The following is a 115,343-nucleotide window of genomic DNA, read 5'->3' as shown; positions in this document are numbered from 1 at the left end:
TCGAATACACCGTCTCGCCCCTGGCGAGCTTTTCTTTGACCCCGTTTCTGAGTGACGCATTCGAAGCATTCATGTTTTTGTTCTCTGAAAAGATTCATAGGCAAGCACTGCACTATTGCCAGGGCTGTGCACAGTAGTGCCGTGGCCCTGGATGGAGCATGGGTATCAGGCCTTCAATGACGGTAGCGTCGCGGCCTCTTCTTCAAAGCCATAGACCGACTTGATTTCCAGGTACTCTTCCAACCCAAATACCCCCATCGAGCGACCGATTCCGGATTGCTTGTAACCCCCCATTGGGGTCAAAGAGTTAGTCGCCGCGCCATTGAAGCAAACACGCCCGGCCCGCAGGCCGCTGGCAAACTCATAGGCTTTGCGCCGGTCCCCGCCAAATACATAGCCACCCAATCCATAAGGCGAGTCATTGGCGATTTCCAGTGCCTGCGCCTCGGAGGAATAGGGCACCACCACCAGGACCGGTCCGAAAATCTCTTCGCGGCAAATACTCATGTCCGGCGTCACGTCGACAAACACGGTAGGGCGAGTGAAGAAGCCACGCTCAAAGCCTTCGGGGCGTCCCGGACCGCCAGCGATCAACCGTGCACCTTCATCGATTCCCGCCTGGATGTGACGCTGAATGCTATTGAATTGAGCCTGGCTGACAATCGGGCCCATCGTTGTGGAAGGATCACGCGGATCCCCTAGACGGAACTGGTTTGCTTCGTCAGCCAGGAACGGAATGATCTGCTCCACTTGGCTTTCATGCACCAGCATGCGGCTCGGTGCGTGGCACGATTGCCCCGTATTGAAGAAGCAACGCTGTACGTTCCAACGTGCGGCCTTTTCGAGATCGGCGTCTCGCAGCACGATATTCGCCGACTTCCCGCCCAGCTCCAGACACACGCGCTTGATGGTGCGTGCAGCTGCCTCGCCTACCTGCGCACCGGCACCGGTCGAGCCCGTGAAGGAAACCATGTCGACATCGGGATGCCTCGACATCGCCTCGCCAATCACTCGCCCCGAGCCGTTGAGCATGTTGAAAACGCCCTTGGGTACGCCCGCGGCATCCAGCACCTCTGTCAGCAAAATAGCGCTGACCGGAGAATTGATACTGGACTTGGACACGACCGTGCAACCAGCGGCCAACGCATAGATCAACTTGATGACGGTTGTCTGAATTGGCCAGTTCCACGGTGAGATCAGCGCACACACGCCCAGGGGTTCGCGGCGAACGATCGTGTTGCCAATCCGAGCTTCGAACTCATAGGTTTTCAGCAGGTCCCGAGCCACCTTCATGTGTTCGATTGGCCCCATGACCTGAGCCCGAGCGCTACGAGGAATACCCACCTCTTGCGCAATGGCCAGGACAAAATCATCGACGCGCAGTTCGTAGGCTTCGATGATGCGGTTGATCAGGTCGTAACGCTCATCGAGGGAAGACTGCGAGTAGCTTTTGAATGCCCGTCGAGCCGCGGCAACCGCGGTGTCCACCTCCTCAACGGTCGCCATGGCGACTGTCGCAAACACCTCTTCAGTGGTCGGGTCAATCAACTCCTGCCGATGGGGCGTTGCGGACTCTACCCATTCACCGTCGATATAGAACTTGGCGTAATCCTTCATCTTGCGGGTGCCTCCAACTGGTATGCGGCGAGCGTCTGGAATCAGCTGCTGTGGGTGTAGCCGCCATCACAGGCAATGGTCTGGCCGGTGATGAACGACGCCGCCGGGGTGGCCAGGAACAACATGATTCCGACAAGGTCGGTGGGCAGCATTCCACGGGGAATGCACTGCAAGGCTGCCGCGCGCTGACGCAGCTCAACTGTGGGATTGGCGACCCGCTCCACTTCCGTGGCAACGCTACCGGGACGAATGCAGTTCACAGTGATGCCGTGTGGTCCGAGCTCTCGAGCAAGCGAGTTGGTCATGCCGATCAGCGCCGATTTCGACGTGACGTAGTGCAGGTAATTCATCGTGCCGCGGGGCACGGCGTCTGAGGAAATATTGATGATTCGGCCGAATTTCGCGTCACGCATGGCCTGAGCAACGGCGCATACGCACAGATAGGTCCCAGTGATATTGACGTGCAGGACCTTCTGCCATTGTTGATATGGAATTTGATCGAACGCGCATTTTTCCAAGGCTGCGAAAATGGATGCATTGTTGATCAAGACGTCGATACGCCCATGAACCTTCAGGACCTGCGCGACCATGGCGTCAACCGAGGCCTTGTCACCCACGTCGACTTGCACTGCCAAGGCCTGACCACCCGCGACCTCAATTTCTTGCACGACCGAAGCCGCCTTGTCGAGATTCAGATCAGCGATAACCGGAAAGGCACCTGCCGCCGCGTACTGCCGGGCCAGTTCTCGGCCAATGCCCTGGCCCGCACCGGTGATGATCACAACCAGTTCCTTGACGCTGAAATCACGGGCCTGCAGCGGAACGCCGGAGTCGGCGGGGGCGTGGGTAATGGATGATTCGCTCATGTCTATTCCTGGATTGAATTTTTTGTGAGGCCACAGGGACCTTTTTTTAAGTTGTTGTGAGTCACGCTTGGCCCTGGCAGAACCCAAACATCCTGCTCGCCCTCAACCGCTGATCAAGGGGGCTGACCGGCAACTGCCCGCCCTCCCCCCAAAAGTCCCGGTCATCGACGATTGATGCAAAACGATGAAACCACCAACCTGCGAATAGAATTATGTCGAATTGTGGGATTTGTCAAGCCAATCGACATCCTTGGATTCCGACTAAAAAAGCTTTATTAACGCCCCTACTCCCGCTCATACCGCCTTTATAGAGCTCATCTCTACCCTGAAGCACCAATGAAAAAGCCGACAACGCCAGCTTGTCATCCCGCCCAATTCAAAATTTGACCATATCTCACAGTGCGGGATATATTTAATCCGTGATCACAAATCGATCTTGGGGTTCCCATCACTACACGGGCGCCGAAAAACATCCCGCTGACAGGATTGAATAATCCAGCCACGACCAACATTCAGTTAAACGAGGAATGAAAAATGCGAGTAGGCAAGGCTGCAGACACGAACAGTGAAATGGTTGGAACCATGCGTGAAGGCAAGCTCGCGCAAAAGCATCTGCTGTTTGGCGAAGACGGTTCACCCAACAACTACGACTTGAACATGGGTCGGGCTGGCTCCGGGGGCTGGAGAACGCCACGCCATCGTCATAATTTCGATCAGATCCGCTACGTCATCAAAGGCGTCCTGCCTTACGGCGAGAACCAGTTTCTCAAACAAGGCTGGGTGGGTTACTTCCCGGAAAGCGTTCCCTACGGTCCTCAAGATCGTTCCGAGGGGCTTGAGACGCTCGTGCTGCAACTCGGCGGCGCCAGCGGCTTCGGCTACCTGAGCGTCGCCCAGCGTGAAGCGACAAATGCGATCCTCAACGAGAAAGGCGAGTTCAGGAAAGGCCTTTACTACTGGAAGGATGAGAACGGCAACGAGCAAAGCATGGACGGCTCCGATGCCTGCTTCGAACATGCGACCGGGCGCAAATTGCAGTTCGCCGAGCCTCGCTATACCGATGTGATCGCAATGAACCCCGATGCCTTTGACTGGCTGCCAGAAGGTTCGGAAGGTGTCTCGGTCAAGTGGCTCGGCACCTTTACCGAACGAAACATGCGCATCGGTTTTGTTCGACTGGACGCAAACGCTGTGTTCGGGGCCGGCCAGCACCCTTCCCTCCAGGTTCTCTATCTCACAAAAGGCCGACTCGCCGTTGGCAATGATGAATATGGCCCTGAGACCGGCTTTGAATTGCTGGCAAACGAAGGTCCCGTCGCCATGCGCGCGCTCGAACCAACCGAGCTGCTTTGTGTGGTCTTCCCGCAATTCTAAAGACGATAGCCGCGCGGCTTGTGCTGTGAGCAGCTCGTAAACAGCGCTGCGGTCGGATAGGACTGCAAATAATTATTCAAGGGATACTCCAATGTCTAATGCAAACAATAAGATCACCCTCAACGACCCTGAGCTGCTGAGAAACCAGAACTACATCAACGGTCAGTGGGTGTCCGCCGATAGCGGTGCCGTGATTGAGGTACGCAATCCTTCGACAGGTGAGCTCGTAGGCACTGTCCCATCCATGGGCGCGGAAGAAACCCGCCGGGCAATCGAGGCCGCCGGAGCAGCGCTCCCGGCCTGGCGCGCCATGACTGCCAAGGCTCGTGGCGCAATCATTCGTCGAATCGGCGAACTGATGCTGATCCACAAAGACGACCTGGCTACCATCATGACGGCCGAGCAAGGCAAACCCTGGGCGGAAGCCAAGGGAGAGATCGAATATTCGGCTGGTTTCCTGGAGTGGTTTGCCGAGCAAGGGCGCCGCGTGTATGGCGAAACCATGCCTGGGCACGTGCCGGGCCGGCGTGTCTTGATCACCAAAGAGCCGATCGGGGTTTTCGCTGCGATCACACCATGGAATTTCCCGTCAGCGATGATCACCCGTAAAGCTGGCCCCGGCTGGTCGGCAGGCTGCACCGGGATTATTCGCCCCGCCTCGCAGACGCCTTTTTCTGCCCTTGCCATTGCAGTGCTCGCCGAGCGCGCCGGCATGCCCAAAGGCGTTTGTAATGTCATCACCGGCCCTTCAGGTGCGACCGGTGGCGAACTGACCGGCAACCCGATCGTACGCAAGCTGTCTTTCACCGGATCGACCGAAGTGGGCCGTGTGCTGCTGGAGCAATGCGCCAAGACCATCAAGAAAACATCCATGGAGCTCGGGGGCAATGCGCCTTTCATCGTTTTCGACGATGCGAACCTGGATGAGGCGGTCAAAGGCGTCATGGCGTCCAAGTTCCGTAACACCGGCCAAACCTGTGTATGTGCGAACCGCATTCTGGTTCAGGATGGCGTCTACGATGCCTTCACCGAAAAATTGAAAGTCGCCGTGGAAGCCTTGTTCGTGGCGGATGGCATGGAAGAGGGAGCCACCCAAGGACCGCTGATCAACCAGGCATCAGTGCTCAAGGTCGAACAGCACATCAACGATGCCCTGGCCAAAGGTGCATCGGTCATCACTGGTGGTGCCCGACACGCAAGGGGTGGCAACTTCTTCCAACCTACTGTGCTGGCCAATGTGCCGAAAGATGCGTTGATCTTCCGCGATGAGACCTTTGGCCCGGTCGCCCCGCTGTTCCGCTTCTCGACTGAAAAAGAAGCGATCGATCTAGCAAACGACACACCGTTTGGCCTGGCGAGCTACTTTTACGCCCGAGACCTGGGCCGCGTTTTCCGTGTGGCGGAAGCTTTGGAGTACGGCATCGTCGGTATCAACGAAGGCTTGATCTCCACCCCTGAAGTACCTTTTGGTGGTGTCAAGGAAAGCGGCCTGGGTCGGGAAGGCGGCCATAACGGTATCGAGGAATACCTCGAAATTAAATACATGGCGCTGGGCGGCCTGTAAGCCAATAGGCCTCGCCATTCTCTAAAAGCGCGGGCGCGTTATGCGCCCGAAGCCCTACGACGGCTATTTTGCTGACCACATATCAACCCTGCCAATTCGTGATGCGCGAAGGCTCATGTTCGCCTCGAAAACGCGTCACCTCAATCGCCAAACGCCTCCTACCCCCAGCTCGTCGTTGCCTTTGAGCTGCTCCTCCAAAAACTCACAGAAACCTTGTGCTGCCGGAGACATCGCACGTGTGCTTGAATGGTAAATACACACCTGCCTGGTGACTTCCGGCTGAACAATCGGCCGCATCGTCAACCCGAGTAGTCGGGCCAGTAATCCCACGTATGCCGGGCCCAGTGTGGCTGCCATGCCCTGTGCTGCAATCCCCAACGCCGTACTGACATTCTCAACAATGTCCACGGGGATGATTCGTCCTTGCTCGAACTGTCCCCCGTGAGTGAGCGCGACGGTGCGTTCATAGTCGCGACCCGCGACAACAAGCGGTTGATGCCTTAACTGGCTCCACGGAATGCTTTGATATCCCGCGAGCGGATGGCTTGCCGAGCACCACAGCACCCAGGGACTCTTGAAAAGATCCTTGCGCACAATGTCATCTCCCACCGGCTGATCTGCGCCGATAGCAAAATCGGCGTCTGCATTGCTCACCCTATCTACCAGGCCATCCACGGGTGCGTCGCGTATACGAATTACAAGCTTAGGCCGCGTCCGGGTGTACTCCTTGATCAACGCTGGAAGCACCGAACTGGCCATGATCAGTGGAGCTGCAATCCGAACGACACCTGAAGCCCTGTTGCAGATGTCGTCAGCGGCGTTCTGTGCCAATTGCATGTGTTTGAGAACGCTCGTGGCTGAAGGAAGAAACTCCCTACCTGCCGGGGAAAGGACGACGCTGCGCGTCGTTCGATCAAATAAACGAAGCTCTAGAGCCAACTCCAGATCACCTACCAACTGGCTGACCGCAGAACTTGAAAGACTCAGTTGCTCACCAGCTTTGCGAAAACTTCTTGCCTGCGCCACAGCAACGAACGCAGCCAGCTGACGCGGGGTGAAACGTGGATGCGGCATCGGGCGGCCCTTTGATTATCCAGTTTTGCTTAATGATAGTCCGTAATTCATTGCTTGTTGATTGTAAGTCTCACCGGCAGATTGAAGGCGCTCACTAAGCCCACGGACGGGCTGCACAGGTGCTCAAGGAAGGTCCCAATAACAATTTCCCCGAGTGAAAGCGCCACTATGTCAACGATCGATTTAAGCCATGAAATTGCGCGTCATGTCGCTAATACCCGCTATGAAAATCTACCTGCTGAAGCCATTGAGGCGGCCAAAAAATCCATTCTGGACACCTTGGGCGTCATCCTTGCCGGCAGCGGAATGGAGCCTGCAGTCCAAGGCGTAGCCGATATCGTGCTGAACGGCGGCGGACGTCCAGACTGCTCCGTCCTGGGATTCAACAGCAAAGTTCCTGCCCCGATGGCCGCCTTCGCCAACGGGGTAATGGCCCACTGCTTGGATTACGACAACCAGACCCCATGGGGTGCGCACCCTGACAGTTCCGTGGTACCTGCCGTTCTCGCCATCGCACAGCACAAGGGCGGTGTCAGCGGCATGGACCTGATCACTGCGGTAGCCCTGGGCGAGGACCTTTTCGTCCGGCTGCGATGCAACGTGCGCTGGAAGCAGGATTGGAACCTCTCCTCTGTCCTCGGAGTGTTTTCCGCCGCCGCAGCTGCGGGCCAGATTCTGGGACTGAATGCAAAACAACTTGCTCATGCCCTCGGCATTGCGAGCATGCAGTCTGCCGGGACAATGGAAGTCATCTTCGGTATCGGCAGTGATCTGCGCGGCATGTACGCAGGGTTCACAGCCCAAGGCGCAGTGCTTGCAGCGCTGATGGCGGAGCGAGGGATAACTGGAATCAACGATCTGTTCGAAGGCAAGGCCGGCATTTTCAACGTCTACTTCGGCGGCGAATATGATCGCGCCAAAATGGTTGAAGGACTGGGCAAGACATTTTTTGGCGCTTCGATGATCTACAAAGCCTGGCCTGCGGTCGGCAACGTGCATACCTATATTCACGCAGCGATTGAAATGATGCGTGAACATTCCCTCAAGGCCAGCGAGATCGAGCAGATCTACGCCTACGTGGGCGACTTCCATATGCGCATGTGCACTCCCCTCGACGTGCGCCGCGCCCCGAAAACTCTCGTGGATGCGAAATTCAGTCTTCCTTACTGCGTTGCCTTGGCCCTGGCACGCGGGGAAATCCGAATCAGCGATTTCAATTCGGCAGCCTTGGCCGATCCGGAAGTGCTCGCTTTAGCGCAAAAAATCGTTCCGATTGAGGACAGTGATCTGGACTGGAAAGTGACGATCCCCGATGGCCGCCTGGAAATCCTCATGCGCGACGGCCGACGGCTGCAACGCAAGGGCGACAACGTCCCGGGCAGCCCGGAAACGCCATTGCCCTGGGATCGACTGATTTCAAAATTCCGGGACTGCGCTTCGGTCGCTGCACATCCTGTGGCACCGGATGCCATCGATGCGGCTGTGCAGATGGCGCGAAATCTGGAGTCTTTGGACGACTGCGCCAAATTGCTGAACGCACTGAGCTAACCGCAAAGGCTTCCTCCTCGGCAGCCGGACGTTCGACTGCTTTTCCCAACGTTGAAATCTAGTCACTCATCCAACAATAAGAGGTGCATTCATGAAACGGTTCGAAGGCAGAGCAGTTCTGATAACGGGCGCAGCCAGCGGGATTGGCGCGGCTTGCGTGCAACGCTTGTACGACGAAGGTGCAAGCGTCGCAATCGCGGACATCGATCAGGCTCGAATCAACGATATAGCGGCTCGGTTCGATGAACCCGAGCGGGTTTACGCAGCAGCACTCGATGTATCTGATCCCGAGCAGGCGAAAACATTTGTCGCTGAAGCTCAAAACAAGTTGGGCAACCTGCATGGGCTGATCAATTGTGCCGGGATCAAAGGTGTCGGCAACGTTCTCGACTGCGACCTGGAAAACTGGAAGAGAGTGATGGCGGTGAATCTGGATGGCACGTTCTTGATGTGCCAAGCCTTCGCACGCGCGGTCCGAGACGACAAGAGCCCGCGCGCGATCGTCAACATTTCCTCAGGTGCCGGCATCCTCGGCGTTCCGAATCGTTTGCCCTATGTCGCGTCGAAGTTTGGCGTTTCCGGCATCACCCGCACCATGGGCGCGGAACTCGGAGCCTTCGGAATCCGCGTGAATGCCATTGCACCTGGGATGATCCGCACTCCGTTCACCGCCTATATGTTCGAAGACCCCGAGAAGACCAAGCGCATTCGAGCAGCGCACGCGATCGGTCGCGAAGGCGAACCAGAAGAGATCGCAGCAGTCGCCGCGTTCCTGCTGACCGATGACGCAAGCTTCATGACTGGAGCGGTGGTCAGCGTCGACGGAGGCCAGACCGCCTGCATTCCGCCGGTGTAACGCCGGGCTAAAACCGGCACCTCCCGATGGCGTTTATCTATCAGAAACGCAGGGAGAGTGCCGTCAGCCCGGCGAACAATACGCATGCGAATCGCGGCCCCAAAAAGAGCCTTAGAAGACCTAAGCAATCCAGGCGCTGCGCAGAACAACGCTGAATAATAATAAGGGAGAACACCATGACAACTGCCGATGACACCGCGGCAAAAAAGGCATTTCGGCGACTGATGCCGTTAATGATTGTCTGCTATTTCGTCGCTTATCTGGATCGCGCAAACGTAGGATTCGCCGCACTTCACATGAGCAAAGACATCGGCCTCACCGCTGCCGCGTTTGGGCTGGGTGCCGGGCTGTTTTTCCTGACTTATTTTTTATTCGAGATCCCCTCCAATCTGATGCTGGCCCGCTATGGTGCACGACGTTGGATAGCGAGAATATTATTTACCTGGGGCCTGATGTCCGGGGCCATGGCCTTCGTTACCACGGATACGGAGTTCTATGCTCTGCGCCTGTTATTAGGCGCAGCAGAGGCAGGATTTTTCCCAGGAATCACTTACTTCGTGACACTCTGGTTCCCCGCCCGTTATCGCGCCCGGGTTATGGGAACGTTTCTGTGCGCAGCTCCAATATCGCTATCACTCGGGGGGCCGGTCTCCGGTGTGCTTCTGGAGCTCGACGGAACCCTCGGCATTCCAGGCTGGCGCTGGATGTTCTTTCTCGAGGCGCTGCCGGCGATTGTTCTTTCGTTCGTCGTTCTTCGGTATTTGACCGATCGCCCCCACGACGCAACCTGGCTATCTCCTCAAGAGAAACAAGCGTTGGCTGCACGTCTGGCCGAGGATGCCGACGCCTGCCCTCCTTTGCCCCATGACAGCCTGTTTCGTGCATTGACCAGCGCACGGGTTCTGCTGCTGGGGCTGGCCAACTTCGCGATCGTCGTAGGCGCCTATGGCGTAAGCTTTTTCCTTCCCAGGATCATCAAGGAATTTGGCCTTGGCGATCTGCAGACCGGATTAATTTCTGCCGTGCCTTAATTGCCGGATGGCGTCCTCAATGTGGTAACCGGACTTGGTTCGGATATCGGCGCGCCCCTCGTCGAGCACCCGGACGTTGCGATGGTCACCTTCACCGGCTCTGATCTGACCGGGACAAAGGTATACGAAACTGCTGCTCGCCATATGAAACGAGTCGCCCTGGAGCTGGGCGGTAAATCGCCTAATATTGTCTTCGAAGACGCTGACCTGGAGCTGGCCGTTGCCGGGGCGGTTTCCGGTATCTTCGGTGGCGGAGGTCAAATGTGCACGGCAGGCTCACGCCTGTTGGTGCAGAGTTCGATTCTTGAAACCTTCACTGAGCGGTTGCTCGAAAGCGCTCGGTCCGTGAGGCTCGGTAACCCCATGGATCCAGCCACCCAAATGGGTCCCATGTCCACCGCACCACAATACCGAAAAGTACTGGAATACATCGAGATCGCCCTGGGCGAAGGGGCGCATTGCATTCTGGGTGGCAAGCCCGCAACCGGACCCGGCCTCACGGGCGGCCAATTTGTCGAGCCCACAATATTTGTCGGCGTTTCAAACGGTATGCGTATCGCCCAGGAAGAAGTATTCGGTCCAGTCTTGTCCGTCATTGCCTTCGAAGACGAAGCCGAAGCTATTTCGATCGCGAACGACATCCCTTACGGATTGGCTGCAGGCGTTTGGACGCGCGATACTGGACGATTGTTCAGGATGTCCAAAGCACTGGAGGTTGGAACCGTCTGGGGTAACACTTACCGCACCTACAGCTACATGATGCCGTTTGGAGGCATGAAGCGTTCAGGCATCGGTCGCGAAATGGGGATCGAAGCCGTCGACGAGTTCCTGGAGACGAAAAGTCTCATGATCTCGATTGCAGATGCGCGTCCGGGTAACAATTTCATCCCACGCTAAAGCATGACCAAGTTGCTGTTTACCCACTCACTTGGGCGCTAGTCAAACTGGAAGCGGGCACTCAACAAAGCCGCTTCCAGCTCATGCCCCCCTTTACTGATGGGAAAACAGTGGAAGTGCCTGCGCAAACCCTCGCGCCCGGAAAATCATCGACCCTTGCCCCCAATCACCGTCGTTCGCCACAAGATACACTTCCCGGGTGCCTGGCTTGAGAGCCATGCTGGTAGAGAACAGGAAATGCCCCGTTTCTCTACCCGGTAGCAGAATCTGTCCGATTGGTAGACCGTTGGGATTAAGTACCAGTACGCGCCCCTGACTGTATTGCGCGACATAGACGTTGCCGTCTGCATCCACCCTCATCGAGTCAGGCGACGGCCCATGGAAGCGGTAAACCACCACCGCCCCGAACGGCGCAATTGACTGTGCGTCCTTTAGCTCAACGCGGTGCAGCAACCCCGTACCAAACTCTGTGACCCACAATCTCTTCCCATCCGGAGAGAGAGCTATGCCGTTGGCGTTCGCCATATTAGGCAGGATTGGCACAATGCTCTTGTGATCGGCTGGCACGTAATATACGCCGCCAGTGGGCTCCGTGGAGGTGCCCTTAAGGTCGGTAAAGTAGAAGCCGCCGTGAGCATCGAATACCAGATCATCGACCAGGAAACCCTTATTCGCGTCGATAATCACCTCAGGTTTTTTACCGTTGGCATCGTAGACCGTAAGATTGCCTGTATCGACGTAATTCCCCAGCCCGGCGACAAACAAGCGCCCGTCCTTGTGTATGGCGAGGCCCGCAGAACCACGCGCGTTTTTCGCCACCACCACCTGAAGCTGGCCTTGAGTGTCGACCTTCAGTACCTGTCCGCCTAATACTTCCACAAATAACAGATTGCCTTGGCGATCGAAGGCGGGTCCTTCCAGTTGCCATGCCTCGTCCGTCACTTTGAACCAAGGCTGCGCGGTGATTGTAAGCAGATCCTTTTCTGCTGCGGCTGTGGCGTAGAACTGTTGGCCCTGGGTCGGGTAGTTCAACGTGGGTAAGGTGTCCGAATTATCTGCCAGTGACAATCTGGAAGTCAGCGCTATGGCAAGGGCTACTAAGGTCGATTTCTGCATGGAACAACACCTCTGTACTTATTTTTGGAGTGGAGTGCCTGGGCCTGCGTACTTTGGATATGAGTGAATAAAACACAGGGACGTAAGCGCTTTTGACATACACCACGGTCCCAAGAATTTTCCTCTTCGTTCAGCTTGCCAAATCCCGCCCGCGGGTTTCTTTCACCAGAAACCGCACAGCCAACACCGCGATAAGTGCCAGCGTCATGAAGTAGAAAATAAAGGCATTGGGCGAAACATATGCCGTCAGCCATGACTTCATGTAGGGCGCGGTTCCGCCGAATATGACGGCTGAAACAGACGAGGGAATGCTGATCACCTGGGCCCGGACCCGGTTGGGGACCAGTTCACTCATAAAGGCGACCTCAGTGGAGGCCACCGCCGCGAAGAAGAACAAGCCGATCGCCATGGGCAGCAGAATCTGCAGAAAGCTTGGACCCAGTAAAAAATGTTGTAGCGGGTAAACGAGCAGGAAAATGGCCCCGAATCCAACTGTGTAGTTGAAGCGCCGCCCGCGACGGTCAGAGATATAAGCCCAGACGGGCAACATGAACAGGTACATGACCTGCGCGACGAGGACCGCCCAATAGGCATCCTTTGGCTTGGCCCCAAGCATGGTGATGGCGTAATCGCCAAAGGTTACGAGCATGGTGTATGAAGCGACATAATTGGCGGGCCAGATCAGGAACAAGATCAGCACCGTCTTTCTGTATCGCCAGACATTTCGCCAATAGCCGTTATCCTCGAGATTCGCCTGGTGCTTGGCATCCTCGTAGGTGGACGATTCGTCCATTCCGTGGCGCAGGAATACCGTCAAAAGCCCATACAGAACGCCAATCGCGAAGGGAATGCGCCAGCCCCAGCCCTGCATGTCTTCTGCACTGAGGACCGAGCTGAGGATCGCGCCGAACAGCGTTCCTTGGATGATGCCAAGAATCAGTCCGATCGGATAAGCGCAGCTCTGCAGCGTTCGCCATTTAGGGTCGGCCATTTCGCCCACATAGACGAACGCCGAGATACTCTCCATCCCATGGGCAAGCCCCTGCATCAGCCGAGCCGCCACAAGCACAAACGCCGCAGTGGCCCCGATGGAACCGTAGGTCGGGGCGCAGGCGATGACCAAGCTGCCCAGGGTGGCAAGCATCAAGGCGCACAGCATGATCGGCTTGCGTCCGAAACGGTCCGCCAGTCTGCCGGCCAGCATCGCTCCAACCGGCCGCGCGAGAAAGCCGATGGCGAAAATGCCGAGCACATTGAGCGACGCGGCAAGCGCGCTGTCCTGAGGGAAAAACAACCTGGAAAAATAAGGAGCGAACGTCGCATAGACGACGAAATCGTAATACTCGAACGAAACCCCCAGCACGCCTCGAATCAGCGATTTTCGACGAGCCTTTTCAGCCGACAAGGTTGCGTCCGAGGGGCGGATCGGATGTTGTTCTTCAATAGGTTTTGCGTAACGCGGAGATGAGTCGGCCGTCTGGCCAAAGGAGTCTGTACCTGCCATTTTTATTGTCCTTGTGATGACCGTAAGACGGCCGCCTTCCATCGCGAAAGACGGCATCCAGGGATACTTCACTCACTGATGATCGATCCAGCTGGCGGGCACGTTGCCAGCCGGCACCCACGTGCCCTGATGTCGCTACCTCTCAATGAAAGGAACGACCACCGTCAACGGCCAACGCCGTACCGGTGACGTAGGAAGATTCCGTAGAGGTCAAGAAGAGGATGGCCGCGGCGATCTCCGATGCATCGGCCAAACGCTTGAGTGCGTAATTGCTGACGTTGGCCCGGTAGCCGTCCGCCATCGGCGTGTCCACCATGCCTGGGCAGACGCTGTTGACCCGCACCCGTGGCGCCAACTCCGCTGCCATGCATCGTGTCAGGTTGATCACTCCACCTTTGGATGCCGCATAGGCGGTAAGGCCCGGCGCATTGGGTAGCAGGCCCGCCGCTGAGGCAATGTTCACGATCGTTGCAAAGGGCTCATCCGTCATCCATCGCAGACAGTTGCGCGAAACGATGTAGGTGCCCACCAGGTTGATCTCGATCTGTTGACGAAACTCATCGGCAGGTACTTCAAGGATGGAGCCCTTGCCCATGATCCCGGCGGCGTTGACGACGCCGTCGATACCGCCCATGTCCCGCGCCGCTTGCTCAGTGACTTGCGCTACAGCCTTCTCGTCGCTGATATCGACAGCGAAGCAATGGCCCCTGCCCTTGAACGCCGAGTTCAATGCCTCGCCATTCCTGTCAAGCAACGCGACGCTGGCCCCTTCCACTAGAAAGCGCTCCGCTGTCGCTCGCCCGATACCCGATGCAGCGCCAGTGATTACGATTCGCCGTCCGTCCAGACGGGCGTGGCTGGATTGATGAGAAGCCTTATCGGTCATTTTCTTGTTTTCCTTTTTTGTTCTGTAAGGACAAACAGTCATGAGCGCTGATGTCGTCACTCGCTCATGCTGCTATCAGCCGGCTCAACGCGGAATGAAGTTGTTTTGCGGGCGTGCATCTGCGATGGAAATCATCAGGCTTTTGGTTTCGAGGAACTCATCCACCGCCTCGATGCCCATCTCCCGTCCTATGCCGGACTTTTTCATGCCGCCGAAGGGCATCGTGTAGCTGTAGGTGCGGTATGTGTTGCCCCAGACCGTTCCGACCTCGAGCGCCTTGGCCATGCGAAACACGCGACCAATGTCACGGGTCCACACCCCAGCTGTCAGCCCATAAGCAATGTCATTGGCGATGGAGACAGCTTCAGCCTCGTCCTCAAAGCCGATGACGGACAGCACCGGGCCGAATACCTCTTCCTGAGCAATGCGCATCGAATTGGATACGTGGGTAAAAATCGTCGGTTCGACGAACTGACCGCCGCGAATGCCCGGCCCACTGGCAGGCTGACCGCCGAATACGCAGCGCGCTCCTTCTGCCTTGGCTATCTCGATGTAATTGAGCACTTTCTGATATTGCGGAGCGGTGGACATGGGTCCCATCTGGGTGGCCGGGTCCATCGGATTGCCCAATTTTACCGAACGCGCACCGGCAATTAACTGCTCGGTAAAAGCCTCCAAGATAGAATTTTGAACCAATAGCCGGGAGCCGGCCGTGCACATCTGGCCGCCGCCGCCGAAGATACCGGAGACAGCTCCGGCCACAGCTAGCTCCAGGTCCGCATCGGCGAAAACGATATTGGGTGATTTGCCGCCCAGCTCCAGAGCGACTCGTTTCATGTGGCGAGCCGCGGTTTCGTAAACTTTGGCGCCCGTTGCGTCAGATCCGGTAAAGGTGACCATCGCAACGTCGGGGTGCTCAACGAGCGGAGCGCCAATGCCAAGGCCCAAGCCTGTGACCACATTCAGGACGCCGTCCGGCAGACCGGCTTCCTTGGTCAGCGCTGCGAACTCCAGCGAACTGACCGAAGAAAACTCCGAGGGTTTAACCACCACTGCGCAACCTGCGGCTAATGCGGGGGCACACTTAAGCGCCAAAAAATTCAAGGGCGCATTCCAAGCAGTCAACGCAAGCACCACCCCAACCGGTTCCCGGGTAGTCATCGCAACGATGCCTTCTTTCTCGATCGGCATCACGGAGCCTTGGATCTTGTCGGCAAGGCCCGCGTAGTAATACCAAATCTCCGCCACGTTGCTGATCGCGCCGCGCATTTCCGCCAGCAACTTGCCGTTGTCGCGCACCTCAAGTTCGGCCAGACGATCAGCATTCTCCAAGGTCAGGTCACCGATACGCCGCATGATTTTTCCACGCTGGGTTGCGCTCATGCTTGCCCAGGGCCCGGACGTCATCGCGCGTTTGGCCGCAGACACCGCCGCGTCGGCATCAACTGCCACTCCCAGGGGAATTCTTGCCCATGCCTCGCCCAGATAAGGGTCCAGGGTGTCCATCCATTCGCACCCCGCCGGCTCTTGGTAAGCTCCATCAATCCAATGTGCGTAGGTCTTCAACTGCCATTCTCCTTTCTGCTGGTTTGCGCCCTTGCAAAGGTGCGCGAAAATGCCGCACAGCAAAATAAAACTATCTCGCATAGTGGGATAAATCAACAATAAATCTATAGCTGACTTTATTGCCGTCGAGTTCAATATCGTAGGATCAGACAGGAACGATCCTGTCTGACTACGTTAAAAACAGGTGCAAGCACGCAATGGCGCACCGAAGACTCGGTGTTCCGGAGGGCGGGAAAAGCGATCAGTGGGAGGGAAGTAAACCGATAGACGGTGGCTTACGAGCAAAACTCTCTTAGTGGTAACGACCCATCCAGGCGGCCAGAATCAGGCGCCTGGATTCACGTAAGAAGGATGACCTTGGCTGGTCGGAGAGACCATTCACTCTGAGTTGGAACGGCTAGATGTTTACTTCTGCCTGGGCAAGGCGACTGGAGATCTCTCGCGCCGCGCGCTTGACAGATACCACCGCACGCTTGACGTCGACATCGCGCCGCTCCTTTTCATCCCAAGCAACGCCAATACTGCCCAAGACGATATTGCTCTCATTGATAATAGGCGCCGCCACACCATAGACACCGGGATTGAATTCGCCCTTGGTGATGAGATAGCCGTCTTTTTTGATTTTGCTGAGCGTGCTCCGGAACTCCTCCCATGTGTCGCCTAGGCCCGCTCGCTGTATATCGGGTTGCGCACGGCTATAAAGGCTTTTGAGCCGATGATGAGGGAAATAAGCAAGGATGACCTTGGACACGGCGCCTTGGAACAGTGGCCTGCGCTGCCCACGTCGAAAGCGATTTTCGGGACTCAGAGGCGCACGATGCTCCCGAATACATAGCACCGAGTCCCTGAACGCCGTACACAAGAGCGCCGAGTGACCGATCGTATCGACCAATTCCTCCAGCACACCCTTACTGGCCTGCAGCAGCGGATCGGTATTACGGATTTGTAAGTCCAGCTCGATAATGCGCGAACCCAATACGTAGTTGCCATTTCCAACGGTACTTAGCAAACCTGCAGAGTGCAGCGCCTTGATGTAGCGATACCCTGTAGACCGAGAGGTTTCGAGTGCTTCGATGATGGCAGTGGTCGATAACACAGCCTGATTGGAACTGAACAGATCGAGGATGCTGAGCATCTTTGTAAGACTGCTCGCGCCGTCGCGAGCATGCTCTTCTCTCTCGTCTTCAATGGCCGGGTTTTCCCCCTGAAGCGCTTCTATGTCCATTACCCACTCTATCCTACGTTAAAGGGTCCCTCGGAATACCTCAGGCCCCCGTGAAAACCATGATTGCGTTGCGCGCAATTCGGAGTGCGCTGGCTTTTGATCATAGTCTCAAATTGTAGGATCGAGCAAGAAACAGACAAACAACAAAAACTTTAATCCCATAATATGAATAAAATTCGAGATACACAGGAAAAGCCCGAAGTGACGATTGAACGTCATCGGGCTTGCCCTTAACGGCTCGTTTGACCTGTTGCCTATTTGTGGAAGGACAAAGGATGAAAGAAGTTTTCTTCGATCAAACCTTCTGTTTTTCGCAGAAACTCTTTCACATGCGGTGCGTGCACATGAGCCTCGAAATCCTCGTAGGTTTCCCATTCCTCGATGAACACGAAGCGTCTCGGCTCAGTGCGATCACAGTACATTTCATACTGGATCATGCCCTTTTCCTGATGAACAGGCTCGATCAACGCTTCAAGCGCCGCCTTTACCGCATCCAGATGTTCAGGCTTGGCCAGCGTTACAGCTACGCAGTGCACTCTTTCCATCGTACGGACCTCATTTTTGTGGTTCTTCAAAATAGGCTGCGCAGGTATCAACCCGTCATTGCAACGTGCGCATCAACTCGGCAACATCCTCGACGTCTTCCAGTAACTGCACCAGCCGCTGGACTTCTGCAATCCTGTGAGAGCTCAACGGACTCACCGCCACCGCTGCGCATTCGGCGAATTTCGAACAGAGATCGGCCCAGGTCATTGGGTTGTCCGCATTACCGGGAATATGGGTACCGGACCTTTCCCAGCGACGACCATCCGCTGCTACCACTTCGACACGCCCTAGTGGCAGTTCCAGCTTCCAGTCCAGTGACGCATCGGCGACCAAGGAAATTTTGTTGGCGGTGGCCAGGACCTTCGTATCACGCAGGCCCGACTCGGTGAAATCCAGCACACTCATGCCACGACGCACAGCTGCAACCGCGACGAGAAAAGGTAGGCTGAACTTCGCATCCGCCAACGTCGCCGGCGCCTTGCGTACGTCCAGCGGCTCGCACATGAGCGCGTGATAGTCGCCCACGAACAACCGGATTTCGGCGATATCGTCGGGCGCAAGATCGTTGTCCGAAACAATGTCGATAATTGCTTTCATATGACTGTGCGCGGTACCCACCGAGGGCCAGCGCTTGTACAAGGTGACGCTACCCTTGTAGTCGACACCGATATCCTCAAGGATTTTGTCTCGATCGTAACGGCCGTCGAAATAGGTGTTGAAAAACCCGTACCCGCCTTCAAAAAGACAATCGATACCAGGCACGCCTTTTTCCGCCATGAGCGCTGCTAGCACTGCGCCTTTGGCCGAAAAGCCGGCATATAAGCCGCGCAGGTCGCTACCCGTACCACACACCATCTCCATGATGCCCGAACACTGCATACTGGCGATGCCCAGGGCGTTGGCGGTCTGCTTCGCATTGAAGCCCATGACGCGCCCGGCAGCCGCGGTGGCAGCAAACACCCCCATAACAGTGGACAGGTTCCAGTCTTTCTTCCAACCGACATTGCACCGCAGTCGCGCAAAGATGTCCTGCCCGGCAGCCACGGCGGCAATCATGTCCTTGCCAGTCACGCCCCCCTTACGTTCGGCCAAGGCAAACACCGCTGGAATGATCGAGCTCGCCGCGTGCTGCCCCCAAGGTGTTTGATCGTCGTAGTCCAGGCAGTGCGCCAGCGCCCCGTTGGCCAGGGCCGCCATCGTCGCTGGGACGCGCCCCCCAAAGCCCAGAATCGACGCCTGGGGGGTACCTGCAGACTCCTTGACCACCTCGATGACCCCCAATACCGCAGGCTCCATCCCGCTCGCGGCGAGCATTACCCCAAAGGTATCGAGAATGCTTTTCTTCGCGGCTTCGCGTGCGGCCTCAGGCAAGTCTTCGTAACGCAGCCCGGCCGCCAATGCAGAGAAGTGATGGACGATGTCGGCGCTTATGGCCACGTGTTTCGCATTGAATATCTGTTCTGACATGAAACGGTCTCCCGTCGCTGCAACCAAAATCACGGCCCCGTACGCTGATCACAAGCTGGGGCCCCTTGCTTAGACGCGGACCGTCTTTTGCAGCACTGTCTTGCTGACCATGTAGGACTCAAGACTCCACGGCCCCCCTTCTCGACCAATCCCACTGTCCCTCATACCCCCGAACGGCGTATCGGGATCCGGCGCACCGAAATGGTTGATCGACAGAACTCCCAGGTCCAATTCGCGACTCAGCCGCTCGGCCTCCTCGAGAGTATTGGTGAAAGCAAACGCGGCTAAGCCCACGGAAAGGCTGTTGGAGATTTCGATCGCCTCATCAAGGGTCTTGAACGGGACGGCCACCGCGACCGGACCAAACGGCTCTTCGCGCATGATTTCGCAATCGAGCGGGGTATCGACCAGCAGCGTTGGCGCAAAAAAGTAGCCACGATCACCGACGCGATGACCACCCACGGCAGCCTTGCCACCGCGCTCGAGCGCGTCATCGACGAAATGCTGCATTGCCGCCAGCCGTCGCCCGCTGGTGACGGGTCCCATATCTGCCTTGAGGTCTAGCCCATCAGCGACACGCACCTGCTGCGCCGCTGCAACGAACCCAGCGACAAATTCCTCGTAAAGACTTTCGTGAACCAGGAAACGTCCCGGCGCGGCGCACCACTGAGAATTGATACGGATCTTGCTTTTGAGCGCCATCTTGCCGATTTCGCTCGCATCAACCCCAGCACAGACAATCACCGGCGCATGACCACCAAGCTCCATCAGCACCGGTTTCATAGCGGCTCCCGCCAAGGCGCTGAGGTGTTTCCCCACGCCGACCGAGCCAGTCAGCGTGACCATGCGAGTCACTGGAGAGTCAATCAGCGCCAGGGAAACCTCGGCGGGGTTACCAAACACCAGATTCAGGACTCCCTTGGGCAAGCCGGCCTGCTCGAAACATTGAACCATGGCGACAGCCGCCCCAGGCGTTTCTTCCGGAGCCTTCAGGATAATCGAGCAACCCGAACATAACGCGCCGCTGATTTTTCGACCTGGCGCGCTAAGCGGCACATTCCAAGGGGTGAAGGCAGCTACCGGCCCGATCGGTTGGCGTAGAATCAGCTTTTGCATCTGCGCTTCGCCCGGAACAATGGTGCCGTAAGCACGTAACGCCTGCGCCATGTCCCAATCAAAGAAGCTCGCCGAGCGTTCAACTTCGGCCCGCGCATCTGCGATCAACTTGCCATTCTCACGGGTAATGATCTGTGCGATTTCCTCGGCGCGCTCACGCACGCCAGCGATGGCACGAGCAATAATAAGGTTGCGCTCAACCGGTGGCGTCGCTCGCCATACCTTAAACCCCCGCTCCGCAGCGACCAATACGCGCTTCAAATCTTCGGAGTTGGCGCCGGGTACCGTAGTGAGCACGGCTTCGGTGCTTGGATTGCGGACTTCGAAACATGATGGACGATCAAAAATCCATTCACCATCGATGAACAAGCCAACTTGCGGATGCGTAGCATCGGCGACGTGACTTTGAGTTTCTGTGGACATGGGATTTTCCTCTGCAAGTGGCGACACGGTGTTCACCGACTCGCTCAATTAGTTTCGGCCAGGGAGCTGCTTGCGCGGCGCGCCAGCGCATCTTCACGAATCAGGTCGGCGGCTTTCACACCTATCATGATGGACGGCGCATTGGTGTTGCCCGACGTGATGAATGGCATGATCGAAGCATCTACCACCCGCAGTCGCTCGATACCACGGACACGCAGTCGTTCGTCCACCACCGCCATGGCGTCGTTACCCATCTTGCAGGTGCCGCCCTGGTGGTGGGCCGAGTTGCCGGTTTCGACCAGGTAGTTATAAATATCTTCATCCGTACGGACATGGGGCCCCGGCAGTTCTTCGGCGACCACCCGGGACTTGATGGGCTCGCTGTTCATGATTTTGCGTATCCAGCGCACACCACTGATCACGGCATTGACGTCGTAATCGCTGCTCAGGAAATTGGGTGTGTAATCGGCCGGGTCCGACGGGTTGGTCGAACGCAACGTCACTGTTCCCGTGGTGCTGGGACGCAACTGATAGACCGACACCCCGAGGCCAGGATGCTTTTCAACGTCAACCGTGCCGTCAGGGAAGTATTGAAAGGTCATGGGCCTGAAGCTGATTTGGAGATCAGCATAGTCCTCGTCCGGGCTACTTTTAACGAACGCCGCTACCTGGGAAGAGCCGAGGGCAAGATAACCTTTGCGGGTCATCAGGTAACGAAAGCCTTCCCAGTACTTTCGCAGGCCTACGAGGTTGGCGTTGTACGAACTGTCTGGGGTGCAACGCCAACCTGTGTGAATATAGAAGTGATCCTGCAGGTTCTGCCCCACCCCCGGGGAATCCAGGACCACAGGTATCGCGTGCTTTTCCAGTTCAGCCCGTGGGCCAACACCCGATAGCATGAGCATCTGCGGAGTCTTCAGTGAACCCGCTGACAAGATCACCTCACGCGCCGCATAGATCCTTTCCAAACGACCGCCCTTCAAAACCTCTACGCCGACGGCGGTGCGTCCATCGAATAAAACGCGCTGCAGTTCGCATCCGGTTCGAACCGTCAGGTTCGGTCGTTCAATGACCGGCTCGATAAATGCCCGGTAAGTCGACATCCGCTGTCCGTCCTGGATGTTATGCTGCATGAAACCCACGCCATCATGCACAGCGCCGTTCATGTCCTCGGTCACCGGGATGCCGATACGGTTCGCGGCCTCTATAAAGTCGTAGCTACTCTTTTCCTTGACGATCGGATCGCTGATCCATAGCGGACCATTCGCTCCCCGGTATCGGTCGCCGCCCCGCTCGAAATTCTCCATTTTTTTGAAGTAGGGCAAAACATCTTCATAGCCCCAGCCTGGGTTGCCCAGGGCACGCCAGCCGTCAAAATCTTTCTGATGCCCGCGAATGAATACCATGCCGTTGATGGAGCTGGATCCACCGAGCAATTTGCCTCGAGGCCAGTACATTTCGCGCCCTTGGAGCTTGTCCATCGGCGCGGTGCGAAAGTTCCAGTTCAACAGCTTGTTAAAATACAGCTTGCCCATTCCTGCCGGCGTGTTGACCCAGAAACGATCTGCCGCGGGACCCGCCTCGATTAGCAGGACGCTGTTCTGTGGGTCGTCAGACAAGCCGCGCGCAACCGGACAGCCGGAAGATCCAGCACCGACAACGATGTAATCATAAATCTGCATTGACCCTATTCCTCGCTCTTTCAAACCTGGTAGCAACGAACAGGCGATGCCTGCCCGGGCTCAACCATGGGATGCCCTAACCGCAAACCGTTGTTATCAGCAGCCGATCTGGCTTCGTTGTTCAGGATCCAGCACGAGGAATGTCGACTTGCACTTGGTTAAGCGCCCCAAGTCGCTTGCGCGCTTGCTGGTCAGGGATCGTGCCATCATAGGTAGTAATAAAGAGGGTATGGCCGTCCTCACCGCCCAGTTCGCAGGCAACGGCGCTACCTGGGAAATGCAAACGATGTGTGATTTCCCCTCCCTCCAAGACCCGCAAAACTTCCCCTGTATTGAACGAGCAAACCCAAACACCGCCTTCTGCATCGGCGCACATACCGTCCGGCTCTCGTCCTGCGATGTCGGCAAATAGCCGGCGATTGGACAAAGATCCATCCAGCGCACGATCAAATGCCGTCAGCCGGCCGCGCCAGGTTTCTGCGACCACCAGCGTTCGCCCATGATTAAGAATTACCGCGCCATTGGGGAATTCGACGCCATCGCTACCGTGGCTGACGGTGCCATCCAGCTCGACGATATGGAGAGAGGTTTCGCGCTTCTCTTCGCCCATGAACAGGTCATAGCCAAAATTGCCGACATAGAGACAGCCATTGTCGGCCACCGCGAAATCATTCAAATCACCAGTGGCCCACTTCGAGAGGTCAGCGTGTACAAGCAACTCTCCATCCACCAGCTTCAATATCTGGCGAGCGACGGATGACACGATAAGAGGAGTTCCATCAGACAGGAATCCGAGACTATTAGGCCGCGGTGGCAAATTGTCTTTCAGCACAAGCCGGCGCCCGCTCACGTCGACTTGGTAGAGAATCGAGTCAAAGACGTCTGGCACCCACAGGCAACCGTCGTACCACCGAGGAGCCTCAAGGAAGACGAAATCATCAGCGAAGCGATGCGCCTTTAGCTCTTGCATGTTCTGCCTGCCCTTTCTTTTATTTTTAGATGAAAAACGGTAGAGCGAATGCGATCTGTGCAGACCACCGAGCGAAGCCCAATGAAAACCACCTGCTGTCACAAACCCTATCGAACAATAAAAATTGTGTCAATAAATGGGATTAATTAATTTACAGACATCCAAAGCTGGCCTGTAAATCCGGCAAACAGGTGAGTTCTGCGTAGGTTATCGGCATCGTGGACGGCTCATTATCATTGTCCTCAAAGGCCCGGCGAGACGCCTGAAGCCACACATCACTCGTGCTTCGGTGTGATCGTAAAACATGATTGGGTTGCCTGTTCCCAAGGCTTGGCACCTTAATCGTTGGGAATGACTGTAGGACTCCCGACGCCAACCGCCTCTTACAAATAGCGAGCGCTCCGATGGTGCAGCGATTCGGCGCGGCGCTGTGCCCCGCCAGACGGTAGACCCGAACCAGGAAATGATCTAATCAAAATCTGTTGCGCAATCCCACAATCAGGGATATGTTGATTTTGAGCAACGCAAAATTGACTCGAATGTGCCTAGCGAGAAATCCACCCTCCAACCGGTAGGGCAGGTATTCACGCAAAAGCGCCTGCAGATCGGATGAATGTGTCGTGCGCATCACGGCGGTTCGCCCTCTGAGTTTCGTGATTGGAAATGCGTGCTTTACCAAGGCAAAACCAAGAAAGACCTGACGCAAAACACAAAAACAACAACGTTTCGACAAGTTTCAGGGAGCTATAAATGCCGAATAAGAATTTCAGCGTGCGCCAAAACCACGCTATCCGTGCGCTTTTCAAACACATGATCCCCGCCGTCCTGGCAGTGACTGCCACCGTCAGTAACGCTGCCGAGCTGACCTTCGGCTATGTTCCAGGCAACCTCGCCTATCCCTACAACGTAGCGACCGCTAAGGGCTTCGAAGCCGCAGCCAAAGCTGCCGGCGTAAAAGCAGTCATCATCGACCCGCGAGGCAGCGTCGAGAAGCAGGGCAATGCGCTCGACGACATGATCGCGCAGCGCGTCGACGCTATCGGTTTTCTGCCCCTGGATTCGGTGGTGGCGCAATCTTTCGTCGACAAGATCGTAGACCACGACATTCCCGTGGCTGCGGTTGCCGTGATGGTAGGTGACCCTCAGGAACGGGCGATCAACAAGCCCTACGAACAACTTGTTGCCTTGGTTACCACCGATGACATCCGCGCTGGCGAAGTGGCCGGTGAGCACGCAGCGACGCTGTTGCCTAAAGACCGTGTCGCAAAAATCGCAGTCGTCGAAGGCGTACCTGGCTACGCCGTGGTCAAGCAGCTCACCGAGGGCTTCAAGACGGGCCTGAAAAAAGCCGGCGCGAAATATGAAATTGTTGCGTCTCAGCCCACCGACTGGACGCCTGAGCAGGGCGAGCGCGTTTGCCAGAACATGCTGACTGCCCATCCAGACCTCGACCTCATCTTTAGTCAGGCCGAGGACATGGCCATTGGTTGCGCACGCGCCTTGGCTGCCCAAGGTTCAGAAATCGCCCTGGTCGCAACAGGGGGCGGTTCCAAGGTCGGGTCTACCGGGATCGCGGCTGGCGAAATCAATGCATCGGTCTGTGTGCGTCCCAAGCTGCTCGGCGAACTTCTCTTCAAGTCTCTTTATGAGTCTGTGACCCATCCGGAAACACCGAAAGGCAAGTACGTGACCTACGACCTGCCATTGCTGACCAAAGACACGCTCAACGCCTGCCCCGACAAGTGGTAAGCCGCTTTATATAAGCCGATAACAAAGAACAAAAACGGATTATCGAGATGACTCATCAAGAAACGCTTCTCATGCGGCTCCAAGGGGTTGCGAAAGAATACCCAAACGGGACTGTCGCACTGCGCGGCGTCGATCTCGACATTGCGAGGGGCAAGGTTCACGGATTGCTTGGCGCCAACGGCGCTGGCAAGTCGACCCTGATAAAGATCCTGTCCGGCGCGAATGCTCCCACGAGCGGTGAAATTGTCTGGCGCGGCAAGCCAGTGACGTGGGCGAGTCCAAAGGTGGCCAACGACATGGGCGTAGCCACCATCCACCAACATATACCGCTCGTGCCCACCCTCTCCGTGATCGAAAACGTCTTTCTCGGAAAGAACGGCACGTGGCGCTATCCCAATTCGATGCGCGAGCGCTTTGATGAGCTCTGCCAGCGCGTCGGCTACAGACTGGATGCCGATAGCAAGGTGTGCGACCTCTCGATAGGTCAGCGCCAGATGGCAGCGATTTACCAAGCCTTTGCCACGGGTGCGGACTTGATTGTCATGGACGAGCCAACCGCCTCTCTGGCTACAGAGGAGCGGGAAATTGTCTATGACACTGTCCGCCGCCTGTCAAAAGTAGAAAACAAAGCGATTCTCTTCGTCTCGCACTTCCTGGACGAAGTCATAGCTCTGACAGACTGCGTCACGGTCCTGCGTGATGGGGTCGCAGCCATGCGAGCCAACACCTGCGATCTGGACGAAAATCTTTTAGCCGAAGCCATTGTCGGCAAACCCATTGCCAAACAAGCGCGTGCGACCGCTCAACGCAACAGTTGCGCCGATCCATCCCGAACCGTGCTGGAACTGCAGAACGTCTCTTCCTCGGGCAAGCTGCACCCGATATCGCTGAAACTCGCAGCAGGCGAGGTCATAGGGATAGCTGGTCTTCTGGGCTCAGGTCGAAGCGAACTGCTGCACGCAGCATTCGGCGCCGACCCGCATGCCTCAGGCAAGGTCATACTCAATGGCCGGGAGATTGGGCGCAGCACCGGGGCTTCCGTGAAAGCAGGCATAGGCCTGGTGCCGGAAGATCGTATAAAGCAGGGCCTGGTACCGGATTTCGAGATCTGGCGTAACACTTCCCTGCCCGCCTTGAATTCCGTGTCGGCATTCAATTGCCTTCCCAACGAGCAACGTGAACTGAACCGTGGCTGGGATGCCATCCAACAACTCTCCATCAAGGCCAGTTCGCCTGACATTCTCGTCAGCGAACTCAGTGGCGGCAATGCCCAGAAGGTGACGATCGCGAAGTGGTTATTCAGCGACGTCAAGGTGCTTCTTTTGGACGAGCCAACCGCCGGCATCGATATCGGTGCAAAGACCGAGATCATCTTCCTGATCCGTCGGCTTGCCGCAGAAGGCAAAGCCATCATCGTCGTGTCGTCAGAGTTTGAAGAACTGCTCGCCGTCAGTGATCGCATCATCGTCATGCGCGATGGATGCTGTGTCGCGGAGCGCCCCGTCCATGAAACATCGGAACATGAACTGCTCCTGCTCGCTGGCGGTAAATGCGTTACTCCTGAAAGCAGAGGTCACTGAGCAATGGACAATCTAGCTATAGAGATAAAAACAATGAGTACAACAACTCAACCAAAAATCGAACCGGTGCGGCTCGCCAGTCAAAATGTAACACCGCCACCGCCCGCGCCTGTCTATCGTCAGGTTGATTGGCGACGCCTCTTCAGCCTGCGTGAAATGGGTGTCTATTATGCATTGCTGCTATTGCTGGTTGGCCTATCGTGTATCACGACTTACCTGGGGAAATCCAACTATCTCAGCGTTTTGAACATTACCAATATCGTCTATCAGTCCTCACTCATCGCCATTATGGCCGTGGCCATGACGGTCATATTGATCAGCGGTAATTTCGATTTGTCAGTCGCGTCGGTCGCGGCGCTTTCGGCCGCGATTCTTATCGGTTTCGCCGATCAGCTGGGCTTCTGGCCCGCATGCGCCTTTTCGATGACGGTCGCCATTTGCGCCGGCTTGCTGAACGGGTCCATCGTGCAATTCGTGGGTATCAATGCTTTTATTGTTACCCTCGGCACCATGACTGCGCTACGCGGCGCGGTTTTGATTTTCACTGACGGCCAATCTCTGTCTGTGCAAAAACCCGAAGTCATCGAAGCCATGAAAGCGTTCGAGTCGGGTCGCCTGGACGCTGGCGTGGTTGCAATCCTCCTGGGTGCGGTACTGCTCGGCATCAGCACCCTGCAAGCGGTGCGGGCACGAAAAGCGGCGAGACCCTTGACACCAGCCATGCTCGGAATGGCTCTGGGCGGCCTCTGCCTGCTAGCAATGAGCTGGGGCGCCGGGGGCAAAATCATGCTGCCGAAACCGGTCATCTACATGGCGATTTTCACCACCATCGTTTGGGTGACGCTGAGTTTCACCATGGTAGGCCGTCGCCTTTACGCCGTCGGCGGCAATGCCGAAGCCGCCCGCCTCTCCGGTATCAATGTTGTCCGTTACAAGTTGGTTGCCTTCGTGTTGTGCAGCGCCGCGGCGGGCTTTGCCGGGATCCTTTTTGCGAGCCGCCTGCGCTCCATCAACCCCGCAGCCCTGAGTGGTGCTGAATTGGCTGTTATCGCGGCGGCAATTCTGGGCGGCACTTCGCTGTTTGGCGGCGCCGGCAGTGTTATTAAAACCCTGGCTGGGGCACTGCTGCTTTACTCGCTCACCAACGGCTTCAACATCTTGAATCTGGGGGCGAATTATCAGGGGTTGATCGAGGGCATCGTGCTCATTGGTGCTGCCGCGCTATACACCGTTGGCAACAGCCGAAGCAAAGCCAAATCCAAGTGACCCTATGACCGAGACCGGAGCCCCGCCGCTGTAACAGAAGGCGAGGCACTGGCCCCAATCTCTGCTCGAACCCTTCAGTAAAAAACAAATCAAGAGGACAGCACCATGACCCTATCTACCGCAGGGACCTATACCGGCAAAGTTGCATTTGTTACCGGCGCCGGTAGCGGCATCGGCCGCGCCACGGCCATCGCATTCGCCAAAGCCGGTGCCAGCGTTACGGCTGTAGACATTTCAGAAAAAGGTCTACAAGAAACCGCCGCACTCATCGAAGCGTTTGGTGGTCGGGTCCTCACCATCCCCTGCGATGTGACGAGCAGCAAGGGTATCAAAGCGGCTCTGGATAAAACCGTGGCGACTTTTGGAGGGCTCGACTGCGCTTTCAATAACGCCGGCATCGAGCAACCCGTGAACAAGCTCAAAGACATCGACGAAGACCTCTGGGACCGCGTGCTCGCGGTCAACCTGAAGAGTGTCTATCTGTGCATGAAGCACCAGATCGATATCATGTTGACGAATGGAGGCGGTGCGATCGTTAACACCTCCTCTGGGGCCGGAGTATTGGCGATCCAAGGGCAATCGGCTTACTGCGCTTCAAAGTACGGCGTCACCGCCATCAGTAAATGCGCAGCTCTGGAACATGCCTCCCAAGGTATTCGAGTGAATGCCCTGTGCCCTGGAATTATCGATACCGATATGATCTCTCGCTTCACTGGTGATACCGAACAAGGCCGCGCTCGCGTGATTGCACAGGAACCGATTGGTCGTATGGGTCGCCCCGAGGAAATTGCCAATACCGTCCTGTGGCTCTGCTCCGAACAGGCAGGTTTCGTCACCGGCCATGCCATGGTCATTGACGGTGGTCAGACTGCGGGAATCTGAAGCCCACACATCGTCGCATTGAGATTTCGCTGCCGGGCCTTATGGTTCGGCAGCGACGCCATTCATGGCCCAGCGTCACGTTCGCCAGAACCCAAATGACGCCCGCCCCAAACCGCCCCTGGCCGCCGCCCCGTTTCGTCCGAAACCGAAACCGAAACCGAAACCGAAACCGCCGCATATATCTCTGAGCTTATCAACGCGTCCCAGCGGTTTTTGCCGATATAGAACTCGTCGATGCCACGGGCTGACTTCGCATTTGCGTTTTGTCTGAAGAGGGACGCGAGTGGAGACTTGAGCGAGGAGCATATAAATCAAACTGCGGATAAGCCAAGGGCGGATCGATGATCCGCCCTTGGCTTCCGGCTGCAGTTTTACCAGTAGTGAAATCAGCGATTGATCAGTTCAAGTACCGCGTCGGTGATCTGCCGAGTAGTGGCTTTACCACCGAGATCAGGTGTATGCAGGCCGCTTTCAGTCACCGCTTCGATGGCCGACATCAAGCGGTTTGCGGCGTCCACTTCACCCAGATGTTCGAGCATCATCGCTGCCGTCCAGAACGTTGCAATCGGGTTGGCCACGCCTTTGCCAGTGATGTCGAAGGCAGAGCCATGGATCGGCTCGAACATCGATGGAAACTTGCGTGAAGGATTAAGGTTAGCCGTCGGAGCGATGCCCAGGCTACCGGACAACGCCGCAGCCAGATCGGACAGGATGTCGGCGTGCAGATTGGTCGCCACGATGACGTCCAAGGTCGAAGGTTTGAGAACCATGCGAGTCGTCACCGCATCGACCAACTCTTTGTCGATTTTTACGTCCGGAAAATCCTTGGCCACTTCGTAAAAAATCTCGTCCCACAACACCATACCGTGGCGTTGGGCATTCGACTTGGTGACCATCGTCAGGTGCTTGCGTGGACGGCTCTGGGCCAACTGAAAAGCAAAGCGATGGATACGCTCAACACCGGCCCGCGTGAAGACAGACACTTCAGTCGCCACTTCTTCTGGCAGACCACGGTGGACACGACCGCCATTGCCGGAGTACTCGCCTTCGGAATTTTCCCGGACCACCACCCAATCAATTTGGTCGCCGTTGATCAGCGGGCTTTTTACCCCTGGCAACACACGGGCTGGACGCACATTGGCGTATTGGTCAAAGCCCTGGCAAATCGGCAGGCGCAGGCCCCAGAGAGAAATGTGGTCAGGCACATTAAGCGCACCGACAGCGCCAAAGAAGATGGCGTCGAATGTTTTCAGTTCCTCAAGGCCGTTCTCAGGGATGTAGTAACCGTTTTTCAGGTAATTGTCCGAATTCCAATCGAAGTGTTTGAACTGCAAATCGAAACCGGATTTTTTTGACAGTGCCTCGAGCACCTCGACGCCCGCTGCAATGACTTCAACACCAATGCCATCACCGGGAACTGCAGCAATTTTGTACGCGCTCATTTTCATCTCCGCTCTTGTTTTGGCTCTTGCAACCCGCCATACCGGACTGGCCAGGCGGGGTCGTGAGCCAATTATATGGAGCGCAAAAAGAAGCAGAGTCGACTCAAAATCACTACATACATAACCTTGAGTTACGAATCAGAATCTTAACTGGGTTCCGGTAGGTGCAAGTGATGCTCCCAATCCTGGAAGTGTCTTGAACAACCTCCCGAAATGCCCAACGCGATAATCACAGGAATAACTCAGTCGGCGCTCAGTCGTAGCATCCAGAGAAGGAAGCCTGGGTTAGCGTTCGCCTTCTCACACGAACGAACCGCAGTGTTTCCATCACAGAGACTGGGAACGTCTGCTTCAATCTGTAGAACCCCGACAGAGGGAAATCGAAGCCGAACTGATTGCTGAATATGCGTCCTTTACGCAGCTGAATTATTCGCCAGCATTCATAGGTGCTTTCGGATTTCAGATCATTACAGATCATCCTTAGCACCCTATCATTCCACCTCAAACAATTCGCGATGAGGCAGTGACCCATCGCCCGCCGGGTCAATCCCTGGCGTTCTCAATTTCCTTGCATTCATTCGTCCATTTGCGCAGTGCCCCAAACGTTTGGGGGCGTTGTGTATTGGCTATTTCATGGGAACAACGATGACTACCTCAACTTTTACTTCGGCCCAGGCCGATAGCCGGATCTGGAGCGCCGTGGGGTCTTTGACACTCTGCGTCGCTCTGTTGATCGCGGCAGAGTTCATGCCCGTGAGTCTGCTGACTCCAATCGCCAACGACCTTCATACTTCTCAAGGGATGGCTGGACAGGCGATTTCCATTTCCGGTTTCTTTGCGGTGGTGGCAAGCCTCTGCATCGCCTCTATCGCCGGACGCTTCGATAGACGTCATGTCCTGATTTCAATGACCGTGCTGATGCTTGTTTCGCTGGTAGTCATCGCTCTGGCGCCTGGCTTCACTTGGTTGATGATTGCCCGAGCCTTCTTGGGGGTCGCCATCGGCGGCTTCTGGGCTTTATCCACTGCCACTGTCCTGCGAATAGTCCCCGAGGATTCGGTGCCTAAAGCCTTAGGCATGATTTACATGGGGCATTCGGTGGCCGCTGCATTTGCCGCGCCGATTGGGGCTTACGTGGGAGGCCATTTGGGATGGCGCTTCGTGTTCGCTGCGCTGGTGCCGATTGTCATCATTAACGTGATCTGGCAATACAAAAGCTTGCCCAAGATGCAGCCAGAAAAAACCATTCCCCTTTCCAGGCTGTTCGGCGTACTGAAACGCAGAAATGTAATGTTCGGTCTGCTGGCCGCCATGCTGACTTTCGGTGGTACGTTTACCGCCTTCACCTACTTGCGCCCATTTCTGGAACAAGTCACTGGCGTTGACTCGACCCAACTGTCGGTTTTGCTCTTAAGCCTGGGTATCGCCGGTTTCGGAGGTACATACCTCGTCAGTCGGCTGCTGGAAAAACAGTTTCTCTTTCAACTGTTGCGCTGGTTGCCAGTGGCCCTGGCTGTCATGACGGTAGCTTTGGCCGAGCTCGGATACATCTTCGCTGCCGCCGCCATCATGATGTTTGGCTGGGGGATGCTGTACTCAGCCATCCCGGTATGCTGGTCGACCTGGCTGGCCAAAGAAGTGAGCGATGAGCCAGAAACCGGCGGTGGGTTGATGGTTGCAGCTATTCAGATGGCGATCATGATCGGCGGCGCGTTCGGCGGGAGCCTATTGGATCATGTGTCGGTGGCTGCCCCTCTAATCGGCGGCAGCGCACTGCTCATCCTGGCAGCACTGGTGGTTGGAAACGGTGAGCGGCTCACCCAGTCCTCGCCGGCTTGATAGGCCCGATCGATGCAAGCGGCTGCCAAGAGCATCCGCTAGCCCAATAAAATGGTTCCATCGTCTTTAAGGACGCTCAGCAACATTTGTGCGGCCGGCGATAAATAGGCGCCCGCGCGGACGAACACGACGATAGTACGTTTCATCGTGGTTTCCTTCAGTCTCACCTCACGAAGGTGCGTGACCCCCTTGACGTCTTCGAGGGTCTCCCTGGCTAGAAAGCTCAGCAGGTTGGTTTCGCCAATCAGGCGTGGTAACAAAGAGATTGAGGTGGTTTCGATCTGTACCTGAGGTAAAGGCAGATCCCTGGACTGGAACGCATTGTCTATCCAGCGCCGCGCCGGCACAGTGGAGGCCGGCAACACCCATTGGTACTGACACAAATCGCGTAACTCATAGCCGGCGCTGAATAATGGATGATGACGGCTGGCGACCACCACCGCCTCGTCGTCAAACAAGGCATGAAACTGCAATAGCGGATCCGCTTCGTATTGTGGGCAAATCACCATATCCAGCCTCCCGGAGAACAGTGATTCGCGCAGTAAATCGTCTTGGCCGATCACCAAGTTCAAGGTGATCTGCGGCGCACGCGAAAGCAGTGTCGCGGTCAGGTGTGGGAGCAGGTGATCAGCCATGGAGGCAGCGCAGCCCAAGCGAATGTTTCCCATCACACCGTTTGCAAAATCACGTATTTCTCGCTGGGTTTCGGCAACGCTCTGCTGCAGCTGTTTGCCACGCACTTTTAGCAACTCTCCCACTGGGGTGAGCTTAATCCGCCGCCCATCGCGCTCGAACAGCCGGGTCCCTAGAGACTCCTCAAGCCGCTGGATGCTTTTAGACAGCGCAGGCTGACTGCGGTTGAGCTTTTGCGCAGCCCGGCCCAGGTGCCCCAACTCGGCGATGATTTCAAAATAGGCAAGATCACGCAGATCCATATCCATCAACCAAAGTTATCAATCAATCGATATTAGAAAATAGACTTTATCAAACCAGGTATCAATAATTATCAGCACATCGATAGCGATGCCACGCCCCCGCGGCGACCAGCGTTTTGGAGTACGACTCTTGTCTTCTTCTGCCAGATTTTCCCTGCATATCTACCCCGCGCCGCTTCAATGGTTGGCGCTTGCACTGTTGGCTGGAGCGGGCGGTCAGTTGCTGAGGTTTCTAGAGGTGCCCGCAGGCCAATTCCTGGGGCCTATGCTGGTTGCCATCATGTTCGGCGTATGCGGTGCGAGCATTCGACTGCACCGCTACGCCTTCAAGCTTGGCCAGGGCTGCATCGGCATTCTTGTCGCTCATTCGATGACACTCGCCGTACTCGTTTCGATAGCACAGTCCTGGCCAATGATGCTGTTTGCGACCGTGGTGACGGTCAGCCTTAGCGCGCTGGTGGGGCTTGCGTTGGTGTGGATGGGCATCCCGGCCAGTACCGCAGCTTGGGGTACATCGCCAGGCGCAGCTTCTGCCATAGTCTTGATGGCTGACGAATACGGTGCCGATTCCCGAGTAGTCGCCACTATGCAATATGTGCGCGTGGTGTGCGTGGTAATGATCGGTGCGTTGGTGAGCAACTTGCTGGAAGCACCGGTCGGAGGAAGCGAGGTGCATGCTGCAGACGTCGCGTTGCAAAGCTTCGGCCTGCTGCATCTGGGCCTCACAATCGTCACTCTACTAATCGGTGTGGCGTTGGGAAATCGATTGCCGGCCGGTGCGCTGCTGATGCCGCTAATGTTGGGCGGAGCGTTACAGATCAGTGGCCTGTTGCATATCACCCTGCCCAGTTGGTTACTCGCTATCGCCTACGGCGCTATTGGTTGCTACGTTGGCTTGCGCTTTGATCGAATGACCGTCAAATACGTCTGGCGGCGATTGCCGGCAATGATACTGGGAGCGCTCCTGATGATCGCTTTGTGCGCATTGTCCGCATGGCTGTTGGCAGCAGTGTTGAACAAGGACTTCCTCTCGATTTACCTGGCCACGAGCCCAGGAGGGCTCGATACGATGGCAATCATCGCGGTGGACACGCACTCCGATGTAGGACTGGTATTGGCCATGCAGACCCTACGACTGTTTGCGGTCATCCTGACGGGAGCTTTTGTGGCGCGACTGATTATTCGCTTGGGCAGTTACCGTCGGATAACGTTATAGGCTTGAGCCTCACCGCAACGATCTCCAGCGCAGAAGCCAGCGTCCGCGGCTCTGCTCCTCCCCTTCCCTTCTCCAAGAGGCGGCAGCGTATGGCTGCCGCACATCTAGCACTCTTGCGCATCATTGAAAAATCCGTTTCGGCCAGGTGTCAGCCACTGCATGCCAGGCTGCGCTCTGCGCTGACAACGCATCTCCAACGAATGAGCGCCTTGGGTTAGACGCGCCACGACGAGCTCACTGTGGTCCAGCCCATGAATTCATACTTCAATTTCATCAAATAAATCCCACAATAAGATTTTTTCAAAAAAATAAATGCACAAGCATTAGCTTTTAGGCATCAGCCAGATATTTTACATATTATAAAATATATAACTAATTCAATAATTTAAGAGATTTATTTGTCTATATGGTCAGTAAAAACATCAGACTCTTCGCTAAAAACGGAAACCAGACAAAAAACAGCCTGTTGACTAAAAATCCCACCATGTGCATATTTGCCACAACGACGCAAGCGAATGGCAGGTGACAGCCTGATGTCGAGCAAAGCAAGCATTGCTGCTTGGGCGCATGCCCAATGCTGACTGATCAATTCCGTTCTTGACCGACCATCAAGGGCCCATGAGCGCGAATCCAGCAGAACTCGGCTGTAGGACGCCGACCTGAGAATTTTCGATAACGCTAGCCAGCACAGCGTGAAAGTTCATAGGTATTTATAACGAAGTCACGAATGAATCTTCTCCATAACAATCAGAATCGGAGAGTCGCTCCATGGCCAAGGTAAATATGAGCACACGTTCTCTTGCCCCCTATGAGCTGTTGCGCCTAGCCCCATCAAAGCCACTTCTAAAATCTTCTGCCTGTCTTCCCAAGCCCGCTTAGCTAAGCGTTTCGCCCCCCAAATATCCAATTAATAACCCTAGAGGTCGCTATCGCCGAAAAACACTAGACGCGTCGTACCACTCAATGCCATTGCACAACACCCTTAGGCCGATACTCAGTATTCGGTCGACAGCGGGGTGCGCTCAATTATCTGACCAACAAAAACAAAAGCAGAGATCAAGATGATTACCCACTCGAACCGCATTACCCGGAACAAGATATCAATGGCACTGCTGCTGCTTTGCGGAGCGACCAGCAGTCAGGCGCAAGAAGCCTTCAATCCCGAGTCCCCCTGGATGTTGGGAGACTGGGGCGGCCTACGCTCAGAATTACTGGAAAAGGGTTATACCTTTAACGTGCTCTACACGGGCGACGCCGCGACGAATCTGGCCGGTGGCTACGACTCGCACACCACGGCGCGGTATACCGACCAACTTGCACTGATGAGCAATTTTGACCTTGAGAAAATACTCGGTTGGGAAGGCGCTGATTTTCAATTCACGATATCGGATCGTAACGGGCGCAATCTCACCAATGATGTCATCACCGATCCTCGGGTAGGCGGCATCAGTCAGGTTCAAGAGGTATACGGACGCGGCCAGACCTGGCGCCTCACGCAACTCTGGTATCGTCAGAAATTCTTTGACGGCGGGCTGGATATCAAACTGGGCCGCATGAACTTTGGCGAGGACTTCGGCAGCTTTCCCTGCAAGTTCCAGAACTTGGCGTTCTGCGGCGCGCAGCCGGGTAACTGGGCCGGCGATATCATTTACAACTGGCCAATCACTCAATGGGCGGGCCGGGTCAAGGTTGCATTGAGCGATAACACTTATGCGCAAATTGGTGCATACGAGCAAAACCCGTCCTATCTGGAAATAGGCAACGGTTTCAAACTCAACAGTAGCGGCAACGAAGGAGCCCTGATACCCATCGAGCTGGTCCATACCACGTCGCTGGGGGCCGGGCGGCTGCCAGGGGAATACCGCGTGGGGGCCTATTACAGCAGCCGTAACGCAAACGACGTCAACACTGAAGAAAATGGCGCGCCCAAATCCCGCGATAGCAAACACGGCGCATGGATTGCTGCGCAACAGCAAGTCTGGAAAGACCCAGACTTCGCCGCTCGCGGGGTGTCGGTGTTTGCCTATGCCACAGTGCATGACAAAGCCGCCAGTATGATTGATCGCTCTGTGCAAGCAGGCGTCTTCTATACCGCGCCGTTCAAATCCCGTCCAAATGACGAGATCGGCGTCGCCATCTCCAATATCCATGTAAATGAACGTTACAAGGATAACCAGCAACAAATGAACGACCTGGCGGGCGTCAGCGACTATGACGATCCTCGCTACACGCCGACGCAAGGTTCGGAAACCAACATGGAAATCTACTACGGGTTCGGCGTCACCAAATGGCTGACCGTGCGCCCCAACATCCAGTTTGTTGGTAACCCCGGCGGTGTCAGTGAAGTCAAGGACGCGTGGGTCGCAGGTTTGAAGTTTGAGACCAGCTTGTAATCCAAATCTGAACCCAGATGAAAGAGTTAAACCAGCACAACGCGCTGGTTTAACTCTCGATTAGGCAGCCGACGATAATTAGAAATTCTTCAACAGGCCCACCAGCCATACAAACCAATAAGCCTAGTGATGCGATGAGGAAAATAGAAGTGGATAAAGAAGCAGCCGTTGAATCGTTGACTGACGTCATGGCCAAGTTTACTGCCTATATTGGTAAGCGCTTGCCGACCGACGTAAAAAAGAAGACCGCCCAACTGCGCGCAGCGGAAACCAATCCGCTGGCCATCGCCGTCTACGACTCCATGGCGGAAAACCAGGACTATGCTGACAAGCTCGACAGACCGAGCTGCCAGGACACCGGCGTGATTCAGTACTTCATCGCAGCAGGTGCTAAGTTCCCGCTATTGGGGGAACTTGAAAACATTCTGGAAAATGCAACTCTGGAAGCAACCATCAAAGGCCCGCTACGTCATAACGCCGTAGAGACCTTCGTCGAAAAGAACACAGGGACCAACACGGGCTCCAAAATTCCGTGGCTTGACTGGGAGATTATCCCGGACGCCGATTACGCAATGATCGATGTTTACATGGCTGGCGGCGGTTGCACACTACCGGGCTCCGCTAAGGTTTTGATGCCTGGTCAAGGCTACGAGGGCGTAACGGAATTTGTTTTCGACGTCATTACCTCCCGCGGCGTGAACGCTTGTCCGCCGTTGCTGGTGGGCGTCGGCGTGTCCACCTCCGTAGAGACAGCCGCCCGTTTATCCAAGCGGGCCATCCTGCGACCAGTCGACTCCAGCCATCCCAACGAAAATGCAGCCTTGATGGAACGGCTTCTTGAGGAAGGCCTCAATGAGGTCGGCATCGGCCCACAGGGCCTGACCGGCAACAGCAGTGTGATGGGTGTGAACATCGAGTCTTCAGCGCGCCATCCATCGACCATCGGCGTTGCCGTCTCCACCGGTTGCTGGGCACATCGCCGCGGCAAAATCCGCATCAATGCCGACCTGTCCTACGACATCCTCTCCCATGAAGGAGTAGTCCTGTGATTAAAGTCCTCAACACACCTATCAAGGACGAAGATCTCGCAGAGCTCAATGTCGGCGACGTGGTTTACCTGACTGGGCAATTGGTCACCTGCCGCGACGTGGCTCACCGACGCCTCATCGAGCTCAAACGTGAACTACCGGTAGATTTGCGCGGCGGGGCAATCTTCCATGCGGGCCCCATTGTGCGTAAAAAAGATGATGGCAGCTTTGAGATGGTGTCCATTGGCCCAACTACCAGCATGCGAATGGAGAAATTCGAAAAGCAGTTCATCGAGGAAACCGGCGTCAAGATGATTATTGGCAAAGGTGGCATGGGGCCCGAAACCACCGCAGGCTGCCTGGAGAACAAGGCCGTACATGCCGTATTCCCTGGCGGTTGTGCGGTCCTTGCGGCCACCAAGGTGGAGGAGATCGAACGCGCTGAATGGCAGGATCTTGGAATGCCGGAAACCCTTTGGGTTAACCGGGTCCGGGAGTTCGGTCCGCTGATCATCTCCATCGACACCAAAGGCAATAACCTTTTCGAACAAAACAAAGCGCGATTTAACGAACGCAAAGGTGCAATCATCGATAAAATCAACGCTCAGGTTCGCTTCATCAAGTGACCTGGTAGATCGGCCGCGACCTGGCAACGTGGCGGCCGTTCTTTATCAGAAAACACTTTGGAATCAAGCATGAACAATGCTCAAGACTTGGCTTTTTTTCACTTGCTAGCCAAACAAGGCAGCCTTGTCGCAACCGCCAGAGAGCTTGGCGTTACCCCTCCCGCAATTAGTAAAAGACTTTCCGCGCTGGAGAAAAGGTTAGGGGTGAGGCTGGTTAATCGAACTACCCGCTCGATGAGCCTTACCGCAGAAGGTGAACTGTATTACACCCACATCGCCCGCATCCTGACCCAGATCGACGAGGTAGAACAGCTCGTCAGCAGCCGTCGCGCTACGCCCAAGGGCCTGATACGGGTGAATGCATCGCTCGGTTTCGGCCGTCGCCACATCGGACCCGCCTTGGCCGCCTTCTACGCCCTGTACCCGGAAGTGGAGATTCAGCTAGAGATCAGCGACCATCCTTTGGACCTAGCTACCCACGGCTTCGATTTGGGCATTCGCTTCGGTACGTTGCCAGACGCTGCCTTCCACGCGCGTAAAATCGCCTCCAACCGCCGCCTGCTTTGCGCCTCCCCTATCTATCTCGAAAAGTACGGAACGCCGCAAAAACTGACGGACCTGCAACACCACAACTGCATCTTTATTCGTCAGAATGAATCGCCCTACGGCGTATGGAAATTCGCTAACGGCGAACGCACGGAAAATATAAAGGTACACGGCGCCCTGTGCTGCAATGACGGCGAGGTTGCCTTGAACTGGGCCCTGGAAGGTTATGGGTTATTGCTCAGAGCGGAATGGGATATAGCTCGTTATGTGCGTAGCGGACGACTGCGCCTCGTACTGGAAAACCATATGCCCACCCACGCGGACGTCTATGCAGTCTATCCACAGCAACTGCAACTCTCGGCACGAGTCCGGCACCTGATCGACTTCTTGATTGAACGCTTCAAACAGATCGACCACATCGACGATCGGGAATAGCCCTGCCGCCTCGCCACGACCATCTCAGCGCATAGCAAGGCCTGCGCGCTGTAAGCTCTGCGAACAATGCACCAGAATGTTATTGTTCATGCGCACTCACGAAGATCATTCAAGCCATGCAAGACGACATCCTTAAGCAATCCTTTGGTGGATTGATGGCCTTTATTGCCGTCGCCCGCGAAAAGAGTTTTACTCGAGCAGCGGCGCATCTTGGCCTGTCTCAATCGGCGGTCAGCCATGCCGTCAGCTCACTGGAGCGAAATCTGGGCACGCGCTTGCTTGCGCGCAACTCCCGCTCAGTCTCGCCAACGGAAGCCGGTGAAAGGCTACTGGCAACGGTCGGCCCCCGTTTCGAAGAGATAGACGCTGAATTACTGGCATTGTCAGAACTGGGCGAGAGCCCAACCGGGACCGTACGCATCACCGCATCGGATCACGCCATCCGATCGATCATCTCGCCAAAGCTAAAGAAATTCCTACCGAAATACCCTGGGATAAAAGTCGAGCTGTTCGCAGACAATGGACTCATCGACATCGCTGCGGATCGTTTCGATGCCGGCGTTCGATTGGGTGAAGCGGTGGCCCAAGACATGATCGCCGTACGCATCGGTCCCGACATGCGATTTACCGCAGTAGCGACCAGGCGCTACTTCGCCAGTCGACCAAAACCAGAGACACCCGAAGACCTGATGCAGCACAATTGCATCAATCTGCGTCTTCCCACCCATGGTGGATTGTGGCCTTGGGAGTTCGGGGAGGATGGTCGACAGCTTAACATTCGGGTTGACGGTCAGCTGATTTACAACAGCATTTATGATTGCCTTGACGCAGCCATTGCCGGTTTGGGTATCGCCTATGTACCTGAAGACATCGCCGAGCCCTACGTCAAGGCCGGCCACCTGATTCCGGTACTGAAGGACTGGTGCCCCCTGTGGACAGGACTTCATCTCTATTACCCAAGCCGTAGGCAACCCTCAGGGGCTATGACCTTATTGATCGCCGCCTTGCGACACGAGTCATGACGGATAAAAAAAGGCCCTGCACAGCGTGCAGGGCCTGAAAGAGCCATGAAGACTCAAGGGATGAACGTTCCACCAAGGGCAAGTCAAGCGATGCGCACTACGACCTACGTTCAGACTTGAAGCCACAACATCCTGTACAAACCGGGCAGTTGCGGCTTCAAAGATGGGTTACTTCAGGTTGGTCCGGAAGAAAGAAGTCAGCTTGTCGAACGGAATGAGATTCACCCGATCATACAAGTCCACGTGGCCTGCGCCTGGCACGATGACCAATTCCTTAGGCTCACCCGCCAGCTTGAAAGCCTCTTGGCTGAATTCCAGCGAGTGTGCTTCAGAACCTGCGATGAACAGCATAGGACGAGGCGAAATCGACGCAATATCGTTGAACGGATAGAAGTTCATGAACTTCACGTTGCTGGTCAGCGTTGGATGCGTCGTCACGTCAGGCGACGACCCGGCTGGGGTGAACTCACCGCGTGGGGTGCGATAGAAATCGTAGAACTCACGCTGGATCGGATGGGTGTTAGCGTCCAGTTTGTGTACCGTCCCGCTGGTGTACTTGGTCTCACCACCAGTGAACTCTGCATAACGCTGTTCAGCCGCCTCTGCGATGATCTGCTTGCGCTGTTCAAGGGTCTGCGAATGCTTGAGGGCATCGCGATTGGCCGCTCCCATGTCATACATGCTGACGGTTGCAATCGCCCTCATCCGTGGGTCGATTTTTGCTGCACTGATGACGAAGCTGCCGCTGCCACAGATGCCCAGTACACCGATACGGTTACGATCAATGAACGATTGGGTGCCCAGATAATCGACCGCCGCGCTGAACGCCTCGGAGTAAATATCCGGCGCCACGGCATTACGGGGTTGCCCCTCGCTTTCGCCCCAGAATGATTGGTCTATCGCAAGGGTTACAAAGCCTTGTTCAGCGAGCTTCTGGGCGTAAAGGTTTGAGCTTTGCTCTTTGACCGCACCCATCGGGTGGCCAATGATAATCGCAGGGCTTTTGTTGGCCTTATTCAAATTCTTCGGCACATACAGATTCCCAACGACTTTCATGCGGTACTGATTATTGAAGGATACCTTCTGCTCAGTCACCTTATCACTCTTGAAAAAGTTGTTCGCGCCGTTGGACATATCGGCTGCCATTGCAGTAAACGAACTCGCCAGCAGGGCCAGCGTTAAAAATAATTTCTTCATGGTGTTGTTCCTAATTAAGAACCGATGTGTGGACATCCAGAACGACCGCGGCCTGACCCAGGCTCGATGAACGCCAGTAGAGTCCAATCCAGTTGGCCAGCTACGCTGAACGAGGCATTCGGCTTTTATGCCGGGCACTTCCCTTCATGGCATTACGTCTAAGCCCACAAAGGATCAATTCGTCGACGTCAATGTATTCGAGGCGCTGCCCGAAAAACACCACATCCAATTGAATGGAACCATGCATAAAAGTAATTAATAGAGATCGAATCGCCTGAGACCGAGGACTGGTGCACTGACGATTTTATTAGCGGCAGCTCAGGGACCGCCCACGGAGTCCGGGAGGCTCATCGACCTGCCCTTCAATCAATAACAAAAAAGATACCGGCGACCCACTGCGCCAAGCATCAATGTAACAGAATAATGCAAACCTAGTTGTCGACTTTTCCATCCCAGTTTCAAACTAGACCGCGTGGAACCGCAGATGCCTGGAGGGCTTCATTGCAAGTGCCCGTACTGCTCATCAGTAACCGGTTCCAGCCACTCGACATTTTTCCCGTCCTGTACCTCTTGAATTGCCAAATGCGTCAAGCCGGTGGAGTTCGTGGCCCCATGCCAATGCTTTACACCCGGAGGTGTCCAAATCACATCGCCAGGCCTGATGACGATTTTCTCCCCCCCTTCTTGCTGGATCCATCCAACGCCGGCCGTGACAATCAGATTCTGGCCCGCAGGATGAGTGTGCCAAGCTGATCGGGCCCCTGGTTGAAAGGTTACAGCACCTGCCGTAACCCTTGATGGCGGTCGCGCTGCAAATAATGGATCAACCCTGACGGTGCCGACGAAATTGCTGGAGGAGCCCAGGACAGAAGGTTGCTCCCCGTTTCTGGCAATTTGCATCGTGTTCTCAGGCTCATCGGCAGCGTGCAACGAACTTGAAATCATTAAGGTTGCGCTAAGCACTGACACGGCAAACGTTATTCTCATCGATAAGCTCCTGCTTGAAATGGGTACTCAAAAAAAGAAGGGACGGTACTGCCGATCATCCTCCAGAGGGGCGTATAACGTCCTGGATCCTCATCAATGCCGGCGCCAACCCCCGCACGATTTCGTTGGCCTTGGCCGTGGGCACCAGCTCCTTCGAACGTCGGATAAACAAGGGGTCTTTAAAGTGGACGCGCAGTTTCGCCAGCGTATTGCTCACCGCTGGCTGCTTTACGTTCAGTCGTTCGGCTGCCCGCGTCACGCCTCGCTCGCGATAGACCACCAAGAGAATGAACAAGGCATTGAGATCGATCGCCGTAAATAGCGCTTCATCAAGCTTCATCGTGCGGTCCCCTTCCGATTTGGGGCGTGAAACTGGCAAACGTCAGGTTGGAACATGACGTTACCAAATGATTGACCAACGCCGTCATCGACTCACTCTCAAAGTGCTCAGTCATCATCGATGCCGCGCTCCAGTAGCCACTGAAGACCCACAAACCAGGATCGCGGGAGCTGCGAATCACGCTATAGCCCAGGCATCCGTGTACTTTTTCAAAAGTCTCCGCGTACGCCTTTAAACGCTGTTCAAAGTGTTGGTCAACCTCTTCGATCACTCGAATCTCCAAGGTATTAACTGCGGCGATATTCATATCCGGCCCTGCTTTGCTTGGGTAATAAAATTAAATTACGACTGCGTGCAATGCCTGTGGTGCGCGCGTTCAAGTCTCGCATCCAACGAAAGCATTTCTGCTGCAGCAGCGAGACAAACCTAGCCCCGGCATCGACCGCTGGCTATACGGCACCTTGTTGATACGCTCATGAACTTTTCTCAACAGTGCTCGTGCTTGAACTGCGCCACCACGAGTCCCGTTGAACGACGGTAGCTAAGCCATGAGCGGCACGTCCTGCAAAGACAGATGTCGCCGAATCAAGAAGGCACCTATGAAAACAACGAGTTAAGAGCTATCGCGATAAACAGAATGGCATCACTTGAACATCGTCGGGTCGCGATCCGGTGAATGCCGACTGAGCATTTGGCAGCCATGAAACGCGGTCGAGAGGAATGCATCTACGCCGCGCGCTCTTCCAGGGAGATATATCCCGCAATAATTTACTGCCGTGGAAAGGCGTGACACCTCCCTCCCATAACCACCACGAGGGAAGCGCTAACGATGAGCAGCGCAAACCCCGAGAGACTTACTATCCCGAAGTAGCTTAGGAGCAAACCACCTACGGCACCTCCGCCAAAAATCCCCAAGTTGTAGATGGTCGTCAATATCGCCGTTGCCAGCTCCGCATTATCTTCTGCCACCCGCCCCGTCGCTGATTGGAAAACAGTAGGCATGCCGCCGAACGAAGCCCCCCACACAAATATCGCAGCCGAAGCGATCATTTGATACGGAGCCGCTATCAGAACAACCATCGTCACAGCTGTGCACGTCAACGCGGTGGTCGCTATAAGCCGCAGCCTCGTATCGACGAAACGTCCGGCGATCAGTACGCCCAGGATGGCGCCCGTACCGAACAGAAACAGGCCCTGAGCGGTCCCGCCTGACAGCCTGGTTTTTTCCGCGAGCGGCGCCATATAGGTGTACAGCGTGTAATGAGCCAGGATCGCGCAAAAAGCCGACAGCAAGATCACTCTCAACCCCGGGGTGCGAATGACGTCATGAATCGAAGTGCCGTCCTTGCGCTCCTCTCCCGGCATGGGCGGCACGACCAGCAAAACCCAAACGATGACAAGCAGCGCGAGCAGCGAAAGCAATCCATAGCTGAAACGCCATCCAAGCAATGAGCCCAGCATGCTACCCAGGGGCAAACCGGCGACCATGGCCACGGTACTCCCCGCCAGGGTAATCGCGACAGCCCGTCCCATGTCTTTGCGATCGACCAAGCGGATGGCATAACCACAGATGACCGGCCAGACAACTCCTGCGGCCAGGCCAGCCACCACCCGTGACGCGACCGTCAGCGCATAAGACGTCGAGATGGCGGTAATACCGTTAGCCACTGCAAAGCTCAGCACGAGCATGATGTACAACGATTTGCGAGGCAGACTTCGAGTGAGCGCCACAATGGGGATTGCGGCTGCAGCGGAGGCCAATGCATAGATGGAAACCAATAAACCGATACCAGCGGGGGGCTGTTCAAGGCTCTCCGACATCGCAGGCAGAACCGCTGCCGGCATCGTCTCGGTCAGAATGGTGAGAAACGCTGTAGTGGACAGGGCAAGTAGCCCGATCATAGGCAGGCGACCACTATGGGCACTCATGGCCAGACTCCTTAGTCGGATGCGTTCTTGCGAAGGCGCATTGATGCCTTGCGTATCAAAAAAACTCCGACGTTAGCAGGAAGCTGCTTCAGGAAATGCCTGCCTCAGTGAATGCTCCTATGAATCCAAGTGGTCACTGGATTGGCCTTGATCATCAAATAAAGCCAAAGCCCCCAACGCCCGTCACGGAAACTGGGGGCACTGAGTCAGACGCGAGCAGTTTTCTGTAGCACGGTCTTGCTGACCATGTAGGAGTCCAGGCTCCACGGCCCCCCCTCTCTTCCAATACCACTGTCCTTCACACCGCCAAACGGCGTGTCAGGATCCGGCGCACCGAAATGGTTAATCGACAGGACTCCAACATCCAGCTCACGACTCAATCGTTCAGCCTGTTCCAGTGAATTGGTGAACGCAAAAGCAGCCAAACCCACGGATAGACTGTTGGAAATCTCGATGGCCTCCTCAAGGGTCGAGAAACGAACCGCGACAGCGACCGGACCAAAAGGCTCATCGGTCATGATGGCGCAATCCAGTGGAGTGTCGACCAGCAGAGTCGGCGCAAAATAATAACCACGCTCACCTACACGATGCCCACCCACGGCAACCTTGCCGCCACGCGCCAATGCGTCATCGACAAAATGCTGCATCGCGGCGAGGCGCCGGACACTGGTGACCGGCCCCATGTCAGACTTCGTATCCATGCCGTTGGCCACACGTACCTGATCGGCGGTTGCCACAAACGCAGCGACGAACTCGTCGTAGATGCTCTCGTGTACCAGGAAACGACCTGGCGCAGCACACCACTGAGCGTTGATCCGAATTTTGCTCTTGAGTGCCATCTTGCCGATTTCCGCGGCATTGACCCCTTCGCAAACGATGACCGGGGCATGGCCGCCGAGCTCCATCAGCACCGGCTTCATGGCCGCACCCGCCAGCTGGCTCAAATGCTTGCCGACTGCCACCGACCCCGTCAGGGTCACCATGCGGGTCACTGGCGACTCGATCAGGGTCGAGGACACTAGCGCCGGGTTGCCAAACACCAGATTCAATACGCCCTTGGGCAAACCGGCTCGCTCGAAGCACTGAACCATGGCTACTGCCGCGCCAGGGGTTTCTTCTGGGGCTTTCAAAATGATGGAGCACCCGGCGCACAGTGCACCGCTGATCTTTCGCGACGGCGCGCTCAGCGGCACATTCCATGGCGTGAACGCCGCAACTGGACCGATTGGCTGACGAAGAATCGATTTCTGCATTTGGGCTTCGCCCGGAACGATGGTCCCGTAGGCTCGCAGGGCCTGTGCCATGTCCCAATCGAAGAAGCTCGCCGAACGCTCCACCTCCGCACGCGCATCTGCAATTAATTTGCCGTTCTCTCGGGTGATGATCTGCGCGATTTCTTCGGAACGTGCACGCACGCCTGCGATGGCACGACTGATGATGATATTACGCTCAGCCGCTGGTGTGTCCCGCCAGATTCTGAACCCCCGCTCAGCGGCGGCCAACACGCGTTCCAGGTCAGCGGTCGTGGCCCCAGGAACGCTGGTGAGCGATGCTTCGGTGCTGGGGTCCAACACTTCAAAGCAAGAGGGGCGGTCGAAAATCCATTCACCGTCGATGAAGAGGCCGACGCGCGGATGATCAGCATCGGCGATGACATTATTATTGGTTTCAATGGACATCTGAATTCCCTCTACATTTGGCGCCAAGGGGCTCGGTTGATATCGCCCTCAATCACCAAAAAAAACACTGCGCCGGAAAGGCTATTAATCAAATCTCGACCATCTCGAAGTCCAGCTTCGTCGCCGAACACTCAGGGCAAATCCAATCCTGGGGAACATCTTCCCACCGAGTTCCGGCAGGTATGCCCTCTTCCGGAATACCTTCGGCTTCGTCATACATGAAGCCGCATAAAATGCATTGCCAAATTTTGAATTCGCCCTCGGACAAGGCTTGTGTGGACGTGTCACTGCTCATGATTTTTCTTCCGTTTCGTTTCTACTTGTTGGCCCCTTTGCCGACCATGGGAAGCGTTTCGTAACCCTTGGGGGACAGCAACCAGGGCGTTGCTTTCATTAAAAGAACAACCGTTACCGGCCGCACACGGCCATCGTTGCCGTGCTTTTCATATGACTGATTTCAGCTCTCTCAGGGACAGCCCTTCATTGGCCGCTTTCGACAGCAGCGGACTAGGAGTCCAACGCCTGCCGTATTGCTCATGCCATTGCTGCACTTGCAGATGGATTTCCTTGGCCCCGATCGTGTCAGCCCAGTACAGCAGCCCTCCTCGATGGCGAGGAAATCCAAAGCCGTACAACCACATGACATCAATGTCACTGGCTCGATATGCCTTGCCTTCATCCAGGATCTTGCAGGCCTCGTTGATCGAGGCGAATAACAGACGTTTGAGGATTTCACTGTCGGTAAAGGTACGCTGAGGCGTGCCAAGCTCATGGGCGACGGTCGCGATGATCCGCATCACTTCTTCATCGTGACGAGGTGTGCGGCCACCTTCTTCATAGCGATACCATCCGACCCCATTTTTCTGGCCCTTGCGGCCCAGCTCGACCATCCGATCCGGGACATGGAGCTTCCTGTATTGAGGGTCAGCTGCCGCGCGACGCTTGCGCGTGTCATAGCTGACATCCAGACCGGACAGATCGCTCACAGCGAACGGCCCCATCGGATAGCCAAATTCAACCATGACCCTGTCGATCTGCTCAGGGCGTGCTCCCTCCTCAAGCAGTAGCATCATTTCCGTGACCAGCGGCGCGCGACTGCGATTTGCCGCGAAGCCATCGCACGTCCCGGAGACCGCACAGACTTTTTTAAGATCGCGGCCCATCTTCATGGCCCGCACAACTGTCTCGATCGAGGTTTGATCACCCTTCACGATTTCGCACAGTTTCATCGCGTTCGCGGGAGCGAAGAAATGAGCGCCGGCGACGTACTGCGGTCGGCCTGTCATGTTGGCCATGACGTTGATATCAATCGCGGAAGAGTTCGTCAGCAACAGCGCGCCAGGCTTCATCACGGCATCGAGTTTGGTGAATACGTCCTTCTTCAAATCTATCCGTTCAAACACCGCTTCAACCACGACATCGCAGTCGCCGATTTCTTCGTAGTGGGAGACAGGCTGGACAAACTGAAGGCACGCATCCATCTCTTCCACGGTCATGCGTCCGCGCTTGACCTTTACGGCGTAGATGTCACGTATGCGCTGCAGGCCCCTGTCCAGTGCTTCGGCACTCGCTTCCAGGAGCTTCACCACAATGCCTGCGTCAGCGAAGCAAATGGCAATACCCGCGCCCATTGTTCCCGCGCCGATCACCGCAGCGGACGTCACACCAGCAGGCTTGAAACCCGGGGGCGCATCCGGAACCTTGGCAGCCTCACGCTCAGCAAAAAATGCATAGCGAAGTGCCTTGGCAACATCAGACCCCTCCAGCTCAGAAAACAAGCGGCTCTCAACCTCTAGAGCCTCATCAAACGACAGGCTGAAAGCTGCTTCGATACAGTCGATCGCGTACTGTGGCGCTTTGTTGTGAGGAGACTTTTTGGCTGCTTCGCGGCGTGCCGCTTGCAGCACATCCATGGTTGTCGCATCCATCGGTTCGAGCACCAAATCGCGTACGCGCTGCGGTTGAGCCTGCGCCACGGCCTTTGCATAGCTTACGGCGGCATCACGAAGCTCTTGGCTTTGTGTTCCTGGAACAATCTGGGAGATAAGCCCGATCTTCAATGCTTCGACGGCATGGACATGGCGGCTTGAGACGAGCAAATCGGTGGCTACGGCAGCCCCGACCAGCCTCGGCAAGCGCTGCGTACCGCCGCCTCCCGGTATCAACCCGAGAGCGACCTCGGGCAATCCGAGCTTGGCTGCGGGCAATGCAATCCGGTAATGGCAAGCGAGGGCGTGCTCGAGACCGCCTCCCAGCGCATATCCATGAATAGCCGCGACAGTCGGCTTGGCGCCGGCGTCAAGTGCCGCGGCGCTCATGCGGGTAGTGATTGTTCTCGCCTTGCCAAACTGTCGAATATCAGCACCCGCGATGAAATTCTGACCGCCCCCCATCAACACGATCGCCGCGACAGCCGGGTCGGCGTTCGCATGGGCAACGGCGTCAATGATGCTCCCTCTCATCTCGGGAGTCAGGGCGTTGACGGGCGGATTGTTGACTGTGATTACGGCCACAACGCCTTCGACTTCGTAACTGACCATCAGGCTTTCGCTCATCTCATCTTCCTGTCAAAAAAAAATAAGGCCTGCCCCTACCCCGCGACCGCTCGCATCCAATGAGCATCCTGGTTTGGCCCGGAAATTTGAGTGCAGCGCCATCCTGCGCTCCAAACAACGTTGAATCGATGGTAGCATGAGTTTTGATAATCAGCACAGATTTCACTGACCGGAACTTTGCGTCATACTACTTTTGTCTTTTACGGTGGGCCGCCCCCCCCTGAACGAAGGTACCGGAAAGCACATTCGAGCTTCATCTTCATGCACTGAGGAAACCCTAGAGATGACAATAAAAGGCAGGGCATACATCGTCGGAGCGTATGAGCACCCCCTACGCAAGGCCCCCCATCATTCGGTGGCGCAGCTACATGCGGAGGCGGCGAAAGGAGCAATTGAAGACGCGGGATTAAGCAAAGATGACATCGACGGATATTTCTGCGCGGGCGATGCACCCGGCGGGAATGTATGGTCGATGGCCAACTACCTGAATCTGGACAAGCTGAGGCATGTCGATTCGACCGATATGGGAGGATGCTCTTATCTCGCCCATATCGCCCACGCTGCAGAATCAATAGCAGCGGGCAGATGCAACGTGGCGCTGATTACACTGGCCGGTCGCCCCAACTCTGAAGGCATCTCTGGGATACAGGCGCGCGTACGAGGCGTCAATCTACCGGACGCGCCATTCGAGATGCCCTATAACCCAGTCACGTTGAACCTCTATGCCATGTGTGCGATGCGCCACATGCATGAGTACGGCACAACCAGCGAGCAACTGGCCTGGGTCAAGGTCGCTGCCTCTCATCATGCGCAACACAACCCTCTGGCGATGTTGCGCAAAGTGGTCTCGGTCGAAGATGTATTGGCATCGCCGATGATTTCTGACCCCCTGCGGCGTCTCGACTCCTGCGTCGTGAGCGACGGCGGCGGCGCAGTTATCGTTGCCCGCCCGGAGATTGCCAAGGCCCTCAACAGACCACGGGTACGGATACTTGGCTGCGGTGAATCCACTAAACACCAGATGGGTGGACGCCTCGACTTGAGCTATACCGGCGCCGCGTGGACCGGCCCTCGAGCTTTCGAAGAGGCAGGTGTGACGCCGGCCGACATCCAGTACGCCTCCATCTATGACAGCTTCACCATCACCGTCATCCTGCAACTTGAAGACCTGGGATTCTGCAAAAAAGGCGAAGGCGGAAAATTCGTGTCGGACGGCAACCTTATTTCGGGCATCGGCAAGTTGCCGTTCAACACCGATGGCGGCGGCCTGTGCAACAACCATCCCGCCAATCGCGGCGGGATCACAAAAATAATCGAAGCCGTACGACAGCTTCGAGGCGAGGCTCATCCAAAGGTGCAAGTTCCCAACTGTTCGCTAGCCCTCGCCACCGGCATCGGCGGCGCGATAGGTCATCGGCACGGTGCAGCCACCGTCATCATGGAAAGGGAGTAAAAACATGTCGACCCCCTACACAGAACGCCCCATCAGCGACCCCATCCTGAACCCCGGTGATGAACCCTATTTCGACGCGGCGACCGAGGGGCGTCTGCTCTTGAAGAGCTGCAATGCCTGCCATCAACCGCATCATTATCCTCGTGCGTTGTGCCCGTTTTGCTGGAGCACCGATGTCGAATGGATCACCGCAAGCGGGACTGGGGCGATCTACACCTTCAGCATCACACGACGTGGCGCATCAGCACCGTACTGCATTGCCTATGTGCGCCTCGACGAGGGACTGATGATGCTTACGAACATTGTCGATGTTGATCTGGACAGTGTTCGCATCGGGCAGCGGGTCAGGGTCGCGTTTAAAGAATCAGAAAGCGGCATGTCCGTTCCCATGTTCACCATTGACCATTCGGAGGCTTGAATGAGCAGCCGCGCCGTACTCTACAGCGCCGTAGGTGATGTCATCACGCGCTATATGATTGACGTAGACAGCGCAACGCTCCACAGGATGGAAAGCGTCACTGTGGCCTCAAAGGTGCAATACGCATGGCCTCATCCATCCGGCGGCTTCCTGTATGTCTCAACAAGCGACGGTGGCCCGAGGGTGGAGTCCCATCACAATCAAGTCAGCGCTTACTCGTTGGGACCTGACGGGCAACTCAACACTCACGGCTTACCTGCGCGACTTCCCTACCGAGCGGTACATTTGTGTATCGACCCCCTGGGACGATTTATCGTCAATGCCCACAATTTCAAGCGCGGCTCATTGACTGTGCACCGCATCAACGCAGACTGCACAATTGGCAGCTGCCAGGCTCAGGATCCGAACACCGACTTTGGGGTCTATCCGCACCAGGTCATGTTTTATCCATCCGCCAAACACGTCCTGGTAGTTGACCGCGGCAATAACGCAACGACAGACAAGCTGGAAGATCCCGGGGCACTCCGTTCATTTCGGCTAACTGAAGAACATCTCCAAATGAGCGATGTGGTTGCGCCGAATCATGGCCATGACTTCGGCCCGCGGCATGTCGACTTTCATCCGACGCATCCATGGCTTTACGCAGCCGACGAGCGAACCAACCGTCTCTACATGTTCCGACATGACGGTGACCGGATCGAGGCCGAGCCAGCCTTCACGCGGGGAACGCTGCGAACCCCTGAGCACGTGCACCCACGACAACTCGCCGGTGCAATCCATGTCCATCCAAGCGGGAAGTTTGTTTACCTGGTAAATCGCGCAGATGCGACGCACTCCCACCAGGGGCGCCCAGTGTTCTCCGGAGGTGAAAACAACATAGCCGTCTACGCTATCAACCCTGAAACAGGCGAGCCCACACTTGTTCAGCATGTGGACACTCGTTCCTTTCACGTCCGAACATTTGCCTGTGATCCCAGTGGCCGCTTGCTCGTCACGGCGAGTATCAAGGCCTTGGCCGCATACGATGATGAAAAAGGGCTGACCGTAACGCCCGCGACACTGTCGATATTCCGGATAGGTGATGACGGGCATCTCAAGTACGCTCGAAGCGTTGATGTCGAGACGCCAGGAAATCAACTTCAGTACTGGATGGGTATTGTCGGGCTACGTTGATTGAGCGGTAATGCGCCGATGGTCCCCCACTGCCAGCAGTGGGGGACTACGATTAAATACGATTGAGCAACCGGCCGCCGTCCACCGCCAATGAGATACCCGTGATGAAATTGGCTTCATCGGACGCAAGAAACAGGGCCGCGTTCGCAACATCCCAAGCGGTTCCCTGGCGGCCGAGCGGCACCTTGGCGTTGCGCTCCGCGCTGACCTGCTCACGCGTCTGGTTCCACGCTTGAATACGCGCCTCGACCGCCATCGGCGTCGAGATCAAGCCTGGCAGGATGCAGTTCGCCCTGATCCCATAAGGGGCATTTTGAAGCGCCAACTGCTCGGTGAAAGCAATGACACCCGCTTTTGTAGCCTTGTACGTTACATAGGGATACTTACCCAATGCCGCCGCGGATGACACATTGACGATAACCCCGCCCCCTTGTTCACGCATGATTGCTACTGCGTGCTTACAAGCAAAGACGGTACCGCGAAGATTGATACGGCAAATGTTATCGAACTGATCTTCGGTGATGTCCATCAAGTCGCCGTCACCACCGGCGAGGCTGACCCCCACATTGTTGTGCAGGACGTCCAGGGACCCCCAACGTTTTTTTGCCATCTGCATGGCAAGGGCCAACTCGTGTTCCCGGGTCACATCCGCAGAAAATGCTGCAGCGGAGCCGCCCTCTTGAATGATCATCGCCGCAGTTTCCTCAGCGGACTCGATTTGCCGATCAACGGCCAGGACGTGCGCCCCTTCACGCGCAAATCGAATGGCCGCCGCTCGACCGTTACCCATGCCTTCGCCCGGGCTTTGTCCAGCACCAATAACAACAGCAACTTTCCCGGCAAGCCGCCCTGCCGGTGTGTGCCCCTGCGTTTGATCCAGTGACCTTGCCATTTCCGCCCTCTCTTATTTTCATGTAAGCGATTGAACTAACTGATAATTTCAAATAGTAGACTGGCACCAACGTCGTTTTCCTGAACAGGTGTCGACCCTCGACCTGCCATAGAGACGGTCAGGTAGGTAACGCCTGCGCCCGGACGGATGTCAAAATCGATACTATCACATGTTCTTATTATCGATACCTGTTCCAATCATCAGAACCACGAAAATCCAGACTGACTCTTTATCCAACGACATGATGCCTGTACAAATCGTGGTCATGCCGTTTTCGCGGTGCTATTATTAGTTCTATCTAGCAGCATCTGTTTCATTGATCGAAACCATAAATTTCCCACAAAAATAATAGGAGGGAAAAATGACATCGAACGCCACCATACTGATCGGCGGGGACTGCGGCCCCACGCATGGAGCGAAAGACGGCTTCCCGGTGGAGGGGTACACAGAACTCGTCCTGCCGACTCTTGCCTCGGCCGATATGCGTTTCATCAACTGCATGCGCACCTACTCGGATCGCACCGTGCGCGCAGACCATGCCCCTCAAGTCGGTCAGCCCGTTGAAATGGCTGCTATTTTCACCAATGGCAGGTTCGACGCGGTGACTCTGGCAAACAATCACAGCTACGACAGCGGCCCGGATGCCCTCGTGGATACCCGGGACTTTTTTGTCTCGCGCGGCATCCAGGTGACAGGCGCAGGTCGGGATCTGGAAGAAGCACGACGTCCAGCCATCATTGAACACGACGGCATCAAGGTCGGTTACTTGGGCTATACCTCGCTCGGTCCTGCCGGCAGCGAGGCAGGACTGCAAAAACCTGGCGTGACCAGTATCAAGGTCGATACCTCCTATGAAACACGAGGTCCCCACCAGCCCGTTCGCATTCGCACGGAACCTGACTCCAGCGACCTGGCGAACCTGGTCGAGGACATCAAGAAGCTGAAAGGTGAGGTAGACGTCGTTATCCTGGCTTTTCACTCCGGCGTCATCCGGCTGCCGCGCGTGATCTCCGATTACCAGGTGACCGTAGCCCATGCTGCCATTGATGCAGGTGCAGATATGGTGGCGTGCCACGCACCGCATATTCCCAAAGCGATCGAGATGTATAAGGGCAAAGCCGTCTTCTACAGTCTCGGCGTGTTCGCAATGACCAAGTCGTTTCCCGCGCCTTCATGGAGCGAGCCCGCCTGGTCTCACGGTGCGGTTCGCAATCACGCGGACCTCGATCCCGAATATCCTTTTATGCCCTACGGCAAGGCCTGTACGTTGAGCTTGCTCGCCAAAGCAGTGGCGACCAAAGACGGCATACAAAAGGTTTCGTTCCTTCCGATGGTCATGGACGCACGGTATCGGCCTGAAGTGCTGAATCACGACGATCCTCGATTCCAGGAAGTGCTTTCCTACCTGGAGTGGGCCTCCGAAGACATGCCACATCGATTCAGCGTCGAAGGCAATGAAATCATCGTGTCGGAGTAAATCATGGACTTGAAGATCAACGGAAAAGTGGCAGTCATCACCGCCGCCAGCGCAGGTTTAGGCAAAAACATTGCTCACGCGCTGGCAGCCGAGGGCGTTCATGTGGTGCTGTTTGCACGTTCGGCGGACAAACTGACCGCCCTCGCCCAGGAAATAACGGCAAAGCACGGCGTGCGTGCAGTCGCGGTTCCCGGCGACATGCGCGTCGCCGCTGATGTAAAGCGCCTCGCCGACACGGTGAACGCTACATTCAACGGCACCGACATCCTCGTCCTGAACACGGGACGAGCCCCCAATCCGCTGCGGGCGACGCTCGACGAAACTGAAGAGGAACGGTGGCAAGAGGCCTATCAAAATCAACTCTGGGGGACCATCCAGGTCGCCAAGGAAATGGTTCCTCAGATGCTCAAGAAACAATGGGGTCGCGTCATCGCCATTACCTCGGCATCGGTGAAGCAGCCCATGCCGCACCATAGCCTTTCAACCGTTTTTCGCGCCGGCGTCACCGCGTACATGAAACATCTCGCGAACGAGGTGGGCTCTTGCGGCATCACTGTCAATTGTGTAGCGCCGGCATTGATCGACACATCGCACCGCACCGGCACCGCCGCGTACACCCCGGAGCAGGCAGAGGCACGCCGCAAACTCACACCGCTCGGCCGCATGGGGGAGCAAGACGAGGTCTGTGGCGTGGTCGCGTTTCTCGCATCCACACAGGCGGGTTTCATCACTGGATCGAGCATCAGCGTTGATGGCGGCATGATCGGTTCATTGCTTTAGCGTTCAGGCAATACGCTTTCATCGCACCCCAGGACAATAAAAGTATCTGCACCATTCCCCCGATACGCCGCATGCGTCGGTTGAATGGTCACAAGAGAGGCGACAGGCAATGAAAATCGGATACATCGGACTCGGTGCCCTCGGCAGTCAACTCGCTCGTCGATTCCTGTCTCACTCGTTATGCGTGTGGGATATCAACACGGCCGCCGTCGACACGTTCAAGAAACTGGGCGCCGACGTCGCGCCCACGGCGGCCGACCTGGCTCGCCGGTGTGACGTCATCTTCCTGTGCCTGCCACGCAGCTCGGACGTCAGGTCTGCGCTGTTCGGTCCAAACGGCCTCGCGGCCGGATTGGTGCCGGGGACACTGATCATTGATCAGACAAGTGGCATTCCGGGTGAGACCAGACGTATGGCCGAAGAACTGGCCGAACGCGGTATCGACATGATGGATGCTGCGGTGTCTGCAAGTCCGCTGGTCGTTGCCGAAGGCAAAGCCACGCTGATGGTTGCGGGCTCGGATACGGTTTACGAGCGCGCCCTCCCCGTTTTACAAGTTATTACCCAAACGATTTATCGTTGTGGCGACAGGGTCGGCGACGGCCAAGCCATGAAAATGGTCAACAACGCCATGAATGCTGGCTGCCGACTAGGGACCCTTGAGGTCGTGGCCATGGGCAAAAAAGCCGGCCTTTCACTGCCCCTGATGGCGGACGTGTTGAACCGCAACAAAGCGCGAAATCAAACCACAGACAGGATGCTGCCCGCGCTCGCCCAGGGAAAACCCTCCACCAATTTCGCCCTCGCTTTGATGCTCAAAGACGTCGATCAAGCCGTCGCGCTGGGAATGTCCAGGGATGTCCCGATGCCGCTAACCGCTCTGGTCAGGGCATTGTTGCAAATCGGAACCAACACCTTGGGGCCAAACGCGCAGCTCGAAGACATGGTCGGGCTCATCGAAAGCATGGCGGCGACAAAATTGTACGACGGCGATGCCGTGACGCCGAACACGGATGGTGCCCCTCAAGCGTGCCCTGAAGATCACGCCATCGAGCTGGTCACAGGTGCGATCGCATCGCTATGCAGCGCGATTACTTATGAATGCACGGCGGCAGGCCTGCGATATGGGCTGGCATTGGAAGACATGGCACTGGTCCTGGAAAAGACATCGGGATGGAGTGAATCCTCTCGCTCTATTTATACCCAATTGTTATCCAGTCACGCCCTGGATAACACGGCACTCTCGAGCGAAAAAACCATCCTCAAAGCGGCCTGTTTGCGCGGCAACGATCTTGGCGCTCCCATGTTGATCGCCAATGCTGCACGAAGCCTCTTCGAGCAAGCGGATCATCAGATCAGCGAACCCGTCCCGATAAAAGACTTGAGCACGTTCTACAGCTCTATTTCCGCGGTTCAGTTCAAGCCCTCCTCCAACTGCAATTGATTGGCGGCTCACGAATAGTGAGCGTGGAATCGATCGAGGTCTATATGAAAACCAAAATCTGTCCTGATGCGGCGGTAAGCCAGTGGCACCTTCTGCAGGAAACAAGCCCACGCTCGGCTACCTGCCTGGCCCGGCAAACCTCGCCAACCTATTAACAAATAGTGAACGCGTATTGCTTTTAAACCCCAGCAACACGCGTCTTTCTAACATAACCTCCGTTAGCGGATTGCGTCATCGCAGAAACGCTTTTCACAAACGTTACGCTCGCTGACTACCACGATTCATCCGGCGAAAACGCAACATTGATCCACGCCTCGAACATCTCTAAGGCCTGATGGCGAAGCAACACTGTTTCATCCTGCAGTCTTGATGCATCAGCTTTGCATCAACTAATAAAAACCATCCTGTCACAGGAGAAGACGCATGACGAAGACGAAAACGACCAGTTCTCGGCGATCGCTAGCCGCTGGCGCTATCGGGAACTTCGGTGAGATCTACGATTTCGCTGTATTCGGGTTCTCAATACCCATTTTATCCGTCCATTTTTTTCCCGGCTCAGATCGAACTGCCGCGCTTCTGAGCACGTTCGCAGTCTATGCAGTGGCCTTCGTAGCCCGCCCCCTGGGTGGCTTGATGTTTGGCTATCTGGCGGACCGCCTTGGCCGTATCAGGGTCATGGCGATGACCGTTTGGCTCATGGCACTAGGCACCGCGATCATCGGGCTGCTTCCGACCTATGCAACCATCGGGATCGCCGCACCGTTACTGCTGTTGCTCTGTCGAATCGCACAAGGCTTGGCACTGGGTGGCGAAACGACCGGCTCGACCAGCTACATCGTCGAGTCGGCACCGGAGAATCGCAGAGGATACTGGCTTGGCTTCACGCTGATTTTCTCTCACCTGCCCAACGCCGTCGTGGCCGGTTTGGTCGTCGCACTCCAGCTTGGAGCGGGGGATCAAGCGTATTCAGACTGGGCGTGGCGCGTCCCTTTCCTTCTTGGAGGCATTATCGGAGTGGTCGGGTTCTGGCTGCGCCGCAACATCGATGAGCCTGAAGAGTACAAGCAAGCCCGCCAGGCCAGTAAAGCCAGCAAAATCAAGAAGAATCCGCTGATAGCGGCCATTCGCTGCGGTGGATTGAGGGGTATGTTGCACGTGTTCATGGTCCAACCGGTTTTTTCGGTAGGGGCTTACCTATTGCTCGGCTTTATGTACACCTTTCTAATTGAGGTCGGAAAGCTGGATTCCACCTCGGCTTTGATCTCAAACGCCATCGCCGTCATCGTACTTTCAGCCCTACTTCCGTTAGGAGGTTTATTGAGTGATCGGTTTGGCCGCAAGCGAGTACTGACATTTGGTGCGGCATGGATAGCGCTCTCGGCATATCCGGCCATGTACTTGGCTGCCTCGGGTTCTTTCGCTAGCGCCGTGGCCGGGCAAACACTCCTCGCTGCCGGATTGGGGATTTATGGGGCAGCCAGCTTTGTGGCCGCAGCGGAATTTTTCCCGACATCGTTCCGTGCAACCGGACACGCCATTTCCTATCAGACAAGTGTCGCGATGTTCGGCGGAACGTGCCCATTGATCGCTGCGTACCTGTCCCAGGCGTTTGGCTCCCCGCTGGCGCCGGCCTTTTACGTCACGTTGATTGCCGTGCTCTGTCTGATCACAACTCAGTTTGTTCCTGAGACTCGTGGAATAAACCTGCGCACCTCAGTGGGCAACAAGGCAAGCAACAAGGCGAGTGAACTACCGCAGCCCCAGAAGACAATGCGGCAAGAGCTCTCTACATAACCCTTTTTGCAATCAACTGATCGGTGAGCGGCTCAAGATGTGTGCGGACTGAAAACAGTCCGCTTCATCGGCGGAGCCGCCGAACATATCGCACCCGAGCAGAATCGGGTGTAAAGGCGACTACCGCGTGAAATTGGCCGTTTGCCCGTCCTCCCTGTTTATGGGCTTCACAATGAAAATAAAAAACAAGCTTGTGCTGACGTTCGTATTGGTCGCCTTTATACCCGTGAGCCTGGTCGCAGTGGTTTCCGTGACCAACACGCGAACGCTAGCGGCTGATCAGTTTATGGATGGCAGTACGCGGGAAATACGCCAGATCGATGGCAACATTCGCCAGTTTTTCGAGGCAAGCCTGCAAAATGTCGATCAAATGGCAACCGATCCAGTTTATGTATCGGTTGGCGCGCTGAAGAACTATCAGACCGGTGATGCCGCCAGCCGGCCATTGCCTCCTGCGGCCCAGCAACTGATCGAAAGGTTTGCTCATTACGGTGCAGCCCACCCGTCCGCGGCGATTCTCTCCATCGGCCTGGAGGACGGCTCCTATGCCAAATGGCCAGATGATCCTCAGTTGGCCAACTACGATCCACGTTCACGCCCCTGGTATAAAGCGGCGATGGCGAGCCCTGGCAAAACCGTACGAACACCCGCTTTTTACCCGGCTTATGATTACGGTAAGGAAGATGCAGCACTGGTGGGGACAGCCAGGGCAATGATCACGAGCGATGGCATCGTCAAAGGTGTGTTAGCCGTGAACGTGTCTTTGAAAAACCTCACCGAGCTGGTCAAAAGCATCAAGCTTGGCGAAAGCGGCTACGTGATGTTGATCGAGGACGGCGTCGTACTGGTAGACCCCCGCGACACAACGCATAGCTTCAAGCCGCTCAAGGACCTGGGCGAGGCCTATGCAAAGTTGGCCGCCACCCCGCAGGGATCAACCGAGGTTGAACTCAATGGGATCCCTTACATGGCCAACGTCTGGACGTCGCCTGATCTTGGCTGGCGCTATATCGGCTTGATCGAGCGCAGTGAAGTCATGAGCGCGGCCACTCGCATGACCTACCTCACCGCCCTCATCGTGGGAGGATTGACAGTCATTTTTGCCCTGGTCGCCGTGGCATTTTCCAAGTCCATCGTCAAACCCATCAGCCAGGTCAGCACCGGACTGCAATCGATCGCACAGGGCGAGGGAGATCTGCGTCGCGAACTAGAGTTTCAGGGTAACGACGAAACCGCTGAGCTGGCAGGCTGGTTCAATAAGTTTCTCACCGCCATACGTCAGTTGATCCAACACATCGGCGCCGCATCGAGCAATCTGCAAAATGCCTCGAGGGTTAACAGCGAGGTTGCCAACAACATGAACGAGGCCGCCGGGAGACAGCGCGAAGCGGTGGAATTGGTGTCGACCGCGTTCAACGAGATGGTCGCAACCGCCAATGAGGTGGCCCGCTCATGCAGCGGCGCAGCAGAGTCCGCCGAGAACGGACATCGCCGTGTGGCGGAGGGCAAGCAGCAGATCGAGATCACCACGGACAACGTGAATCGCCTGGGACGCCGTCTGACCGAGTCGTCGCAGTCCATGACAGAGCTCGAAGCCGGCAGCCGCAGCATCAACCAGATCCTTGGCACCATTCGCGCCATTGCCGAGCAAACCAATCTGCTGGCCCTGAATGCAGCCATCGAAGCCGCCAGGGCGGGTGATCAAGGTCGAGGATTTGCAGTGGTGGCAGATGAAGTCAGAGCACTGGCCAAACGCACATCCGATTCGACCGGCGAAATCGAGCAACTGCTCGGCGCCCTAGGCAGCAAGACCCAGGAGGTGATGGGCAAAATGGGAAGTTGCCTTGAGCTTTCGCGAGCCAGTGTGTCGTCCATCGAAAGCACCCGGGACAGCTTTGAAGGCATCCAATTGTCGGTCAATGAAATAAGGGATCAAAACCTGCAGATATCCGCCGCCGCTGAAGAGCAGCATAGCGTGGCCGAAGAGATCAATCGGCATATCCAGCAGATTTATGACGAGGCTCGGCTGGTGGAGAGCTTGGCCAACTCTGCACAGGATGACTCCGGCAAGTTGTCGAGTCTGTCAGATGAGCTGAACGGTCTGGTGGGACGCTTCAAATCGTGAACCGTCGTCGTTCGCCTGGAAGTCCCAACTGGTCCATTCGCATGGAAGTGACCAGCGGAGCGTTTCGTTCTCGCGATGAGCCGCTGTCAAGACATCCAGGCTTGAGGTCAGGCGCACATCATCAGTCGGATGTAGGGGCGGGCAAGGCCACCTCTCCACCGAATTGTCGCGATATGACTTCGGCACCTTTGACTGCCAACTCGATAAACTCCTTTTCATTCATGTTCATTCGGACAGTCGGTGCCCCCACCGACAAGCAATAGTGCACTTCTTGATTGACGTCCTTGATGGGTACCGAGATCGCCGAGATGCCTAACAGCCGTTCGCCATGGGAAACGGCATAACCCTGCTCCCGGATCATGGCGAACTCTTCAAGCACCGCGCCATTGGTGCGCTTCGTCGCTTTGGCAACATTTTTGACTAACGGGGTGAGCTGGGCTTTGGGCATATAGGCCATCAAGACCTTTGAAGCAGACCCTACCAACAAGGGAATCTGTTCACCCGCCTGGACCACCGCGCGCAACGGTGCCGAGCTGGTAGTGACCGAGTCGAGACAGACTCGATTGCGATCACTCACCGCATGGATGGAGACTGTTTCTTCAGTCTGCTCAGCGAGTTCTTGCAATACGGGTCGAGCGATCTCACGAATACCCAGGGTACTTTTTACCAGGCCAGCCAAGCGCGTGAACCGGAAGGACAAGCAATATTGCTGCTCGAGACGTACCAGGTAGCCAGCCTTTTCAAGACTCTGGACAATACGAAACGTCGTCGACTTCGGTAGCTCGATACGGTCTGCAATGTCTTGAAGCGTAAGGCTGCTGCGGTCTGAACTAAAGCTTTCGAAAACTGCCAAGATACGTTGCACAGAGCGCATCATTCTTGAAAAACCCCATCAAAATCGTTGATCGTAACGATCCTCCTCGACACGAAATGCTTCATTCGCCAACAAACGAGAATCAGTCTCAAAATAACATACTAGCATGACGCTATTTCACTCGCCAACTTCAGTTCCACCCACCGAACTCGAGAACGGAGGCACATCGAGACGGCTGGCGACCGCGCCTTGTTCAGTCGGGCACCGTTACCAGTTGCGTGCCCAGCCAACGTTTATCCGAAACCAACGTGCGAACGACGTCAGCCAAAACAACACGTGCTGCCAAACCCGCCGGCGACAACTCATCGTCCGACAAACTGGCGACTTGATTCAAGCGGGTAAAATTGAACTCGGAAATGGGTACCGTATCGAAACGGTCTTTATCATGCCTTGCAAGTGCCGCGCTAGGTTGCACCGTCATCCCCAAGCCCGCCCCCACCGCGTCCATGAGTATCGCAAGCCCGTCGATTTCCGCGATGACGTTCATCGTGCAGCCTTCTCTTTCAAAAGCATTGTTTATCAGCGCCCTGAGGCCGTGCGTACTGCCGGGCAATATAAGGGGGACGTTGGAAAGCTCACTGATTGACAGCGATTCACTCTTGCGGACCAGGGAAAAGTCAGCTGCGGAAATAGCGAAAAGACGTTCATTTACCAGCGGTTGAGTGCTGAATCTGCGCCCATGATCAGCGCCAAACAATATCGCAAGATCGATCTGTCTAGCACTCAGCATCCGCTCCAGGTTGCCCGATAACGCCTCGACAATACGAAGGGAAATATCCGGGTATCGCTCTCGCATCGCCTCCATGAACGGCAGTGCAACGACGCCTGAGGTGGATGGAGCCAATCCCACCGTGACATGCCCGGCGAACCGTCCAGTCCTGGCCGCGTGGGCCGCATCCTCTGCGTTGCGCAACACCAGTTGTGCTCGATGCCAGAATGCCAATCCGGCGCTGGTGGGCTGCACGCCGCTCTTCTTTCTTAGCAGCAACCGAACGGACAGTTCATTCTCCAGTCGACTGATTTGTTGACTGAGGGCCGAGGTGACAACATCGAGTTCAAGCGCTGCTCGCCCCATGCTTCCACACTCAACTACCCGGACAAAGTAGCGCAGTTGACGCAGTTCCATCGGACACCTCCACTATCACAACGATGCCTGGACCGGTCGGTCCAGGCACGACACGCTATTTGCCGATAAAACGCGGTTTCCTTTTTTCCTTGTAAGCTTTGATGGCCTCCTTGTAATCATCCGTGGATTGCACCACGGCCATCTGCGCAGCCACCGACTCCAAGCTCGTCCGTAAATCGGTCCGCAGCGATTGGTATAGCAGCTTCTTTATGCTGCGTTGCTGGATGGGAGGGCCATCCGCCAGGCGTGTAGCAAAATCCAGCGTTTGCTGCATGAGCTCGTCATCACTGAATACTCGGTTGACGATGCCCAATGCCAACGCCTCTTCAGCACTGACGAAATCGCCCGTCCATAATAATTCCAGGGCTTTCGCGGTACCGACTATGCGCGGCAGCAAATAGCAACCGCCATTTCCAGGGATCAGGCCAACACGAATATAAGCCTCAGCAAATCGAGCCGACTCTGATGCGAAACGCATATCGCACTGCAACGAAAGATCCATGCCCGCCCCCACCGCCGCGCCGTTTACCGCCGCAATGAGTGGCTTTTCAAAGCTCTCGATCGCTAATGCCACCTGGTGGGTGACTTTTTGCAATCTGATTTTACGCTCGAGCGGCGTTGGATCCCCCTCTGCGCTTTCGGCGGCCCGACGGCCCAGGTCGCCTCCGGAGCAGAATGCATCACCGGCACCGGTGATGACGAAACAACCGATGTCATCATTTTCATCGGCAGCCAGCAATGCAGTGCGAAGTGAATCCAGCATGCTCTCGCTCAAGGCGTTCTTTTTTTCGGGCCGGTTTAGCTTGGCTACCATGACCCGGCCAACGGTACTGACTTCTAGATCAGACATCATATTCCCTCAGTTCGATATGGACACGCCGCCCGTGCAAAACCACACTCGTTGCCCGCTGCGCTATTGCTCGGCCTGAGCCAGTGCACGGTGTCGTGCATGCTCGTCCCGAGCCTGCAACAATGCAGCTCTCAGCGAACGATTGAGCCACCGCTTGTTTTCGGCAAACGTGCGCGGGTTCTTTGCCCCCAACGCCTGCCCCAGCGCCGAAGCTTTCAAATGGAGTTCGTCTCGCAGGGCTACCTCGCGGACCAGCCCTCTCGCCAATGCTTCGGTAGCCTTCATCGCCCTGCCGCTCTGAATCAGATCAAGCGCCAAAGCGCGTCCGCCGATGACCTCTAAAATGTTCGCACCCGAGAAGGTGGCGATACCCAAATCAATTTCGGGCAACGACAGTTTCGCGGTATCGACGGCGACACAGGCATCCGCCAAGAGCGCAAGCATCGCGCCACCTCCCGTCGCGGTACCATTGAGCACTGTGACAACTGGCTTGGGGCAGTCCATCACGGCGTCCTGCAGCGCCGCCAACGCTAACGACCTTCGTTCACGCTGGCGTGCCGTATCACCGTCCGCCGGTTGTTCACGAATATCGACCCCTGCGCAGAACACGCGCTCGCCAGAGCCGGTCAGCATCACCGCGTTTATCTGCGGGTCATCAGTGGCTGCCTGCAGTGCAGCCGTCACACGCTCCATCATATCCACCGTCATGGCATTCGCCTTGGCGGCACGATTCAGAGTGATCCACAGGAGCGACTCATGTCGCTCAACCGTCAACTCGCTGGCTAGTTCATCCACGGACATCTTCCTCCACGTGCTTGTTTTTATTTTCAATCGAGACACACGACACGAGTTCTACTGGACAGCCTTTTGTCCCGACACAAACATGTCCGCGAAGAACTCTTCCTCGGGGAGGTTGCGTAACGCCACAAAATCCTGCCTTGCCGATTGCACGACGATGGGCGCTCCACAGGCATAGACCTGATGCTGGGAAAGATCCTCGTAATCTTCCATGACTGCACGGTGAACAAAGCCGACCCGACCTTCCCATAGGTCGTCGGGGTGCGCTTCTGACAGGACAGGTATGAACGTGACGTTGTGACTTTTCGTCCAAGCCTCGGCAACGGAACTCAAATACAGATCCGAGGCCCTTCGCCCGCCCCAATAGAGCGTTATTTCACGACTCGATGCTTTTTCAAGTTCGCGCTCAATCATGGCTTTGATCGGTGCGAACCCTGTGCCGCTGGCAACGAAGACCATTGGTTTGCTGCTGTCTTCACGCACAAAAAAAGTACCTAGCGGGCCTTCAAGGCGCACCAGGTCGTTTTCTTTCATGACATTGAAAACGTGTTGGCTAAACGGGCCACCGTAATTCCTGAGATGCAATTCCAACACGTTGTCGTCGGGCACGTTTGCCAGCGACAAACTGCGACGAATACCGCCTGGCATCACGACGTTGATGTATTGCCCAGGCAAAAACCTGAAAGACTCCTTGGCAGGGAGGCGTAGGCGAATTCTCATCACATCCTCGGCCAGGCGCTCAAGACGATCGACACGGGAAACAAGCCGTCGAATAGGGATGTCTTGTGTTGCTTCCACCACCTCGCAGGCGATCGTCAATGCGGTTAAAGCCTTTGCCTGGCACAGGAGCGCGTATCCCTGCTGCCGGTCCTCGTTGGAAAGTATCGCCATGCTGGACTCCGCATGATCGACCACCCCGTCGAGTACTTTGGCCCGACAGGTTCCGCAGATGCCATTTTGACAACTGTAGGGCAGTTGACACCCGCTTTTGAGGGCGGCAGCAAGTATCGTATCGTCTTGCTGCACCTCGAACGTGCGGTCGATAGGCTTCACATTGACCCGATGCGTCAATGTGGCGGACAGACTGTCATTCATAGCGATTCACCCCTTTACAGAATGTTTTGTACATTGCTCTTTCTCGCGACAAGCTTGGGGGCGGCTCATTAACCGCGCACAATCAAGGCGTCCGCGGCAATCACACCGTGGGGCAATACAAACATTGGATTGATGTCGATTTCGGCTATATCGCTGCGCTGCTCCCAGGCAAACTGCGATAACGCCACCAACGCGCGGGCAACAGCATCGACGTCAAGGGGAGGCGCGCCCCGAACCCCGTTCATGATCACGCTGCATTGCAATTCATCGAGCATTTCCATAGCGGTTGGCAGGCCGAAAGGGGCGATTCGACACGCGGAATCCTTCAGTACTTCCGCATAAATCCCACCTGCGCCGACTACCACCACCGGGCCAAATGAAGGATCCTTGACCACCCCGGCAATCAGTTCGAAGCCACCTGTCACCATCTCGGAAACGAGGACACCTTCAATGTGGGCGGCAGGCACATGCCGTTGCGCGTTGGCTAACACCTGCTCGATCGCTGACTCCAGCTCCTGGGCAGTCCGAATGCCGACCTTTACGCCGCCTATTTCGGTTTTGTGCGCAATGTCCGCAGAGACAATCTTGACGACTAGTGGCGCTTTGACTTTGTCGAACAGCGCAGCGTCAAAACCCTTCACGATCAGGTCGGTTGTGACGGGGATCCCGATGGAACGCAGCATTTCCTTGGACTCGACCTCGGACAACGATGACCGACTGCCAACGGCGGTGCTAAGCGGTACAGAAGCTCGCTCTACTTTGAGCCCCTCATCCTCTTGCATCTGCAAAATGCGCGATTGAGTCCGCTTGAATCGCATCAGCATTGCGATAGCTTTGGCGGCTCGCGACGGCGAAGGCAACACCGGAATTCCCGCATCAGCGAATACACGCAGCGCCTCTGCAATCTGAACGCTGGGGGCTGAGGAAAAAACCAGGATCGGCTTCGACGCCGACGCGGCAATTCGGGCCAATACCTGGGCTGCCGCCAGGCTGCCAGAGGCGCCTGTGGTTGCCAGGTTAATGCAAAGCGATCCTACGGCGGGGTCTTCAAGCGTCGCGCTTACAGCGGCTTCCAACTTCTGCGCATTGGCCGCTGAAAAATACCCTGCGGTAAGGTCGATTGGATTATGGACGGCCCCGATGTTAGGTACGACCGCCAGCAGCTTTTGCTGGGTATCGTTACCAAGTTCACACAAGGTCAGACCTTCAGGCTCACCCGCATCTGCGAATACGATCGCAGACCCGCCCGATACCCCCATCACCGCGACCCCCCCATTGTCCGGGTATTTTTTGCTTTCCAATGCCTTGAGGAAATCCACCGCTTCATGGATCTCTCTGATCTCGACGATCCCCGTTTGCTTGAACAGGGCACGATAGAAATCATAGACACCCGTCATGCTGGCGGTATGCGATGCGGCCGCTAGTGCGCCCTGCTCGGTGACGCCCCCCTTCCACAGCAGGATCGGCTTGCCGCGCGCCGTAGCCTTGCGGCCGATTTCCAACAGCGCACGACCGTCATTGGTTCCCTCGATATAGGCGACGATGGTGTGTGTCTCGTCATCATCAAGCAGCGCCTCAATGAGCTGTACCGTGTTGACATCGCTTTCGTTGCCCGTCGCGATGACATGCCGGAAACCAATACCGGCTTCGGCACATGCAAGGGCGATGCTGTAGCCGAATCCCCCACTCTGCGTCACCAGCGATACCGACCCTTTCTCGAGTTTCGGTTCACGCGTAATGCTGCCGAATGCGGCGTAGACACGAGAATGGATGTTGGCAAAACCGAGGCAGTTGGGCCCGATAATACGCATGCCCGCCGCCCGGGCAATCGCGAGCATTTTCTCCTCACGGAGAATCCCTTCCGGACCGCTCTCTCGAAAGCCACCGCTCAGAACCACCGCAAAAGGAACCTTCTTCTGCGCACTCGATTCCAGCACGGCTAAAACGCCCTGCGCAGGAACGCCAACCACCACGAGGTCGACGTCGCCTTCGATATCGGCAACGGACCCATAGCACTTCAAACCTTCAAAGGTTTCGTATTTGGGATTCACCGGATAGATCGCGCCGGTGTATCCATTGCTCATCAGAGCTCTTACGGCCTGAGAGCCGGGACGTCCCGCATCCTCCGACACGCCTACAACCGCAATCGAACGTGGTTCAAGCAAGTTTTTGTAATTATTCATATCGGTACTGAAGCCCTTGATCGCTATCGAAAATCGGGAGACGAGGTAAAGAGATGCAGTCGTTTCTCTGCTCTCCCCAAAAGCAGAGCTGCCACGGTGCACTGTCGTCCGCAGCCAGACGAAAGTCAATTATTTTTGGAATAGGTTTCAATGAATGAAACCACAAACACCATCTTACACAAGCTTGCACCGGCGCTAACTCAGCACGAATCTGCCACTCACAAGTTTCACCTATTGAAACTTGTGCTAATTATCAAAACACATGCTAGTATGATTTTGCGTCGACCGAGGGCACGCTACGGCCTCGTATGGACGGTTGATTTGTCCTGCATACATGCAGATTCAATAGGAGCATTGGTGATGATTTACACGCGCAGTGGGGCAGACGCCCTTGCAAATCGGAGCGTTATCGTTTCGCCCGGTACCGGAAACCAGCATTGGGGAACGACCTTCTTTGGCCCGCGGAGCTCTCAAGAGCGGGCCCCAGGCCCCCAGGCGACAATGTCTGAACTCAGAGCACACGAAGCAGTAGTGCCTCATTTCCACGGGGTGTCGATGTTTCAGTTGTTCATCGCTGGCAGTGGCACACTGGGTAATCGCGGGCAGGTACTTGAACCGCTCACCGTCCAGTTCAAAGATCATCACACGGCTTACGGACCGATCGTGGCGGGTCCGCAAGGGCTGTCCTTCGTTGCCATGCGGATGTACACCGGAAACTCCCAACCGGTCTATTTGAGTGAACCTGGCTACCGGGAGCAACTGCGTCCCAGCAAACGCCGGCACCTGACGTCCGAGCCCATCAAGTTCTCCATTGCCCCTGTGATGCAGGCCCGCGAAGAAGCGAGTTGGGAACTGCTTTTTGAAGATGAGGCAGATGGGCTGCGCGCTCAGGTATTGCGATTGGGCGCTGGTATGAAAGTGGACGGTCCGCCCCCTGGTATTGCATCCGGTTATTACGTTTTCGTCGGAAACGGCAGCGTGCTGCATGGCGAAGAAGAGCTTCCTCTCTGGTCCATGATCGTCGTGGAATCAACTGAGGAAAAGTTCGAGATCCAAGCAGGTGGCGAAGGTGCCGAGGTCCTCGTGCTCCAGTACCCACGGGAAGAGATTTGAAGTAGGGGTTCCCTCCGGCGGACTGACATTCGCTGGTCGTGTGCCCAACGTTAGCGCGCAAGAAACACAGCTTCACCCTATCAAACAATAAACAAGTCTACGCCCCTGAGGGGGAGTAAAAGGCTTTGCACAATGGAGTTCGTTATGAGCATTGGCGTAACGTTCAATTTCAAAGGGCTGGTCGCGCCGATATCCGGCGCGCCCCCCAGCCGGCTATTCGCTACGACCGCTTTACCCACGCTGACACAACTCGACATGCCTGCGGTGCACACAGCGATCAACACGACAAGCATTCATGCCGGTAGGAAACGTTCGGATAGAAGAAGCAGCGCTCGTGTCCCTGGAGTGCTCAGAAAGCTCCAGCTAAGCAGCCTGCTGGCCTGTCTGGCTATCGGCGCCGCCGGCATCGCTACAGGCGCATACGCTGGACAACTCCCCGCCTCTTCAGCATTGGCCTACGACAAGCAGACACAAAGCCCTGTACCCATTCCAGTATCGGAACGAGGCCTTCCAACGGTTACTGCTCAAACCTGGTTCAAAGCATCCAACGAAGGTCGGATACTGGAAGGCGCGATATTTGACCGCGAGGGCAACCTGCTTTTCTGTGATGTTTCGGGTAAACGCGTACTTCGCCTCTCGCCGACCAAACAGCTTTCAATCGTAGCCACGATAGAGAACCTCTCCCCTGGCGGACTGGCATTTCATCCCGACGGACGTCTGTTCATCGCGGCTCTCGATCTGAACCGCAACCTCGGCGCGATTTTCGCGGTCAAACCCGATGGCACGGGAATGCAAACCATCATCGCGCAAGACACCGGATTCATGCCCAATGACTTGGCGTTCAACAAACAGGGTGGTTTCTACTTCAGTGATTTCAAAGGTATCTCGACCGAGCCAAAGGGCGGGATCTATTACGTTTCTCCCGATCTTTCGCCTCCTGTTGTCGTCTTGCCCCATCTCTCGATGGCCAACGGCGTAACGCTAAGTCCAGACGGAAAAACGCTGTGGGCAACCGAATTTGGCCGCAACCTTCTACATCGCATCGACCTGGCCAACGCTACTACCATCGCCACCATCAGTTCGTCCATCCCCTACCGTTTCACGGGGCCCTCCCCCGATTCGATGCGGGTCGACGCCGATGGCAATGTCTATGTGGCGATCTATGGGCAAGGTCGTGTAATGGTCTTTAACCAGATCGGTATCCCGATTGGCCAGGTGCTGCTGCCGGGGCGCGAACAAGGGCACAACCTGCTATCGACTAGCCTCGCCATTGATCCCAATACGAACACCTTGTACTCCGTCACCAGTGATGGAGATAAGGGGCAAGGAGCGACAATATTCAGCGCCAAGGTGTTCACCCATGGCTTGCCTCCGGCGTCATTCAAATGAGCCGCCTCAATGCTTGTTCCCAACACGTGTGTCCTATTGATCACATGGAGAAACCCTTATGACCCCTATTGGCGCAGAGCCTGACTCTTTGAATGCCAAGCGCGATACGACGAAAGCTTCACGATGGGTGTGTCGTATCTTTGCCATTGTATTACTGATACTCGGCCTGGCCCTTTCCATTGGCGGTGTCATCTTGGTTGCGGACGCAGGTTCTGCGTACTACCTGATCACCGGACTAGCCTTCATCACAAGCGCTGTATTTCTCTGGCGCGGCGATGCGCGAGGGATTTGGGTCTATGCCGCAATGCTGGTCTGGACCACGGCCTGGAGCTTGTGGGAAGTGGGTTTTAACGGCTGGCAGCTGGCGCCCCGACTGATTGGTCCGTTCGTTCTCGGCGCAGTACTTCTGCTACCGCATTTCACCCGACTCACGCCTGCGCCGAACACCCGGAAGCTTCCACGCGGCTGGCCATCGTTTGCCGGCGGCCTGGCCGCTGCAATCGCCTTGGGGAGCGTCAGTCACGCTTTCGGACCTGACGCACCGGACTTTCCGATGTTGAGACGCGGCTTGCAATCGCAGGCGCCAGCGAAACTGCCTGAGCCAATGGCCAACAACGAACGTACCGACTGGCAAGCCTACGGCAATGACCAGGGTGGGACCCGCTTCAGCCCGCTTGCCGACATAGACACAACCAACGTCTCGAACCTGGTCAAAGTCTGGGAAGCCGACATGGCGCCGGTGAACGGCGATCTCAACGCGATCGAAGGCACCCCCATCATGATGGGTAGTTCCCTGTACGCGTGTGATGGCAATAACGGCATCCATGCATTCGATGCGGAAACCGGAAAAGAATTGTGGCGCCGCGACATTTCCAACGGCGTACCGCAGTCGGGTAAACCTTGTCGGGGTGTGGCGTACTACAAAGTGCCTGACGCCAATGGGTTTTGCTCGGAACGCATCTACGCCCCCAGCCACAACCCCACGCTGGTGGCACTGGATGCGAAAACCGGTGAATATTGCCCAGGGTTTGGTAACAACGGCGCGGTCGATCTGACAAAGGGCGTCGCACCTTACCCACATGGCTTGTTCTACGTCAGCTCGGCACCGCAAGTTATCCGCGGCAAGATTGTCGTCGGTGGCGGCATCCCCGACGGGCAATATTGGGGTGGTCCGTCGGGCGTCATCAGGGCTTTCGATGCGGTGACAGGCGAACTCGCCTGGGCTTTTGATGCCGGCGCGCCGAATCGCCTCGGCCTGCCACCTGAAGGACAGTATTACACGCCTTCCACGCCCAACAGCTGGGCCCCCATCAGCGCGGATGAGAAGCTCGGCCTGATTTATTTGCCCGTGGGCAACGCGACACCTGATGCTTACGGTGGCCAGCGCCGTCCCTATGACGAGGACATCTCCAGTGCGGTGATCGCTCTCGACGCGGAGACGGGTCGGCTGCGCTGGAAATTCCAGGCCACGCACCACGACATCTGGGATTATGACGTCGCCTCTCAGCCCACCCTGTTGAACTGGCCTACCGCAAAGGGCATGCGGCCAGCACTGATCCAACCGACCAAGCGCGGCGAGATTTTCGTGCTCGACCGCGAGACTGGCGAGCCGATCAAGGCGGTGGAAGAACAGCCTGTGCCTCAGCGTGATATTGCCAAAGGCGAATGGCTGTCCCCTACCCAACCTGCCTCTGTCGAGCTCCCTGCTTTCAGGGGGCCTCAACTGCGCGAAAAAGACATGTGGGGGGCGACGCCGATCGACCAGATGGTTTGCCGGATCATGTTCAAACAATCGCGCTACGAGGGCCAGTTCACGCCCATCACGCTCGACAAGAATGTCTTGATCGATCCCGGTTCAATGGGTGGTGTGAACTGGAATGGCATCTCGCTGGACGTTGATCGCGGGCTGATGATCGTCAACTGGACTCAGGTCCCTGACCGAATCGAGTTGGTAACACGCGAAGAAGCAACGCAACGCAATTTCAAGATTGCACCTGGTCTGGACGCAGGGGGACAAGCCGAGCAGCCTATGCTTGACACGCCATACGGTGCTTATCGGGTCAACTTCCTTTCGCAGCTTGGCATTCCTTGCAATGCGCCGCCTTGGGGCCTGATTGGCGCTGTTGATCTTGTCAGCGGCAAGCTCATCTGGTCCAAGCCATTTGGCTCACCGCGTGACATTGGCCCGTTCGGTCTGCCGACCCTGGTCTCCATCCCGATCGGTACACCGACCGCCGGTGGCGCCGTGACGACCCGTGGCGGCCTGGTATTTATCGGTGGCGCAGCAGAGCATACGTTCCGTGCCCTGGATGCCGCCACCGGTCGGGAGCTGTGGAGCAGCCGCCTGGCCACCAGCGCAAATGCTACGCCCATGACCTACCGCAGTCCGGTCAGCGGAAGGCAATTTGTGGTGGTCGCCGAGGGTGGGCGTCCGCATTATCGTACGAAGCCTGGTTCGAAGCTGGTTGCCTTTGCAATTCCAGACAGCAAGTGATCGCTGCTGACAATAGCTGATCGACTAAGGAGCCAGTCCATCGTGACCTGTCTCCAAAGTCTTGGATTGGGCAAATCTGCCTGTCTCTGAAATGGGCTATATCCATTTCAATATCAAAGCGCCCGATGCACTTGCATCGGGCGCTTTGTATTTCTGGGAGCGTGGTAATTCCTGCCACATACCCCTCTGCACAGAAACATCACCCTTCACTAAAACTGAAGCCCTCACCTCTAAATCCGCCTTTCGCCGCGATGAGCCCATCCCTATGGTTAATCCACTGGCGGCAGTCACTTCGCCCTGCCAGTGAATCGAGGAGATACGATGGTCGACGTTCTGGTGATAGGTGGCGGCAACGCTGCGTTATGTGCCGCATTGATGGCACGAGAGGCAGGCGCCAGCGTAATGCTGCTGGAAGGCTCGCCGAAAGTCTGGCGCGGCGGAAATTCGCAGCACACGCGCAACCTTCGCTGCATGCACGATGCGCCTCAGGATGTGCTGGTCGATGCCTATCCCGAAGAAGAATATTGGCAAGATCTGCTTAAAGTCACCGGTGGTCTTACCAACGAGAAACTGGCGCGCATCGCCATTCGCGCCTCGTCATCATGCCGTGATTGGATGCGTTCACATGGCGTGCACTTTCAGCCGCCCTTGTCGGGTGCTCTGCACGTGGCGCGCACCAACGCGTTTTTCATGGGCGGCGGCAAGGCACTGGTCAATGCCTACTTTCGCAGCGCCGAACGCTTGGGCGTGAAGATCCGTTATGACGCTCAGGTCACCGACATAGAACTGGAAAACGGTGCTTTCGTCGCAGCTCACCTGGCCGAACGGGTGATAGATGGACAGCGATTCCCAGCGGAGCGTATCGAAGCTCGCGCCTGCGTCCTGGCTGCTGGCGGGTTTGAATCCAATCGCGAATGGTTACGGGAGGCTTGGGGCCAAAACGAGCGTGGTGAATGGCCATCGGACAACTTTCTGATTCGCGGCACTCGCTTCAATACCGGTGTGTTGTTGCGACGGATGCTCGATCTTGGCGCCGATGCAGTCGGCGACCCGACTCAGGCACATATGGTTGCCATCGACGCCCGGGCTCCGCTTTACGACGGCGGTATATGTACCCGCATCGACTGCGTGTCCCTGGGCGTGGTTGTCAACCGCGATGGCGAACGGTTTTACGATGAGGGTGAGGATTTCTGGCCCAAGCGTTATGCGATTTGGGGCCGTCTGGTTGCGGGACAACCCAACCAGCAAGCCTACTCGATTATCGACCAACAGGCGCTTGGCCGCTTCATGCCGCCGGTTTTCCCTGGAACCACAGCCCGGACGTTGCCAGAACTTGCTCGCCTGTTGAACTTGCCGCAAACGCAGTTCGTTAAAACCATCGAAGACTACAACAACGCTTGCCATGTCGGCACGTTCGACCACACCACGCTCGACGACTGCCATACCGAAGGGCTTACTCCCGCCAAGACTCACTGGGCAAGGCCACTCACCAAACCACCCTACTACGCCTACCCCCTCAAGCCAGGTGTCACCTTTACCTATCTTGGCTTGGCGACCGACGAAACGGCCGCCGTGCACTTTGATGGCAAGGCCAGCCCGAACCTGTTTGTCGCCGGAGAAATGATGGCTGGCAACGTACTGGGCAAGGGTTATACCGCGGGTATTGGCATGGCCATCGGTACCGCCTTCGGACGAATCGCCGGCGTACAGGCCGCGCTTTGTGCGGGGTTTGGTCTTTCTCCTGTGAACTCGGAGCTTCAACATGCAGCTGTTTGATCCCCAGGTATCCAGCCAACTGATCCCGATCCTCAACCTGCAGGAAACCGAAGTCGAACGGCAGATGACCATTTGTAATGCCTGCCGCTATTGCGAAGGTTTCTGTGCCGTATTCCCCGCAATGACCCGGCATCTGGAATTCGGTCAGGCCGACATTCATTACTTGGCGAACCTTTGCCACAACTGCGGCGCGTGCCTGTCGGCTTGCCAATACGCTGCCCCGCACGAATTTGCAGTCAACGTACCCAAAGCCATGGCCAAGGTACGGCTGGAAACCTACACCAATTACGCCTGGCCGCAGCCACTGGGTAAATTGTACCAACGCAACGGCCTTACCTTGGGGCTGGCTTCAGGCGCTGGGTTGGCGCTGTTCCTGTCGCTTACCTTGATGATCATGGGCAACCTGTTCGTTGCCATGCCAGGCGGTAACTTCTACGGGATTTTTCCACACAACACGTTGGCACTGATGTTCAGCGCGGTGTTCGGTTTTGCCGTGTTGGCCCTGGGCATCGGCGTGCGTCGATTCTGGCGCGAAATCTCACCCGCCGAGGCACCTCTGCCGCTGAAAGCCAGTGCAGCACTGGAGGCCGGCGCCAACGTCGCACAACTCAAGTACCTGGACGGCGGACATGGGGAAGGCTGCAACAACGCCGACGACGCATTCACCCTATGGCGCCGCCGCTTTCACCACCTCACCTTCTATGGGTTCATGCTGTGCTTCGCAGCCACAGGCGTTGCCACTCTCTATCATTTTTTGCTGGATTGGTCGGCCCCCTACCCGGTTTTAAGCCTGCCAGTACTACTCGGCATTTTCGGTGGCGTAGGTCTGCTGATCGGCCCAGCAGGTTTGCTCTGGATGAATCTGCGGCGTAACCCGCAGCAAGGGGACGAGAATCAGAAACCGATGGATCGTGGCTTCATCGCGCTTCTGTTCCTGGTAAGCGCTAGCGGCCTGGCATTGCTTGCCGGGCGCGAAACCAGTGCGTTGGGCTTGTTGCTTGCCATCCACCTGGGCCTAGTCATGGCGTTCTTTCTGACCATGCCCTATAGCAAATTTGCCCACGGCATATTTCGCAGCGCTGCCTTGCTGAAATACACCATTGAAAAACGCCAACCCAACCCGATCAGTGCGGCCAGCGAATGACCGGTATTTTCAAGAGCGTGCCGACGGCATCATCGGCGCCGCTAAGTTGAAAGCAACCTTCATAGCAATCACAAGGAGAGCATTACCGATTCTCAAATAAATTACCGAGCTGATTCGCAAGAACAGACGAGGCATGAGTTAGGTCCCGTCGTCTCATCAACTTACCGTGTGTCACGTCAAGCTCGACGCCTTTACAAACCCAGACTCCAGTCGCTCTTCGCTGGGATCAACCCGTTGCAGACATTCTTTAATGCTCTTCCGGGCGGAAGATCAACCTGAAGATGTGTTCGATTATCTGACTAATAAAAACAAAAGCAGAGATTATCATGACCACTCATTTGAACTGCAACACGCTTAATACTTCCGTCGCATTGCTGCTGCTTTGCGGAGCGGCCAACAGTCATGCACAAGAAGCCTTCAGTCCTGAGTCCCCTTGGATGTTGGGAGACTGGGGCGGCCTACGCACAGAATTGCTGGAAAAAGGTTATACCTTTAACGTGCTCTACACGGGCGACGCCGCGACGAATCTGGCCGGTGGCTACGACTCGCACACCACGGCGCGGTATACCGACCAACTTGCACTGATGAGCAATTTTGACCTTGAGAAAATACTCGGTTGGGAAGGCGCTGATTTTCAATTCACGATATCGGATCGTAACGGGCGCAATCTCACCAATGATGTCATCACCGATCCTCGGGTAGGCGGCATCAGTCAGGTTCAAGAGGTATACGGGCGCGGCCAGACCTGGCGGCTTACGCAACTCTGGTATCGTCAGAAGTTCTTTGACGGCGGGCTGGATATCAAACTGGGCCGCATGAACTTTGGCGAAGACTTCGGCAGCTTCCCCTGCAAATTCCAGAACCTGGCATTCTGCGGCGCACAGCCGGGTAACTGGGCCGGCGATATCATTTATAACTGGCCAATCACCCAATGGGCGGGCCGCGTAAAGGTCGCGTTGAGCGATGACACTTATGCGCAGATTGGTGCGTACGAGCAGAACCCGTCCTACCTGGAAATAGGTAACGGCTTCAAACTCAGCGGCAGCGGTAATGAGGGTACCTTGGTACCTGTCGAGCTGGTCCATACCACGTCGCTGGGAGCCGGACGGCTGCCAGGGGAATACCGTGTGGGCGCGTATTACAGCAGCCGTGACGCAAATGACGTCAACACAGAAGAAAACGGCATAGCAAAATCCCGCGATAGTAAATACGGCGCATGGATTGCCGGGCAACAACAAGTCTGGAAAGATCCGGACTTCGCCGCTCGCGGGCTGACGGTGTTTGCCTATGCCACCGTGCATGACAAAGCCACCAATATGATCGATCGTTATGCGCAAGTAGGCGCTTACTACACGGCCCCCTTCAAATCTCGCCCGAATGACGAAATCGGCGTCGCCATCGCCAGTCTCCATGTGAATAACCGCTTCACAGATCATCAGCAGCAACTGAATGACCGGGCGGGTGTCAGCGATTATGACGACCCCCGCTACACACCGACACAAAGCTCAGAAACCAACATGGAAATTTACTATGGCTTTGGCGTGACCAAGTGGCTGACCGTGCGCCCCAACCTGCAATTTGTAGGCAATCCTGGCGGAGTCAGCGAGGTCAGGGATGCGTGGGTGGCCGGTTTGAAATTCGAGACCAGCCTGTAAGGGGGTTCTCCCAATGCACTTTATTTTCGTACAAACATGGGAGAGCACGACAATGACATTTTGTGCCCTGCAGAATCGAGTTCAATCGTTCGCGAAGTGCTTCGCTGCCCTGGTTGCTAAATTGTCGAGTCACTCGTTCTCGTACTTGGAGCAGTTTCCTGAAGCCGTCCTGTTATCCGATCGTCCGGCAGCAAAAGACGAGGTATGACAACCGAAACACGGCGTCGTGGGTTGGGCGCGCCTTGGAACGCTGCAAAATGATCCCAACCAAACTCAGAAATATGTACCTGACAAACGTCTCATCACTTGATAGGAGTACTTTCATGTCTTGGTCCAAACCTGCTTACACCGACCTGCGTATTGGTTTTGAAGTCACCATGTACTTCGCAAACCGTTAAGTTTGTACCTGATGGACAGCGCCTCGGCCTGCCGAGGCGTTTTATTTTCGGTTCCAGAATGATGGAGCAACCATGTTCGTCCAGATACTAGGTTCTGCCGCCGGTGGCGGTTTCCCCCAGTGGAACTGCAACTGCGCCAATTGCGCAGGTTTTCGCAACGGTAGCCTGCGGGCCCAGGCGCGTACCCAGTCGTCCATCGCCCTATCCGATGACGGTGTGAACTGGGTGCTGTGCAACGCCTCTCCGGACATTCGCGCCCAGCTCCAGGCGTTTGCCCCGATGCAGCCGGGCCGGGCCCTGCGCGACACCGGCATTGGCGCGATCATCCTGATGGACAGCCAGATCGACCACACCACCGGTCTGCTCGGCCTGCGTGAAGGTTGCCCGCATCAAGTCTGGTGCACCGACATGGTCCATGAAGACCTGAGCACGGGCTTTCCGCTGTTCAACATGCTGACCCACTGGAACGGCGGGTTGAGTTGGAATCGCATTGAACTCGACCAGAGCTTCACCATCGCCGCCTGCCCGAACCTGCGCTTCACCCCACTGCCCCTGCGCAGCGCCGCACCACCCTATTCACCGCATCGCTTCGACCCGCACCCGGGCGACAACATCGGGTTGATCGTCGAAGACCTGCGCACGGGTGGCAAGCTGTTCTATGCCCCGGGGCTGGGCAAGGTCGACGAGTCGTTGTTGGAGATCATGGCCGGCAGCGATTGTCTGCTGGTGGACGGTACGATGTGGGACGACGATGAAATGCAGCGCCGTGGCGTCGGCACCCGAACTGGCCGGGAAATGGGCCACCTGGCCCAGAATGGTCCGGGCGGCATGCTCGAAGTGCTGGAGCATTTGCCGAAGCAGCGCAAGGTGCTGATCCACATTAACAACACCAACCCGATCCTCGATGAAGACTCCTCCGAGCGGGCCGAGTTGGTGCGACGCAATGTCGAAGTCGCTTACGACGGCATGAGCATCGAACTGTAGGAGCGCCCGAAATGACTGATACACCATTGACCACCGCAGAATTTGAAGCAGCCTTGCGCGCCAAGGGCGCCTTCTACCACATCCATCACCCCTATCACGTGGCGATGTATGAAGGCCGTGCCACTCGCGAGCAGATCCAGGGCTGGGTCGCGAACCGTTTCTACTATCAAGTGAACATCCCGCTCAAGGACGCCGCGATCCTGGCCAACTGCCCGGACCGGGAGATCCGCCGCGAGTGGATCCAGCGCCTGCTCGACCATGACGGCGCTCCCGGCGAAGACGGCGGTATCGAAGCCTGGCTGCGGCTGGGCCAGGCGGTGGGCCTGGACCCCGATCAACTGCGCTCCCAGGAGCTGGTGCTGCCCGGTGTGCGTTTCGCCGTGGATGCCTATGTCAACTTCGCCCGCCGGGCCAGTTGGCAGGAAGCCGCCAGCAGCTCGCTGACCGAACTGTTCGCCCCGCAGATCCACCAGTCGCGCCTGGACAGTTGGCCGCAGCACTACCCGTGGATCGACCCGACCGGCTATGAGTACTTCCGCACCCGCCTCGGTCAGGCTCGGCGTGATGTGGAACATGGCCTGGCGATCACCTTGCAGCACTACACCACCCGCGCAGGGCAGGAACGCATGCTGGAGATTCTCCAGTTCAAACTGGACATCCTCTGGAGCATGCTCGACGCCATGAGCATGGCCTATGAATTGAACCGCCCGCCCTACCACAGGGTGACCGGGCAACGGGTGTGGCACAAAGGGATCACCTTATGAGTTTCGACCGCAGCAAAACCCCACGCTGGCGCCCCGGCTATCGCTTCCAGTACGAACCGGCCCAGAAAGGCCACGTGCTGCTCTATCCTGAAGGCATGATCAAGCTGAATGACAGCGCTGCGCTGATCGGTGGCCTGATCGATGGTGAACGGGATGTCGCGGCCATCATCGACGAGTTGGCGAAGCAGTTTCCCGGCGTGCCGGAACTCGGTGACGACATCGAGCAATTCATGGAGGTCGCTCGTGCACAGCACTGGATCGAACTTGCCTGAGCCCTCTGGCCTGCCGCCCAAGCCTGAAGTCGGCCTGCCGCTGTGGCTGCTGGCGGAGCTGACCTATCGCTGCCCACTGCAATGCCCGTACTGCTCCAACCCGCTGGACTTCGCCGAGCAGGGCCAGGAGTTGAGCTCCGAGCAGTGGTTCAAGGTCTTTCGCGAAGCCCGCGAGATGGGCGCCGCGCAGTTGGGTTTTTCCGGCGGCGAGCCGCTGGTGCGCCAGGACCTGGCCGAGTTGATCGGCGAGGCGCGCAAGCTGGGTTTCTATACCAACCTGATCACCTCCGGCATCGGCTTGACCGAGCAGAAAATCAGCGACTTCAAGAAGGCCGGCCTCGACCATATCCAGATCAGTTTCCAGGCCAGCGATGAGCAGGTGAACAACCTCCTGGCCGGTTCGAAGAAAGCCTTCGCGCAAAAACTGGAAATGGCCCGGGCGGTAAAGGCCCACGGTTATCCGATGGTGCTGAACTTCGTGACCCATCGGCACAACATCGACAAGATCGATCGCATCATCGAGCTGTGCATCGCCCTGGAAGCCGACTTCGTCGAGCTCGCCACGTGCCAGTTCTACGGCTGGGCGCAGCTCAACCGCGTCGGCCTGCTGCCCACCCGGGAGCAACTGGTACGCGCCGAGCGTGTCACCAACGAATACCGCGCCAAGCTGGAAGCGCAAGGCAATCCGTGCAAGTTGATCTTTGTCACGCCGGACTACTACGAAGAACGCCCCAAGGGCTGCATGAACGGCTGGGGCAGCATTTTCCTCACCGTCACGCCGGACGGCACGGCATTGCCCTGTCACGGTGCCCGCCAGCTGCCGGTGCAGTTTCCCAATGTGCGCGACCACAGCATGCAGCACATCTGGTACGACTCGTTCGGCTTCAACCGCTTCCGCGGTTATGACTGGATGCCCGAACCGTGCCGCTCCTGCGATGAAAAAGAAAAAGACTTCGGCGGCTGCCGCTGCCAGGCGTTCATGCTCACGGGCGACGCCAGCAACGCCGACCCGGTGTGCAGCAAGTCCGAACATCACGGGGTGATTCTCAAGGCGCGTGAAGACGCCGAGCACGCTACGCAAACCATCGAACAATTGGCCTTTCGCAATGACCGAAACTCGCGCCTCATCGTTAAGGGCTGATCGTCTCAGCGACAGAAATGACTGACTGATCGACGATCGATTCGAACGGTAACGTCCGACGCGCAGAAAATACCACGTGCGACACCTGAGGGATTCAAGTTCTCGGCGTCGCTGATGGCACATCATTGGTGAATAAAGCTCAGCACTGCATCAATAGCTCACAGGCTAATCAATTAAAAAATAGCCTGTAGAATATCCCCATACCGACAACAAAATCATTCCAGATATCGAGTAGGCATCTTAGTCCTTGCCGTCCTCGATCATCTTGCGTCATCTGCAGAAACAATAACGGGCCCACGTTCCCAAGCCAATGCGTTATTAGGCTGAAACAGCTTATTTAAAACCTTACCTATTTAACGGTTCAGAACAAGCTTATAGCTATTCTCGGACCCCCAAAGAATTCAGGACATTTATGAACCTTGCAAAACTAACAGCTTCCATCATTTTAATCACCGGCCTGGCTGGCTGTGCGACTGAACTTCCGACGCTTAAGGATGGCGAATCCATTGTCAACCTTCACGAGCAGATCGGTGATGAAATGCTGGCCAGACGCCTGGATACACAACGCGCAGAGAACCTGACTTATTTCAAAGTATCGCCAGGGGCGCATACGATGGAACTTGGGGTGGTTACCAAGGGCTACCAGGAAAGCCAACACCGCTGTGTTGCCACCCTGTCCTATGACAATTTTTTACCGAATGAACGTTACACCCTGATGGAAAGTAGTGCGGGAAAAGAGGTAAAAATTGAACTTATGGACAGTAAAGGTAATACCTTGGCTAAAACTGACAAGATGCCCTGCTTGTAATTAACCGCCGTGTAAATGACAGCGCGGCGTCACCACTCAGCACGTAATATCATGATAGTGTCATTCACTGCTAATACAAAAACGCCCGGCCTATCGCCGGGCGTTTTTGTATAGTCGTCGTTCTCAGAGTTTTTGCACGCCCCGCTCGTCCCATCCGCCACCCAGTGCACGATACAAGTTCACTTCAGCCTGCAACTGCGCAAGGCGATCGTTGATCAGCCTTTGTTGGTTGCTAAACAGCGAGCGCTGCGCGTCCAAAAAGGTCAGGTTGCTGTCCACGCCGATTCGATAACGACGCTCGGCAAGCCGATAGTAATCCTGGCTGGCGTTGACGAGGTCATTCTGTGCCTGCAACTGGTCGACGTAAGTTTTACGTGCAGTCAACCCATCGGAGACCTCCTGGAAAGCGGCCTGGATAGCTTTCTCGTAGTTGGCCACACCAATGTCTTTCTGAATCTCCGAGTAATTCAGGCTAGCGCGTAACGCGCCTGCGTTGAAAATCGGCAAGCTGATGGTAGGGGTAAACGCCCAACTGCCTGAGCCGCTCTTGAACAACCCATCCAGATTCGCGCTCGAGGTGCCGGCATTTGCCGTAAGGCTGATGCTAGGAAAAAAAGCCGCCCGCGCCGCGCCGATGTTAGCGTTAGCGGCCAAGAGCGTATGCTCGGCGGCGAGGATATCGGGGCGACGGGTGAGTAAATCACTGGGCAGACCAGCCGGTACGTTGGCCAGCAGGTCGCCATCCAAGGACTGTGGCTCCGGCAAATCGGCGGGCAGTCCTGTACCGAGAAGAAGCACCAAAGCATTCTCGTCTTCGGCTACTCGGCGCTGGTAGTTTGCCAGGCTCGCCCGCGCACCTTGCACCGAGGTACGCGCCTGTGCGAGATCAAGCGCCGAAGCCACACCCACCTGATTACTGCGGGTGGTCAGACGTAAGCTCTCCTCGTAGGCGTCCAGCGTGTTCTCGGTGAGCTTGAGCAATTCACGGTCGGCTTGCCAGGTGAGATAGGCATTGGCCACGCTCGAAACGATGCTGATCTGGGTCGAGCGTCGGGCCTGGGCGGTAGACAGATAAGTTTCCAGTGCCTGCTGGCTTAGACTGGCGATGCTACCAAACAGATCCAACTCGTACGAACTGATTCCCAGGTTGACGTCATATTGGCTGGAAATACTGGCCTGACCGGACTGCGCCTGAGCGCTCGGCAGTCGCTGCCGTGTTCCGCTGGCGTTGGCGCCAATCGCCGGAAACAGGTCAGCTCTCTGGATTCGGTACTGCGCCCGGAAAGCCTCAACGTTCAGTGCCGCGACCTTCAGGTCACGATTATTGACCAAGGCGGTCTGGATCAATCGCTGCAATGCCGGATCGTGGAAAAACTCGCGCCACCCCTGCTCCACAGCGGCCTGGTCGGCAGCGTTGGTTGCCTGATAGGCAGGACCCTGCGGATATTGCGCCGCAACTGGAGCCTGCGGTCGCTGATACTCAGGGATCAGTGAGCAACCACTCAGAACAGCGGCGCTGATCGCGAGACCGATTAAAGAGCGAGTCATTGGCCTGCCTCCTCACGCATAGCAGTTTCGTCCTGCTTCTTGCGGCTGCCTTTAAACAAGGTTGAAACGGAAACGAAGAACAGGGGAACCCAAAAAATCGCCAGAACGGTGGCCGTTATCATGCCGCCGATCACCCCCGTGCCGATGGCGTGTTGACTGCCAGAGCCGGCTCCGCTGGAAATGGTCAGAGGTAGCACGCCGAGAATGAATGCCAAGGACGTCATCACGATCGGACGCAGACGCATACGACAAGCCTCGACCGTCGCTTCCAGCAACGGTGTACCTTTTTCATTCAATTCCTTGGCAAACTCGACGATCAGGATCGCATTCTTCGCCGCCAACCCCACCGTCACCAACAGACCCACTTGGAAGAACACGTCGTTGGACAGCCCCCGCAATGCCGTGGCCATTAGCGCGCCGATTACCCCAAGAGGCACGACCAAGATGACCGCAATCGGAATCGACCAGCTTTCATAGAGTGCCGCCAGACATAGAAACACGACGAGAATCGACAGCGCATACAGAGCAGGCGCTTGTGACCCTGAAAGACGCTCTTCATAGGACAACCCGGTAAAAGAGATGCCTACGCCGGGCGGCAGTTGCGCTGCAATTCGCTCGACTTCCGCCATCGCCTGGCCAGAGCTGTAACCCGGGGCGGGAGTCCCAAGAATTTGCTCGGCAGGGACGCCGTTGTAGCGTGACAGTTTTGGTGAGCCGAAGATCCACTCGGCACTCGCAAATGCCGAGAACGGGACCATCTGACCTTGGTTATTACGCACGAACCATTTACTCAGATCCTCTGCGGTGCTGCGCGAGTCAGGTTGACCCTGTACGTAAACCCGTTTAACTCGACCGCGGTCAACGAAATCGTTCACATAACTACTGCCGTATGCCACTGACAGCGTGGTGTTGATATCGGCCAGAGAAATGCCCATCGCCCGCGCGCGCTCGTCGTCGATGGTCAGGTGGTACTGTGGCTCGTCGGCCAAGCCGTTTGGGCGAACGCCAGCGAGGACCGGGCTCTGGGCAGCCAGCTCAAGAAACTTGCCGCGTGCCTCCATGAGTTTTTGATGGCCCACGCTATCTTGGTCCTGCAGGTAGAAATCGAAGCCGGTGGCGTTACCCAACTCCAGTACCGATGGCGGAACCACCGCATATACCAGGGCGTCGCGGTACTTCAGGAACTCTTGCTGGGCACGCTGGGCAATTTTGAACACAGTATTGTCACTGTCTCGTTCATCCCATGGCTTCAGGTTGACGAACGCAATCCCTGAATTCTGCCCGCGGCCCGCAAAGTTGAAGCCGTTAACGGTGAAAACTGTAGCAACGGCTTTACCTTCTCCGTGCTCTTTGTCCAGCAAGTACTGACTCATGCGATCAAGCACTTTTTGCGTGGTCTCAGCCGAGCTGTTGGCCGGCGTCTGCACTTGCGTAAAAATCAAACCCTGGTCTTCATCAGGCAAGAACGAGGTCGGTATCCGGGCGAACATCCAAATCGTGCCGGCGACGATTACCAGGTAAACCATAAAGCCCGGCACCCTATGCCGAATGATCTGGCCTACGCCCTGCTCATATCCGTTGACGCAGGCATCGAACCGTCTGTTGAACCATCCAAAGAAACCGCGCTTGGGCTGACCGTGTTTTGTCGGATCGATTGGCTTGAGCAGCGTCGCGCAAAGCGCCGGGGTGAATACCAAAGCAACAAATACCGAAAGCGCCATGGCCGATACGATAGTGATCGAGAACTGCCGGTAGATCACGCCAGTGGAGCCACCAAAGAAAGCCATGGGCAACAGCACCGCCGAGAGCACCAAGGCAATACCCACCAGCGCTCCCTGGATCTGCCCCATCGATTTACGCGTGGCCTCCCTGGGTGACAGGTGTTCCTCCGCCATCACCCGTTCGACGTTTTCAACCACCACAATCGCATCGTCGACGAGTAATCCGATCGCCAGGATCATCCCGAACATGGTCAAGGTATTGATAGAGAAGCCGGCCGCTGCGAGGACGCCGAACGTACCCAACAACACAACGGGCACTGTCAAAGTCGTAATGATGGTGGCACGCATATTTTGCAAAAACAGCAGCATGACCAGAAAGACCAAAACCACCGCCTCGCCCAGCGTATGCATCACACCGCTGATGGATTCGGTGACCACCGGCGTCGTGTCATACGGGTACACCGCTTCAATCCCGGCCGGGAAGAATGGTTTCAGTCGGTCGACCGTGGCGCGAATCGCCTTGGCGGTATCAAGGGCGTTGGCGCCTGTGGCCAAGCGGATGGCGATACCCGAGGCAGGCTTGCCATTGGCTTGGGCGTTGATGCTGTAGTTTTCACCGCCCAAACTGATATCGGCCACATCACTCAGGCGCACCTGGGAGCCGTCGCTATTGACCTTAAGCAAAATGTCACCAAATTGCTCGGAGGTCTGCAGTCGAGTCTTGCCAATGATAGTTGCGGTAAACACCGTACCTTTGCGCGCCGGAAGACCACCAATCGTGCCCGAAGCCACCTGCACGTTCTGCGCCTCAATCGCCTCGGTCACGTCGACTGGCGTCAACTGGAACTGGTTCAGTTTGGCCGGGTCCAGCCAGACTCGCATGGCGTATTGCGTACCCCAGATCTGAAAATCACCAACACCTGAAGTCCTCGAAATCGGGTCCTGGATGTTTGAGACGATGTAGTTGGATAGATCCTCCTTGGTGTGTTTTCCATCGGTGGAAACCAGGCCAATGAACATCATGAAATTCTGTTGGAATTTTGTGACGCGAAGCCCTTGCTGCTGCACTTCACGCGGCAACAGCGGCGTGGCCAGGTTCAGCTTGTTCTGCACCTGAACCTGGGCAATATCCGGGTTGGTGCCCTGGTTGAAGGTCACGATGATTCGCATGCTGCCATCGGCATTACTCTCCGAAGAGATGTAGCGCAGATTGTCGATGCCGTTCATCTGCTGCTCGATCACTTGCACGACCGTATCTTGCACTGTCTGCGCGGAAGCACCGGGGTAAGAAACCTGAATCGCGACAGCGGGTGGTGCAATGTCAGGGTATTGATTGATCGGCAAATTGAGGATCGACAATGCCCCAACGAGCATGATGATCAGTGCAAGCACCCACGCGAAGATCGGTCTATCAATAAAATACTTCGACATGGTCTACTCCGCCTTAGCGCTGGTGTTTAGCGCCACAGGGGCTCTGTTCGCCTCATCTGTCATCGCTTCCTGAGCGACCACGGAGCTCCCCGGCTTAATGAACTGAAGCCCTTCGACGATGATTTTGTCTCCGGCGCTCAAGCCGCTTTCCACCAGCACATTCGCACCGACGGTGCGGCCAACCTTGAGCTGGCGTTGCTCGACTTTGTTATCGGCGGTAACGACCATGGCGGTCGGGGTGCCCTTGAGATCCCGGGTCACACCAATCTGTGGAGCAAGAATGGCCTGCTCGGCGACCCCCTCCTGCAACCGCGCATGCACAAAAATCCCGGGCAGCAGCAAGTGATCGGGGTTGGGGAACACGGCGCGCAGGGTGACCGAGCCGGTTGCTTCGTCGACCGAGACTTCTGAAAACTCCAGCGAACCCTGCAGCGGGTACTGGCTACCGTCCTGAAGTGTCAGGCTAACTTTCGCAGCCTTATCAGCAGTTTTCTGCAACTGCCCGCTTTCAAGAGCCCGACGCAGTTTGAGCACCTCGCCATAAGGCTGAGTGACATCGACATAAATGGGGTCGAGTTGCTGGATAATCGCAAGGGCGGCTGCTTGGCCATTAGAAACTAGCGCACCTTCGGTCACAGCCGAACGTCCAATTCGCCCGCTGATAGGCGCGAACATTTTGGTATATCTCAGATTGATCTGGGCGCCCTTGACTTGTGCCTCTGCCTGCATCTGCTGAGATCGAGCAGTGTCATACTCCTGCTTGCTCACCGCCTGCTCATCGATCAGTTGCCGATACCGGGTGGTCAGCGAGCGAGATTGCTCCAAACTGGCCTGCGCACTGGCGAGCGTCACCTCGTAAGTTGATGGATCGATCTGATAAAGCTGCTGACCAGCCTTGATATCTGCGCCTTCCTTGAACAAGCGTTTCAGGACGATGCCATCCACCTGCGGCCGAACCTCGGCAAGGCGATAAGCACTGGTACGCCCAGGCAGATCGTTGAACAAGGTCACAGCCTGGGTTTTCAGGGTCACCACACTGACTTGGGGGGCTTGCACCGGCGCAGTAGCAGCCTGCTCGTTGTTGCATCCACTGAGCATCGTGGCAAAAGCAATGGCGGTTACCAAAGCAGGATAGATAGGCTTGAATGGCATAAAGTCCTCGAACACAGCGCTGAAAAATGCGCGCATGAGTTTGCAAACTGCCGCAGCACAGGCTGAAACAGCTGCTGGTGGCAATGGGAGAAAGAGTTCGGCAAGTACGCGCAAGAAGCGCGGTGCGAAGATCAAGCTTATTGACCGGGTTAATAAACCCGATGAGCCAATGCGCTGCGCATTGGATTGTTATGTAGGCATGCTAACAATCGAGGGGCCTGAGGATTAGCCCGACTTTACTGAAATCACCAATGAGTGATATTCAGCAATAAAATGGTTTCAGAATTTTGCAGATTACTCACAACGCTCTATATCCAGCGATTAACGAAGGACAGCATTTCGATTAGTGAGTTTTGATCAGCTTTGGCCTCTAATGCGTGCAGCGCATCGGCGAGGCTCATATCCTGCAGGAGCTTCCAACTCAAGTCTTCTACGACTCTGCCATGGATAATTCACGGGAACATCTGGGTTCAAGCTGACAAGTTTCGTGGATCGTTGACGTCCGCAACTTCAGACTTCCACCCGCTCGCCCATTCAGGACGGCCTGCATCTCCCCAAGCACCGCCATCGCCACACTTTCCGGGGTGTCCCCACCCAAATCCAAACCCATTGGATAGTGCAATCGGTCCAACGCAGGCAGGCTGTTTGTCTGTCGCGTTATTTCATCAAGCAGACGCTCGGTCCGATCACGCGGCCCGAGCTGACCGATGTAACGGGGATTACCTTGTAACGCGCCTTTCAACCAATGCGCATCCTGGCTCAGGCTATGGGACATTACCGCCACACACGCCCCCTCCACGAACTTTCGAAATTCGAAAGGCCCGCCTATATCGGCGCTCAACACCCGATCCGCTTCGGGAAAACGTTCCGGACGGGCGAAATGTGGGCGACTATCAACAACGGTGACATGCCACCCCAGGATTTTTGCGATCCGTACCAACGGCTGCGCATCATGGCCCGCCCCAAAGATCATCAGACGCGGTGGTGGCGCGACGTATTCCAGAAAAACCTCTACCTCCGCATAGCCTTCGGTATAGCGTTGCCGCGTAGATTTTTGCTGGTCCAATGTGAGACGCAGATCAGCGGTAATTCGCTCGTTCAGTGCAGGATGGTAGAGCCCTCCGAGGGGCGCCGCGCCAGATTCCAGGAACACACGGTCTCCAACATCTGCACGGCTATTGCGTGAGCCCGCTATTACCGTTGCGATTGCTACGGGTCTCTGGTTGCTTCTTACTTTGCGTAAAGCATCAAGCACAGCGCATTGCTTTGTAGCTGGTACTCGCTCAAACAACACATACACCTTGCCGTTGCAGCCCAGCCCAAAACCAAGGGACTCTTCACCGCCCTCTTCGTCTGTGGCCTCGGTCGTGCTGTAGCTACGAATCACCGGGCCCGACTCACTCAGCCACCAGGCCTTTCGCACCACATCAGCCTCCAGACAGCCACCACTGATAGTGCCCTCCGGACGTCCATATTGTGAAACGAGCATGCGCGCCCCCGGACGGCGATACGCCGACCCCTCGACCTTCACAACGGTGGCGAGTACAGACTCTCGACCCTCGTTCTGTTCGGCGTGGATGGCATCGAGCAATGCGTTCAAACTGGACATATCAGATCTCTCTCCCAAAGCGAATCCGGCGAAGTCGCTGTCGATCGCCAACTATCCAAGCGGGCGCAACTCTCTGATCAAGTCGATCAGCAAACGTAGCGTGATCGGCACCTGCCGGTAGCTTGAGTAATAGATATGGAAGCCTGGACCGACACTGACCCAATCCTCCAAAACCACTTGTAAAGTTCCTTCCGCTACAAGCGGCGCGACAATGGGTTCAGCACAATAAGTCAGCCCAGCGCCCTGGGTGACCATGGCGAGCATCATCCGCGTCTCATCCAGCACGACATTACCGGACACTGGGATCTCTAATTTTTCACCCTCTTTCTCAAACTCCCAGTTGTACATCCGGCCGTTGCCTAGCCGAAACCTTAAACAACTGTGCTGTTTCAAATCCTCGGGGTGCAGCGGCATGCCACATCGGTCGAGGTAATCGGGGGTTCCTACCACGACCCATCGAACAGGGGGGGAAAGACTTTGGGCAATCATGCCTTCAGGTACGGTAGCGCCATACCTGATCCCAGCGTCGAAGCCTCCTTCAACAATGTCCACCATACTGTTGGTGGTTGAGACTTCCACTTCGATATCGGGATAACGATGAGCAAATGTCGATAAAACGGGTGCCAACAAAAGGAGCGCCGCGTCACTGAAAACATTCAGCCGTATACGACCAGTGGGCTCATCACGGAACTTATTCAACAACTCAATGGCCTGGTCGATTTTGTCGACAGGTTCGCTTATCAATGCCAGCAGCTCCTCACCGGCTGCCGTCAGGGTGACGCTGCGGGTCGTGCGATTGAGCAAACGAACCCCCAATCTCGCCTCCAGCCCCTTGATCGCATGACTCAGCGCAGATGCACTTATCCCTACTTCAACACCCGCACGACTGAAGCTGGAATGGCGGGCGACAGCTAAAAAGTAGATAAAATCGCCAAAGTTGGCACGAGTCAGCTGCATGAGTTCTCTGCCATTGGTGTGAAACGTATGAACGAAAGGGCCTCTCCCGCCCCCTGCGCCACAGACAGTTTTTGCCGGCGTGGTTCTGACTGTTTTGGGGTATCACTCATCGACCAAGGTGATCGTTACTTCAAGGGACCCAGGACGCGCGAGTATTCCCAGGCCGGAATCAATCCTGCCGAGTTTGATAAGGTCGCTCGAATACTTGAACCCTTTATGAAAAATGGCGAGATTTCCCCAAGGCGCATAGAAGGCAATGTCACCCGCCGAAGGCGTGAACCCAGCTGGCGCGCCCTGTGTCGATAATGGCTCGGGCAGTACGCTGATCTTCTCGGTCGAGGCGTAGTCGTCCAGTGTCAGTTTCATCGGCAGCTGTTTAACGAAATCTATGGAGGAATCGTTGTTGTCGAGCGTTGCCGTAACCGGACCGCCTGAAACATCGATGCGTATTTTCATAGTTGCTCCACTTTGCTCCGATGGGCTGCGGGGCACGCCCTACCCCCGACCCGAATTGATCTGACAGCCAAATTGCTTTCCCGCCAGAAGGTATCAGCTGACAGAAAAACTGAAATACCTCGCAGCGATTGAAGTCATGAATGAGATTTATCAATCGTCCTTACACACGCAGTGCATTCATAACCAGCGTGAAGGCCCGCGACGGCTGCCTGCGACTTGGGTAATACAAATGGTACCCCGGGAAGGGAGCACACCAATCTTCCAGCACACGAACCAGGCGGCCATTTTCCAGATGCGGTGCGAATTCTTCTTCAGGAAGATAGGCGATGCCCAGGCCGGCCAAGGCTGCATCCACCATGCTGGGAGAGGTGTTGAAAACGAGCTGGCCATCCACTCGTACGTTTAACGGTTGGCCACGACGCTCAAACTCCCAAACGTATAGCCCCCCTGCTGTTTGCATACGCTGATTGATACAACTGTGCTTTAGCAGGTCCCGTGGATTTTTGGGCGTTGGATGCCTTTCGAAATACATCGGGGAGGCCGCAGCGGCCATGCGCAGTTGAGGACCGATGGGTACCGCAACCATATCCTTGTCGATGGTATCGCCCATACGCACGCCTGCATCGAAACGGTCGGCGACGATGTCTCGAAAACCATAATTGATATCGAACTCTATCTTGATATCCGGATAATCGAGCAAAAGCGGCGTGAGCTTGGGAAGCAAATGTGCTCGAAGAATGTGCTCACCACAGGTGATGCGCACGGTGCCGGCGGGTTTATCGCGCATCTCGGTCAGTTCGTCGAGTTCTGCCTCGATTTCGTCAAAGCGATGACCAATGGCTTTTAGTAAACGCTCGCCCGCTGCCGTAGGCGATACGCTACGGGTGGTTCGTGTAAGCAAGCGAATCTCCAGCCTGGCCTCTAACCCGCTCATTGCCTGGCTGAGGGCAGATTGAGTCACGCCCAGTACGGAAGCTGCCCGCGTGAAGCTGCCTTCACGGGCAATCGTTACGAACGATAAGAGATCATTGAGGTTACGTCTGACCATCGCCCAAGTCTCTCATAAATCATTAATTAGCAGGCCTTATAGCCCCTTTAAGGACTGATTAGCTAGTGGCGTCGAAGGGGGCCGGTTACATTAACAACCTCTTTTTAACCAACCCTTCGTTGTATTCAGCGCGAGCGATCGCCATGGCGCTTGGGACGAGAGGCGCGAAGTGACCCGAGGGGACGTGCATGGATCGTAGAGACTTTCTCATCAGAGGCGCCGGACTGGGTTCGGCGTTGATCGCAGGCTCACTTCTGGAAGCAACGGCATCCTGGGCAGAGGCCCCAACCAATTCCCGAAGGGAGGCTCCCGCGTCCAACGCACAACGGGACAACAATGCAAGCGGCAAAGCCCGCGTATTCATTACCGGCTCGGCCGATGGACTGGGCCATGCCACCGCCAAAACCCTGCTTGCCCAAGGCCACGAGGTTGTCGTGCATGTGCGCTCCCCTGCCCGGTTGTCTGCCGTGCAAGAACTGGTGGACCAGGGCGCCATCGCGACAGTCGGCGACTTGGGCGATCTTGAACAGGTTCGCGACCTTGCCCGTCAGGTCAATGCCATCGGCGCGATGGATGCCATTGTTCACAACGCTGGCATCCTCAGCGGGGCGCAACTGCTAGTCGTCAACGTCGTCGCCCCCTATATGCTCACGGCCCTGATTCAGCGCCCCAAGCGTCTGATCTACCTGAGCAGCAGCATGCATAGGGGCGGACGAGCCAGCCTGACGGGATTGGACTGGTCGGGCAGCACCCCCACAGGCAGCTATTCGGACAGCAAACTCTTTGTAACCGCACTCGCAGCAGCCGTTGCGCGGTTGTACCCCGACGTCCTCAGTAATGCGGTCGATCCGGGCTGGGTCCCAACGAAGATGGGAGGTCCCAACGCACCTGACGACCTGCGCCTGGGACACCTGACCCAGGAATGGCTTGCCACCAGCAATGACCCTGAGGCACTCACCAGCGGCGGCTATTGGCACCATCAGCGACGCGAACAGCCGCATTCCGCGGTCCAAGACTCCCGATTCCAAGACTTGCTGCTGGCTGAACTCACGCGCGCCAGCGGCACGAACCTGTCGTGACCACCTCCACGGTAACTACTGCATGAAATTATTCTGGGGTCGTCTTCTCATGGCCGTTGTCGGTATCGCTCTGCTAGGCATCGTTGGCGCCTTCGCCTATTTACAGCAGCCGGTCTTCGGCGACCTGCCCAGCGGCGAGCGGCTGACGCGCATCGAACATTCGCCCAATCATGCCGACGGAGTGTTCCGCAACCAGATCGACACGCCCATGAAGACCACGGACCAATCCGAGATATCGATGTGGATGCAGACCCTTTTCGGGCAAGAGGGACAGCCTCGACCGCCAAGCCCGATTCCCGCCGTCAAGACCGACCTCAAAGCACTCGACCCTACACAGGATATAGTCGTTTGGCTGGGCCATTCCTCCTACTTCGTGCAACTGGGCGGACAACGCATCCTGATCGATCCGGTGTTCAGCACTTACGCCGCGCCGATCCCCGGAGTGAACAAGGCATTCGAGGGCACCAGCCTCTACACGGCCGATGACATACCCGAGATCGACGCTTTGTTGATCAGCCACGATCATTACGATCACTTGGACTATCCAACCGTTCAGGCGCTTCAGACCAAAGTCAGAAAGGTTATCGTGGGGTTGGGTGTAGGCGCGCATTTCGAGCGCTGGGGCTACGACATTGGAGTCGTACGCGAAGCCGACTGGAACGAAGTCATCGCGCTGACACCGAACGTCAGAGTCCACGTCACCACAGCTCGACACTACTCTGGACGCACCTTTACCCGCGATCAGTCGCTGTGGGTCGGCTTTGCACTTGTGTCTCCTGAGCAGCGGTTGTTTTTCAGTGGCGACTCGGGTTATGGCCCGCACTTTGCCGAGATCGGCCAGCGGCTGGGTCCGTTCGACTATGTCGCCATTGATGCAGGTCAGTACGATCCGCGCTGGGCGAATGTCCACATGAATCCGGAACAGGCCGCGCAGGCAGCCAAGGACCTGCACGCCCGAGTGCTGATGCAGACGCATGTGGGCCGCTTCTCCATCGCCCCTCACGATTGGGATGATCCGTTCAAGCGCATGCAAGTCGCCAGTCAGGGGCAAACCTTCGCGCTGTGGACGCCCGAAATCGGCCGCACGGTCTACCTTGACGGCCGTGCGCAGTCGTTCACGGCATGGTGGGAAGACGACGCAGCGAAGACTCCGCCTCAGGTCGCAACTGGAGCCAGGAAGGAGTAAGTCGTGCAGTCTCCCGTCTCGCTGTTGTGGCTACGTCAGGCAAACGTGCGCCCCGAAGAAGCACCCGCAGTCCTGTGGTCGATGCTCTACGTCATCGCGCTATTTCTGGCGTATTACCTGTTGCGACCGATCCGCGACGAGCTCGGTGTGGCCGGCGGGGTCCAGAACTTGCCCTGGTTATTCACTGGTACGTTGTTGGCGATGCTGGTAGCCAGCCCGTTGTTCGCGCTGGCCGTGCGCAAACTGCCACGTAAGCAGTTCATCGTCGTGGCCTATCGTTTCTTCGCTGCCAACCTGATGTTGTTTGCACTGCTGCTGCATCTCACCGATCCACAGTGGCAGGTGTGGCTGGGACGTGCCTTTTTCATCTGGGTCTCGGTGTTCAACCTGTTCGTCGTCTCGGTGTTCTGGTCGTTCATGGTGGATATCTTCGACAGCGAGCAGGGCAAACGGCTGTTCGGGCTACTCGCGGCAGGAGCAACGATTGGCGGCCTCTTGGGCTCGGCTATCACTTCCAGCCTGATCCAACAGTTGGACCGCTCCTGGCTGATGGTGATTGCCATCCTGTTTCTGGAAGTGGCGGTACTTGCATCACGCCGTTTATCTCGCCTTGCTCCGATGCTCAGCCACACCACGCCCAAGGAAAACCCTGACCGACCCTTGGGTGGCGGCATCTTTACCGGCATGGTCCACACGCTGCGCTCGCCCTACTTGGTCGGGTTGGCACTATTCATTCTGCTGTACTCGGTTACATCGACTTTCTTGTATTTTCAGCAGGCCAGCATCGCCGAGACCTCGTTCCCTGATCGTGCGGCCCGCACGGCGTTCTTTGCCAATATCGACTTGATCGTCAATGCGATCACACTGGTATTCCAGCTGTTCATCACCGGCAGGATGATCGCCACCGCGGGCATCGTGGCAACGCTGTGTGTCCTGCCGCTGGTCAGCCTGTTCGGCTTCGCTGCCTTGGCCGCCAGCCCTAGCGTCGCAGTCATCGTGGCCGCGCAGGTCGCCCGCCGGGTAGCGAACTTCGCACTGGCCAGACCCGCCAGGGAAATCCTGTTTACCTCCAGCACACGTGAAGATCGCTACAAAGCCAAGAACTTCATCGACACGGTCGTTTATCGTGGCGGTGACCAAATCGCCAGCTGGGGATACGCAAGCCTGATGGGCCTTGGCCTGACCCTGGCGCAGATTCCCATGATCTCGGTCCCCCTCTCAGCTATCTGGCTGGGCTTGAGTGTCTGGTTGGGACGAACCCACCTGAAGCAGGAACAGCGCGATTCTACGGTCTCACCATCATTGATTGAGGACAGGACATGAAGTCTACCCGCCGCTCCATAGTGAAATCCCTTGGCGTATTGGCCGCTCTGCCTTGGCTCATCCCCGCGAGTCGCGCCTTTGCGGTCGCGCCAACCCGCATCGGCGTGATCGGTAGCGGATCGCTGGGCGGCACGGTAGGTCGGCTGTGGGTCGAGGCTGGACATGAGGTCATGTTCTCTTCCCGCCATCCAGAGCAATTGCAAGACATGGTTGAGGCGTTAGGGCCACGCGCTTCGGTCGGCCTGCCGATGGCGGCAGCGGAATTCGGCACCGTGCTTCTGTTGGCTATTCCGTTTGAAGCGCTACCCCAGGTCGGGCGAGACCTGCACAGTGCCTACCGCGGCAAGATCGTTCTGGACTCCACCAATCCTTGGGGCACAAGCAGCAGCGATGTATACCGCGAAGCGCACAACCTGGGCGTTGCTGAAACCGTCGCGAAGTACATGATCGGCGCGCGACTGGTGCGCGCATTCAGTGCCGTCGATGCCACCGTGGTGGCAATGTCTGCCTCACGAGCGGGCGGGCGCATTGGCATGCCCGTCGCAGGAGATGACGCCGAGGCCTTGCGGGTCGCCGCCGACCTGGTACGCGATGCTGGTTGCGACCCAGTCGTCGTGGGCAACCTGGCTGCCTCCGCCTCGTTCCAGCCGGGCAGGCCGGGTTTCCGCGCCCATCTGACCGCACCGGAACTGCGCCGCCTCCTCGGCCTGTAGTGCAGAGTTCTGGTGGCCGCGTAGATAAGCAAGAAACCTTGCTGCTAGCTCCCACCTCAACAATCGGCCGGTGGATCAAACTGCCAGGCTCTCATGAGTCGGGCAGCGTGATCGCGAGGAAGCTGAATCTAACCGCCGGGTGATCGGAAAATGTGCCGCTCTCCTGTCACCCGCCCCCCCTCCTGCACTCAGCTCATCCAGTTCCCGCCATCAACGTTGTACGTTTGTGCAACGATGTAATCGCTCTCCGAGCCCGCCAGGAAAATTGCCATTCCTACCAGATCCTCTGCTGTCCCCATTCTTCCATACGGAACCTCAAGGCCGACGAGCCGCTTCTTCTCACCCAGGGGTCGGTTCTCGTGTTTGGCAAAGAGCGCGTCGACACCGTCCCAGTGTTCGCCATCGACAACCCCCGGGGCAATCGCATTGACATTGATTTTGTGCTTGATGAGGTTAAGGCCAGCAGACTGTGTAAGGCTGATGACGGCCGCCTTGGTGGCGCAGTAGACGCCTACCAACGCCTCACCGCGGCGACCCGCCTGGCTGGCCATGTTGATGATCTTACCGCCATGCCCCTGACTGATCATCTGCTTCGCCGCTGCCTGAAGCGTGAACAGCGTCCCGCTGACATTGATTGCAAAAAGCTTGTCGTAGCTTTCCCGAGTGATCTCGGTGATCGGTGCAAGATCGAACAACGCCGCATTGTTCACAAGGATGTCCAGCTTTCCTGCGTGGGCAACGACCTCCGCGATCGCTGCATCAATGGACGCCTGGCGGGTAACGTCCATCTCCACCGCGTAAGCTTGCGGCCCAAGCTCGGAGGCCGTCGCTTGAGCTCTTTCCAAATTGATGTCGGCGATAGCGACCGTAGCGCCTTCACCGATATAGGCCTGGGCAAACGAGCGTCCAATACCGCGCGCGGAACCAGTGATCAAAGCGCTTTTACCTTCGAGACGTTTCATTGAATCTACCTTTGTGGTTCGTGGCGCGCTTCATCGAAAGAGCGCGCGTGATGGAAGTCAGGCCGCGCGTGATGCCGCAGGGCTTACCGAAAGACCGCTCTCATCAAATAGATGGCAATGAGCGACATCGAGGGTGAGATAACGCCGGGCGGCGTACGGCACTTCGCAATCCCCCTGGACACGTACCGTCAGGCTTTCTCCTGAATCGACATTCACGTGGCAGAAGGTATCGCTGCCCAGGCGCTCGGTGACATCCGTCGTGACCGGCACTTGGCCTTCAGCGCCCAGGGTCAAATGCTCCGGCCGTATCCCGATCGTCACGGATTGCCCAACCGACAACGCACTGCTGTCGCGTGGAATGAGCAAAGTGGTTCCAGAGGCGAATCTAACCTCCACCCCCGATGCATGCACGGCATGCACAGTCGCCTGCAAGAATCCCATTTTTGGTGTCCCAAGGAAGCCGGCAACGAACAGGTTGGCAGGGTGATGGTAGAGCTCGAGCGGCGAACCAATCTGCTCGATCCGCCCAGCGTTAAGCACAACGACCTTGGTGGCGAGCGTCATGGCTTCGACCTGGTCATGGGTCACGTAGATCATGGTCGCCTGCAGCTCCTTATGCAGTCGGGACAGCTCCAAGCGCGTCTGTACACGCAGCGCAGCATCAAGGTTCGACAGTGGCTCATCGAAAAGGAAAATTTTCGGGTTTCGGACAATCGCACGCCCAATAGCGACTCGTTGGCGCTGACCACCTGACAACTGCTTAGGCTTGCGGTCGAGCAGAGAACCAAGTTCGAGAATCCTTGCGGCCTCGGCGACCTTCCTTTCCACATCCGGCTTCTTCTCACCGGCCAGATCCAAGGCAAATGACAAATTCTTGCGTACCGTCATGTGCGGATACAGAGCATAGGTCTGGAATACCATGGCCAGGTCTCGTTTGGCAGGAGTCACCTCAGTGATGTCTCGGCCGTCGAGCTCGATCGTGCCGCTCGTGACGTCTTCCAAACCTGCAATCAGGCGCAACAGGGTCGACTTGCCACACCCCGACGGCCCTACGAACACCACAAATTCCTTGTCCTTAACCTCGAGATCGATGCCCTTGATGATGGACAGTCCCTCGAAACCTTTCTTGAGATTTTCTATTTTCAAAGTGGCCATGCGTAAAGTCCTGTATGAAATTGGAGCCTTCGCGAAATCATTGAATGCTCGACGTCGTCATTTGACGGCGCCAAAGGACAGCCCACGAACCAATTGCTTCTGACTGATCCAGCCGAAGATCAAGATAGGTGCGCAGGCCAATGTGGAAACCGCGGAAAGCTTCGCCCAGAACAGACCCTCAGGGCTCGAGTAGGAAGCGATCAGCGCGGTCAGAGGTGCGGCGCTGGAGCTCGTCAGGTTGAGCGACCAGAAGGCCTCGTTCCAGCACAGGATCATCGACAGCAGCATGGTCGACGCCAGCCCACCCTTGCTGATGGGCAGCAGCACGCGCAGCATCTCCTGCCCCAGGGTCGCGCCGTCCAGCCTGGCCGCCTCCAGAATCTCCCGGGGGATGTCTTTGAAGTACGTGTAAATCATCCATACCACGATGGGCAGGTTGATCAGGGTGTAGATCACGATCAGCGCGATCCGGGTGTCCAGCAACCCCGCCCCCTTCGCCAGAAGGTAGATAGGCATGAGCACCCCAACTGGAGGAAGCATCTTGGTCGATAGCATCCAAAGCAGCGTCTGCTTAGTGCGCTTGGTCTCATAGAACGCCATCGAGTAGGCCGCCGGCACCGCGATCAGCATGCACAACGCTGTAGCGGAGAAGGAAATCAGCACCGAGTTCCACGCGAAGTGGAAGTAGTCACTGCGCTCCTGGATGTGCAAGTAATTCTCCAGCGTAGGCATGAAGATGAACTGTGGCGGCGTAGCGAAGGCGTCGATCTCGGTCTTGAAACTGGTAAGCACCATCCAAAAGATCGGAAAGAACAACAGCAAAGCGGTGACCCAGGCCAAGGTGCCGAGCAGTACGCTTTGCAGAGACCGGGATTGTTTAAGCGTCATCATGGCGTTGTCCTCAGGCTTTGTCGGTCAGGTTCTTGCCAATCATGCGCACCAGCACAATCGCCGCGATGTTGGCGATCACCACCGCAATCAGACCACCGGCCGAGGCCATGCCCACATCGAACTGCACCAGTGCCTGGTTGTAGATCAGATAGGCGAGGTTGGTCGAAGCGAACCCAGGTCCGCCATTTGTCGTGGTGAAGATTTCTGCAAATACCGACAGCAGGAAAATCGTCTCGATCATCACCACCACCGCGATGGGCCTGGCCAAATGTGGCAGGGTCAAATGCCAGAAGATGGCCAGGGCACCCGCCCCATCCAATCGAGCGGCCTCTTTCTGCTCTTGATCGAGCGACTGCATGGCTGTCATCAGCAACAAGATCGCAAAAGGCAGCCACTGCCAGGAAACGATGACGATGATCGAGAAGAGTGGGTAATGAGCTAGCCAATCGACGGGCTGTGCCCCGAAGAACTTCCATACCGCCGCGAGGATCCCGGAGACAGGGTGGAAGATCAGGTTCTTGAAGATCAGCGAACCCACGGTCGGCATGATAAAAAACGGCGAAATGAGCAGCACCCTGACTATGCCGCGTCCAAAGAACTCGCTTGCCTCAAGCAAGGCTGCAATCAAGACACCAAAAATCACGCTGATCAGCAGCACGCTGCCCACCAATATCAACGTGTTAAGCGCTCCGGGAAGAAAACCCGAATCTGTCACGAAATAGGCAAAGTTCTCCAGGCCAACGAACTCGTTTTCCCCTGGATTGAGCAGGTTGTACCGGATCACCGAAAAATAAACGGTCATGGCCAGCGGCACGATCATCCAGAGCAACAAAAGTGCAACCGATGGCGACACCAGAAACCATCCTGGATTGATCAAACGGCGTGCGCGTGATGGCGCCGAGGCCGCAAGCTGGGCTCGAATAATGGACGTGTTCATGATTATTTACCTGTGCGGCTGTGACCGCCGGCGCTAAGCCGGCGGAGGTAAGGGGCTATTTATTTTTTGGGATAGCCCGCACGCTTCATCTCGCGCTCGGTTGTGGACTGGGCAGAAGCCAGCGCTTGCTCAACCGACATTTGTCCTGTCAACGCTGCGGAGAAAAGCTTGCCTACCGATGTACCGATCGACTGAAACTCGGGGATCACCACGTATTGAATGCCCACGTACGGAACAGGTTTGGCTGAAGGCTGCGACGGGTCAGCGTGCTTCATCATTTGCAACGTTACCTGAGCAAACGGCGCGGCCTTGAGGTAAGCGTCACTGTAGGTCGAGATGCGTGTACCGGGTGGCACGTTCGTGATGCCATCCTTATCGGTAACTAGCTGGATGTACTCTTTGGAGGTGGCCCAGGTGACGAACGATTTGGCGGCCTCTTTGTGCTTGGAGGTGGCAGGAATTGCCAATGACCAGGCGTACAACCACGAGGACCCCTTGTCGGTAACCTCAATAGGCGCAGGAGCGAAACCTACGCTGTCCACCACCCGGCTCTGCTCCTTATCGGTGGTGAAAGATCCAGCCACGCTTGCATCAACCCAAATCGCGCATTTTCCACTGTTGAAAAGGGCCAGTGTTTCGTTGAACCCGTTACTGGATACTCCGGGAGGGCCATATTTCTTCAGGGTATCAACATAAAACGTCGCTGCTGCCTTCCACTCAGGACCATTGAGTTCAGGCTGCCATTTCTCATCGAACCAGCGCGCCCCGAAGGCGTTGGCCATCGTGGTAAGCAAGGCCATGTTTTCGCCCCAGCCAGCTTTGCCACGCAAGCACATGCCATATTGATCCTTCGAAGGATCATTGAGCTTGGCAGCGAACTCGCCCAGTTGCGACCAGGTCGGCTGCCCCGGCATCGTCAGCCCTGCAGCCTTGAACAGGTCGGTGCGGTAGTACGTGATGGTGCTTTCGCCGTAGAACGGCAGTGCGTAGAGCGTATCGTTAACAGAAAGGCCCTGACGCACGGCAGGAAAGATATCGTCGACGTCGTAGCCGGCCGGGAGGTCCTTCATCGGCTCTAGCCAGTTCTTGGCACCCCACATCGGGGTCTCGTAGGTGCCAATCGTCAACACGTCGAACTGACCACCTTGAGTGGCAATGTCAGTGGTCAGACGCTGACGCAGAACGTTCTCTTCGAGCACGACCCAGTTCAGTTTGATGTCGGGATGCTGCTGCTCGAAGATCTTGGATAGCCGTTGCATTCGGATCATGTCACCGTTGTTGACCGTCGCGATGGTCAGCGTCTCAGCGGCATGGCTGGCAAGGGCGAATGACAGACCAGTAGAAAGAATTAGCGCATTCGTAATCTTCATGGGGCTCTCCACTCCAAGCCAGATGACCGGAGCTATTATTGTTGTTGTTCACCACTTGTGAGCAAAACAAGACCGCATTGCAGTGGTGGGCGAATTGATTAGATCACCTACCCGCCCCGCCCTCAAACGAATCGCGGACGCCGAACTGATACTTTTTTGATCGCGATAACCGGCAGCCACAAGGGTTAAAAAAGTATCAACCAGCTGCAATAGTTGGGCTAGCAGTCCCGGACGAATTCGGCGTATGGTTGGCGCATTCGATCCACCGTATAACTATAAAAAGGGGCACGAGATGCCTGACAACCGCGCTGCTTTGTTCGAGCACCGACCAGCCGACCTTGAAGTCATCCTTCCTGAACCCGATCAGAGCTTTCGATGGTACGAGCACGACTATCCATACGCCCTCGCCCGCTGGAACCACCATCCGGAATATGAAATCCACCTGATTCGACAAGGAAGTGGCAAGCTTTTGGCTGGGGATTACATCGGGCCCTTCACCGCAGGACATGTCGCACTGATTGGCCCAGGTCTTCCCCATGATTGGATGGGAGATATCGCGCCGGGAGAACAGCTCGTAGGCCGCGACGTGGTGCTGCAGTTTGACGGCGCTGCCCTGCTCGACCTCCAAGGTTCATTGCCTGAGCTATCGGAGCTGAAAACGCTGTTTGAGCTGGCACAACGTGGGATCGAATTTACTGGGGGGACGGCCGTCGAGGCCGCTTTGCTGCTTGAGAGAATCGGCGAGGCGACGGGGCTTCAGCGCCTGATCATGTTCCTGCAATTGATAGACACCCTCGCAAGGGCGCCAAAGCGCGAAATTCGGGTATTGGCCAGCGCCTGCTACTCGCCTTCGTTGAACGAGCGCAGCTCGGAGCGAATAAATCAGGCATTCGACTACCTGATCAATGAGCTCACATCCGACATCCGGCTATCTGTCATCGCCGAGCGAGTTGGGATGAGCGAGGCCGGTTTTTCACGCTTTTTCAAACGAATCACTGGCCACGGATTCATGGACCTGATGCGCAAGCTGCGCATCCAGCGTGCATGTCGGCTACTCGTCCAGACACAGCTCTCGGTCGCCGAAATCTGCTTCGAGGTTGGCTATGAAAACGTCTCCAATTTCAATCGCCACTTCCGTCATGAAATGCATCAGACCCCGAGCGACTACCGGCGTACTACTGCCGTGAAGCTCTTCAACCGAGACAGTCTTCACCCATCGCTACCGATCACGCAGGTGCGGTGAGACCGCGCCTATTGATGTGACGCACGATAGTGTCCCCAGCCCGATACAAGAGAGAATGAATATGCAATTGCCGAGCGTTGTTGTGTTTGGTGAAGCACTGACCGACGTGGTTCAACACTCGCCCGGACGGTGGCAGGGCTATCCAGGTGGCGCGCCCTGGAACGTGGCCCGCGCAATGAGCCGCCTCGGCGTGCCCACTGCATTCGCCGGCTCGATCAGTACCGACTCATTGGGCGATGAGCTCGCACAGCAATCGAGGGCTGCCGGTCTGGACATGAGATTCCTCCAGAGAGTTGACGCTGACCCTCTGGTAGCGATCGTGCCCTCCAGCCACCCTCCCCGGTATTTCTTTGCGGGCGAGGCCGATCTACTTTTTGATGTGGACCAACTCCCGGCAGGTTGGTTGGATGCGGTTCGACTCTGTCACTTCAGCTGTATCAGCCTTGCCCGTCAGCCATTGGGGGACAGGCTTGTTGAGGTGGCCAGGAGGGTGAAGGAAGAAGACAAGCTGATTAGCTATGACCCGAACTGGCGCAACCTGATGGACACCCGCTACCGCGAGCTGACTTTCCCGGCCATGGTGGAGCTTGCAGACATCATCAAGCTCTCGGATGAGGATCTTCGTCAGATATACCCTGGATTGAACGAAGAACAGGCCCTTCGAGAATTGCGGACAATGAATACTCGTGCCCAGATTCTTTTCACCCGTGGAGCGAAAGGCATGGTGTTGTATGACACCGACCTAAAGTTTGAACAGCCCGCGATCGCCGTTGAGGTCGCGGATACAGTGGGTGCCGGAGATTCGAGTATGGCCGGCTGGCTCGCCTCGACGCTTCTAGGCATCCAAGAGCCGCGTGCACGATTGGAGTTCTCCGCGGCTTGTGCGTCGGTGTCTTGCTCACATGCAGGGGCTTACGCGCCTAGTCGTGAAGAAGTGAACAACTTGCTGTCATACCGCATGCAACATTGACGCTGAAATTCGCATTGAACACAGCCATCTTGTCAGGTGACGGGGCTCAAGGCGCAGTGGATAGAGTACACATGCGGGTTGAGCCAGATGGACCAGTCCACCACTAGCCAGTTGAACCCGCACCAGTGTTCGTGGCCCAGGAGCAACAAACGCTCCCCCACCAGTTATTACAAGTTTTTGATCTGGCGCCCGGCAAGTCGGGCCTGCTCCATCTGCGGAAACCCCGAAGGTGAAAAGCAGCGTGCCGCCCCCAACCGCCAAACTGTTCTCTTCATCCGTCAAATCTCTTTGCTTACTTCGTCTGTCGGCGTCCCGAGCCGTCTTTCGTTCAAAGCTGAGGTCGTCAAGAATGAATACTCGTAAGTTATCAGCTGAGTAAAACTGGCATACGTCGCAGCGATTGAGACCAGAAATGAGACCTTTCAACCTCACCGACGACGCAATGATGATATTGACGCCCAGCCATCAATTCAGCTCATGGTTATATGCAGTCACGCAGCTAGCTCTTCGTCATCCCTGTCGTAAAATCATGCCACGGTTGCGCGGTCCCCTGCCTTATCGTCAATAGGTTCCACGCCCGTCCTGATAGAAGTCATAAGGCTTCTTTTGAATGACCTGAAGCTCCCATAGGCGCGCATACCCCGGCCACTGCCATGACCGCACCAGACCAGAATGAGGATCCCAACTCATACCCTCTGGAATTTTCTGCCGCAACAAATGGAGCCCCATTGATGCCCGATCCGATCAAGCTTGAATTTTCCGAAAAGTACGACGATAAGCACGCGCAGAGTTATTTACTCAAGCATCAGGACAATCTGGCCCGCCGTTTATCCCACAAACGCGACGAGCAATTGGCGCGTAGTGCGTTGGTCGCCGCTGGCGAGCCTGGCTTGGTGCTGGACTTGCCGTGCGGGGCCGGGCGTTTCTGGCCGTTACTGGCGCAAAAGCCTGGTCGCGTGATCATCGGCGCAGACAATTCTGAGTCGATGTTGAAGGTCGCAACCATCGCCCAACCGGCGGAGGTGGTGAAACGGGTTCGCCCGTTGCAGACCTCTGCCTTTGCTATCGATTTACCGGACAACGCGGTCGACAACATATTCTGCATGCGCTTGATGCACCACATCGGCGCCCCGGAGCACAGACTCGCGATTCTGCGTGAGTTTCAACGCGTTACTCGCGACAGCGTAATTATCTCACTATGGGTGGACGGCAACTTCAAGGCTTGGAAACGCAAGCGTACCGAAGTGCGTCGTCGCAACAAAGGAGAACAGGACGGTTACCAAAATCGGTTCGTGTTGCCGGCTACTACTGTCGAGGCAGAGTTTGAACAGGCCGGTTTCCGTGTTCAGAAATCCCTGGACTTCATACCGCTCTACGCCATGTGGCGAGTTTATGTATTACGCAAAAAATAACAAAATGGCCATCAGCCACTTATCCAAGCTTTATGGAATTGATAGTTCATGCCCCCTCGAATCATATGCCACATGATCAGCTCGGTGGACGGGCGCCTCGTGTCTTCTCGTTGGACATCTCTACCCAATGGGGACAGTGAGCAAACGATTAGAAATCATTACGAGCGAATTGCCGCCCGCCTAGGCGGCGACGGTTTCATCATAGGCCGAAAGACCATGGAAGCATTTGATGGTATTTCTTCAAAACCACCGTTTGTAGGGGAACACAGCGGTGGTCTGCGGGACCACAACATAGCGCATGAACCAGGGGACCCGGTTGCGATCGTGATTGACCCCTCCGGGAAGCTGCACTACCAGACGAATACCATTGATGGCGGGCATCGGATTATCTCCATTCTCGGCGACTCGGTATCGGATGCCTATTTGCAGGCGTTGCGAAACCAGGGCATTTCCTATCTCTTCGCAGGCCCTCATTGTGAAAACCTTAAGCAAGCGTTAGCGATGCTAGGCGCCCAGTTTGGATTGAAGACCCTGCTACTCGAAGGTGGCGGCGTGATCAATGGGACCTTTTTGAAGGCCGGTCTGATCGATGAGATCAGCCTTTTGATTTACCCAGGAATAGATGGTTTGAGCGGGGTACCAAGCATATTTGAATATCACGGCCAGTCGGATGAACGCCCTGCGTCCGGCCAGTCCCTGCGCCATATCAGTACGCAAACGATTGAGGATGGTTTCATCTGGGCCAGGTACCTCGTTGCGAAGATGTCACCGCACACATGACACTCGCAACAACGGCAAACCTCTAACGGCGGGAGCCCTCGCGTCAGGCTCTAGTCGCGCAAGTGCTTACGCTTCCAGTATTTAAGACGCTCGCTCCTGCATATAGGGCCGGGTCACCTGAGTGAGCCAGTTCAGCACTGCTTCCACGCGCGGAGCAACGTGCCTACGATGAGGGAGAAGCAACGAAGCCTGTATCGGGGGCGGCCTGAACTCTGGCAGTACCTCAACCAGCTCCCCGCTATCGATCAGGCGCTGGCTTGCCGGTACGGACACTTGCATGATGCCCAACCCGTTTCTGCAGGCCGCCAGCAGGAGTGAGCCACTGTTTATGGCGAGTGCACTGACCATGGGTACTGACTGCACCTCGCCATCTACCGCATAGCGCCAAGCAGCCTCTTCACTACGCAAGTTATTTGCGTAGTGAATAACACGATGACCAGCGAGGTCAGCGAGTGAACTCGGCACACCATACTGTCGCAAGTACGCTGGACTGGCTAAATTGCAGGCCTTCATTGTGCCTAATTTTCGTGCGACCAGATCCGAATCCGGCAGCGGGCCTATCCTGATCAAGCAATCAACACCCTCCTGTATCATGTCCACCCGACGGTCGTTGATACTGATTCTGAGATCAAGCAGCGGATGCGCGGACAGCAATTCCCGCAAATGCGGCATTACCAGCTCCTGCCCAAATAAGCTCGGCATATCGAGACGCACCCTACCTTGCAAAGCTCCGGCAGCAGGCCGAAACATCCCCTGCAAATGATCTGACTCCCTCAGCAGTTCTCTGCAGCGCTCGAAAAACAGCTCGCCATCAGGCGTCAACCGAACGCTGCGGGTGTTGCGTTGCAATAGCCGGCTACCCACATCGGCTTCCAGCGTCCGCACAATGGCAGAAGCCCGGCTCTTGGCAACACCGAGCTGCTCGGCCGCTTTAGTAAAACTGCCCAATTGGGCAACGCGGCAAAAAACCCGTAGATCATTCAACTCCATCGTCGATTGTTCTCTATAGATGAACAGAGGGTTAATTTTTCCCGACTTTATTCGCGTTCTTCAGAACCGTAAAGTCTGACCTCCGAATCTTTTCCGAGAACTGTATGACGATGACTAAAAAATCAGATCGCATTGCCCTTATTACTGGTGCCAGCCGAGGAATTGGACGGAGTAATGCCTTGAAACTCGCCGAAAATGGCGTCGATGTGATCATTACCTATCTGAGTAGTGCAGACGCAGCTGCGGCAGTTGTAAGCGAAATCGAAGCCTTGGGTCGTCGCGCCGTAGCCTTGCACCTTGATGTCGGCAATGCAGGTACGTTTGCTAAATTCGCAAACGATGTGAAAACCACGCTGCAGCAAAAGTGGCAGCGCGATCGATTCGACTACCTGATCAACAACGCAGGTGGTGGTACATACGCGACGGTTGCCGACACCACCGAGCAAGAGTTCGACCTCATGATCAACACTCATCTCAAAGGCACGTTCTTTTTGACCCAAAAATTGCTTCCGCTGATAGAGGATGGCGGACGCATTCTTAACACCTCGTCAGGTTTGACCCGCTTCACAGTGAGCGGCTACGCCGCCTACGCCGCAGCGAAAGCCGGCGTCGACGTGCTGACGCGCTATATGGCCATAGAGTTAGGTTCGCGGAGGATCAGCGTTAACGCTATCGCGCCGGGCGCGACGGAAACAGACTTCGGCGGAGGCGCTCTGCGCGATGACTCGGCCCTGAACGCGCAATTTGCTGGCATGACCGCACTGGGTCGTAATGCGCGCCCGGATGACATCGGTTCTGTAGTCGCCGCATTGCTTGGCGAAGGTACCGGCTGGATTACCGGGCAACGCATAGAGGCGTCGGGGGGCCTGCTCCTCTGAGCCAACGGTAGCGGTAGCGGTGGAGATGGCAGATGCCTGCACTCTCCACTTGCGTGCAGCGTCAACGAATATATTTGTCAGCGGCTGGGCAGACGGTGGCTTACAGCGATGGTAGCTTAGTGAATACACCGCGCGTCTGCTCGTAGGCCTGCACAACAGGTAATGCCAACGCATACTTGTCGCGCATTATTGCTACAGAGGATCTGCGGCCCTATACATTCCCAATTTATCATTTTCGTGCATAGCAGTATTCTGTCTCACCAACTTTTAACAAGAATCCTGCCCAGATATTATCTCCGCGCGAAGCCACAACCTCATAAAACCAGGTTGCGCAACATTTATTCACGAACAACTAATGATCAAAAAGACCCGTTTGGACGCATTCAGAATGTGAGATCGTTACATAAGAGCCTCGCAATTAGGCTTCTCAGCCACTGTCTTCCATTCCTGAAAATCTCACCGTGGTTCTGGATCATAGGGCTATCCAACAAATGGAAGTTAATAATAGCTAAAGCTCTTCGTTAGATCTCCCTAGACCATCATAAGGACGGAGCTTATCAAGGGACCGATCTGAACCAAGAGACAGGCACCGCAAGGAAGCAAAGGCCAGTACAGGCGTCTAAGAAGGTACCTAGCGGTTCTGCATCCCGGATGAGGCCGCTAGCATGTACACAGCTCACAGTTTCAATCCATGGGAAAAATCGTTTTACCGGCCGATTGATGCTGCCATACGCTGGTGTGGGCTGATGGATCACGAGGCTCAAATTCTAGACAGCGCCTGGGATTGTCCAGGTTTGCTGTCAAAGCAATTTCCACAATGGCCATGTCTGCATATCAATGTAGGGAAAATTCTCGATGCCATACGAAACAACGAGATCCCTTATGGTTATTTCGGTGTGACGACTCGGCCAGACAGCCCTATCGACTGCAGACTCGTAACTGTCAGGCATACGGATCTCAAATATTGGATGATTCACTATTATCCAGACCAACGCCCCGCTTTTCTATTTGGAAGAAAGCCGCCTGATGATTCAAAAATAAGTATTGATACCTACTTGACGCTGCGAGCTGATCGAGACGCCCTCGAAGTCAAGCTTAGGGCGATAGAGCTCCTCTGCATATCCGAGCAGCCTGTCAGAGTGCACTGCTCGGATGTGACCTGGGGGTAATGTTGGTTGCGATAATCGATCACGTTCAAATTGCAGGTCTATACGCCCACGGCCGAATCAATGATGCTTGCTAGCCACTCGGGCTATCATGAACAAAAAAGCTCTGCGACGCTTACGCGTTTGACGAGCCCCGCCGTGCCGTTAAATTTTTCCCCGATCATCGGAGGTCAACAAACCCAGGGTGATTTACTACTTCTGCCTTGATTACAGAATTGCTGCATTCGCTTTCGCATCATGCTCGGCGAGCAACATATCGAAGCGCATTGGAAGTGAAATCTCCTAGCCCTCCAGCGCTTTCCACCAAAGCTGCAGGGATAGATACTGCAAGTAAACATCCTCAGTACTTCCCTTCAAAAAGCGATCCATCACACCTCATATTTCCTGCTGAATAAATCGATCTCAGACTTGATTCTGCCCTCAGATCCATATGGGGCAGCATCATGCCAACTACTACCGTCTTTCGCTGCTTACTACTCTCGTTGGCTATCGTCGATGACAGCAGCTATGCCACATCTGGTCATGAGCAGGATCAGCTCAGCCAAGTCCAGCAGCAACTCGACATAATCGAACGCGTTGCAACGAAAGCTAAGGCAGTCAGCATGCCTCAACCCGACGATCGCTATCGCTTCGACTATCCCCGCCTGTCTCAGGACATCCAACGTATTCGCCAAGGCCTGCTGGACTATCTGTCCCCCTCTCGCGCTCAACCCCGTGACCCCAGTGAACTGGTCGGTGATTACCGCCTCGACACTCCGTCTGCCGAGCCCTCGCCATGAGCATGACCGATTCCCAGACCGCGGCCTTCCAAAACGCCGCCGGTTTCTCACCGCAGAGCAGTTCCACGCTCTGGTTGTCCCTGGTTCTCGTCCTGGCTTTGCTGTGGTGTGCCTGGGTGATGTGGACGGCTTACCGGGGGTGGACATCCGGCAGTGTTCGCTTCGGAGCCTTCGGCGGCAGTGCTGCGCGCGTGCTGCTCACCTTGCTGGTCCTGATGTTCTTCACCCTGTCCTAACACCGGAGATCACCGTCATGCTCAAGTGCCTTATCCCCCTGAAAAACAACCTGCGTGATCGTGCCAGTCAGCGCTTGATCGGTCTGCTGCTAGTTCTCGGTCCAAGTTTGGCTTTTGCTGAACTCCCGACCATGGAAGCCCCTTCACGTGGTGAAGGTTCCGGGTTGATCGAGACGATCAAAAACTACGCCTACGACGGCGGCATCCTGCTCGGTCTACTGATCGCCTTGCTCGCCTTTCTTGGCGTGGCTTGGCACTCGTTGACCGTCTATGCCGACGTACAGAATCAGCGCAAGACCTGGAAGGATTTGGGTGCTGTGGTGGGCATCGGTGCCCTGCTGGTGGTGATCATTATCTGGTTTTTGACCAAGGCTGCCGCGATTCTGTGAGGTTGGCATGAACGACGCTATCGAACGCCTTGCCGACGGTACTTTGGTTTTTCTCCCGGAACGACTCAATCGCGATCCTACCGTTTTGCGCGGATTGACCAACGATGAGATGTGGGTGGCGCTCGGCACCGGCGCCGTCACTGGCCTGCTGATGGGTGTTCCTCTGGCGATCGCCACTGCCTCCATTGCCGTGGCGCCAACCGGCATGATCGCTGGCATGGCGCTGGTGTTATTTGCCGGTGGCACGCTACTGCGTCGGGCCAAACGGGCTCGCCCCGAGACCTGGTTGTACCGCAAGCTCGAATGGATATTGGCCAGCCGTTGGCGCCTGGGCCGTGGAAGTTTGATCCTCCACTCCGGCGTCTGGACGATTCGCCGCTCGCGTCGATTGCGCCCTGCCCTGTCCCGGTGGCAGCCATGAGCCGATTTCGGAACAAAGTCGATGCCCAACAGGCTCATATCCTCAGCCTGCGCCTGGCTGTAGTAATCCTCGCTCTGGTATGTGCTGGACTTTGGTATGGCTGGCGCTCGGCACCGACTGATCTGACCGTGCATGTGCCCCCGGACCTGCGTTCGGGTAGCACGCGCAAGTGGTGGGATATCCCCTCAGAGAATGTCTATGCATTTGCCCTGTACATCTTCGGCCAACTTAACCGCTGGCCCTCCGATGGCGAGCAGGATTATCGCCGCGCCATCTATAGCTTGCAGTCCTACCTGACACCCTCCTGTAAAACCTTCCTCGACGGCGACTACGAATACCGCAAGGCCGCCGGCGAACTCCGCCAGCGGGTGCGTGGCGTCTACGAAATTCTGGGCCGAGGCTACAGCGAAGATCCAGAGCTCAGGGTCAAGCAACTCGACCACGACAGCTGGCTGGTCACGCTCGACCTCAACGCCGATGAGTATTACGCCGCCGAACCGGTGAAACGGGTGGTGGTGCGTTATCCATTGCGCGTGGTGCGTTTTGATCTGGACCCTGAACGCAATAAGTGGGGACTAGCGCTGGATTGTTATCAGGGCACACCGCAAAAAATTTCCCTGCCTGGAGGTGAGCCATGAAGCGGATTGCTACCCTGGGACTCACCGTCGCACTGATGTCATGGGGAGCTGCAGCGCAGGCCGTCGAGTTGATGCGTTGGGAACGCCTTCCCCTCGCTGTCCCGCTGGTGATCAATCAGGAACGGGTGGTCTTTGTCGATGAGGCTGTTCGAGTCGGCGTGCCCTCAACCCTGACCGGCAAGCTGCGCTTGCAATCAACCGGTGGCGCGCTGTACCTGCGCGCGTCGGAAGCCATTGCTCCGACCCGGCTGCAACTGCAATCGGTCGCGACGGGCGAGATCATCCTGCTGGATATCGCAGCCATGCCTGGTGATCAACCGCTAGAGCCCGTGCGAATTATCAAAAATGCTCAGGGGCAGGCGACCGAGGCTGAATCCAGCACCGTCCCTGTTCCAGAACGTACACCGGCCCCAGTCGCTTTGACGCGCTACGCCGCGCAAAGCCTGTACGCACCTCTACGCACCGTGGAGTCGCTGCCCGGCGTACGCCGCGTCCCGCTAAAGCTGCGCACAGAATTGCCAACCCTGCTGCCGACCGAAAACGTGTCCAGCACGCCCATCGCCGCCTGGCAACTCGGAGACTACTGGGTTACAGCAGTGAAGTTACGCAATCGTGGCTCAGCGACGGTGCAACTCGATCCGCGTCGGCTACAGGCCAAGCTATTCGCCGCGGCACTCCAGCACACCTTCCTCGGACCTGTCGGCAGCGCCGAAGACACTACGGTTGCCTACCTCGTCACCCGCGGTGCCGGTCTTGAACACGCCGTGCTGCTCCTGTCTGTTCCGGAAGGTGCCGACGATGAAAGCTAACGCCTTACTTAAATGGCTAGTACCAGCTGTGCTGCTGGGCGTGGCTTTCATCATCCTGAAAACCTGGGTCGCGGGTAGCACCTCCTCTCCAGAGCACCCAGTTGATCAGGGCAATATTCAGTTATCCGCCGAGCAAGCCAAGTCGCTCGGTATCGCGGGCGACACCCCGCGCGATACGGTCGCCACCTTGATCGGCCAAGTGAAGGCCATGCGTAGCGACATGCTCGGTTTGAAGAAACACAACGATTCGCTGCAGGCGGAAAACAACCGCCTGCGCGAGCGGGAAAACAGTGTCGATTCGCGTATCCAGACGGCGCTGGGCAGAGTGACCCAGCAGGTCGACGAAGGCCGCCGACAAGCCAACGAGGCCCGACTCAAAGCAGAACAAGACAGTCGTCAGGCTCGCGGTCTGCTGACGCAATTGCAGGAACAGTTGTCGGGGCTGACCGGCAAAGGCAAGGACATGCCGATCGGATTGGGGCTTGAGCCGGGCGACGGTATTCAGTTCGAAGGGCAGCATTCTGCCAATGATGCATTGCAGTGGATTGAGCCCTCGGATGCTCTGCCCACCGACGCCCAGGGCAAAACCAAGACCGTGTCCGCGCTGAGTCTGCCTACTGCCTTCAACTCACTGGAGGGTTTGAAGGACAATGCCATCGACCGCAGCCAGAAGCAGTTACGCGAGGTCACCAAGGGTGAACGTGACCTGACACGCTCCGCTGATCGTACCGAAGGCGCGAAGCCGGTCTACACCATTCCCGAAAACGCAACGCTGATGGGCTCGGTCGCCATGACCGCGCTGATCGGCCGAATCCCGGTGGACGGCACCGTGAATGATCCCTATCCCTTCAAAGTCTTAGTCGGCCCGGAGAACCTGACCGCCAACGGGATCGACCTGCCAGACGTCGCGGGTGCCGTGTTGAGCGGCACGGCGTCCGGTGATTGGACCTTGTCTTGCGTACGCGGACAGGTCGAGTCGATCACTTTCGTATTCACAGACGGCACCATCCGCACGGTGCCTCAGCCGAAGGCAGTAGCCAGCCGCAACGCATCCACCACCCAGAGCTCGAACACTGACAAGATCCGTGGCGGACTCGGTTACCTATCCGATCCATATGGCATCCCGTGCATTGCCGGCGAACGCCGCTCAAACGCTCAACAGTACCTCGGCAGCCAGAGCTTGATTACTGCCGCCGGCGCCGGTGTCGCCGCCTTGCTCGGGGATGAACAGAACAACAGCAGCGTGATCAATTCGGGCGGCAGTACGCTCGGGGTCACCAGCAGCAGTGGCAATAGCGCGCTGAATTCAATTCTCAGTGGTGGGGTCAGCGACATCCGCGAGTGGATCAACAAATTGTATGGCGAGACCTTTGCTGCCGTGTACGTGCCACCGGCCGCCCAAGTTGCGCTGCACCTCGACCATGAAATCACTATCGACTACGAGCCCAAGGGCCGGAGCGTTCGCCATGAAAAAGACCATGCCTCTCTACCTGACCTGGATTAGCGTGTTCTGCTGGATTCTGGCGGGCTGTTCCACCGACAAGGAGACGCTGCTGCCTCATGGTGAGCAAACCATGCTGGACATATGGAACGGCGCCGGCTCACAGGGTACTCAGCAGCAACTCCTGGATGCTCGGGAACAGTTACGCCGCCCGCTGGCTCAAGCAGATATCTCCGTTGCTCTCCAGGAGCCGTACACGCGTACAGCAGCGAACGAGATCCGTAACCTGTTCCCTCGCTTGCCCAATCCCGATCTGGTGCTGTACGTGTATCCGCATTTGAGTGGTACTGAGCAGGCGCCGGTCCCGGGTTACTCGACCGTCTTTCCGTTTTACCAACGCGTGCAGTACGCATTGCCGGGTGAACGTCAGGAAGACTTGTAGTGCGTACCGGCGATGCGGGCAACCGCACTTCTGGTTGGAAAGCCTGGCGCCACCCAGCGCGCCCTCGCGCAACCTTGGCCGATGAAGCTGCACTCTATGCACACAACCCCAGCTTCACCGACCACTTGCCTTGGGTCGAGTACCTCGAGACCGAGCAGTGTTTTCTACTCGATGACAATCGCTCGGTGGGGGCAGTGTTCGAGTTGCTGCCCATCGGCACCGAAGGGCGCGAACCCGATTGGCTGATGGCCGCCCGCGATGCCCTCGAAGACGCCCTGCAGGATAGCTTTGACGAACTGGATCAAGCGCCTTGGGTGGCGCAGTTTTTCTGCCAGGACGACAACGACTTCGCCCCCTACCTGACGCGGCTCACCGATTATATTCAAGACAGCGCGCGAGGCACGGTCTTCACCGAGACGTTTTTGGAACTCAGTCGTCGCCATTTGAAAGCCATCGCCAAGCCGGGAGGTCTGTTCGAGGACAAGGCCGTCACGCGCCTACCCTGGCGCGGCAATAATCGACGGGTGCGCCTGGTGATCTATCGCTGGATTGAGTCTGGCGCCGAGGAGACGGGGCTTACCCCAGTGCAATCCCTGCAGCAGGCTTGCGAACGTATCGCGGCCTCGTTGCACGCATGCGGAGTGCAATCGGCGCGAGTCGATGACCACGGTCTGTATGCTTGGTTATTGCCCTGGTTCAATCCGGCACCCAGGCTCACCGATGAAGCACCCGAGGATTTCTACCAATGCGTGGCCTATCCGGAGTCAGGTGATGGTGAGTCGCTGGAGTTGCCCTTCGATCACGACTTCACCGAGCGGCTGTTTTTCAACGAACCGCGTTCGGATGTACAACAGGGACTTTGGTACTTCGATGGGCAACCTCATCGGGTGATGGTGGTGGACAAACTGCGGCGGCCTCCCTTGATTGGTCAACTCACTGGTGAAACTCGCAAGGGCGACGCGGTGAACGCGCTGTTCGACCAGTTACCCGAAGGCACGGTGATGGGTCTGACGCTGGTGGTCAAACCCCAAGATGTGCTCGAGGAGCAGTTGAACCGTCTGGCGCGCAAAGCCATCGGCGAAAACCTGGCCTCGACCCAGGCCCGCCAAGATGTCGAAGAGGCTCGTGCAATCATCGGTCGCCAGCACAAACTGTACCGGGGAACCCTGGCCTTCTACGTGCGCGGTCACGATGAGCAACAACTGCACCAGCGCTCGATCAGCCTGGCCAACGCGCTGTTGGGTGCGGGGCTGCAACCAGTACGTGAGAGTGATGAAGTCGCCGCCTGCAACAGCTACCTGCGTTGGTTACCGATGACTTACAACCCGGCCCGCGACACGCGCAACTGGTACACACGCCTGATGTTCGCCCAGCACCTGGCAAACCTGGTTCCGGTGTGGGGCCGCAGCACCGGCACCGGCCACCCGGGCATCACCCTGTTCAATCGTGGTGGCTCGCCGTTGAGCTTTGATCCGTTGTCACGACTAGACCGGGCCATGAACGGCCATCTGCTGTTGTTCGGCCCGACCGGCGCCGGTAAGTCGGCCACCCTGGTCACCCTGCTGATGCAGGTCATGGCAGTGTACCGCCCTCGCCTGTTTATCGTTGAGGCCGGGAACTCATTCGGCTTGCAGGGCGACTACTTCGCAACGAAAGGACTGTCGGTCAACAAGGTCCAATTGAAACCTGGTACCGCGATCAGCCTCGCCCCGTTCGTCGATGCCTGGCGCCTGGTCGAGCAGCCGGATCAGGTGGCGAGTCTGTCGATCGATGAGCTGGACGATGAGGCAGTAGCCAGTCGCGAAGACCAGCGCGAT

General features: G+C 56.5%; 99 protein-coding genes (2 of these 99 running past the window's edge). 55 read left to right on the top strand and 44 right to left on the bottom strand.

The window, feature by feature from the left end; genetic code table 11:
• The 3 genes from AB3226_RS27220 to AB3226_RS27210 form a co-directional block, all read right to left on the bottom strand.
• A protein-coding gene (locus AB3226_RS27220) for an HpcH/HpaI aldolase/citrate lyase family protein (protein WP_048392996.1) crosses the window boundary here: on the bottom strand, positions 1-73 show its start. Its footprint begins 716 nt before the window's first position; 73 of the gene's 789 nt are visible here — the first part of the coding sequence; its start codon is at positions 71-73; the stop codon falls past the left edge of the window.
• A 92-nt stretch (positions 74-165) separates the two neighbouring features.
• Positions 166-1,617: an aldehyde dehydrogenase family protein gene (locus AB3226_RS27215; RefSeq protein WP_304575838.1), complete on the bottom strand. Its 1,452-nt coding sequence runs from the start codon at positions 1,615-1,617 to the stop codon at positions 166-168.
• A 41-nt stretch (positions 1,618-1,658) separates the two neighbouring features.
• Complete coding sequence (locus AB3226_RS27210; protein ID WP_048392992.1) at positions 1,659-2,483, bottom strand: SDR family NAD(P)-dependent oxidoreductase; 825 nt, start codon at positions 2,481-2,483, stop codon at positions 1,659-1,661.
• Between the two features lie 582 nt (positions 2,484-3,065).
• Between AB3226_RS27210 and AB3226_RS27205 the strand changes: the two genes are divergently transcribed.
• Positions 3,066-3,857, top strand: coding sequence for a hypothetical protein (locus AB3226_RS27205; protein ID WP_197679442.1), 792 nt, complete (start codon positions 3,066-3,068; stop codon positions 3,855-3,857).
• A 112-nt stretch (positions 3,858-3,969) separates the two neighbouring features.
• Entirely contained in the window at positions 3,970-5,421 is a 1,452-nt protein-coding gene (locus AB3226_RS27200) for an NAD-dependent succinate-semialdehyde dehydrogenase (protein ID WP_235868230.1), read from the top strand.
• Between the two features lie 135 nt (positions 5,422-5,556).
• Here the strand turns inward: AB3226_RS27200 and AB3226_RS27195 are convergent, their stop codons facing one another.
• Positions 5,557-6,495: a LysR family transcriptional regulator gene (locus AB3226_RS27195; protein WP_095058170.1), complete on the bottom strand. Its 939-nt coding sequence runs from the start codon at positions 6,493-6,495 to the stop codon at positions 5,557-5,559.
• 168 nt (positions 6,496-6,663) lie between these two features.
• Between AB3226_RS27195 and AB3226_RS27190 the strand changes: the two genes are divergently transcribed.
• The 4 genes from AB3226_RS27190 to AB3226_RS27175 all read left to right on the top strand — a co-directional run bounded on the left by AB3226_RS27190 (position 6,664) and on the right by AB3226_RS27175 (position 10,827).
• The gene (locus AB3226_RS27190) at positions 6,664-8,043 is read left to right on the top strand and encodes an MmgE/PrpD family protein (RefSeq protein WP_315865998.1); all 1,380 of its coding nucleotides are present in this window, start codon (positions 6,664-6,666) and stop codon (positions 8,041-8,043) included.
• Positions 8,044-8,134: 91 nt separating this feature from the next.
• Positions 8,135-8,899, top strand: coding sequence for an SDR family NAD(P)-dependent oxidoreductase (locus AB3226_RS27185; protein ID WP_048392982.1), 765 nt, complete (start codon positions 8,135-8,137; stop codon positions 8,897-8,899).
• 176 nt (positions 8,900-9,075) lie between these two features.
• Positions 9,076-9,930, top strand: a complete 855-nt coding sequence (locus AB3226_RS27180; protein WP_304575835.1) for an MFS transporter — start codon at positions 9,076-9,078, stop codon at positions 9,928-9,930.
• The gene (locus tag AB3226_RS27175) at positions 9,931-10,827 is read left to right on the top strand and encodes an aldehyde dehydrogenase family protein (protein WP_304575834.1); all 897 of its coding nucleotides are present in this window, start codon (positions 9,931-9,933) and stop codon (positions 10,825-10,827) included. It begins immediately after the preceding gene.
• A gap of 93 nt (positions 10,828-10,920) precedes the next feature.
• Here AB3226_RS27175 and AB3226_RS27170 read toward each other — a convergent pair whose 3' ends face one another.
• From AB3226_RS27170 to AB3226_RS27125, 10 genes are all read right to left on the bottom strand, one after another.
• Positions 10,921-11,943, bottom strand: a complete 1,023-nt coding sequence (locus AB3226_RS27170; RefSeq protein WP_367375295.1) for an SMP-30/gluconolactonase/LRE family protein — start codon at positions 11,941-11,943, stop codon at positions 10,921-10,923.
• A gap of 130 nt (positions 11,944-12,073) precedes the next feature.
• Positions 12,074-13,447: an MFS transporter gene (locus AB3226_RS27165; protein ID WP_048392973.1), complete on the bottom strand. Its 1,374-nt coding sequence runs from the start codon at positions 13,445-13,447 to the stop codon at positions 12,074-12,076.
• A 142-nt stretch (positions 13,448-13,589) separates the two neighbouring features.
• Complete coding sequence (locus AB3226_RS27160; RefSeq protein WP_304575832.1) at positions 13,590-14,333, bottom strand: SDR family NAD(P)-dependent oxidoreductase; 744 nt, start codon at positions 14,331-14,333, stop codon at positions 13,590-13,592.
• Between the two features lie 84 nt (positions 14,334-14,417).
• Positions 14,418-15,995, bottom strand: a complete 1,578-nt coding sequence (locus AB3226_RS27155; RefSeq protein ID WP_367375294.1) for an aldehyde dehydrogenase — start codon at positions 15,993-15,995, stop codon at positions 14,418-14,420.
• A gap of 301 nt (positions 15,996-16,296) precedes the next feature.
• On the bottom strand, positions 16,297-17,124 hold the full coding sequence (locus AB3226_RS27150) for an IclR family transcriptional regulator (protein WP_053078266.1): 828 nt from the start codon (positions 17,122-17,124) through the stop codon (positions 16,297-16,299).
• A 254-nt stretch (positions 17,125-17,378) separates the two neighbouring features.
• The gene (locus AB3226_RS27145; protein ID WP_048392967.1) at positions 17,379-17,669 is read right to left on the bottom strand and encodes a putative quinol monooxygenase; all 291 of its coding nucleotides are present in this window, start codon (positions 17,667-17,669) and stop codon (positions 17,379-17,381) included.
• A gap of 55 nt (positions 17,670-17,724) precedes the next feature.
• Positions 17,725-19,137 (bottom strand): MmgE/PrpD family protein, encoded by a 1,413-nt coding sequence (locus AB3226_RS27140; protein WP_048392965.1) that lies wholly within the window; start codon positions 19,135-19,137, stop codon positions 17,725-17,727.
• A 69-nt stretch (positions 19,138-19,206) separates the two neighbouring features.
• Entirely contained in the window at positions 19,207-20,676 is a 1,470-nt protein-coding gene (locus AB3226_RS27135) for an NAD-dependent succinate-semialdehyde dehydrogenase (RefSeq protein ID WP_048392963.1), read from the bottom strand.
• Positions 20,677-20,720: 44 nt separating this feature from the next.
• Positions 20,721-22,358: a GMC family oxidoreductase gene (locus tag AB3226_RS27130; protein WP_048392960.1), complete on the bottom strand. Its 1,638-nt coding sequence runs from the start codon at positions 22,356-22,358 to the stop codon at positions 20,721-20,723.
• A 121-nt stretch (positions 22,359-22,479) separates the two neighbouring features.
• Positions 22,480-23,328, bottom strand: coding sequence for an SMP-30/gluconolactonase/LRE family protein (locus tag AB3226_RS27125; RefSeq protein ID WP_048392957.1), 849 nt, complete (start codon positions 23,326-23,328; stop codon positions 22,480-22,482).
• A 750-nt stretch (positions 23,329-24,078) separates the two neighbouring features.
• Between AB3226_RS27125 and AB3226_RS27120 the strand changes: the two genes are divergently transcribed.
• The 4 genes from AB3226_RS27120 (at position 24,079) to AB3226_RS27105 (ending at position 28,805) form a co-directional block, all read left to right on the top strand.
• A complete protein-coding gene (locus AB3226_RS27120; protein ID WP_082157790.1) occupies positions 24,079-25,077 on the top strand; it encodes a sugar ABC transporter substrate-binding protein in 999 nt (332 codons plus the stop codon).
• A 47-nt stretch (positions 25,078-25,124) separates the two neighbouring features.
• Positions 25,125-26,657, top strand: a complete 1,533-nt coding sequence (locus AB3226_RS27115; RefSeq protein WP_048392955.1) for a sugar ABC transporter ATP-binding protein — start codon at positions 25,125-25,127, stop codon at positions 26,655-26,657.
• 3 nt (positions 26,658-26,660) lie between these two features.
• A complete protein-coding gene (locus AB3226_RS27110; RefSeq protein WP_218232077.1) occupies positions 26,661-27,923 on the top strand; it encodes an ABC transporter permease in 1,263 nt (420 codons plus the stop codon).
• A gap of 105 nt (positions 27,924-28,028) precedes the next feature.
• Positions 28,029-28,805, top strand: a complete 777-nt coding sequence (locus AB3226_RS27105; protein ID WP_048392950.1) for a glucose 1-dehydrogenase — start codon at positions 28,029-28,031, stop codon at positions 28,803-28,805.
• A gap of 386 nt (positions 28,806-29,191) precedes the next feature.
• On the opposite strand, the gene AB3226_RS27100 is transcribed toward AB3226_RS27105, so the two are convergent.
• Positions 29,192-30,247, bottom strand: coding sequence for a tartrate dehydrogenase (locus AB3226_RS27100; protein WP_048393611.1), 1,056 nt, complete (start codon positions 30,245-30,247; stop codon positions 29,192-29,194).
• A 645-nt stretch (positions 30,248-30,892) separates the two neighbouring features.
• On the opposite strand from AB3226_RS27100, the gene AB3226_RS27095 reads away from it, so the two are divergent.
• The gene (locus tag AB3226_RS27095) at positions 30,893-32,086 is read left to right on the top strand and encodes an MFS transporter (RefSeq protein ID WP_304575828.1); all 1,194 of its coding nucleotides are present in this window, start codon (positions 30,893-30,895) and stop codon (positions 32,084-32,086) included.
• 38 nt (positions 32,087-32,124) lie between these two features.
• Here the strand turns inward: AB3226_RS27095 and AB3226_RS27090 are convergent, their stop codons facing one another.
• Complete coding sequence (locus tag AB3226_RS27090) at positions 32,125-33,021, bottom strand: LysR family transcriptional regulator (protein WP_304575827.1); 897 nt, start codon at positions 33,019-33,021, stop codon at positions 32,125-32,127.
• Positions 33,022-33,151: 130 nt separating this feature from the next.
• On the opposite strand from AB3226_RS27090, the gene AB3226_RS27085 reads away from it, so the two are divergent.
• The 6 genes from AB3226_RS27085 (at position 33,152) to AB3226_RS27060 (ending at position 40,287) form a co-directional block, all read left to right on the top strand.
• Positions 33,152-34,237, top strand: a complete 1,086-nt coding sequence (locus AB3226_RS27085) for an AbrB family transcriptional regulator (protein WP_095973883.1) — start codon at positions 33,152-33,154, stop codon at positions 34,235-34,237.
• Positions 34,238-35,340: 1,103 nt separating this feature from the next.
• Positions 35,341-36,630 (top strand): carbohydrate porin, encoded by a 1,290-nt coding sequence (locus AB3226_RS27080; protein WP_235868218.1) that lies wholly within the window; start codon positions 35,341-35,343, stop codon positions 36,628-36,630.
• Between the two features lie 149 nt (positions 36,631-36,779).
• Positions 36,780-37,679, top strand: a complete 900-nt coding sequence (ttdA, locus tag AB3226_RS27075; protein ID WP_172898744.1) for a L(+)-tartrate dehydratase subunit alpha — start codon at positions 36,780-36,782, stop codon at positions 37,677-37,679.
• Positions 37,676-38,284 carry a L(+)-tartrate dehydratase subunit beta gene (ttdB, locus tag AB3226_RS27070; protein WP_048392943.1) on the top strand — a complete coding sequence of 203 codons (609 nt, stop codon included), beginning with the start codon at positions 37,676-37,678 and terminating at the stop codon, positions 38,282-38,284. Before ttdA ends, ttdB begins: the two co-directional genes overlap by 4 nt.
• Before the next feature lie 69 nt (positions 38,285-38,353).
• Positions 38,354-39,265: a LysR family transcriptional regulator gene (locus tag AB3226_RS27065; protein ID WP_095058162.1), complete on the top strand. Its 912-nt coding sequence runs from the start codon at positions 38,354-38,356 to the stop codon at positions 39,263-39,265.
• Positions 39,266-39,381: 116 nt separating this feature from the next.
• Complete coding sequence (locus AB3226_RS27060; protein ID WP_095058161.1) at positions 39,382-40,287, top strand: LysR family transcriptional regulator; 906 nt, start codon at positions 39,382-39,384, stop codon at positions 40,285-40,287.
• Between the two features lie 168 nt (positions 40,288-40,455).
• Here AB3226_RS27060 and AB3226_RS27055 read toward each other — a convergent pair whose 3' ends face one another.
• The 8 genes from AB3226_RS27055 to AB3226_RS27020 all read right to left on the bottom strand — a co-directional run bounded on the left by AB3226_RS27055 (position 40,456) and on the right by AB3226_RS27020 (position 48,974).
• Complete coding sequence (locus tag AB3226_RS27055) at positions 40,456-41,484, bottom strand: alpha/beta hydrolase (protein WP_304575826.1); 1,029 nt, start codon at positions 41,482-41,484, stop codon at positions 40,456-40,458.
• 498 nt (positions 41,485-41,982) lie between these two features.
• Positions 41,983-42,471, bottom strand: coding sequence for a cupin domain-containing protein (locus tag AB3226_RS27050; protein ID WP_304575825.1), 489 nt, complete (start codon positions 42,469-42,471; stop codon positions 41,983-41,985).
• A gap of 55 nt (positions 42,472-42,526) precedes the next feature.
• The gene (locus AB3226_RS27045) at positions 42,527-42,811 is read right to left on the bottom strand and encodes a LysR family transcriptional regulator (RefSeq protein ID WP_259194248.1); all 285 of its coding nucleotides are present in this window, start codon (positions 42,809-42,811) and stop codon (positions 42,527-42,529) included.
• Complete coding sequence (locus tag AB3226_RS27040) at positions 42,801-43,118, bottom strand: antibiotic biosynthesis monooxygenase family protein (protein ID WP_060743005.1); 318 nt, start codon at positions 43,116-43,118, stop codon at positions 42,801-42,803. The genes AB3226_RS27045 and AB3226_RS27040 overlap by 11 nt, the downstream gene beginning before the upstream one ends.
• Before the next feature lie 461 nt (positions 43,119-43,579).
• On the bottom strand, positions 43,580-44,740 hold the full coding sequence (locus AB3226_RS27035) for an MFS transporter (protein WP_315866000.1): 1,161 nt from the start codon (positions 44,738-44,740) through the stop codon (positions 43,580-43,582).
• Between the two features lie 206 nt (positions 44,741-44,946).
• Entirely contained in the window at positions 44,947-46,419 is a 1,473-nt protein-coding gene (locus tag AB3226_RS27030) for an NAD-dependent succinate-semialdehyde dehydrogenase (protein WP_095058157.1), read from the bottom strand.
• Between the two features lie 88 nt (positions 46,420-46,507).
• A complete protein-coding gene (locus tag AB3226_RS27025; protein WP_343226763.1) occupies positions 46,508-46,687 on the bottom strand; it encodes a rubredoxin in 180 nt (59 codons plus the stop codon).
• A gap of 175 nt (positions 46,688-46,862) precedes the next feature.
• Positions 46,863-48,974, bottom strand: coding sequence for a 3-hydroxyacyl-CoA dehydrogenase NAD-binding domain-containing protein (locus AB3226_RS27020; RefSeq protein WP_304575823.1), 2,112 nt, complete (start codon positions 48,972-48,974; stop codon positions 46,863-46,865).
• 283 nt (positions 48,975-49,257) lie between these two features.
• On the opposite strand from AB3226_RS27020, the gene AB3226_RS27015 reads away from it, so the two are divergent.
• From AB3226_RS27015 to AB3226_RS27005, 3 genes are read left to right on the top strand one after another with little or no spacing between them, the layout of a single operon-like run.
• Entirely contained in the window at positions 49,258-50,427 is a 1,170-nt protein-coding gene (locus tag AB3226_RS27015) for a thiolase domain-containing protein (protein WP_013692824.1), read from the top strand.
• Positions 50,428-50,431: 4 nt separating this feature from the next.
• Positions 50,432-50,845 carry a Zn-ribbon domain-containing OB-fold protein gene (locus AB3226_RS27010; RefSeq protein WP_304575822.1) on the top strand — a complete coding sequence of 138 codons (414 nt, stop codon included), beginning with the start codon at positions 50,432-50,434 and terminating at the stop codon, positions 50,843-50,845.
• Positions 50,846-52,018, top strand: a complete 1,173-nt coding sequence (locus AB3226_RS27005; protein ID WP_304575821.1) for a beta-propeller fold lactonase family protein — start codon at positions 50,846-50,848, stop codon at positions 52,016-52,018. It begins immediately after the preceding gene.
• Positions 52,019-52,070: 52 nt separating this feature from the next.
• On the opposite strand, the gene AB3226_RS27000 is transcribed toward AB3226_RS27005, so the two are convergent.
• Positions 52,071-52,910, bottom strand: a complete 840-nt coding sequence (locus tag AB3226_RS27000; protein WP_304575820.1) for an SDR family NAD(P)-dependent oxidoreductase — start codon at positions 52,908-52,910, stop codon at positions 52,071-52,073.
• Positions 52,911-53,271: 361 nt separating this feature from the next.
• Here AB3226_RS27000 and AB3226_RS26995 point away from each other — a divergent pair, with 361 nt between their 5' ends.
• The 5 genes from AB3226_RS26995 (at position 53,272) to AB3226_RS26975 (ending at position 60,530) form a co-directional block, all read left to right on the top strand.
• Entirely contained in the window at positions 53,272-54,387 is a 1,116-nt protein-coding gene (locus AB3226_RS26995) for a CapA family protein (RefSeq protein ID WP_304575819.1), read from the top strand.
• Between the two features lie 3 nt (positions 54,388-54,390).
• Positions 54,391-55,167, top strand: a complete 777-nt coding sequence (locus AB3226_RS26990) for an SDR family oxidoreductase (protein WP_048392916.1) — start codon at positions 54,391-54,393, stop codon at positions 55,165-55,167.
• Positions 55,168-55,276: 109 nt separating this feature from the next.
• The gene (locus AB3226_RS26985; RefSeq protein WP_048392915.1) at positions 55,277-56,611 is read left to right on the top strand and encodes an NAD(P)-dependent oxidoreductase; all 1,335 of its coding nucleotides are present in this window, start codon (positions 55,277-55,279) and stop codon (positions 56,609-56,611) included.
• Positions 56,612-57,034: 423 nt separating this feature from the next.
• On the top strand, positions 57,035-58,405 hold the full coding sequence (locus tag AB3226_RS26980; protein ID WP_095058150.1) for an MFS transporter: 1,371 nt from the start codon (positions 57,035-57,037) through the stop codon (positions 58,403-58,405).
• A 172-nt stretch (positions 58,406-58,577) separates the two neighbouring features.
• Positions 58,578-60,530, top strand: coding sequence for a methyl-accepting chemotaxis protein (locus AB3226_RS26975; protein ID WP_095058185.1), 1,953 nt, complete (start codon positions 58,578-58,580; stop codon positions 60,528-60,530).
• Positions 60,531-60,651: 121 nt separating this feature from the next.
• On the opposite strand, the gene AB3226_RS26970 is transcribed toward AB3226_RS26975, so the two are convergent.
• From AB3226_RS26970 to AB3226_RS26945, 6 genes are all read right to left on the bottom strand, one after another.
• A complete protein-coding gene (locus AB3226_RS26970; protein ID WP_197679439.1) occupies positions 60,652-61,395 on the bottom strand; it encodes an IclR family transcriptional regulator in 744 nt (247 codons plus the stop codon).
• A 202-nt stretch (positions 61,396-61,597) separates the two neighbouring features.
• Positions 61,598-62,530: a LysR family transcriptional regulator gene (locus AB3226_RS26965; protein ID WP_013692814.1), complete on the bottom strand. Its 933-nt coding sequence runs from the start codon at positions 62,528-62,530 to the stop codon at positions 61,598-61,600.
• Positions 62,531-62,585: 55 nt separating this feature from the next.
• A complete protein-coding gene (locus AB3226_RS26960) occupies positions 62,586-63,380 on the bottom strand; it encodes an enoyl-CoA hydratase/isomerase family protein (RefSeq protein WP_013692813.1) in 795 nt (264 codons plus the stop codon).
• 63 nt (positions 63,381-63,443) lie between these two features.
• Complete coding sequence (locus AB3226_RS26955; RefSeq protein WP_048392910.1) at positions 63,444-64,181, bottom strand: enoyl-CoA hydratase/isomerase family protein; 738 nt, start codon at positions 64,179-64,181, stop codon at positions 63,444-63,446.
• 51 nt (positions 64,182-64,232) lie between these two features.
• Positions 64,233-65,273: a CDP-6-deoxy-delta-3,4-glucoseen reductase gene (locus AB3226_RS26950; RefSeq protein WP_095058149.1), complete on the bottom strand. Its 1,041-nt coding sequence runs from the start codon at positions 65,271-65,273 to the stop codon at positions 64,233-64,235.
• 68 nt (positions 65,274-65,341) lie between these two features.
• Entirely contained in the window at positions 65,342-67,456 is a 2,115-nt protein-coding gene (locus AB3226_RS26945) for an acetate--CoA ligase family protein (RefSeq protein WP_315866001.1), read from the bottom strand.
• 555 nt (positions 67,457-68,011) lie between these two features.
• On the opposite strand from AB3226_RS26945, the gene AB3226_RS26940 reads away from it, so the two are divergent.
• The 12 genes from AB3226_RS26940 to AB3226_RS26885 all read left to right on the top strand — a co-directional run bounded on the left by AB3226_RS26940 (position 68,012) and on the right by AB3226_RS26885 (position 81,394).
• The gene (locus tag AB3226_RS26940) at positions 68,012-68,569 is read left to right on the top strand and encodes a hypothetical protein (RefSeq protein ID WP_095058147.1); all 558 of its coding nucleotides are present in this window, start codon (positions 68,012-68,014) and stop codon (positions 68,567-68,569) included.
• 144 nt (positions 68,570-68,713) lie between these two features.
• The gene (locus tag AB3226_RS26935; RefSeq protein WP_304575816.1) at positions 68,714-69,958 is read left to right on the top strand and encodes an SMP-30/gluconolactonase/LRE family protein; all 1,245 of its coding nucleotides are present in this window, start codon (positions 68,714-68,716) and stop codon (positions 69,956-69,958) included.
• Between the two features lie 58 nt (positions 69,959-70,016).
• Positions 70,017-72,452: a pyrroloquinoline quinone-dependent dehydrogenase gene (locus AB3226_RS26930; RefSeq protein ID WP_304575815.1), complete on the top strand. Its 2,436-nt coding sequence runs from the start codon at positions 70,017-70,019 to the stop codon at positions 72,450-72,452.
• 321 nt (positions 72,453-72,773) lie between these two features.
• Positions 72,774-74,228, top strand: coding sequence for an FAD-dependent tricarballylate dehydrogenase TcuA (tcuA, locus tag AB3226_RS26925; RefSeq protein WP_304575814.1), 1,455 nt, complete (start codon positions 72,774-72,776; stop codon positions 74,226-74,228).
• A complete protein-coding gene (gene tcuB, locus AB3226_RS26920; protein WP_304575813.1) occupies positions 74,215-75,372 on the top strand; it encodes a tricarballylate utilization 4Fe-4S protein TcuB in 1,158 nt (385 codons plus the stop codon). The genes tcuA and tcuB overlap by 14 nt, the downstream gene beginning before the upstream one ends.
• Before the next feature lie 326 nt (positions 75,373-75,698).
• Positions 75,699-77,027, top strand: coding sequence for a carbohydrate porin (locus AB3226_RS26915; RefSeq protein ID WP_315866002.1), 1,329 nt, complete (start codon positions 75,699-75,701; stop codon positions 77,025-77,027).
• A gap of 323 nt (positions 77,028-77,350) precedes the next feature.
• Positions 77,351-77,425, top strand: a complete 75-nt coding sequence (pqqA, locus tag AB3226_RS26910) for a pyrroloquinoline quinone precursor peptide PqqA (RefSeq protein ID WP_020295432.1) — start codon at positions 77,351-77,353, stop codon at positions 77,423-77,425.
• A gap of 72 nt (positions 77,426-77,497) precedes the next feature.
• Positions 77,498-78,409 (top strand): pyrroloquinoline quinone biosynthesis protein PqqB, encoded by a 912-nt coding sequence (gene pqqB, locus AB3226_RS26905; RefSeq protein WP_304576047.1) that lies wholly within the window; start codon positions 77,498-77,500, stop codon positions 78,407-78,409.
• Positions 78,410-78,420: 11 nt separating this feature from the next.
• Positions 78,421-79,173 (top strand): pyrroloquinoline-quinone synthase PqqC, encoded by a 753-nt coding sequence (gene pqqC / locus AB3226_RS26900; protein WP_304576046.1) that lies wholly within the window; start codon positions 78,421-78,423, stop codon positions 79,171-79,173.
• Positions 79,170-79,445, top strand: a complete 276-nt coding sequence (pqqD, locus tag AB3226_RS26895) for a pyrroloquinoline quinone biosynthesis peptide chaperone PqqD (protein ID WP_018607357.1) — start codon at positions 79,170-79,172, stop codon at positions 79,443-79,445. Before pqqC ends, pqqD begins: the two co-directional genes overlap by 4 nt.
• Positions 79,417-80,586, top strand: coding sequence for a pyrroloquinoline quinone biosynthesis protein PqqE (pqqE, locus tag AB3226_RS26890; protein ID WP_304576045.1), 1,170 nt, complete (start codon positions 79,417-79,419; stop codon positions 80,584-80,586). Before pqqD ends, pqqE begins: the two co-directional genes overlap by 29 nt.
• A gap of 412 nt (positions 80,587-80,998) precedes the next feature.
• On the top strand, positions 80,999-81,394 hold the full coding sequence (locus AB3226_RS26885; RefSeq protein WP_095058141.1) for a hypothetical protein: 396 nt from the start codon (positions 80,999-81,001) through the stop codon (positions 81,392-81,394).
• Positions 81,395-81,517: 123 nt separating this feature from the next.
• Here AB3226_RS26885 and adeC read toward each other — a convergent pair whose 3' ends face one another.
• The 7 genes from adeC to AB3226_RS26850 all read right to left on the bottom strand — a co-directional run bounded on the left by adeC (position 81,518) and on the right by AB3226_RS26850 (position 91,316).
• A complete protein-coding gene (gene adeC / locus AB3226_RS26880) occupies positions 81,518-82,942 on the bottom strand; it encodes an AdeC/AdeK/OprM family multidrug efflux complex outer membrane factor (RefSeq protein WP_367375293.1) in 1,425 nt (474 codons plus the stop codon).
• Positions 82,939-86,094 carry an efflux RND transporter permease subunit gene (locus tag AB3226_RS26875; protein ID WP_095058139.1) on the bottom strand — a complete coding sequence of 1,052 codons (3,156 nt, stop codon included), beginning with the start codon at positions 86,092-86,094 and terminating at the stop codon, positions 82,939-82,941. The genes adeC and AB3226_RS26875 overlap by 4 nt, the downstream gene beginning before the upstream one ends.
• 3 nt (positions 86,095-86,097) lie before the next feature.
• Entirely contained in the window at positions 86,098-87,246 is a 1,149-nt protein-coding gene (locus AB3226_RS26870) for an efflux RND transporter periplasmic adaptor subunit (RefSeq protein ID WP_095058182.1), read from the bottom strand.
• A 430-nt stretch (positions 87,247-87,676) separates the two neighbouring features.
• Positions 87,677-88,855: an XdhC family protein gene (locus AB3226_RS26865; RefSeq protein WP_095058138.1), complete on the bottom strand. Its 1,179-nt coding sequence runs from the start codon at positions 88,853-88,855 to the stop codon at positions 87,677-87,679.
• Between the two features lie 51 nt (positions 88,856-88,906).
• Positions 88,907-89,812: a LysR family transcriptional regulator gene (locus tag AB3226_RS26860; protein WP_095058137.1), complete on the bottom strand. Its 906-nt coding sequence runs from the start codon at positions 89,810-89,812 to the stop codon at positions 88,907-88,909.
• 102 nt (positions 89,813-89,914) lie between these two features.
• Positions 89,915-90,268 carry a cyclophilin-like fold protein gene (locus AB3226_RS26855; protein WP_079302510.1) on the bottom strand — a complete coding sequence of 118 codons (354 nt, stop codon included), beginning with the start codon at positions 90,266-90,268 and terminating at the stop codon, positions 89,915-89,917.
• A gap of 160 nt (positions 90,269-90,428) precedes the next feature.
• A complete protein-coding gene (locus AB3226_RS26850; RefSeq protein WP_048392883.1) occupies positions 90,429-91,316 on the bottom strand; it encodes a LysR family transcriptional regulator in 888 nt (295 codons plus the stop codon).
• A gap of 188 nt (positions 91,317-91,504) precedes the next feature.
• Between AB3226_RS26850 and AB3226_RS26845 the strand changes: the two genes are divergently transcribed.
• Genes AB3226_RS26845 through AB3226_RS26830 form a run of 4 tightly spaced genes read left to right on the top strand, consistent with a single transcriptional unit; the run spans position 91,505 to position 95,617 of the window.
• Positions 91,505-92,395: an SDR family NAD(P)-dependent oxidoreductase gene (locus AB3226_RS26845; RefSeq protein ID WP_088500320.1), complete on the top strand. Its 891-nt coding sequence runs from the start codon at positions 91,505-91,507 to the stop codon at positions 92,393-92,395.
• A gap of 22 nt (positions 92,396-92,417) precedes the next feature.
• Positions 92,418-93,581, top strand: coding sequence for an MBL fold metallo-hydrolase (locus tag AB3226_RS26840; RefSeq protein ID WP_304576043.1), 1,164 nt, complete (start codon positions 92,418-92,420; stop codon positions 93,579-93,581).
• A 3-nt stretch (positions 93,582-93,584) separates the two neighbouring features.
• Positions 93,585-94,904 carry an NTP/NDP exchange transporter gene (locus AB3226_RS26835; protein ID WP_304576042.1) on the top strand — a complete coding sequence of 440 codons (1,320 nt, stop codon included), beginning with the start codon at positions 93,585-93,587 and terminating at the stop codon, positions 94,902-94,904.
• A complete protein-coding gene (locus AB3226_RS26830; protein WP_176167048.1) occupies positions 94,901-95,617 on the top strand; it encodes an NADPH-dependent F420 reductase in 717 nt (238 codons plus the stop codon). Before AB3226_RS26835 ends, AB3226_RS26830 begins: the two co-directional genes overlap by 4 nt.
• A 188-nt stretch (positions 95,618-95,805) precedes the next feature.
• Here AB3226_RS26830 and AB3226_RS26825 read toward each other — a convergent pair whose 3' ends face one another.
• Genes AB3226_RS26825 through AB3226_RS26805 form a run of 5 tightly spaced genes read right to left on the bottom strand, consistent with a single transcriptional unit; the run spans position 95,806 to position 100,932 of the window.
• Entirely contained in the window at positions 95,806-96,579 is a 774-nt protein-coding gene (locus AB3226_RS26825; RefSeq protein ID WP_013692788.1) for an L-iditol 2-dehydrogenase, read from the bottom strand.
• Positions 96,580-96,636: 57 nt separating this feature from the next.
• Positions 96,637-97,734: an ABC transporter ATP-binding protein gene (locus AB3226_RS26820; protein ID WP_013692787.1), complete on the bottom strand. Its 1,098-nt coding sequence runs from the start codon at positions 97,732-97,734 to the stop codon at positions 96,637-96,639.
• Positions 97,735-97,791: 57 nt separating this feature from the next.
• Positions 97,792-98,625 (bottom strand): carbohydrate ABC transporter permease, encoded by an 834-nt coding sequence (locus AB3226_RS26815; protein ID WP_013692786.1) that lies wholly within the window; start codon positions 98,623-98,625, stop codon positions 97,792-97,794.
• A 10-nt stretch (positions 98,626-98,635) separates the two neighbouring features.
• Positions 98,636-99,562 carry a carbohydrate ABC transporter permease gene (locus tag AB3226_RS26810; protein WP_013692785.1) on the bottom strand — a complete coding sequence of 309 codons (927 nt, stop codon included), beginning with the start codon at positions 99,560-99,562 and terminating at the stop codon, positions 98,636-98,638.
• A 59-nt stretch (positions 99,563-99,621) separates the two neighbouring features.
• Positions 99,622-100,932 carry a sugar ABC transporter substrate-binding protein gene (locus AB3226_RS26805; RefSeq protein WP_304576041.1) on the bottom strand — a complete coding sequence of 437 codons (1,311 nt, stop codon included), beginning with the start codon at positions 100,930-100,932 and terminating at the stop codon, positions 99,622-99,624.
• 292 nt (positions 100,933-101,224) lie between these two features.
• Here AB3226_RS26805 and AB3226_RS26800 point away from each other — a divergent pair, with 292 nt between their 5' ends.
• The 4 genes from AB3226_RS26800 to AB3226_RS26785 all read left to right on the top strand — a co-directional run bounded on the left by AB3226_RS26800 (position 101,225) and on the right by AB3226_RS26785 (position 105,337).
• A complete protein-coding gene (locus AB3226_RS26800) occupies positions 101,225-102,175 on the top strand; it encodes an AraC family transcriptional regulator (protein WP_304576040.1) in 951 nt (316 codons plus the stop codon).
• A 61-nt stretch (positions 102,176-102,236) separates the two neighbouring features.
• Complete coding sequence (locus AB3226_RS26795; RefSeq protein ID WP_304576039.1) at positions 102,237-103,145, top strand: carbohydrate kinase; 909 nt, start codon at positions 102,237-102,239, stop codon at positions 103,143-103,145.
• 731 nt (positions 103,146-103,876) lie between these two features.
• Entirely contained in the window at positions 103,877-104,557 is a 681-nt protein-coding gene (locus AB3226_RS26790; protein ID WP_048392867.1) for a class I SAM-dependent methyltransferase, read from the top strand.
• Positions 104,558-104,605: 48 nt separating this feature from the next.
• On the top strand, positions 104,606-105,337 hold the full coding sequence (locus AB3226_RS26785; protein WP_095973849.1) for a dihydrofolate reductase family protein: 732 nt from the start codon (positions 104,606-104,608) through the stop codon (positions 105,335-105,337).
• Positions 105,338-105,418: 81 nt separating this feature from the next.
• Here AB3226_RS26785 and AB3226_RS26780 read toward each other — a convergent pair whose 3' ends face one another.
• On the bottom strand, positions 105,419-106,327 hold the full coding sequence (locus AB3226_RS26780) for a LysR family transcriptional regulator (RefSeq protein WP_048392865.1): 909 nt from the start codon (positions 106,325-106,327) through the stop codon (positions 105,419-105,421).
• 110 nt (positions 106,328-106,437) lie between these two features.
• Between AB3226_RS26780 and AB3226_RS26775 the strand changes: the two genes are divergently transcribed.
• From AB3226_RS26775 to AB3226_RS26730, 10 genes are all read left to right on the top strand, one after another.
• A complete protein-coding gene (locus AB3226_RS26775) occupies positions 106,438-107,205 on the top strand; it encodes an SDR family NAD(P)-dependent oxidoreductase (protein WP_095973926.1) in 768 nt (255 codons plus the stop codon).
• 1,609 nt (positions 107,206-108,814) lie between these two features.
• Positions 108,815-109,150, top strand: a complete 336-nt coding sequence (locus AB3226_RS26770) for an RAQPRD family integrative conjugative element protein (protein ID WP_095973831.1) — start codon at positions 108,815-108,817, stop codon at positions 109,148-109,150.
• Positions 109,147-109,386, top strand: coding sequence for a TIGR03758 family integrating conjugative element protein (locus tag AB3226_RS26765; RefSeq protein ID WP_095973830.1), 240 nt, complete (start codon positions 109,147-109,149; stop codon positions 109,384-109,386). The genes AB3226_RS26770 and AB3226_RS26765 overlap by 4 nt, the downstream gene beginning before the upstream one ends.
• Positions 109,387-109,403: 17 nt before the next feature.
• Positions 109,404-109,775, top strand: a complete 372-nt coding sequence (locus AB3226_RS26760) for a TIGR03745 family integrating conjugative element membrane protein (protein ID WP_095973829.1) — start codon at positions 109,404-109,406, stop codon at positions 109,773-109,775.
• Positions 109,776-109,782: 7 nt separating this feature from the next.
• Positions 109,783-110,196 carry a TIGR03750 family conjugal transfer protein gene (locus AB3226_RS26755; RefSeq protein WP_095973828.1) on the top strand — a complete coding sequence of 138 codons (414 nt, stop codon included), beginning with the start codon at positions 109,783-109,785 and terminating at the stop codon, positions 110,194-110,196.
• Complete coding sequence (locus AB3226_RS26750) at positions 110,193-110,834, top strand: PFL_4703 family integrating conjugative element protein (protein WP_095973827.1); 642 nt, start codon at positions 110,193-110,195, stop codon at positions 110,832-110,834. The genes AB3226_RS26755 and AB3226_RS26750 overlap by 4 nt, the downstream gene beginning before the upstream one ends.
• Positions 110,831-111,643 carry a TIGR03749 family integrating conjugative element protein gene (locus AB3226_RS26745; RefSeq protein ID WP_095973826.1) on the top strand — a complete coding sequence of 271 codons (813 nt, stop codon included), beginning with the start codon at positions 110,831-110,833 and terminating at the stop codon, positions 111,641-111,643. Before AB3226_RS26750 ends, AB3226_RS26745 begins: the two co-directional genes overlap by 4 nt.
• Positions 111,633-113,147, top strand: a complete 1,515-nt coding sequence (locus AB3226_RS26740; protein ID WP_367375292.1) for a TIGR03752 family integrating conjugative element protein — start codon at positions 111,633-111,635, stop codon at positions 113,145-113,147. The genes AB3226_RS26745 and AB3226_RS26740 overlap by 11 nt, the downstream gene beginning before the upstream one ends.
• A complete protein-coding gene (locus AB3226_RS26735; RefSeq protein WP_095973824.1) occupies positions 113,110-113,526 on the top strand; it encodes a TIGR03751 family conjugal transfer lipoprotein in 417 nt (138 codons plus the stop codon). Before AB3226_RS26740 ends, AB3226_RS26735 begins: the two co-directional genes overlap by 38 nt.
• Positions 113,526-115,343, top strand: partial view of a conjugative transfer ATPase gene (locus AB3226_RS26730; protein ID WP_315866003.1) — the 5' portion only. The gene runs 930 nt beyond the window's last position; 1,818 of the gene's 2,748 nt are visible here — the first part of the coding sequence; the start codon lies at positions 113,526-113,528; its stop codon lies beyond the right edge, outside the window. Before AB3226_RS26735 ends, AB3226_RS26730 begins: the two co-directional genes overlap by 1 nt.

This window comes from Pseudomonas lini (assembly GCF_964063345.1).
Taxonomy (GTDB): Bacteria; Pseudomonadota; Gammaproteobacteria; order Pseudomonadales; family Pseudomonadaceae; genus Aquipseudomonas; species Aquipseudomonas lini_B.
Note: the sequence above shows the minus strand (reverse complement) of the source record. Positions and strands in the feature narration are given on the sequence as shown.

What these genes read in the sequence shown, in the direction of transcription:
- AB3226_RS27215 (WP_304575838.1), bottom strand. Translation starts at nt 1,617, where the DNA reads ATGAAGGATTACGCCAAGTTCTATATCGACGGTGAATGGGTAGAGTCC.
- AB3226_RS27210 (WP_048392992.1), bottom strand. Translation starts at nt 2,483, where the DNA reads ATGAGCGAATCATCCATTACCCACGCCCCCGCCGACTCCGGCGTTCCG.
- AB3226_RS27205 (WP_197679442.1), top strand. Translation starts at nt 3,066, where the DNA reads ATGCGTGAAGGCAAGCTCGCGCAAAAGCATCTGCTGTTTGGCGAAGAC.
- AB3226_RS27195 (WP_095058170.1), bottom strand. Translation starts at nt 6,495, where the DNA reads ATGCCGCATCCACGTTTCACCCCGCGTCAGCTGGCTGCGTTCGTTGCT.
- AB3226_RS27190 (WP_315865998.1), top strand. Translation starts at nt 6,664, where the DNA reads ATGTCAACGATCGATTTAAGCCATGAAATTGCGCGTCATGTCGCTAAT.
- AB3226_RS27185 (WP_048392982.1), top strand. Translation starts at nt 8,135, where the DNA reads ATGAAACGGTTCGAAGGCAGAGCAGTTCTGATAACGGGCGCAGCCAGC.
- AB3226_RS27180 (WP_304575835.1), top strand. Translation starts at nt 9,076, where the DNA reads ATGACAACTGCCGATGACACCGCGGCAAAAAAGGCATTTCGGCGACTG.
- AB3226_RS27170 (WP_367375295.1), bottom strand. Translation starts at nt 11,943, where the DNA reads ATGCAGAAATCGACCTTAGTAGCCCTTGCCATAGCGCTGACTTCCAGA.
- AB3226_RS27165 (WP_048392973.1), bottom strand. Translation starts at nt 13,447, where the DNA reads ATGGCAGGTACAGACTCCTTTGGCCAGACGGCCGACTCATCTCCGCGT.
- AB3226_RS27160 (WP_304575832.1), bottom strand. Translation starts at nt 14,333, where the DNA reads ATGACCGATAAGGCTTCTCATCAATCCAGCCACGCCCGTCTGGACGGA.
- AB3226_RS27150 (WP_053078266.1), bottom strand. Translation starts at nt 17,124, where the DNA reads ATGGACATAGAAGCGCTTCAGGGGGAAAACCCGGCCATTGAAGACGAG.
- AB3226_RS27145 (WP_048392967.1), bottom strand. Translation starts at nt 17,669, where the DNA reads ATGGAAAGAGTGCACTGCGTAGCTGTAACGCTGGCCAAGCCTGAACAT.
- AB3226_RS27140 (WP_048392965.1), bottom strand. Translation starts at nt 19,137, where the DNA reads ATGTCAGAACAGATATTCAATGCGAAACACGTGGCCATAAGCGCCGAC.
- AB3226_RS27135 (WP_048392963.1), bottom strand. Translation starts at nt 20,676, where the DNA reads ATGTCCACAGAAACTCAAAGTCACGTCGCCGATGCTACGCATCCGCAA.
- AB3226_RS27130 (WP_048392960.1), bottom strand. Translation starts at nt 22,358, where the DNA reads ATGCAGATTTATGATTACATCGTTGTCGGTGCTGGATCTTCCGGCTGT.
- AB3226_RS27125 (WP_048392957.1), bottom strand. Translation starts at nt 23,328, where the DNA reads ATGCAAGAGCTAAAGGCGCATCGCTTCGCTGATGATTTCGTCTTCCTT.
- AB3226_RS27120 (WP_082157790.1), top strand. Translation starts at nt 24,079, where the DNA reads ATGCCGAATAAGAATTTCAGCGTGCGCCAAAACCACGCTATCCGTGCG.
- AB3226_RS27115 (WP_048392955.1), top strand. Translation starts at nt 25,125, where the DNA reads ATGACTCATCAAGAAACGCTTCTCATGCGGCTCCAAGGGGTTGCGAAA.
- AB3226_RS27110 (WP_218232077.1), top strand. Translation starts at nt 26,661, where the DNA reads ATGGACAATCTAGCTATAGAGATAAAAACAATGAGTACAACAACTCAA.
- AB3226_RS27105 (WP_048392950.1), top strand. Translation starts at nt 28,029, where the DNA reads ATGACCCTATCTACCGCAGGGACCTATACCGGCAAAGTTGCATTTGTT.
- AB3226_RS27100 (WP_048393611.1), bottom strand. Translation starts at nt 30,247, where the DNA reads ATGAGCGCGTACAAAATTGCTGCAGTTCCCGGTGATGGCATTGGTGTT.
- AB3226_RS27095 (WP_304575828.1), top strand. Translation starts at nt 30,893, where the DNA reads ATGACTACCTCAACTTTTACTTCGGCCCAGGCCGATAGCCGGATCTGG.
- AB3226_RS27090 (WP_304575827.1), bottom strand. Translation starts at nt 33,021, where the DNA reads ATGGATCTGCGTGATCTTGCCTATTTTGAAATCATCGCCGAGTTGGGG.
- AB3226_RS27080 (WP_235868218.1), top strand. Translation starts at nt 35,341, where the DNA reads ATGGCACTGCTGCTGCTTTGCGGAGCGACCAGCAGTCAGGCGCAAGAA.
- AB3226_RS27065 (WP_095058162.1), top strand. Translation starts at nt 38,354, where the DNA reads ATGAACAATGCTCAAGACTTGGCTTTTTTTCACTTGCTAGCCAAACAA.
- AB3226_RS27060 (WP_095058161.1), top strand. Translation starts at nt 39,382, where the DNA reads ATGCAAGACGACATCCTTAAGCAATCCTTTGGTGGATTGATGGCCTTT.
- AB3226_RS27055 (WP_304575826.1), bottom strand. Translation starts at nt 41,484, where the DNA reads ATGAAGAAATTATTTTTAACGCTGGCCCTGCTGGCGAGTTCGTTTACT.
- AB3226_RS27050 (WP_304575825.1), bottom strand. Translation starts at nt 42,471, where the DNA reads ATGAGAATAACGTTTGCCGTGTCAGTGCTTAGCGCAACCTTAATGATT.
- AB3226_RS27045 (WP_259194248.1), bottom strand. Translation starts at nt 42,811, where the DNA reads ATGAAGCTTGATGAAGCGCTATTTACGGCGATCGATCTCAATGCCTTG.
- AB3226_RS27040 (WP_060743005.1), bottom strand. Translation starts at nt 43,118, where the DNA reads ATGAATATCGCCGCAGTTAATACCTTGGAGATTCGAGTGATCGAAGAG.
- AB3226_RS27035 (WP_315866000.1), bottom strand. Translation starts at nt 44,740, where the DNA reads ATGAGTGCCCATAGTGGTCGCCTGCCTATGATCGGGCTACTTGCCCTG.
- AB3226_RS27030 (WP_095058157.1), bottom strand. Translation starts at nt 46,419, where the DNA reads ATGTCCATTGAAACCAATAATAATGTCATCGCCGATGCTGATCATCCG.
- AB3226_RS27020 (WP_304575823.1), bottom strand. Translation starts at nt 48,974, where the DNA reads ATGAGCGAAAGCCTGATGGTCAGTTACGAAGTCGAAGGCGTTGTGGCC.
- AB3226_RS27015 (WP_013692824.1), top strand. Translation starts at nt 49,258, where the DNA reads ATGACAATAAAAGGCAGGGCATACATCGTCGGAGCGTATGAGCACCCC.
- AB3226_RS27010 (WP_304575822.1), top strand. Translation starts at nt 50,432, where the DNA reads ATGTCGACCCCCTACACAGAACGCCCCATCAGCGACCCCATCCTGAAC.
- AB3226_RS27005 (WP_304575821.1), top strand. Translation starts at nt 50,846, where the DNA reads ATGAGCAGCCGCGCCGTACTCTACAGCGCCGTAGGTGATGTCATCACG.
- AB3226_RS27000 (WP_304575820.1), bottom strand. Translation starts at nt 52,910, where the DNA reads ATGGCAAGGTCACTGGATCAAACGCAGGGGCACACACCGGCAGGGCGG.
- AB3226_RS26995 (WP_304575819.1), top strand. Translation starts at nt 53,272, where the DNA reads ATGACATCGAACGCCACCATACTGATCGGCGGGGACTGCGGCCCCACG.
- AB3226_RS26990 (WP_048392916.1), top strand. Translation starts at nt 54,391, where the DNA reads ATGGACTTGAAGATCAACGGAAAAGTGGCAGTCATCACCGCCGCCAGC.
- AB3226_RS26985 (WP_048392915.1), top strand. Translation starts at nt 55,277, where the DNA reads ATGAAAATCGGATACATCGGACTCGGTGCCCTCGGCAGTCAACTCGCT.
- AB3226_RS26980 (WP_095058150.1), top strand. Translation starts at nt 57,035, where the DNA reads ATGACGAAGACGAAAACGACCAGTTCTCGGCGATCGCTAGCCGCTGGC.
- AB3226_RS26975 (WP_095058185.1), top strand. Translation starts at nt 58,578, where the DNA reads ATGAAAATAAAAAACAAGCTTGTGCTGACGTTCGTATTGGTCGCCTTT.
- AB3226_RS26965 (WP_013692814.1), bottom strand. Translation starts at nt 62,530, where the DNA reads ATGGAACTGCGTCAACTGCGCTACTTTGTCCGGGTAGTTGAGTGTGGA.
- AB3226_RS26960 (WP_013692813.1), bottom strand. Translation starts at nt 63,380, where the DNA reads ATGTCTGATCTAGAAGTCAGTACCGTTGGCCGGGTCATGGTAGCCAAG.
- AB3226_RS26955 (WP_048392910.1), bottom strand. Translation starts at nt 64,181, where the DNA reads ATGTCCGTGGATGAACTAGCCAGCGAGTTGACGGTTGAGCGACATGAG.
- AB3226_RS26950 (WP_095058149.1), bottom strand. Translation starts at nt 65,273, where the DNA reads ATGAATGACAGTCTGTCCGCCACATTGACGCATCGGGTCAATGTGAAG.
- AB3226_RS26945 (WP_315866001.1), bottom strand. Translation starts at nt 67,456, where the DNA reads ATGAATAATTACAAAAACTTGCTTGAACCACGTTCGATTGCGGTTGTA.
- AB3226_RS26940 (WP_095058147.1), top strand. Translation starts at nt 68,012, where the DNA reads ATGTTTCAGTTGTTCATCGCTGGCAGTGGCACACTGGGTAATCGCGGG.
- AB3226_RS26935 (WP_304575816.1), top strand. Translation starts at nt 68,714, where the DNA reads ATGAGCATTGGCGTAACGTTCAATTTCAAAGGGCTGGTCGCGCCGATA.
- AB3226_RS26930 (WP_304575815.1), top strand. Translation starts at nt 70,017, where the DNA reads ATGACCCCTATTGGCGCAGAGCCTGACTCTTTGAATGCCAAGCGCGAT.
- tcuA (WP_304575814.1), top strand. Translation starts at nt 72,774, where the DNA reads ATGGTCGACGTTCTGGTGATAGGTGGCGGCAACGCTGCGTTATGTGCC.
- tcuB (WP_304575813.1), top strand. Translation starts at nt 74,215, where the DNA reads ATGCAGCTGTTTGATCCCCAGGTATCCAGCCAACTGATCCCGATCCTC.
- AB3226_RS26915 (WP_315866002.1), top strand. Translation starts at nt 75,699, where the DNA reads ATGACCACTCATTTGAACTGCAACACGCTTAATACTTCCGTCGCATTG.
- pqqB (WP_304576047.1), top strand. Translation starts at nt 77,498, where the DNA reads ATGTTCGTCCAGATACTAGGTTCTGCCGCCGGTGGCGGTTTCCCCCAG.
- pqqC (WP_304576046.1), top strand. Translation starts at nt 78,421, where the DNA reads ATGACTGATACACCATTGACCACCGCAGAATTTGAAGCAGCCTTGCGC.
- pqqD (WP_018607357.1), top strand. Translation starts at nt 79,170, where the DNA reads ATGAGTTTCGACCGCAGCAAAACCCCACGCTGGCGCCCCGGCTATCGC.
- AB3226_RS26885 (WP_095058141.1), top strand. Translation starts at nt 80,999, where the DNA reads ATGAACCTTGCAAAACTAACAGCTTCCATCATTTTAATCACCGGCCTG.
- adeC (WP_367375293.1), bottom strand. Translation starts at nt 82,942, where the DNA reads ATGACTCGCTCTTTAATCGGTCTCGCGATCAGCGCCGCTGTTCTGAGT.
- AB3226_RS26875 (WP_095058139.1), bottom strand. Translation starts at nt 86,094, where the DNA reads ATGTCGAAGTATTTTATTGATAGACCGATCTTCGCGTGGGTGCTTGCA.
- AB3226_RS26870 (WP_095058182.1), bottom strand. Translation starts at nt 87,246, where the DNA reads ATGCCATTCAAGCCTATCTATCCTGCTTTGGTAACCGCCATTGCTTTT.
- AB3226_RS26865 (WP_095058138.1), bottom strand. Translation starts at nt 88,855, where the DNA reads ATGTCCAGTTTGAACGCATTGCTCGATGCCATCCACGCCGAACAGAAC.
- AB3226_RS26860 (WP_095058137.1), bottom strand. Translation starts at nt 89,812, where the DNA reads ATGCAGCTGACTCGTGCCAACTTTGGCGATTTTATCTACTTTTTAGCT.
- AB3226_RS26855 (WP_079302510.1), bottom strand. Translation starts at nt 90,268, where the DNA reads ATGAAAATACGCATCGATGTTTCAGGCGGTCCGGTTACGGCAACGCTC.
- AB3226_RS26850 (WP_048392883.1), bottom strand. Translation starts at nt 91,316, where the DNA reads ATGGTCAGACGTAACCTCAATGATCTCTTATCGTTCGTAACGATTGCC.
- AB3226_RS26845 (WP_088500320.1), top strand. Translation starts at nt 91,505, where the DNA reads ATGGATCGTAGAGACTTTCTCATCAGAGGCGCCGGACTGGGTTCGGCG.
- AB3226_RS26840 (WP_304576043.1), top strand. Translation starts at nt 92,418, where the DNA reads ATGAAATTATTCTGGGGTCGTCTTCTCATGGCCGTTGTCGGTATCGCT.
- AB3226_RS26830 (WP_176167048.1), top strand. Translation starts at nt 94,901, where the DNA reads ATGAAGTCTACCCGCCGCTCCATAGTGAAATCCCTTGGCGTATTGGCC.
- AB3226_RS26825 (WP_013692788.1), bottom strand. Translation starts at nt 96,579, where the DNA reads ATGAAACGTCTCGAAGGTAAAAGCGCTTTGATCACTGGTTCCGCGCGC.
- AB3226_RS26820 (WP_013692787.1), bottom strand. Translation starts at nt 97,734, where the DNA reads ATGGCCACTTTGAAAATAGAAAATCTCAAGAAAGGTTTCGAGGGACTG.
- AB3226_RS26815 (WP_013692786.1), bottom strand. Translation starts at nt 98,625, where the DNA reads ATGATGACGCTTAAACAATCCCGGTCTCTGCAAAGCGTACTGCTCGGC.
- AB3226_RS26810 (WP_013692785.1), bottom strand. Translation starts at nt 99,562, where the DNA reads ATGAACACGTCCATTATTCGAGCCCAGCTTGCGGCCTCGGCGCCATCA.
- AB3226_RS26805 (WP_304576041.1), bottom strand. Translation starts at nt 100,932, where the DNA reads ATGAAGATTACGAATGCGCTAATTCTTTCTACTGGTCTGTCATTCGCC.
- AB3226_RS26800 (WP_304576040.1), top strand. Translation starts at nt 101,225, where the DNA reads ATGCCTGACAACCGCGCTGCTTTGTTCGAGCACCGACCAGCCGACCTT.
- AB3226_RS26795 (WP_304576039.1), top strand. Translation starts at nt 102,237, where the DNA reads ATGCAATTGCCGAGCGTTGTTGTGTTTGGTGAAGCACTGACCGACGTG.
- AB3226_RS26790 (WP_048392867.1), top strand. Translation starts at nt 103,877, where the DNA reads ATGCCCGATCCGATCAAGCTTGAATTTTCCGAAAAGTACGACGATAAG.
- AB3226_RS26785 (WP_095973849.1), top strand. Translation starts at nt 104,606, where the DNA reads ATGCCCCCTCGAATCATATGCCACATGATCAGCTCGGTGGACGGGCGC.
- AB3226_RS26780 (WP_048392865.1), bottom strand. Translation starts at nt 106,327, where the DNA reads ATGGAGTTGAATGATCTACGGGTTTTTTGCCGCGTTGCCCAATTGGGC.
- AB3226_RS26775 (WP_095973926.1), top strand. Translation starts at nt 106,438, where the DNA reads ATGACTAAAAAATCAGATCGCATTGCCCTTATTACTGGTGCCAGCCGA.
- AB3226_RS26770 (WP_095973831.1), top strand. Translation starts at nt 108,815, where the DNA reads ATGCCAACTACTACCGTCTTTCGCTGCTTACTACTCTCGTTGGCTATC.
- AB3226_RS26765 (WP_095973830.1), top strand. Translation starts at nt 109,147, where the DNA reads ATGAGCATGACCGATTCCCAGACCGCGGCCTTCCAAAACGCCGCCGGT.
- AB3226_RS26760 (WP_095973829.1), top strand. Translation starts at nt 109,404, where the DNA reads ATGCTCAAGTGCCTTATCCCCCTGAAAAACAACCTGCGTGATCGTGCC.
- AB3226_RS26755 (WP_095973828.1), top strand. Translation starts at nt 109,783, where the DNA reads ATGAACGACGCTATCGAACGCCTTGCCGACGGTACTTTGGTTTTTCTC.
- AB3226_RS26750 (WP_095973827.1), top strand. Translation starts at nt 110,193, where the DNA reads ATGAGCCGATTTCGGAACAAAGTCGATGCCCAACAGGCTCATATCCTC.
- AB3226_RS26745 (WP_095973826.1), top strand. Translation starts at nt 110,831, where the DNA reads ATGAAGCGGATTGCTACCCTGGGACTCACCGTCGCACTGATGTCATGG.
- AB3226_RS26740 (WP_367375292.1), top strand. Translation starts at nt 111,633, where the DNA reads ATGAAAGCTAACGCCTTACTTAAATGGCTAGTACCAGCTGTGCTGCTG.
- AB3226_RS26735 (WP_095973824.1), top strand. Translation starts at nt 113,110, where the DNA reads ATGAAAAAGACCATGCCTCTCTACCTGACCTGGATTAGCGTGTTCTGC.